This window comes from Agrobacterium sp. O3.4 (genome assembly GCF_041414895.1).
GTDB lineage: Bacteria > Pseudomonadota > Alphaproteobacteria > Rhizobiales > Rhizobiaceae > Agrobacterium > Agrobacterium cucumeris.
Genome location: NZ_JALPZP010000001.1, coordinates 569,648 through 679,457 on the forward strand (window position 1 = coordinate 569,648; position 109,810 = coordinate 679,457).

Annotated in this window: 120 protein-coding genes and 4 tRNA genes (2 of these 124 cut by a window edge); 84 read left to right on the forward strand and 40 right to left on the reverse strand. The window is 59.0% G+C overall.

The genetic code is table 11. The features are described from left to right. Positions 1-188, reverse strand: partial view of an ATP-binding protein gene (locus M0412_RS02660; RefSeq protein ID WP_269703070.1) — the 5' portion only. The gene continues 1,822 nt to the left of window position 1, outside the view; the window shows 188 of its 2,010 coding nt (coding positions 1-188); the start codon lies at positions 186-188; its stop codon lies beyond the left edge, outside the window. Between the two features lie 381 nt (positions 189-569). On the opposite strand from M0412_RS02660, the gene M0412_RS02665 reads away from it, so the two are divergent. After that, entirely contained in the window at positions 570-2,363 is a 1,794-nt protein-coding gene (locus tag M0412_RS02665) for an acetolactate synthase 3 large subunit (protein ID WP_269703068.1), read from the forward strand. Positions 2,364-2,382: 19 nt separating this feature from the next. Next, complete coding sequence (gene ilvN / locus M0412_RS02670; RefSeq protein ID WP_003507555.1) at positions 2,383-2,955, forward strand: acetolactate synthase small subunit; 573 nt, start codon at positions 2,383-2,385, stop codon at positions 2,953-2,955. 71 nt (positions 2,956-3,026) lie between these two features. Here ilvN and M0412_RS02675 read toward each other — a convergent pair whose 3' ends face one another. After that, on the reverse strand, positions 3,027-4,163 hold the full coding sequence (locus tag M0412_RS02675; protein ID WP_269703060.1) for a hypothetical protein: 1,137 nt from the start codon (positions 4,161-4,163) through the stop codon (positions 3,027-3,029). A 365-nt stretch (positions 4,164-4,528) separates the two neighbouring features. On the opposite strand from M0412_RS02675, the gene M0412_RS02680 reads away from it, so the two are divergent. Both M0412_RS02680 and M0412_RS02685 read left to right on the forward strand, forming a co-directional pair. Beyond that, complete coding sequence (locus M0412_RS02680; protein WP_269703287.1) at positions 4,529-4,897, forward strand: helix-turn-helix transcriptional regulator; 369 nt, start codon at positions 4,529-4,531, stop codon at positions 4,895-4,897. Beyond that, positions 4,890-5,423 carry an SRPBCC family protein gene (locus M0412_RS02685; RefSeq protein ID WP_269703059.1) on the forward strand — a complete coding sequence of 178 codons (534 nt, stop codon included), beginning with the start codon at positions 4,890-4,892 and terminating at the stop codon, positions 5,421-5,423. Before M0412_RS02680 ends, M0412_RS02685 begins: the two co-directional genes overlap by 8 nt. A 146-nt stretch (positions 5,424-5,569) precedes the next feature. On the opposite strand, the gene M0412_RS02690 is transcribed toward M0412_RS02685, so the two are convergent. Further along, the gene (locus M0412_RS02690; RefSeq protein ID WP_269703057.1) at positions 5,570-6,415 is read right to left on the reverse strand and encodes an aldo/keto reductase; all 846 of its coding nucleotides are present in this window, start codon (positions 6,413-6,415) and stop codon (positions 5,570-5,572) included. Positions 6,416-6,578: 163 nt separating this feature from the next. On the opposite strand from M0412_RS02690, the gene M0412_RS02695 reads away from it, so the two are divergent. After that, a complete protein-coding gene (locus tag M0412_RS02695) occupies positions 6,579-7,172 on the forward strand; it encodes a LysE family translocator (RefSeq protein WP_269703055.1) in 594 nt (197 codons plus the stop codon). Between the two features lie 6 nt (positions 7,173-7,178). Here M0412_RS02695 and M0412_RS02700 read toward each other — a convergent pair whose 3' ends face one another. The 3 genes from M0412_RS02700 to M0412_RS02710 are packed head-to-tail and all read right to left on the reverse strand — an operon-like array spanning position 7,179 to position 8,885. Continuing rightward, positions 7,179-7,967: an anti-sigma factor gene (locus M0412_RS02700; protein WP_269703053.1), complete on the reverse strand. Its 789-nt coding sequence runs from the start codon at positions 7,965-7,967 to the stop codon at positions 7,179-7,181. Then, entirely contained in the window at positions 7,964-8,521 is a 558-nt protein-coding gene (locus M0412_RS02705; RefSeq protein ID WP_161991236.1) for an RNA polymerase sigma factor, read from the reverse strand. Before M0412_RS02705 ends, M0412_RS02700 begins: the two co-directional genes overlap by 4 nt. After that, on the reverse strand, positions 8,505-8,885 hold the full coding sequence (locus M0412_RS02710; protein ID WP_142840220.1) for a hypothetical protein: 381 nt from the start codon (positions 8,883-8,885) through the stop codon (positions 8,505-8,507). The genes M0412_RS02705 and M0412_RS02710 overlap by 17 nt, the downstream gene beginning before the upstream one ends. Before the next feature lie 142 nt (positions 8,886-9,027). Here M0412_RS02710 and M0412_RS02715 point away from each other — a divergent pair, with 142 nt between their 5' ends. Both M0412_RS02715 and M0412_RS02720 read left to right on the forward strand, forming a co-directional pair. Then, the gene (locus M0412_RS02715; protein ID WP_269703050.1) at positions 9,028-9,387 is read left to right on the forward strand and encodes a helix-turn-helix transcriptional regulator; all 360 of its coding nucleotides are present in this window, start codon (positions 9,028-9,030) and stop codon (positions 9,385-9,387) included. Next, complete coding sequence (locus tag M0412_RS02720; protein ID WP_269703048.1) at positions 9,384-9,866, forward strand: SRPBCC family protein; 483 nt, start codon at positions 9,384-9,386, stop codon at positions 9,864-9,866. The genes M0412_RS02715 and M0412_RS02720 overlap by 4 nt, the downstream gene beginning before the upstream one ends. A gap of 6 nt (positions 9,867-9,872) precedes the next feature. Here M0412_RS02720 and M0412_RS02725 read toward each other — a convergent pair whose 3' ends face one another. Together M0412_RS02725 and M0412_RS02730 are read right to left on the reverse strand one after the other, a co-directional pair. Then, complete coding sequence (locus M0412_RS02725; RefSeq protein ID WP_269703047.1) at positions 9,873-10,355, reverse strand: DUF2269 domain-containing protein; 483 nt, start codon at positions 10,353-10,355, stop codon at positions 9,873-9,875. After that, entirely contained in the window at positions 10,355-11,641 is a 1,287-nt protein-coding gene (locus M0412_RS02730) for an SDR family oxidoreductase (RefSeq protein ID WP_269703285.1), read from the reverse strand. Before M0412_RS02730 ends, M0412_RS02725 begins: the two co-directional genes overlap by 1 nt. A gap of 124 nt (positions 11,642-11,765) precedes the next feature. Here M0412_RS02730 and M0412_RS02735 point away from each other — a divergent pair, with 124 nt between their 5' ends. Continuing rightward, a complete protein-coding gene (locus M0412_RS02735) occupies positions 11,766-12,893 on the forward strand; it encodes an ATP-dependent RecD-like DNA helicase (RefSeq protein WP_046798120.1) in 1,128 nt (375 codons plus the stop codon). Between the two features lie 78 nt (positions 12,894-12,971). Here the strand turns inward: M0412_RS02735 and M0412_RS02740 are convergent, their stop codons facing one another. Beyond that, positions 12,972-13,667 carry a MerR family transcriptional regulator gene (locus tag M0412_RS02740; RefSeq protein ID WP_269703043.1) on the reverse strand — a complete coding sequence of 232 codons (696 nt, stop codon included), beginning with the start codon at positions 13,665-13,667 and terminating at the stop codon, positions 12,972-12,974. Between the two features lie 233 nt (positions 13,668-13,900). On the opposite strand from M0412_RS02740, the gene M0412_RS02745 reads away from it, so the two are divergent. Together M0412_RS02745 and M0412_RS02750 are read left to right on the forward strand one after the other, a co-directional pair. Next, positions 13,901-14,656 (forward strand): pyridoxine 5'-phosphate synthase, encoded by a 756-nt coding sequence (locus M0412_RS02745; RefSeq protein ID WP_269703041.1) that lies wholly within the window; start codon positions 13,901-13,903, stop codon positions 14,654-14,656. 71 nt (positions 14,657-14,727) lie between these two features. After that, a complete protein-coding gene (locus M0412_RS02750) occupies positions 14,728-15,993 on the forward strand; it encodes an NAD(P)/FAD-dependent oxidoreductase (RefSeq protein WP_269703039.1) in 1,266 nt (421 codons plus the stop codon). A gap of 228 nt (positions 15,994-16,221) precedes the next feature. Here the strand turns inward: M0412_RS02750 and M0412_RS02755 are convergent, their stop codons facing one another. Continuing rightward, a complete protein-coding gene (locus M0412_RS02755; protein WP_142840213.1) occupies positions 16,222-17,268 on the reverse strand; it encodes an NAD(P)-dependent alcohol dehydrogenase in 1,047 nt (348 codons plus the stop codon). Between the two features lie 189 nt (positions 17,269-17,457). Between M0412_RS02755 and M0412_RS02760 the strand changes: the two genes are divergently transcribed. Further along, positions 17,458-18,396: an AraC family transcriptional regulator gene (locus M0412_RS02760; protein ID WP_269703037.1), complete on the forward strand. Its 939-nt coding sequence runs from the start codon at positions 17,458-17,460 to the stop codon at positions 18,394-18,396. Between the two features lie 60 nt (positions 18,397-18,456). On the opposite strand, the gene M0412_RS02765 is transcribed toward M0412_RS02760, so the two are convergent. Continuing rightward, positions 18,457-19,341 carry an SDR family oxidoreductase gene (locus M0412_RS02765; protein ID WP_269703283.1) on the reverse strand — a complete coding sequence of 295 codons (885 nt, stop codon included), beginning with the start codon at positions 19,339-19,341 and terminating at the stop codon, positions 18,457-18,459. A 111-nt stretch (positions 19,342-19,452) separates the two neighbouring features. On the opposite strand from M0412_RS02765, the gene M0412_RS02770 reads away from it, so the two are divergent. From M0412_RS02770 to ilvC, 3 genes are all read left to right on the forward strand, one after another. Continuing rightward, positions 19,453-19,866: a helix-turn-helix domain-containing protein gene (locus M0412_RS02770; RefSeq protein ID WP_269703035.1), complete on the forward strand. Its 414-nt coding sequence runs from the start codon at positions 19,453-19,455 to the stop codon at positions 19,864-19,866. Positions 19,867-20,032: 166 nt separating this feature from the next. Next, positions 20,033-20,686, forward strand: coding sequence for a TetR/AcrR family transcriptional regulator (locus M0412_RS02775; protein WP_269703033.1), 654 nt, complete (start codon positions 20,033-20,035; stop codon positions 20,684-20,686). Positions 20,687-20,735: 49 nt separating this feature from the next. Then, complete coding sequence (gene ilvC, locus M0412_RS02780) at positions 20,736-21,755, forward strand: ketol-acid reductoisomerase (protein WP_142840209.1); 1,020 nt, start codon at positions 20,736-20,738, stop codon at positions 21,753-21,755. A 51-nt stretch (positions 21,756-21,806) separates the two neighbouring features. Here ilvC and M0412_RS02785 read toward each other — a convergent pair whose 3' ends face one another. Beyond that, a complete protein-coding gene (locus M0412_RS02785; RefSeq protein WP_269703031.1) occupies positions 21,807-22,373 on the reverse strand; it encodes a hypothetical protein in 567 nt (188 codons plus the stop codon). Further along, a complete protein-coding gene (locus M0412_RS02790; RefSeq protein WP_269703029.1) occupies positions 22,360-22,833 on the reverse strand; it encodes an RbsD/FucU family protein in 474 nt (157 codons plus the stop codon). The genes M0412_RS02785 and M0412_RS02790 overlap by 14 nt, the downstream gene beginning before the upstream one ends. Before the next feature lie 276 nt (positions 22,834-23,109). Here M0412_RS02790 and M0412_RS02795 point away from each other — a divergent pair, with 276 nt between their 5' ends. From M0412_RS02795 to M0412_RS02815, 5 genes are all read left to right on the forward strand, one after another. Further along, positions 23,110-24,354: a PLP-dependent aminotransferase family protein gene (locus M0412_RS02795; RefSeq protein WP_269703027.1), complete on the forward strand. Its 1,245-nt coding sequence runs from the start codon at positions 23,110-23,112 to the stop codon at positions 24,352-24,354. Positions 24,355-24,687: 333 nt separating this feature from the next. Next, on the forward strand, positions 24,688-25,671 hold the full coding sequence (locus M0412_RS02800) for an ABC transporter substrate-binding protein (RefSeq protein WP_149900249.1): 984 nt from the start codon (positions 24,688-24,690) through the stop codon (positions 25,669-25,671). 9 nt (positions 25,672-25,680) lie between these two features. Next, positions 25,681-27,375: an iron ABC transporter permease gene (locus M0412_RS02805; protein ID WP_142840204.1), complete on the forward strand. Its 1,695-nt coding sequence runs from the start codon at positions 25,681-25,683 to the stop codon at positions 27,373-27,375. Beyond that, a complete protein-coding gene (locus M0412_RS02810; protein WP_269703022.1) occupies positions 27,363-28,391 on the forward strand; it encodes an ABC transporter ATP-binding protein in 1,029 nt (342 codons plus the stop codon). Before M0412_RS02805 ends, M0412_RS02810 begins: the two co-directional genes overlap by 13 nt. Positions 28,392-28,450: 59 nt before the next feature. Continuing rightward, positions 28,451-29,560: an endonuclease/exonuclease/phosphatase family protein gene (locus tag M0412_RS02815; protein ID WP_269703021.1), complete on the forward strand. Its 1,110-nt coding sequence runs from the start codon at positions 28,451-28,453 to the stop codon at positions 29,558-29,560. Positions 29,561-29,650: 90 nt separating this feature from the next. Here M0412_RS02815 and M0412_RS02820 read toward each other — a convergent pair whose 3' ends face one another. Beyond that, positions 29,651-31,390 (reverse strand): GGDEF domain-containing protein, encoded by a 1,740-nt coding sequence (locus tag M0412_RS02820; protein WP_269703019.1) that lies wholly within the window; start codon positions 31,388-31,390, stop codon positions 29,651-29,653. Positions 31,391-31,600: 210 nt separating this feature from the next. Here M0412_RS02820 and M0412_RS02825 point away from each other — a divergent pair. After that, positions 31,601-31,676, forward strand: a tRNA-Thr gene (locus M0412_RS02825). 60 nt (positions 31,677-31,736) lie between these two features. Here the strand turns inward: M0412_RS02825 and M0412_RS02830 are convergent. Continuing rightward, positions 31,737-32,090, reverse strand: coding sequence for a nuclear transport factor 2 family protein (locus tag M0412_RS02830; RefSeq protein ID WP_269703017.1), 354 nt, complete (start codon positions 32,088-32,090; stop codon positions 31,737-31,739). Positions 32,091-32,487: 397 nt separating this feature from the next. Here M0412_RS02830 and M0412_RS02835 point away from each other — a divergent pair, with 397 nt between their 5' ends. Next, positions 32,488-33,090: a J domain-containing protein gene (locus M0412_RS02835; RefSeq protein WP_046798137.1), complete on the forward strand. Its 603-nt coding sequence runs from the start codon at positions 32,488-32,490 to the stop codon at positions 33,088-33,090. Between the two features lie 7 nt (positions 33,091-33,097). Here M0412_RS02835 and M0412_RS02840 read toward each other — a convergent pair whose 3' ends face one another. After that, positions 33,098-33,667 carry a DUF922 domain-containing Zn-dependent protease gene (locus M0412_RS02840; protein ID WP_305765317.1) on the reverse strand — a complete coding sequence of 190 codons (570 nt, stop codon included), beginning with the start codon at positions 33,665-33,667 and terminating at the stop codon, positions 33,098-33,100. A gap of 202 nt (positions 33,668-33,869) precedes the next feature. Continuing rightward, a complete protein-coding gene (locus tag M0412_RS02845; RefSeq protein ID WP_269703012.1) occupies positions 33,870-34,325 on the reverse strand; it encodes a PRC-barrel domain-containing protein in 456 nt (151 codons plus the stop codon). A gap of 163 nt (positions 34,326-34,488) precedes the next feature. Here M0412_RS02845 and M0412_RS02850 point away from each other — a divergent pair, with 163 nt between their 5' ends. Continuing rightward, on the forward strand, positions 34,489-34,914 hold the full coding sequence (locus M0412_RS02850; RefSeq protein ID WP_269703010.1) for a DUF1801 domain-containing protein: 426 nt from the start codon (positions 34,489-34,491) through the stop codon (positions 34,912-34,914). Positions 34,915-34,948: 34 nt separating this feature from the next. On the opposite strand, the gene M0412_RS02855 is transcribed toward M0412_RS02850, so the two are convergent. After that, positions 34,949-35,917, reverse strand: coding sequence for an alpha/beta hydrolase family protein (locus tag M0412_RS02855; RefSeq protein WP_269703008.1), 969 nt, complete (start codon positions 35,915-35,917; stop codon positions 34,949-34,951). A 179-nt stretch (positions 35,918-36,096) separates the two neighbouring features. Between M0412_RS02855 and M0412_RS02860 the strand changes: the two genes are divergently transcribed. Then, positions 36,097-36,696, forward strand: a complete 600-nt coding sequence (locus M0412_RS02860) for a hypothetical protein (protein WP_269703006.1) — start codon at positions 36,097-36,099, stop codon at positions 36,694-36,696. Positions 36,697-36,874: 178 nt separating this feature from the next. On the opposite strand, the gene uvrB is transcribed toward M0412_RS02860, so the two are convergent. After that, positions 36,875-39,847 carry an excinuclease ABC subunit UvrB gene (uvrB, locus tag M0412_RS02865; protein WP_269703004.1) on the reverse strand — a complete coding sequence of 991 codons (2,973 nt, stop codon included), beginning with the start codon at positions 39,845-39,847 and terminating at the stop codon, positions 36,875-36,877. Positions 39,848-40,103: 256 nt separating this feature from the next. On the opposite strand from uvrB, the gene M0412_RS02870 reads away from it, so the two are divergent. Together M0412_RS02870 and M0412_RS02875 are read left to right on the forward strand one after the other, a co-directional pair. Beyond that, positions 40,104-40,457, forward strand: coding sequence for a DMT family protein (locus M0412_RS02870; RefSeq protein ID WP_003495099.1), 354 nt, complete (start codon positions 40,104-40,106; stop codon positions 40,455-40,457). Positions 40,458-40,563: 106 nt separating this feature from the next. Next, entirely contained in the window at positions 40,564-40,986 is a 423-nt protein-coding gene (locus M0412_RS02875; protein ID WP_269703281.1) for a GNAT family N-acetyltransferase, read from the forward strand. Positions 40,987-41,023: 37 nt separating this feature from the next. Here M0412_RS02875 and M0412_RS02880 read toward each other — a convergent pair whose 3' ends face one another. Beyond that, positions 41,024-41,407 (reverse strand): helix-turn-helix domain-containing protein, encoded by a 384-nt coding sequence (locus M0412_RS02880; protein WP_142840194.1) that lies wholly within the window; start codon positions 41,405-41,407, stop codon positions 41,024-41,026. Between the two features lie 157 nt (positions 41,408-41,564). Here M0412_RS02880 and M0412_RS02885 point away from each other — a divergent pair, with 157 nt between their 5' ends. Beyond that, a complete protein-coding gene (locus tag M0412_RS02885; protein WP_269702999.1) occupies positions 41,565-42,176 on the forward strand; it encodes an NAD(P)-dependent oxidoreductase in 612 nt (203 codons plus the stop codon). Positions 42,177-42,188: 12 nt separating this feature from the next. Next, complete coding sequence (locus tag M0412_RS02890; RefSeq protein WP_269702997.1) at positions 42,189-42,665, forward strand: nuclear transport factor 2 family protein; 477 nt, start codon at positions 42,189-42,191, stop codon at positions 42,663-42,665. Positions 42,666-42,738: 73 nt separating this feature from the next. On the opposite strand, the gene M0412_RS02895 is transcribed toward M0412_RS02890, so the two are convergent. The 5 genes from M0412_RS02895 to rlmB form a co-directional block, all read right to left on the reverse strand. Next, a complete protein-coding gene (locus tag M0412_RS02895; protein ID WP_269702994.1) occupies positions 42,739-44,103 on the reverse strand; it encodes a PepSY domain-containing protein in 1,365 nt (454 codons plus the stop codon). 45 nt (positions 44,104-44,148) lie between these two features. Continuing rightward, on the reverse strand, positions 44,149-44,550 hold the full coding sequence (locus tag M0412_RS02900; RefSeq protein ID WP_142840190.1) for a DUF2946 family protein: 402 nt from the start codon (positions 44,548-44,550) through the stop codon (positions 44,149-44,151). A 70-nt stretch (positions 44,551-44,620) separates the two neighbouring features. Further along, positions 44,621-45,214: a hypothetical protein gene (locus M0412_RS02905; protein WP_142840189.1), complete on the reverse strand. Its 594-nt coding sequence runs from the start codon at positions 45,212-45,214 to the stop codon at positions 44,621-44,623. 5 nt (positions 45,215-45,219) lie between these two features. Further along, complete coding sequence (locus tag M0412_RS02910) at positions 45,220-45,612, reverse strand: acyl-CoA thioesterase (protein WP_142840188.1); 393 nt, start codon at positions 45,610-45,612, stop codon at positions 45,220-45,222. A 71-nt stretch (positions 45,613-45,683) separates the two neighbouring features. Next, complete coding sequence (gene rlmB, locus M0412_RS02915; RefSeq protein WP_142840187.1) at positions 45,684-46,571, reverse strand: 23S rRNA (guanosine(2251)-2'-O)-methyltransferase RlmB; 888 nt, start codon at positions 46,569-46,571, stop codon at positions 45,684-45,686. Between the two features lie 209 nt (positions 46,572-46,780). Here rlmB and M0412_RS02920 point away from each other — a divergent pair. The 3 genes from M0412_RS02920 to M0412_RS02930 all read left to right on the forward strand — a co-directional run bounded on the left by M0412_RS02920 (position 46,781) and on the right by M0412_RS02930 (position 48,163). After that, positions 46,781-46,865, forward strand: a tRNA-Tyr gene (locus M0412_RS02920). Positions 46,866-46,890: 25 nt separating this feature from the next. After that, positions 46,891-46,964: transfer RNA gene (locus M0412_RS02925), tRNA-Gly, on the forward strand. A 509-nt stretch (positions 46,965-47,473) separates the two neighbouring features. After that, positions 47,474-48,163 carry an alpha/beta hydrolase gene (locus M0412_RS02930; protein WP_142840186.1) on the forward strand — a complete coding sequence of 230 codons (690 nt, stop codon included), beginning with the start codon at positions 47,474-47,476 and terminating at the stop codon, positions 48,161-48,163. Positions 48,164-48,217: 54 nt separating this feature from the next. Here the strand turns inward: M0412_RS02930 and M0412_RS02935 are convergent, their stop codons facing one another. Beyond that, on the reverse strand, positions 48,218-48,544 hold the full coding sequence (locus M0412_RS02935) for a BA14K family protein (protein ID WP_269702990.1): 327 nt from the start codon (positions 48,542-48,544) through the stop codon (positions 48,218-48,220). 334 nt (positions 48,545-48,878) lie between these two features. Here M0412_RS02935 and M0412_RS02940 point away from each other — a divergent pair, with 334 nt between their 5' ends. Together M0412_RS02940 and M0412_RS02945 are read left to right on the forward strand one after the other, a co-directional pair. Next, on the forward strand, positions 48,879-49,328 hold the full coding sequence (locus M0412_RS02940) for a hypothetical protein (protein ID WP_142840184.1): 450 nt from the start codon (positions 48,879-48,881) through the stop codon (positions 49,326-49,328). 640 nt (positions 49,329-49,968) lie between these two features. After that, on the forward strand, positions 49,969-50,337 hold the full coding sequence (locus M0412_RS02945; RefSeq protein ID WP_269702988.1) for an MliC family protein: 369 nt from the start codon (positions 49,969-49,971) through the stop codon (positions 50,335-50,337). Between the two features lie 481 nt (positions 50,338-50,818). Here the strand turns inward: M0412_RS02945 and M0412_RS02950 are convergent, their stop codons facing one another. Continuing rightward, positions 50,819-51,451 carry a TerC family protein gene (locus tag M0412_RS02950; protein WP_142840181.1) on the reverse strand — a complete coding sequence of 211 codons (633 nt, stop codon included), beginning with the start codon at positions 51,449-51,451 and terminating at the stop codon, positions 50,819-50,821. 402 nt (positions 51,452-51,853) lie between these two features. Between M0412_RS02950 and tuf (M0412_RS02955) the strand changes: the two genes are divergently transcribed. After that, positions 51,854-53,029, forward strand: a complete 1,176-nt coding sequence (gene tuf / locus M0412_RS02955) for an elongation factor Tu (protein ID WP_080824790.1) — start codon at positions 51,854-51,856, stop codon at positions 53,027-53,029. A gap of 67 nt (positions 53,030-53,096) precedes the next feature. Here tuf (M0412_RS02955) and M0412_RS02960 read toward each other — a convergent pair whose 3' ends face one another. Further along, entirely contained in the window at positions 53,097-53,684 is a 588-nt protein-coding gene (locus M0412_RS02960) for a histidine phosphatase family protein (protein ID WP_269703999.1), read from the reverse strand. A 194-nt stretch (positions 53,685-53,878) separates the two neighbouring features. Between M0412_RS02960 and M0412_RS02965 the strand changes: the two genes are divergently transcribed. The 9 genes from M0412_RS02965 (at position 53,879) to rpoC (ending at position 66,273) form a co-directional block, all read left to right on the forward strand. Next, positions 53,879-53,954 (forward strand) — tRNA-Trp (locus M0412_RS02965). Positions 53,955-54,137: 183 nt separating this feature from the next. Continuing rightward, entirely contained in the window at positions 54,138-54,338 is a 201-nt protein-coding gene (gene secE / locus M0412_RS02970) for a preprotein translocase subunit SecE (RefSeq protein ID WP_003523719.1), read from the forward strand. Between the two features lie 32 nt (positions 54,339-54,370). Beyond that, positions 54,371-54,901 carry a transcription termination/antitermination protein NusG gene (gene nusG / locus M0412_RS02975; RefSeq protein WP_046798156.1) on the forward strand — a complete coding sequence of 177 codons (531 nt, stop codon included), beginning with the start codon at positions 54,371-54,373 and terminating at the stop codon, positions 54,899-54,901. 144 nt (positions 54,902-55,045) lie between these two features. Then, entirely contained in the window at positions 55,046-55,477 is a 432-nt protein-coding gene (gene rplK, locus M0412_RS02980) for a 50S ribosomal protein L11 (protein WP_027677153.1), read from the forward strand. A gap of 2 nt (positions 55,478-55,479) precedes the next feature. Beyond that, the gene (gene rplA / locus M0412_RS02985; protein WP_142840179.1) at positions 55,480-56,175 is read left to right on the forward strand and encodes a 50S ribosomal protein L1; all 696 of its coding nucleotides are present in this window, start codon (positions 55,480-55,482) and stop codon (positions 56,173-56,175) included. Between the two features lie 356 nt (positions 56,176-56,531). Further along, positions 56,532-57,050, forward strand: a complete 519-nt coding sequence (gene rplJ / locus M0412_RS02990; RefSeq protein ID WP_142840178.1) for a 50S ribosomal protein L10 — start codon at positions 56,532-56,534, stop codon at positions 57,048-57,050. Between the two features lie 59 nt (positions 57,051-57,109). Next, positions 57,110-57,487 carry a 50S ribosomal protein L7/L12 gene (rplL, locus tag M0412_RS02995; protein WP_142840177.1) on the forward strand — a complete coding sequence of 126 codons (378 nt, stop codon included), beginning with the start codon at positions 57,110-57,112 and terminating at the stop codon, positions 57,485-57,487. A gap of 262 nt (positions 57,488-57,749) precedes the next feature. Then, positions 57,750-61,886 carry a DNA-directed RNA polymerase subunit beta gene (rpoB, locus tag M0412_RS03000; RefSeq protein ID WP_142840176.1) on the forward strand — a complete coding sequence of 1,379 codons (4,137 nt, stop codon included), beginning with the start codon at positions 57,750-57,752 and terminating at the stop codon, positions 61,884-61,886. Between the two features lie 178 nt (positions 61,887-62,064). After that, positions 62,065-66,273 (forward strand): DNA-directed RNA polymerase subunit beta', encoded by a 4,209-nt coding sequence (gene rpoC / locus M0412_RS03005; protein ID WP_269704007.1) that lies wholly within the window; start codon positions 62,065-62,067, stop codon positions 66,271-66,273. A gap of 127 nt (positions 66,274-66,400) precedes the next feature. On the opposite strand, the gene M0412_RS03010 is transcribed toward rpoC, so the two are convergent. The 3 genes from M0412_RS03010 to M0412_RS03020 all read right to left on the reverse strand — a co-directional run bounded on the left by M0412_RS03010 (position 66,401) and on the right by M0412_RS03020 (position 68,234). After that, complete coding sequence (locus M0412_RS03010) at positions 66,401-67,483, reverse strand: helix-turn-helix transcriptional regulator (protein ID WP_269704009.1); 1,083 nt, start codon at positions 67,481-67,483, stop codon at positions 66,401-66,403. A 97-nt stretch (positions 67,484-67,580) separates the two neighbouring features. Further along, entirely contained in the window at positions 67,581-67,931 is a 351-nt protein-coding gene (locus M0412_RS03015; RefSeq protein ID WP_269704011.1) for a VOC family protein, read from the reverse strand. 9 nt (positions 67,932-67,940) lie between these two features. Next, positions 67,941-68,234 carry a hypothetical protein gene (locus M0412_RS03020; RefSeq protein WP_003523731.1) on the reverse strand — a complete coding sequence of 98 codons (294 nt, stop codon included), beginning with the start codon at positions 68,232-68,234 and terminating at the stop codon, positions 67,941-67,943. Positions 68,235-68,762: 528 nt separating this feature from the next. On the opposite strand from M0412_RS03020, the gene rpsL reads away from it, so the two are divergent. From rpsL to rplQ, 31 genes are all read left to right on the forward strand, one after another. Further along, positions 68,763-69,134, forward strand: a complete 372-nt coding sequence (gene rpsL, locus M0412_RS03025; RefSeq protein WP_003507760.1) for a 30S ribosomal protein S12 — start codon at positions 68,763-68,765, stop codon at positions 69,132-69,134. A 77-nt stretch (positions 69,135-69,211) separates the two neighbouring features. Then, the gene (gene rpsG, locus M0412_RS03030; RefSeq protein WP_046798164.1) at positions 69,212-69,682 is read left to right on the forward strand and encodes a 30S ribosomal protein S7; all 471 of its coding nucleotides are present in this window, start codon (positions 69,212-69,214) and stop codon (positions 69,680-69,682) included. Positions 69,683-69,716: 34 nt separating this feature from the next. Next, positions 69,717-71,816, forward strand: coding sequence for an elongation factor G (fusA, locus tag M0412_RS03035; RefSeq protein ID WP_052817949.1), 2,100 nt, complete (start codon positions 69,717-69,719; stop codon positions 71,814-71,816). A 64-nt stretch (positions 71,817-71,880) separates the two neighbouring features. After that, on the forward strand, positions 71,881-73,056 hold the full coding sequence (gene tuf, locus M0412_RS03040; protein WP_080824790.1) for an elongation factor Tu: 1,176 nt from the start codon (positions 71,881-71,883) through the stop codon (positions 73,054-73,056). Between the two features lie 310 nt (positions 73,057-73,366). Further along, a complete protein-coding gene (gene rpsJ / locus M0412_RS03045) occupies positions 73,367-73,675 on the forward strand; it encodes a 30S ribosomal protein S10 (protein WP_003495158.1) in 309 nt (102 codons plus the stop codon). Between the two features lie 168 nt (positions 73,676-73,843). Further along, complete coding sequence (gene rplC / locus M0412_RS03050; protein WP_046798167.1) at positions 73,844-74,485, forward strand: 50S ribosomal protein L3; 642 nt, start codon at positions 73,844-73,846, stop codon at positions 74,483-74,485. 12 nt (positions 74,486-74,497) lie between these two features. Next, positions 74,498-75,118 (forward strand): 50S ribosomal protein L4, encoded by a 621-nt coding sequence (rplD, locus tag M0412_RS03055; RefSeq protein WP_010971963.1) that lies wholly within the window; start codon positions 74,498-74,500, stop codon positions 75,116-75,118. After that, positions 75,115-75,408, forward strand: coding sequence for a 50S ribosomal protein L23 (locus M0412_RS03060; protein ID WP_003495178.1), 294 nt, complete (start codon positions 75,115-75,117; stop codon positions 75,406-75,408). Before rplD ends, M0412_RS03060 begins: the two co-directional genes overlap by 4 nt. Positions 75,409-75,451: 43 nt before the next feature. Then, positions 75,452-76,288 (forward strand): 50S ribosomal protein L2, encoded by an 837-nt coding sequence (gene rplB, locus M0412_RS03065; RefSeq protein ID WP_003507771.1) that lies wholly within the window; start codon positions 75,452-75,454, stop codon positions 76,286-76,288. 15 nt (positions 76,289-76,303) lie between these two features. Next, the gene (gene rpsS / locus M0412_RS03070; protein ID WP_003507772.1) at positions 76,304-76,582 is read left to right on the forward strand and encodes a 30S ribosomal protein S19; all 279 of its coding nucleotides are present in this window, start codon (positions 76,304-76,306) and stop codon (positions 76,580-76,582) included. Positions 76,583-76,584: 2 nt separating this feature from the next. Next, positions 76,585-76,974 carry a 50S ribosomal protein L22 gene (gene rplV / locus M0412_RS03075; protein ID WP_006313972.1) on the forward strand — a complete coding sequence of 130 codons (390 nt, stop codon included), beginning with the start codon at positions 76,585-76,587 and terminating at the stop codon, positions 76,972-76,974. After that, complete coding sequence (gene rpsC / locus M0412_RS03080; RefSeq protein ID WP_003516138.1) at positions 76,974-77,705, forward strand: 30S ribosomal protein S3; 732 nt, start codon at positions 76,974-76,976, stop codon at positions 77,703-77,705. Before rplV ends, rpsC begins: the two co-directional genes overlap by 1 nt. Before the next feature lie 38 nt (positions 77,706-77,743). Then, complete coding sequence (rplP, locus tag M0412_RS03085; RefSeq protein WP_006313973.1) at positions 77,744-78,157, forward strand: 50S ribosomal protein L16; 414 nt, start codon at positions 77,744-77,746, stop codon at positions 78,155-78,157. Between the two features lie 12 nt (positions 78,158-78,169). Then, a complete protein-coding gene (rpmC, locus tag M0412_RS03090) occupies positions 78,170-78,370 on the forward strand; it encodes a 50S ribosomal protein L29 (RefSeq protein ID WP_003495193.1) in 201 nt (66 codons plus the stop codon). Positions 78,371-78,381: 11 nt separating this feature from the next. Beyond that, positions 78,382-78,618 carry a 30S ribosomal protein S17 gene (gene rpsQ / locus M0412_RS03095; protein ID WP_006313974.1) on the forward strand — a complete coding sequence of 79 codons (237 nt, stop codon included), beginning with the start codon at positions 78,382-78,384 and terminating at the stop codon, positions 78,616-78,618. Positions 78,619-78,852: 234 nt separating this feature from the next. Further along, positions 78,853-79,221, forward strand: coding sequence for a 50S ribosomal protein L14 (gene rplN / locus M0412_RS03100; RefSeq protein WP_003495199.1), 369 nt, complete (start codon positions 78,853-78,855; stop codon positions 79,219-79,221). A 12-nt stretch (positions 79,222-79,233) separates the two neighbouring features. After that, positions 79,234-79,542, forward strand: coding sequence for a 50S ribosomal protein L24 (gene rplX, locus M0412_RS03105; RefSeq protein WP_046798168.1), 309 nt, complete (start codon positions 79,234-79,236; stop codon positions 79,540-79,542). Further along, entirely contained in the window at positions 79,535-80,089 is a 555-nt protein-coding gene (gene rplE, locus M0412_RS03110; protein ID WP_142840172.1) for a 50S ribosomal protein L5, read from the forward strand. Before rplX ends, rplE begins: the two co-directional genes overlap by 8 nt. Before the next feature lie 33 nt (positions 80,090-80,122). Beyond that, a complete protein-coding gene (gene rpsN / locus M0412_RS03115) occupies positions 80,123-80,428 on the forward strand; it encodes a 30S ribosomal protein S14 (RefSeq protein WP_003495202.1) in 306 nt (101 codons plus the stop codon). Between the two features lie 12 nt (positions 80,429-80,440). Beyond that, the gene (gene rpsH / locus M0412_RS03120) at positions 80,441-80,839 is read left to right on the forward strand and encodes a 30S ribosomal protein S8 (RefSeq protein WP_003507786.1); all 399 of its coding nucleotides are present in this window, start codon (positions 80,441-80,443) and stop codon (positions 80,837-80,839) included. A gap of 42 nt (positions 80,840-80,881) precedes the next feature. Then, the gene (rplF, locus tag M0412_RS03125; protein ID WP_006313979.1) at positions 80,882-81,415 is read left to right on the forward strand and encodes a 50S ribosomal protein L6; all 534 of its coding nucleotides are present in this window, start codon (positions 80,882-80,884) and stop codon (positions 81,413-81,415) included. A 12-nt stretch (positions 81,416-81,427) separates the two neighbouring features. Then, positions 81,428-81,790 (forward strand): 50S ribosomal protein L18, encoded by a 363-nt coding sequence (rplR, locus tag M0412_RS03130; protein WP_046798170.1) that lies wholly within the window; start codon positions 81,428-81,430, stop codon positions 81,788-81,790. A 119-nt stretch (positions 81,791-81,909) separates the two neighbouring features. Then, positions 81,910-82,479, forward strand: coding sequence for a 30S ribosomal protein S5 (gene rpsE, locus M0412_RS03135; protein WP_046798171.1), 570 nt, complete (start codon positions 81,910-81,912; stop codon positions 82,477-82,479). 11 nt (positions 82,480-82,490) lie between these two features. After that, positions 82,491-82,697, forward strand: a complete 207-nt coding sequence (rpmD, locus tag M0412_RS03140; RefSeq protein WP_003495212.1) for a 50S ribosomal protein L30 — start codon at positions 82,491-82,493, stop codon at positions 82,695-82,697. Between the two features lie 16 nt (positions 82,698-82,713). After that, complete coding sequence (gene rplO, locus M0412_RS03145; protein WP_046798172.1) at positions 82,714-83,193, forward strand: 50S ribosomal protein L15; 480 nt, start codon at positions 82,714-82,716, stop codon at positions 83,191-83,193. A gap of 334 nt (positions 83,194-83,527) precedes the next feature. Next, entirely contained in the window at positions 83,528-84,868 is a 1,341-nt protein-coding gene (secY, locus tag M0412_RS03150) for a preprotein translocase subunit SecY (protein WP_142840171.1), read from the forward strand. Next, positions 84,865-85,455 carry an adenylate kinase gene (locus M0412_RS03155; protein ID WP_142840170.1) on the forward strand — a complete coding sequence of 197 codons (591 nt, stop codon included), beginning with the start codon at positions 84,865-84,867 and terminating at the stop codon, positions 85,453-85,455. Before secY ends, M0412_RS03155 begins: the two co-directional genes overlap by 4 nt. A gap of 307 nt (positions 85,456-85,762) precedes the next feature. Continuing rightward, a complete protein-coding gene (rpsM, locus tag M0412_RS03160; protein WP_003507791.1) occupies positions 85,763-86,131 on the forward strand; it encodes a 30S ribosomal protein S13 in 369 nt (122 codons plus the stop codon). 138 nt (positions 86,132-86,269) lie between these two features. Beyond that, a complete protein-coding gene (gene rpsK, locus M0412_RS03165) occupies positions 86,270-86,659 on the forward strand; it encodes a 30S ribosomal protein S11 (RefSeq protein WP_003495225.1) in 390 nt (129 codons plus the stop codon). 195 nt (positions 86,660-86,854) lie between these two features. After that, entirely contained in the window at positions 86,855-87,865 is a 1,011-nt protein-coding gene (locus M0412_RS03170) for a DNA-directed RNA polymerase subunit alpha (protein WP_003495228.1), read from the forward strand. Between the two features lie 120 nt (positions 87,866-87,985). Continuing rightward, positions 87,986-88,411, forward strand: a complete 426-nt coding sequence (rplQ, locus tag M0412_RS03175; RefSeq protein WP_006313985.1) for a 50S ribosomal protein L17 — start codon at positions 87,986-87,988, stop codon at positions 88,409-88,411. Positions 88,412-88,604: 193 nt separating this feature from the next. Here the strand turns inward: rplQ and M0412_RS03180 are convergent, their stop codons facing one another. Continuing rightward, on the reverse strand, positions 88,605-89,477 hold the full coding sequence (locus M0412_RS03180) for a DUF817 domain-containing protein (protein ID WP_142840169.1): 873 nt from the start codon (positions 89,475-89,477) through the stop codon (positions 88,605-88,607). 55 nt (positions 89,478-89,532) lie between these two features. Here M0412_RS03180 and M0412_RS03185 point away from each other — a divergent pair, with 55 nt between their 5' ends. Next, complete coding sequence (locus tag M0412_RS03185; RefSeq protein ID WP_269703939.1) at positions 89,533-89,961, forward strand: DUF2809 domain-containing protein; 429 nt, start codon at positions 89,533-89,535, stop codon at positions 89,959-89,961. Here the strand turns inward: M0412_RS03185 and msrQ are convergent. Both msrQ and msrP read right to left on the reverse strand, forming a co-directional pair. Continuing rightward, the gene (gene msrQ / locus M0412_RS03190) at positions 89,915-90,562 is read right to left on the reverse strand and encodes a protein-methionine-sulfoxide reductase heme-binding subunit MsrQ (protein WP_269703936.1); all 648 of its coding nucleotides are present in this window, start codon (positions 90,560-90,562) and stop codon (positions 89,915-89,917) included. The two genes, M0412_RS03185 and msrQ, sit on opposite strands and share 47 nt — an antisense overlap. A 2-nt stretch (positions 90,563-90,564) precedes the next feature. Further along, positions 90,565-91,506, reverse strand: coding sequence for a protein-methionine-sulfoxide reductase catalytic subunit MsrP (msrP, locus tag M0412_RS03195; protein WP_142840166.1), 942 nt, complete (start codon positions 91,504-91,506; stop codon positions 90,565-90,567). Positions 91,507-91,818: 312 nt separating this feature from the next. On the opposite strand from msrP, the gene ilvD reads away from it, so the two are divergent. From ilvD to M0412_RS03210, 3 genes are all read left to right on the forward strand, one after another. Further along, entirely contained in the window at positions 91,819-93,654 is a 1,836-nt protein-coding gene (gene ilvD, locus M0412_RS03200) for a dihydroxy-acid dehydratase (protein ID WP_142840165.1), read from the forward strand. 190 nt (positions 93,655-93,844) lie between these two features. Continuing rightward, positions 93,845-94,060 carry a hypothetical protein gene (locus tag M0412_RS03205; RefSeq protein ID WP_269703932.1) on the forward strand — a complete coding sequence of 72 codons (216 nt, stop codon included), beginning with the start codon at positions 93,845-93,847 and terminating at the stop codon, positions 94,058-94,060. 52 nt (positions 94,061-94,112) lie between these two features. After that, positions 94,113-95,114, forward strand: a complete 1,002-nt coding sequence (locus M0412_RS03210; protein ID WP_269703930.1) for a serine hydrolase — start codon at positions 94,113-94,115, stop codon at positions 95,112-95,114. A 15-nt stretch (positions 95,115-95,129) separates the two neighbouring features. On the opposite strand, the gene M0412_RS03215 is transcribed toward M0412_RS03210, so the two are convergent. Continuing rightward, positions 95,130-95,483, reverse strand: coding sequence for a lysozyme inhibitor LprI family protein (locus M0412_RS03215; RefSeq protein ID WP_142840163.1), 354 nt, complete (start codon positions 95,481-95,483; stop codon positions 95,130-95,132). Between the two features lie 172 nt (positions 95,484-95,655). On the opposite strand from M0412_RS03215, the gene M0412_RS03220 reads away from it, so the two are divergent. Further along, positions 95,656-97,062, forward strand: a complete 1,407-nt coding sequence (locus M0412_RS03220; protein ID WP_142840162.1) for a DegQ family serine endoprotease — start codon at positions 95,656-95,658, stop codon at positions 97,060-97,062. Beyond that, positions 97,059-98,375 carry a replication-associated recombination protein A gene (locus M0412_RS03225; protein WP_269703927.1) on the forward strand — a complete coding sequence of 439 codons (1,317 nt, stop codon included), beginning with the start codon at positions 97,059-97,061 and terminating at the stop codon, positions 98,373-98,375. Before M0412_RS03220 ends, M0412_RS03225 begins: the two co-directional genes overlap by 4 nt. Positions 98,376-98,551: 176 nt before the next feature. Here M0412_RS03225 and M0412_RS03230 read toward each other — a convergent pair whose 3' ends face one another. Then, entirely contained in the window at positions 98,552-98,866 is a 315-nt protein-coding gene (locus M0412_RS03230; RefSeq protein ID WP_046798183.1) for a DUF1883 domain-containing protein, read from the reverse strand. Between the two features lie 252 nt (positions 98,867-99,118). Here M0412_RS03230 and M0412_RS03235 point away from each other — a divergent pair, with 252 nt between their 5' ends. The 5 genes from M0412_RS03235 to M0412_RS03255 all read left to right on the forward strand — a co-directional run bounded on the left by M0412_RS03235 (position 99,119) and on the right by M0412_RS03255 (position 105,889). Then, complete coding sequence (locus tag M0412_RS03235; protein WP_269703925.1) at positions 99,119-100,933, forward strand: methyl-accepting chemotaxis protein; 1,815 nt, start codon at positions 99,119-99,121, stop codon at positions 100,931-100,933. Between the two features lie 364 nt (positions 100,934-101,297). Then, on the forward strand, positions 101,298-102,608 hold the full coding sequence (locus M0412_RS03240; protein ID WP_269703923.1) for an extensin family protein: 1,311 nt from the start codon (positions 101,298-101,300) through the stop codon (positions 102,606-102,608). Between the two features lie 670 nt (positions 102,609-103,278). Further along, positions 103,279-104,100 (forward strand): sulfite exporter TauE/SafE family protein, encoded by an 822-nt coding sequence (locus tag M0412_RS03245; RefSeq protein ID WP_269703921.1) that lies wholly within the window; start codon positions 103,279-103,281, stop codon positions 104,098-104,100. A 104-nt stretch (positions 104,101-104,204) separates the two neighbouring features. Beyond that, positions 104,205-105,131, forward strand: coding sequence for an ABC transporter ATP-binding protein (locus M0412_RS03250; protein ID WP_142840157.1), 927 nt, complete (start codon positions 104,205-104,207; stop codon positions 105,129-105,131). Beyond that, positions 105,128-105,889 (forward strand): ABC transporter permease, encoded by a 762-nt coding sequence (locus M0412_RS03255; RefSeq protein ID WP_142840156.1) that lies wholly within the window; start codon positions 105,128-105,130, stop codon positions 105,887-105,889. The genes M0412_RS03250 and M0412_RS03255 overlap by 4 nt, the downstream gene beginning before the upstream one ends. Before the next feature lie 139 nt (positions 105,890-106,028). Here M0412_RS03255 and M0412_RS03260 read toward each other — a convergent pair whose 3' ends face one another. From M0412_RS03260 to M0412_RS03275, 4 genes are all read right to left on the reverse strand, one after another. After that, on the reverse strand, positions 106,029-106,814 hold the full coding sequence (locus M0412_RS03260; protein ID WP_283159134.1) for an SDR family oxidoreductase: 786 nt from the start codon (positions 106,812-106,814) through the stop codon (positions 106,029-106,031). A 23-nt stretch (positions 106,815-106,837) separates the two neighbouring features. Further along, the gene (locus tag M0412_RS03265) at positions 106,838-107,797 is read right to left on the reverse strand and encodes a sugar-binding transcriptional regulator (RefSeq protein ID WP_003520399.1); all 960 of its coding nucleotides are present in this window, start codon (positions 107,795-107,797) and stop codon (positions 106,838-106,840) included. 20 nt (positions 107,798-107,817) lie between these two features. Then, complete coding sequence (locus tag M0412_RS03270; protein WP_269699829.1) at positions 107,818-109,287, reverse strand: FGGY family carbohydrate kinase; 1,470 nt, start codon at positions 109,285-109,287, stop codon at positions 107,818-107,820. 116 nt (positions 109,288-109,403) lie between these two features. Next, on the reverse strand, positions 109,404-109,810 hold the 3' portion of the coding sequence (locus M0412_RS03275; RefSeq protein ID WP_269699828.1) for a transketolase family protein. The gene runs 550 nt beyond the window's last position; 407 of the gene's 957 nt are visible here — the last part of the coding sequence; its start codon lies off the right edge, out of view — the gene reads right to left on this strand; the stop codon is at positions 109,404-109,406.

Here is a 109,810-nt window from a genome sequence, read left to right on the forward strand (position 1 = left end):
GAGATCAGCCGTCCGACGGACCAGAGTTGCGCAACATCGGTGGAGCCCGGTTCCGTTTCCGCGGCGATGGTGGCATGGGCGCCGTCGCAGGCGATGACGCGGCCAAGCATGCGGTCTGCCGGTTGCAGAGCGGATCGCCGTTCGGTTTCGTCCATGCCGGACGCTTTATGAAACTCGTTATTATTCACATCTTATCCCGGGACATGCGGATGATCGCGGTGGTTCGGGCAGTACCTGCGCCCTCGATAATAAAAGATTATATTTAACAACAGGTGTATCAATTGCTTTCGAAAATTTCGTCGACTGGGGGTTTTAAGTAATAAAAGAAGCGGTCGCCGATTTTTTCCGCAATATGCGTTGACGGCTGGGGCTTTTGTGGCTAACACTCCGGCCCATGAAAAATCTTAACGTACTTATCGTGGTGGGACGGCGCATGGGCAGGATGGTGTAACCATCCGGCGAAAGCACCCATGCGCTGAACGAGGCTCCTTAAGGGGCCTTTTTTTATGTCTTCAAACAGGCCCTCGGGCTCCTCGATATCCAAAGCCAAAGCGGGATGGAAACAGGCAATGACGGATAAGGACAATACGGAAAACAGCAATCGAATGACAGGTGCGGAGATCGTGCTCCAGGCGCTGAAGGACAATGGCGTCGAGCACATCTTCGGTTATCCCGGCGGCGCCGTGCTTCCGATTTATGACGAGATTTTCCAGCAGGAAGACATTCAGCACATTCTCGTGCGTCACGAGCAGGGCGCCGGCCACGCTGCCGAAGGTTATGCCCGCTCCACCGGCAAGGTTGGCGTCATGCTCGTCACCTCGGGTCCCGGCGCCACCAATGCGGTAACGCCGCTGCAGGATGCGCTGATGGATTCCATTCCGCTCGTCTGCCTGTCCGGCCAGGTTCCGACATCGCTGATCGGTTCCGACGCGTTCCAGGAATGTGATACCGTCGGCATCACGCGCCCCTGCACCAAGCACAATTGGCTGGTCAAGGACGTCAACGAGCTGGCGGGCATTATCCATGAAGCCTTCCGCATCGCGCAGACCGGTCGCCCCGGTCCCGTCGTTGTCGATATTCCGAAGGACATCCAGTTCGCCACCGGCACCTACACGCCGCCCTCTGCCGCCGTTCAGCAGAAGAGCTACAAGCCGAAGGTCCAGGGCGATCTCAATGCCATTCACGCCGCCATCGAGCTGATGTCCAAGGCGAAAAAGCCGGTTTTTTACACTGGCGGTGGCGTTATCAACTCCGGCCCGGAAGCCACCCGTTTGCTGCGCGAACTGGTCGAGCTGACCGGTTTCCCGATCACCTCGACCCTGATGGGTCTCGGCGCCTATCCGGCATCCGGCAAGAACTGGCTCGGCATGCTGGGCATGCATGGTTCCTACGAAGCCAACATGACGATGCATGATTGCGACGTCATGGTCTGCATCGGCGCGCGCTTCGACGACCGGATTACCGGTCGCATCAATGCGTTTTCGCCGAACTCCAAGAAGATCCATATCGATATCGACCCGTCCTCGATCAACAAGACGGTTCGTGTCGATGTGCCTGTTATCGGTGATGTCGGCCATGTCCTGGAAGATATGGTTCGCTTGTGGCGCGCTTTGCCGAAGAAGCCGGAGAAAGCCCAGACGGCCGACTGGTGGTCGCAGATCGAGCGCTGGCGCGCCCGCAATTCCTTCGCCTACAAGAATTCCAAAGACGTCATCATGCCGCAATATGCCTTGCAGCGGCTTTATGAGGCTTCGAAGGGACGCGACACCTACATCACGACCGAAGTCGGCCAGCACCAGATGTGGGCGGCACAGTTCTTCGGCTTCGAGGAGCCGAACCATTGGATGACCTCGGGCGGTCTTGGCACCATGGGTTATGGCCTTCCGGCGGCCATCGGCGTGCAGGTCGCACATCCCGAAGCGCTGGTCATCGACATTGCCGGTGATGCCTCGATCCAGATGTGCATTCAAGAAATGTCCTGCGCCATCCAGTATGGTCTGCCGGTGAAGATTTTCATCCTCAACAACCAGTATATGGGCATGGTGCGGCAGTGGCAGCAGCTGCTGCACGGCAACCGTCTGTCCAACTCCTATACCGAAGCCATGCCTGATTTCGTCAAGCTGGCGGAAGCCTATGGCGCGGTCGGCATGTATTGCGACGACCCGAAGGAGCTGGACGACAAGATCGCCGAGATGATTGCCGTCAACAAGCCTGTCATCTTCGATTGCCGCGTTGCCAATCTTGCCAATTGCTTCCCGATGATCCCGTCTGGTAAAGCCCATAACGAGATGCTGTTGCCGGATGAGGCGACGGATGAAGCTGTTGCCAACGCCATTGACGCCAAGGGCCGCCAGCTAGTCTGAGCCGGGAGAGGAAAAGGACATGAACGCACACCTACAACCCACCGGCTCCGCCTATTTCATCCAGAAGGAAACGGCTGCTGTCGAAAATCACACGCTGTCGGTTCTCGTCAGCAACGAGCCGGGCGTTCTCGCCCGGGTCATCGGCCTGTTTTCCGGCCGGGGTTACAACATTGAAAGCCTGACGGTTTCGGAAACGGAACACGAGGCGCATCTGTCGCGCATCACCATCGTCACGCGCGGCACACCGATCGTACTGGAGCAGATCAAGGCGCAGCTTGAGCGCATCGTGCCGGTGCACCGGGTTCTCGACCTCACCGTTCGCGCCCGCGAACTGGGACAGGAGCGGCCGATCGAGCGCGAAGTGGCGCTGATCAAAGTGGCTGGTACGGGCGAAGTTCGCGCCGAAGCGCTGCGCCTTGCCGATGCGTTTCAGGCCAAGGTGGTGGACGCGACTGTCGAGCATTTCATCTTCGAAATCACCGGCAAGTCGTCGAAGATCGACCAGTTCGTCGCCATCATCAAGCCACTCGGCCTGATCGAGATCTGCCGCACGGGTATTGCCGCGATGAACCGTGGCTCTCAGGGGATGTAAGCCCCGTACTCGAAGCAAGTGCCCCGGAATTATTCAAGCCCGCGCTATGTCGCGGGCTTTTGTTTTTCCAACTACCGTCCGGTGCGTTTTCCAAAAGGAATGATGCGTGCGGTTCCGCTCCGACCGGAAGGCTGCGGTGGCTCATCCGCAGGCCGGGTCACGACGAGACGGCCGCCTATACCTTCGGCAAGCGCTTCGCTTTCGCGCATTTTGCGAAGTTCGGCCCGTGCTTCCGGCGTTGCCGTGCCGATCAGCCGTTCAACGCCGTTGACGCCACCCGGAACCGCCAGCCGGCGTTTGGCATCCTGCGTCGTATAGCCATGTTCGCGGGAATATCGAAGGGTTAGTTGGTAGTGATCTGGTAGGCCTTGTTCGGCGTTCGCTTCGACATGGCGAACTCGGAAGGAAACGGAATCGTCTTCTATCCCGAAGGTGTCGTTATCGGGGATGATATAGCCGTTTTTATGGGTCGCGATTTTGATGAAACTCAAGGCGCCCGCATATAGCTCCGTCCAGGGAACCGGCGCGGCTTCCATATGGATTTCCCGCCCAATATAGTCTGCTGCTCCCAGAGTGTGAATGCCGATGCATTGTTCCGTGGTGCCTCGCGGCGGCGCTTCACTGTAAATGCGGGGATGAACTGTCAGCGGGCCTATCGGCTCTTCCACAAATGTTGTGAAACTCTCCGCAGGAAACACCATGTTGCTCTGCGTCCAGTGGACAAGGCGCGCCGGTGTGCTTGCGCAGATCGTTTCGCAGGCGATCGACAGAGCCCTGATCCGCTCGAGAAACTCGGCAAGCGAATGGCCCGGCTGGTGCATGCCGATCTGGTTGAACAGGTCAGCAATACCCTTTTCCTGCATCACTCCGCCAAACACACCGTGCTGGACATAGACCAGTATATGGGCTTTGTGACGCCGGATCCGTTCTGCGGCATCGGGCACAAGCATGTTCGAGATTGGGGAGCCAAGAGTGGGGGCGAAAACGCCATGATCCGCCGGACCCGTCATGAACTCGACAGCGATCTGGAGATCGTTCGGCCCGAACATCTGCACATAAGCCGGCGATATTGCGGGGCACGTCAGGCCGATACCGAGCCGATTGAACACGGTCTGGAACTGCTTGGCCAGGTCCGGCAATGGTGAGGAGGCGATGTCGCCGTCCAAAAGGATGGCCGCTTGCATCTGGTTGGTATATTTCCCGATCATAATACTGGTGATCCTGATGAATATTCCAGTATCATCACGCATTCCGGTTGCGTTCTTGTAAATATAAATCGCGCAATCTAATCAATCTACGTTTTTGTTTGCATTGCTTTATGCTTATTAGAACTTTTATATATTGGTGTGCACCCGCGCATATGTTTCACTCCTGCAATTCGATGTCTACATTTCAAAGCCGACACGGCTGGCAATGGAGTTTCTCGCAATCCGATAGCGTCCCGAAAGCTCGATCTGCTGTTGCCAGCCGTTTGGCCCGCGGTTTGCCGTCGCTATTCCAGTGCATTCCGTGAGTGGGATTTATATTCAACCATATGGTTGACTTTCTGGATCGGCAGCCTATATTCAACAACATGGTTGAATTATCTGTTCCACAACTCGACACTGTCTTTCATGCTCTTGGCGACGCGACGCGGCGCACGATGTTGCGCGAGCTTTCCCGTGGCGAGCGGACGGTCACCCAGTTGGCCGCGCCGTTCGACATCTCGCTTGCAGCAGCCTCCAAGCACATCAAGGCATTGGAGAATGCCGGGCTTATCCGCCGGGAGGTGAGGGGGCGCACCCATATCTGCCACCTGGCGCCGGAACCTCTGGCAAACGCGCAGGAGTGGCTGGATTACTACCGGCAGTTCTGGAACAGCCGCCTCGATATTCTTGAGCAGATGCTCAGGGAGGAAGATCAGGGAAAATCCCCTGCAGATGGAGGAAATGACAATGACTGATATTGCAGTGCCTGACGCCTATGGCCAACTTGTCGAACCCGCGACGCTGAAGATCGAACGGCTGTTGCCGGGGCCGATCGACCGGGTCTGGGCCTTTCTGACACAAAGCGAGCTTCGCCGCCGCTGGCTGGCCTCCGGTGAAATGAAACTTGCGCCTGATGCACCGTTCGAACTGGTCTGGCGCAATGACGAGCTTTCCGATCCGCCGGGTCACCGCCCGGAAGGTTTTTCGGAAGAACACAAGATGGCCTCGCGCATCATTACCGTCGTTCCGCCACATCGCCTCGTCTTCACTTGGGGTGAGGGCGCTGAGGTTTCGATCGAGCTTCAGGCTTTGGGCAAGCAGGTGCTTCTGACGCTCATCCACCGCCGGCTGGGGGATCGGAATAGCAAACTCAATATCAGCGCCGGCTGGCACACGCATCTCGATATTCTCGCCGCCCGTCTTCAGGAAAAAGAGCCAGGCCCCTTCTGGGATACATGGCTGGAACTCAAGAAAGACTATGAGCACCGCATACCATCATAGAACGGGGTAGCGCATCTACCGGACGGCGCGGTTTGCCGCGCCGTCATTGCCGGTTTCTGTGCACGCGCGGTATCGATCTGGTTCTCATATTTCGATTCAACCGCTTCAGCACCTGATTCCGGAACGCCTCTTAAGGCCATGTTCTCTCAGAGCATTTCCAAGGCTGTCTTGCGCGTTGGCACCGGGAAGGCGGCGTCGAGGGCCGTCCAGTCTTCGTCGGTTATTTCAAGATCGGTCGCGCCGCGGTTCTCTTCCACACGGGAGGCGCTGGCGGATTTCGGGATGGCGATGACGCCATCTCTTTCCAGCAGAAAGGCCAGTGCCAGTTGCGCCGGCGTCGCCTGATAGGCCTTGGCGATGCGGATGAGTTCGTGGTTCTTCAGGATGCGGCCCTGCTCGATGGGCGAATAGGCCATCAGCGGCACGCCGCGCTCCTGGCACCAGGGCAGCAGCGAAAACTCGGGGCCGCGCCGCGACAGGTTGTAAAGTACCTGATTGGCGGCGCAGTTTTTGCCATCGGGAACCGCGAAAAGTTCTTCCATGTCGTCGGTATCGAAATTGGAGACGCCCCAGTCGCCGATCTTGCCGTCGCTCTTCAGTCTTTCGAAAGCCGCCACGGTTTCGGTCAGCGGGTGCTCGCCGCGCCAGTGCAGCAGATAAAGATCGATATGATCGGTGCCGAGCCTTGCAAGGCTGCGCTCGCAGGCCTCCACCGTGCCTTTGTCGCTGGCGTTCCACGGATAGACCTTGCTGACCAGAAACACGTCGTCACGGCGGCCGGCAATTGCCGTGCCGACCACCTCTTCGGATCGGCCATCGGCATACATTTCGGCCGTATCGATCAGCGTCATGCCAAGATCGATCGCCTTGCGGATGCTCTCGATCTCCTGAGGCGCCGACGATCTGTTTTCTCCCATGTTCCAGGTGCCAAGGCCAAGGGCTGGAACCTCTTTTCCGGATGGCAGGGTAACGGAAGGAATGTCGTCATACATTGTTTCGCTCCAGCGGTTGTCGGGGGAGAATAGCCCTTTGTGCCGACTTCTCAAACCCGGCACGGGCGGGATCGATCCATCAAAAAAATTGACCCCGGCCATCGGTCTGCCGGGCTGGTTTGATAGTGGTCGTGTGGCTAGGGTCTCTTTCACAGGAGAAACCATGACCGTTGAAACCTTCGCTGCACTGGTGTTGTTTGCCTTCACCACGTCCATCACGCCCGGCCCGAACAACATGATGTTGTTTACGTCAGGCGTGAATTTCGGGTTCCGCCGCACCATCCCGCATATGCTGGGTATCGGCGCGGGGTTTCTGTCGCTTTTGATCGGCGTCGGTTTTGGCCTTGGTGCGGTGCTGCATTCCGTGCCGTTGCTCTATACCGGGCTGAAATTCGCCGGCGGGCTATATCTCGTCTGGATCGCCTGGAAGATCGGCACTTCCCGCAGCCTGAATGAAGGAACGGCCGCATCGCGGCCGATGAGCTTCCTTGCCGCCGCAGCCTTTCAGTGGGTCAATCCGAAAGCCTGGGTAATGGCGGTGACGGCAATGGCGACCTACACCAACGAGGCGCAATATTTCGTCACTGTTCTGGTGGTTGGCGTGGCCTTCGCCGCCGTCAATCTTCCCAGCGTGTCCACCTGGGCAGGTTTCGGCTCTGCGCTGCGCGACTGGCTGTCCGTGCCGGTCCGGCTCAAATGGTTCAATATCACCATGGCCGTGCTGCTCGTCATCAGCCTCTGGCCAATGCTGAAATAACAGCCTTCACGTGGGGAATTGCCGGTAACATTCCTCGGCGATTGCCTGCACCTCGTCGCGTGTCAGTTCGGCCGACACCGCGTAACCGAGTTCGTTGTCGATCCAGTAGAAAGTCTCGATGCCGTCGGCGCTTGCCATGCGGAAACTGGTGGTGCGGTTTTCCTCATTATGGCCGATCAGTACCGTCACCCGGCGGCCCGTCTTGTCCTGATACATCAGCATCGCGCCCGGCTTGCCGCTGACGGGGATGAGACGCCCGCCGACGAGATCGTATCCTATCCTGGAAAGATCAGGGATCGCAAAGGGATAACCGAGCCGCTTGCCGAGCCATGTCGCGAGATGCTGCTGCTCTCCCGCGCCAACTTCGACGGGGTGGCGCACTTCGCTTGCATAGATGAGATAGGCGGATTTTGCCTGTGCCGGAATATCCGTCGTCAACGACGCCAGCGTCACGTCCTGCGGTGTGGAGGCGGATGGCGGCAGAAGCCGGCCAGCTGCGGCGCCCGCAGCAAAGATCATGAGGGCGGCCGCTATTTTGGCAATAGCCGGTTTCAGCCGCCAGGTACGGTCCGGTTTTGGTGGGCTGAGCATCGATGCGTCGTGCGGATGGGCGGCGGCGTAGGAAGCGAAGGCATTGCGAAGAATGTCGGCCTGCTGTTTCCAGTCCCGCACGCGGGCCTGTTCTTCAGGTCTTTCTGCGAGCCACGCCTCGACAGCCGCGCGGTCATCGTCGGAAAGAAGCCCGTCGACATAGGCGTGCAGGTCGTCTTCGGTTATGGCATCGGGCCGTTTCATCGTGGTCTCCGCAGGGGAATGATATTGTCCGCCGCCAACTGCTGGCGAAGGGTTTCGCGGGCGCGGGACAGTCTGGACATGACGGTGCCGAGCGGGATCGATAGCATCTCGGCCGCCTCCTGGTAGCTGTAGCCTTCCACCGTCACCAGCATCAAAACCGCCCGCATATCAGGCGAAAGAAGCGCGAGCGCGCCGTGCAGCCGATCATTCTCCAGCGTATCGGATAGCTGATCGGTGACGGCGATGGTCTCATGGCCATCAAGGCTTTCGGACGGGTGGCGTTTCTCGGCGCGGTGGCGGTTGCGATAAAGATTCGTCATTATCGTGTAAGCCCATGATTTCAAACCCGTTCCGCGCCATTGCCTTTTATTGACGAGCGCTTTTTCCACGCAGTCCTGCAAAAGGTCTTCGCCATCTGCATCCGAGCGGGAAAGGCTGCGGGAATAACGGCGCAGCATGGGTATCAGCGCCAGAACCTCCGCTTCGAAGGTGCCGGCTGCGGGGGAGAGGCTCCCCCGCGTTTTGCCATTCATGCCATCAGGGTTTTGCGGCATCCCATACACCGTTCATACCGTCACCGGTGGCGTCGCCTTTTTTCATGTCCTTGACCCAGTAATAGAGCGGCATGCCGTCCTTTGCCCATTGCATCTTGCCGTCCTTGCGCGTCACGGTCGTATAGGCCCCCTCGGCCTTGGCGCCAGTGGCTGCGAAAAACGGCGGCCAGTTCACCGCGCATTTGTCATAACAATTGGATACGCCCTTCTTATCGTTCTTGAAAGTGTAGAGCGTCATGCCTTTTTCGCCGGCAAGTACATTGCCTTTGTCGGTCTTGACCGTTTCGACCGCCGGGGCCGCATAGGCCGTTCCGGCAAAAGCCAGAATGAGGGCGGGAACGATAAAGCGGATCTTCATGGACATATCCTCCTTGGTTCGGGCGGGCTTTGCCGCCAACAGATCAAGAGACACCGCAGGCGGCGGGTTTATTCCCTGTCGCGACACGATTTTTGCGATTTTAAAACTTATCCATTGAGCTAAGTATCTTATCGTGATAGTTAGCCTTATGGAAAACTATTCAGACGCGCTCGACGATATCTTCCAGTCTCTTGCCGATCCGACCCGCAGGGCGGTGATCCTGAGGCTGGGCGGTGGGGAAGCGAGCATCGGAACGCTGGCCGAACCTTTCGACATGGCGTTGCCGTCCTTCATGAAACATATCCGCCAGCTGGAAGAGGCGGGGCTGATCGTCACCCGCAAGCAGGGCCGGGTGCGGTTCTGCACGCTGGAGAAACAGCGGTTTTCCATGCTGGATGGCTGGCTGTCGCAACAGCGCGCCATCTGGGAAGGCCGCACGGACCGGCTCGAACAATTCGTCATGGCGCAACAGGATAGAGCGTCAGGAAAAGGGGAGAATGACCAATGACCGAGACTTTCAATCCCGATCTCGACCTGAAGATTTCACGCATCATCAGGGCGCCGCGCCGGCTTGTCTGGAATGCATGGGTGGACAAGAACAGCCTTGAACAATGGTGGGTGCCACATCCCGGCCAGTGCCGCATCGAGAAAATGGAGCTTCACCCCGGCGGCGCTTTTGAGACGCGCTACAGCGAGGATGGCGCGGCATTCGGTGACCATATCAGTGGCTGTTTCCTGGCTGTGGATGACGGCGAGCGTCTGGTTTTCACCGATGCGCTGACCTCCGGCTTTCGCCCCTCCGCCCGCCCGTTCCTCACCGCCGTGATGACTTTCCGTGATCACCCGGAGGGTATGGAATATGTGGCCTATGCCATGCACAGAAACTCTGTGGATCGCGACAAGCACGCGGAGATGGGGTTCTTCGATGGCTGGAACACGGTTGCGGAGCAGCTGGCGCAGCTTGTCGAAAAGCAGGCGGCCCATTGAGCGGCATCAGCCGAACAGGGTGATATCCGGTTTGGTGAGCATCAGCCAGATGATGCCGAGGACCGCGAAGAAGGCGGGGAAACCGCAGGCGAACCAGATGCGGTAAAGGCGGAACCATTGCGCTGGCAGGGCCTGTCCCGTGGCGGCGCAGTCTCTGGCGATATTGCGCAGTTGGATCTGGATCCACACCACCGGCAGCCAGAAAATGCCGGTGAAGACATAAAGGCCAAGCGAAAGGGCGATCCAGCCTTCGGTCAGCGGCCAGCCGATGATGCGCACGAGAAGATAGCCCGTCACCGGCTGGATGATCGCCGCCGTGGCGGTGAAGATCGTATCGGCGATAACGACGGTGCCTGCCACATGCGCGATCAGCGCCGGGTTTGCGGTTCGCCGCGCCATGACCATGAAAAATGCGATGCCCGCGCCGGTGCCGAACAGCACCGTTGCGCCGATGACATGGGCAAGCCGCAGCAGTTCCTCAAGCGTCATCAGCGTTCATCCAGCGTGGCAAGGGCGACAAGTGTCAGGGCTATGGAAGGCAGAACCTTGACCAAGGGACCGAGCGGATCGAGCCACAGGCCCGGCTCCAGCAGGCTGCCGCCAGCAAGGTAAGCGGCGCTGACCAGCAGCATGCCGATGAGCGCCTTTCTGGCGAGCGGCCGCAGCAGGACGGTGACGCCGAGGGCGATATCGAGGAGGCAGGTGGCGAGTGTGAGCGTGACCGCCGGCGCCTGCGGCATGAAGGGCAGAAAATGCGCTGCAGCTCCGTTGATGTTCAGCAGCGGTACGAGGCCGGACAGCAGCCAGAATAGAGACAGGCAGAGGATGACCAGCGGTTTGAGCAGATAGGATCTGGCAAACCACAGGTCCTGCACGCCGGAAGAGTGGGCGGCCAGTGTCTGCGTCAGGGGCCTGAGCGACAACGTCCTCGGTCGCGCCTCATCCTCCGCTACGATGCCTTCTGACATGACTGTCATGGCGGTTGAACGCAGCGGCGAGCGCCAGCCGAGCGCGCCTGCGGCATCCGCCATCAGACTGACGGGTCGCATGAAGGCAGCCGGAAGGTTTACGACAGGGGCAGGGGGCAGGCCGAGCCATTGCCGGTGCGTGGTGACCACGTCCTGCAATGTCAGCAGCTCTTCTGCGGCGAGTTCGAGATCGCTGCCCGGCAGGATTTCACCATTGATCGCCGCGTTGACGGCTGTGGCCACATCCTCGACTGCGACCGTGCGAACCGGCATCGCGCCATTGACGAGTGGCAGCATGAGGGGAAAGCTGGCAAGCGCGCGCACCAGTGCCGTACCGCCATGGGCATTGCGCCCGACAACGAGGGCTGGGCGGAGAACGACATAGGGCAGGCCGCTTGCGGCCAGTGCTGCGTCGGCGCGGCGTTTGGTGGCGAGAAAGGGCAGGTCGGCTGCCGCTCCCGCCGTGCGGGCCGATATCTGGATCAACAGCCTGCCGCCCGCCTGCGCCGCCGCCGCGTAAAGCGCCAGCATGGCTTTTTCCTGCGTCGCTGCAAGGTCATCCGAAAGACCGTCCTGAAGCGCGCCGGCGCAATTGACGATGGCGTCATGATTCCTGACCAGCACGTCCCAGTGCGGGGCTTGAGTCATGCGGGCGAGATCGGCGGATATCCAGTTGGCGAAAGGCCACTTGTCTTTGGCGCGTCTGACGGAGCGGGCCAGGCCGGTGACGGAATGGCCTCTGCCGTGGAGGCTGCGCATCACCTCCGAACCGATGAAACCTGTCGCGCCGAGAATCAATATCTTCATACGCGGCATGATAGCCGCCGTGGTTTAAAAACCAGCCGTGTTTTATTGCCGCATTCTGGTGTCACGATTCATCTTTCGTTCTTTTTCTGTTGCGCAGGGTGCTCGAATCCTGCGATGAGGGCGCATGTTATTTTCACCGCAACAGGACGAAGCGCTCAAGGCTGTTTCCCGCTGGCTGAAGGAAGGCCGGACGCCGGTTTTCCGGCTGTTCGGTTATGCCGGAACGGGCAAGACGACGCTTGCCAAACATTTCGCGGAAAATGTCGATGGCGAGGTGCTGTTTGCGGCCTTCACCGGCAAGGCAGCGCAGGTGCTGCGTTCACGCGGGGCGACCAATGCCCGCACCATCCATTCGCTGATCTACCGCCCGCGCGGCGAAGAAACGGTGGAAGACGAGGAAACCGGCAAGACCTCGGTCGCGCCAATGTTTTCCATCAACCGCCAGAGCCCGCTTGCCAAGGCGGCGCTGATCATCATCGATGAATGTTCGATGGTGGACGAGCAGCTCGGCAAGGATCTGATGAGTTTTGGCACGCCGATCCTCGTGCTCGGCGATCCGGGCCAGTTGCCGCCGGTATCGGGTGGTGGTTTCTTCACCGAGCAGGAGCCGGATTATCTTCTCTCGGAAATCCATCGTCAGGCCAAGGACAATCCCATCATCCATCTTGCCATGGATGTGCGCGAGGGCCGCGAGATCATGCGCGGCGATTATGGCTCGGCGCAGGTGATCTCGAAGTCGGAAGTGACGCAGTCACTGGTGCTGGAAGCCGATCAGGTGCTGGTCGGCACCAATCGCACGCGCCGCCGCTACAATCAGCGGCTTCGTGAACTCAAGGGTTTTTCGGCCGATTATCCGCAATCGGGTGACAAGCTGGTCTGCCTCAGGAACGATCCTGCCAAGGGCCTGCTGAACGGCTCGCTCTGGCAGGTCATGAGTTCGTCGCGCGAGACGGTGAAGCCCGGTATCAACCTGATGATCCGGCCTGAAGATGACGATATGGATCGCGGTGCGGCCAAGATCAAATTGCTGAAGGCGGCGTTTGAGGATGTCGAGACCGAAATTCCGTGGTCGACCCGCAAGCGTTACGACGAATTCGATTTCGGCTATGCGCTGACCGTGCACAAGGCGCAGGGTTCGCAGTGGAACAATGTGGTTCTTTTCGACGAGAGCTATGCATTCCGGGATTCACGTGAGCGTTGGCTTTACACGGCCATTACCCGCGCGGCGGAGACGCTTACGATCGTTCGTTGAGATTGGGCATTGGCTCAATCTCCTTGTCTGCGCATCGTCCGGGCGGAAAATCGCTATGCACTTTTCCTCGACACGCTTTTATGCGCGGATAACACCAAGCAGGACTGCCTTGGCGACCGCCTGAAAGCGGTTGCTGGCACTGAACTTGCCGATGATCTTCGCCTCAAGCGCATTGAGATCGCTGCCCGAAAGGCCAAGAGCCCGGGCGAGCCGCACCGGCGCATAACCTTCCGCCATCAGTTCCAGACATTTCCGTTCGGTATCGGTGAGGGCAATGTCCTTGGCCGGACCACGTTCAGCGCCGTCGAAGCCGTCCGCATCGCTGTCGATGACGAGCAATTCTTCAATCTGCTGTGCCTGACGCTGAAGGGTTGAAAGCTCGGCCGTCAATTCTCTCTTTCGCTGTCTCAGCGCGGCGTGGAAAATGTCGTCCGCCTCTTCCTGCGACAGGGAGCGGACGAGTTTTTCCATGATGTCGGTAATGGCGGCAACCGAAATGCCGACCTCGCGGCAGACATTGATGACCGCCATGCGCTGGACGTTGCGATGGGTGTAGACCCGCATCTGGCCGATGCGCTTCGATGTCAGCAGCGCCTTTTCTTCGTAAAAATGAAGCGTTCGGTGGGTCACTCCGAAGATATTGGCCATATCGGCAATGGGCACCGGTTCGGCGGGCAGGGAAGAGGGCAGGCTTATGTCCGGTAAAAAGCTGCTGAGCCTTAGATTGGGTTTGTCCTCGTCGCCGTGTTCAAACGGCATACGGCCATCCTGCATTGTTTCCCCCTTTGCGCTCTTTGGCGGCGCGCCTGCTTTTAAAAGACGTCCGTTGCTTGTTCCCCCGCAACGGTCTGTCTCCTGATCAAGACATCATGCCAAACGCTACATAAGAACCGTAACGTGTATTGTGTGTTTTCGTTCCCGTGTTCCAAAAAATTTTATCGGCCTCCTTGCGGTCGGCGTCAACCTGCGTGAAACAGGATGCAGATTCCGAACCGGAGCCCGACGCCATGCCCGCAAAACTTTCCGTCAATCTCAATGCAATCGCCATGCTGCGTAACCGCCGCGATCTTCCGTGGCCGGATGTCGCGCATTTCGGGCAACTGGCACTCGCTGCGGGTGCAAGCGGCCTGACTGTACACCCTCGTCCCGATCAGCGCCATATCCGCTTTTCAGACCTGCCGGTGCTACGCGCGTTGATCGACGACAGCTTTCCCAAGGCGGAATTTAACATCGAAGGTTATCCGACCGAGGATTTTCTCGTTCTTTGCGAAAAGACCCAGCCGGAACAGGTAACGCTGGTGCCGGATGATCCTTCGCAGGCGACATCCGATCATGGCTGGGATTTTCGCAGGCACGGCATTTTCCTGAAGGAAGTCGTCGGACGCCTGAAGGCTGGCGGCATGCGGGTTTCGCTGTTTGCCGATGGTGACGGGGAACGCGAGCCGGTGGAACTGGCGGCTGAAACGGGTGCGGCGCGTATCGAACTTTACACCGGCCCCTATGGCGGTTGTTTTGACGATCCGCAAAAGGGCGAGGCGCTTCTTGAGAAGCTCGGACAGACGGCGGACCATGCTGCGGCACTCGGGCTTGCCGTCAATGCCGGCCATGACCTGACTGTCGCAAACCTGCCCAGGCTGATGAAACGCATTCCTTATCTGGCTGAAGTTTCTATCGGTCACGGATTGACGGCGGATGCGCTGGAATATGGCATGGCTGAAACAGTCCGGCGTTTTTGTCAGGCCTGTGGTCAGCCTATTTCATAACCAAAGTCAATTTTTTCGCCTATGCTCTGGCTGCGCATGCTCCGTGCGCGAGCTTTTGAAGGCAGAGACATATGCAAGAACATCATGTTGTCGTCGTGGGTGGAGGCTTCGGCGGTTTACAACTGGTACATGGGCTGGAGGGGGCCCCTGTCCGCATCACACTGATCGACCGCCGCAACCATCACCTGTTCCAGCCACTGCTTTATCAGGTTGCGACCACGGCGCTGGCGACATCCGAAATCGCCTGGCCGATCCGCCATCTTTACCGCGACCGCAAGGAGGTAACGACCCTGCTTGCGGAGGTGACCGGCATAGACCGGGCGGCGCGGTCCGTGCATTTAAGTTCGGGTCAGGTGATCGGTTTCGATACGCTGGTGCTGGCCACCGGCGCGCGCCATGCCTATTTCGGCCGCGATGAGTGGGAGCGTTCCGCCCCCGGTCTCAAGACGCTGGAAGATGCAACGACGATCCGCCGCCGTCTGCTTCTGGCTTTCGAAAGGGCCGAACTTGCCACCAGCGAAGAGGAGCGGCAGGCGCAGCTGACCTTCGTCATCATCGGGGCGGGCCCGACGGGCGTAGAAATGGCGGGCATGATCGCCGAGCTGGCCCACAAGGCGCTGCCGGCGGAATTCCGCAATGTCGACACCCGCCAGACCCGCGTGCTGCTTGTCGAGGCCGGCCCGCGTGTCCTGCCGGTTTTCACCGAGGATCTTTCTGCCTATGCCAAGGAAGCGCTCGAAAAACTGGGTGTCGAGGTTCTGCTCGGTACGCCGGTGACGGCCTGCAGCGATGAAGGCGTGACGGTGGGCGACACTTATTATCCCTGCCGCACGGTCGTCTGGGCCGCGGGTGTGCAGGCGTCTCCCGCCGCGAAGTGGCTAGGGGCAGCAGCCGACAGGGCGGGGCGCGCCATCGTCGGACCTCATCTCAATCTGCAAGACGATGCCGATATCTTCGTCATCGGCGATACGGCCGCCGTCAATCAGGAAAACGGCAAGCCGGTGCCGGGCATTGCGCCCGCGGCGAAGCAGCAGGGCGCTTATGTTGCAAAGGTCATCAGGGCGCGGCTGGACGGCAAACCATCGCCTGCACCCTTCCGCTACAGCCATCAGGGCAATCTCGCCACCATCGGCAAACGTGCGGCGGTGATCGATTTCGGCAGGTTCAAGCTCAAGGGCGTGCTGGCATGGTGGATCTGGGGCCTTGCCCATATCTACTTCCTGATCGGAACGCGTTCGCGACTTGCCGTGGCGTGGAGCTGGTTGTGGATTTATCTGAGCGGCCAGCACAGTGCGCGGCTGATTACCCAGAAAGAGACGCTGAAGGACGAGGCCTGAGGGTCGGGCGGGCAAAGGAAAAGGCGGGAAGCATCGGCTTCCCGCCTTTATGTTATGACAGCTGCGCCAAACTACTCCTCCGTCATGCCGGACTTGATCCGGCATCCAGCCGCCGCGCGTCTGCGCGGCGAGAAGAGTTTTTCAGCCCAAGGACTTGGGCTGGCTGGACCCCGGATTTAGTCCGGGGTGACGGCGTGCGGATGGGGCGGGTTTGCCCCAATCCAAGGCTCACGCGTCGAGCGACGCCATGTCGATGACGAAGCGATACCGCACGTCGCTCTTCAGCACGCGCTCATAGGCTTCGTTGACGTCCTGGATGTTGATCGTCTCGATTTCGGAGACGATGTTGTGCTCGCCGCAGAAATCCAGCATTTCCTGGGTTTCCTTGATCGAACCGATCATCGAACCCGACAGGTTCTTCGCACCGAAGATCAGCGCGAAGGCGTGGACGGGGATCGGATGTTCCGGTGCGCCGACCACGACCATGCTGCCCTTGGGCTTCAGGAGGCCGAGATAGGCATTCCAGTCGATGGCGACGCCGGCCGTGCAGATGATCAGGTCGAAGGTGCCGGCCAGCTTCTCGAAGGTCGAGGCGTCGCTGGTGGCGTAATATTCCTTCGCGCCGAGCTTCAGGCCATCTTCCTTCTTCGACAGCGTCTGAGACAGCACGGTGATATCCGCACCCATGGCCGCGCCGAGCTTGACGCCCATATGGCCAAGGCCGCCCATGCCGACGATCGCGACCTTCTGGCCGGGGCCGGCATTCCAGCGGCGCAGCGGCGAGTAAAGCGTGATGCCGGCGCAGAGAAGCGGTGCGGATGCATCGAGCGGCAGGTTGTCCGGGATCGACAGGACATAACCTTCCTTGACGACGATCGAGTCGGAATAACCGCCATGGGTCGCGGTTTTCGTGAACGGATCGACGTCGTTATAGGTCTGGACGAGGCCGGGCATATAATGCTCGTTGTCGAGATCGCGGGTGGCGCAGCCAACGCAGGAATCGACGAAGCAACCGACGCCGACATGGTCGCCGACCTTGAACTTCGTGACCTTGGAGCCGACAGCCTTGACGACACCGGCAATCTCATGGCCGGGAACGATCGGGAAGACGGCATTCTTCCATTCGTTGCGGACGGTGTGGATGTCCGAGTGGCAGATGCCGGCATATTTGATATCGATGACGACGTCGTCATCGTTCGGCTCGCGGCGTTCGAAGGTGAACGGGGTAAGTGGCTTCGACGCGTCGGTCGCAGCATAACCTCTTGCAATAGCCATCTGAATATCCTTTCGGGAGTTGGGGACGGCGGAATATGCAATGGAAGTGCAAGGCGGCGTTAGAGCGATCCTCCGAGCTTTTTGCACGATCCTGCAAAAATATGCGGGCATGCTCTTTGCGGAAGTCCGGCGGCTTTCTAGATAAGTGGCATCTAACGCATCTCTTCCTTCAGTTAAGGGATTTCCCTCATGTCCTTGCCGTTCAATGTCTATCAGGAGATCGCCTCCATCGCCGCACGGCATGCCACCCGTGACGGTGAGGTGCAGACGGCAATCGAATCCCTCGGCATCAGCCGGCGTACCGCGCCGAGCGCGCCGTGCCACGGTAGCTACCGTCCCTGTCTGGCGATGGTGATACAGGGATCGAAATGTGTTCAATTGGGAACGGATACCATCAATTACGGCGCCGGCGACTATCTGCTGACCTCGCTCGACCTGCCGGTCGCGTGGCGGGTGGTGGAGGCGAGCAAAGAGGTGCCGCATTTCTGCATCGCGCTTACCATCGACAGCGAGAAGCTGCTCGATCTCATGCGCCGCGTGCCGATCGATACGCCGACGGAGCCCGCGAATGCGCAGCGCGGCATCGTCGTCAACGCTGCCACGCCGGAGCTTCTGGATGCGGCGATCCGGCTGCTGCGCTTGCTCGATCGTCCAACAGAGATTGCCGCCATGGCACCGCTGATCGAGCAGGAAATCCTCTATCGCATCCTGACAGGACCAGCCGGCGGGCAGCTGATGAACATCATCGCGGCCGGCAGCCAGGGCAACCGCATCGCCCGCGCCATTGCCTGGCTGCGGGAGAATTTCGCGCGCCAGCTGCGCATCGAAGACCTTGCCGAGCATATCGGCATGAGCGTGTCGTCCTTCCATCATCATTTCAAGACGATCACGGCCATGACGCCGGTGCAATACCAGAAGCAGCTGCGGCTGCATGAGGCGCGCCGGCTGATGCTTGCAGAGCGGCTGGATGCCGGCACTGCCGGCCATCGTGTCGGTTACCAGAGCCCGTCGCAGTTCAGCCGCGAATATAGCCGTTTTTACGGATTGTCGCCGTCGCGGGATATTGATGCTTCGCGTGAGATTATCGCGGCGGAACAGGCTGTTTCGCCTTCGACTATTCGGGCTTGAGCAACGGTCGCTGTTTTAAAGCCCGTCCCCTCCCGGCGCGGGGTGGAACGGGCCGGCATTTCAGCCGAGCAGTGCGGATTTATGCGCGCTGAAGAAATCCGCTGCGGATTGCGGCGTCGCACCTGTCAGCGTTTCGAAGTCTCGGGTCACGATGTCGAAGTTTCCGGCGGCGATATTGGCGTCGGCGGAAGCGATCATGCCGGCAATGATCTCAGGTAATCCCGTCGCAGTTATTGCCTGCTTGAGCTGCTCGGGCGTGACCTGCACCACGGCAAGCGACTTGCCCGTCACCTCGCTTATCAGGGAAGCCAGACCGTCGGCCGTCGATGTTTCCGCCCCGGTCAGCGTATAGGTCCGGTTTTCCGCCGGTTTCAGCAGTGCGGCGGCGGCGGCATGGGCGCAGTCTTCCCGGGAGATATCGGCGACACTGCCGTTGCCGCGGGCCGTGAACCACTGGCCGTTTTTCAGATTTTGCGGCATACCGTGCAGGTGGTTGTCAAAATACCATGCATTGCGAAGAATGGTGTAGGGCAGGCCGCTTGCCTTGATCGCTGTTTCCGTTCCCAGATGATCGGGTGCGAAGCTGACGAGCGATTTGTCGGGGCTTGGCATCGACGTATAGGCGATATGCCGGATACCGGCTCTTGTGGCTGCCTCCACCGCCGTTTGGTGTTGTCTGAGGCGGAGGCCGGGGACCATGAGCGCATCGGTGGAGATGACCAGCAGCGTGTCGATGCCGGAAAAGGCCGCATCAAGCGATGCGGGATCGTCGAAATCCGCGCGTCGCACTTCGACGCCTTTTGCTGCAAGCGCGGAGAGCCGGGATACGTCGCGGGTGGCGGCGACGATATTGGCGGCCGGGACGTGGTAGGTTTCCAGGAGGTGGCGGATGACGGCCTGTCCAAGCTGTCCGGCGGCGCCGGTCACCAGAATGCTGCTCATGATTTTTATCCTTTCAGTAGTCTCAAAAAGAGAGCAGCACTAAAATAGGAATTGCCGAAAGGCTGTAAAGAAGGCAGGTTCTGTGCGGATCGTTACCAAAAGGGAACCATGCTTATGGATGTTGTCGAACCCGCGAGGCAGGAAAACAGGCTGGACGAGGCCTTCGGGCTGTTGTTTTCCGCCACCAGTGTTGCCGATTGTCCCGTGCGGGACGTCATGAGCCAGATCGGCGGCAAATGGTCCACTTTGCTGCTGGGGGCGATAGCATCGAACCCCTACCGTTTCGGCGAGCTGCGGCGCATGGTGCCGGATATTTCCCAACGCATGCTGACGCAGACACTGCGGGATTTGCAGCGCGAAGGCTATATTCACCGGCAGGTCTTTCCGACGAAGCCGCCAAGCGTGGAATACAGCATCACCCCGCTCGGCGCATCGCTCTACGCGCCGCTTAAAGTCGTCATTCAATGGGCGCTCGATAATCACGATGCGATACGCAAGGCGAGAAGCCGGTTCGACATCGAGAACTGAATGCCGGCGCCTGCCACGCTTCATGCTGCGGCGCATGGCGATGCCGCAGCGCGTCAATTCTCGTCCTCCTCCGAAGAATCCGCTTGACCGGGAAGCAGCCTCCGCTTAAATGGCGCTCGAACCGTACCGTACGGTACATTAATCGAGCCCCTGGAGTGGAAAAGACTTGGCTTCCGACCCGATCACAGCGCAGGAATTTTCGCCGCGTCAGAACGCCGTTCTGGACCAGGCATTGCGTCTATTGGTCGAGGGCGGCGAGAAAGCGCTCACTACATCCGGGCTGGCGCGCGCCGCCAACTGTTCCAAGGAAAGCCTCTACAAGTGGTTCGGTGACCGGGACGGCCTGCTGGCCGCGATGATTACATTCCAGCAGAGCAAGGTCCGCACCTTCGAAAAGGCAGGCGACCGCGTTTCCGCGCTGCAGCTTGCCGATCATCTCGAGGTTTTCGCGCATGATCTGCTGGATGTTCTGGCGGGTGATGTGTCGCTGGCGCTCAACCGTCTGGCCATCGGCCAGGCGAGCCGCGATGGTTCCAAGCTCGGCGATCTGTTGCTCGAGCGCGGCCGTCGCCAGATCGACCGCCGCGCCCGTGGACTGATCGAGGCGGGTCGCCGTTCCGGCTACCTGCGTTTCGATGACGCTGAAGAGGCGTATCGCAGTTTTTACGGTCTCATCGTTTCGGATCTGCATGTGCGCATGCTGCTGGGCGAGGCGCCGGACAAGGATTTTTCCGCCCGGGCAAAGAAGGCGGTCGTCGCCTTTCTGACGCTCTACGGGACGGAAAAGGTACATTCGGAACTCAGCGGCAAACCCGCCTGAGATTCCGGTTCAGACAACTGAGAGACAAGCATTAGGGAAGGACCATAAAATGCGCGTTTATTATGATCGTGATGCCGATCTCAATCTCATCAAGGCGAAGAATGTCGTCATCGTTGGTTACGGCTCCCAGGGCCGCGCCCATGCGCTGAACCTTAAGGATTCCGGCGCCAAGAACGTCGTCATCGCCCTGAAGGCCGGTTCGCCGACCGTCAAGAAGGCAGAAGCCGACGGCTTCAAGGTCATGACCGTTGCCGAAGCCGCCAAGTGGGGCGACCTGCTGATGATGGCGACGCCTGACGAATTACAGGCCGACATCTACAAGGCCGACATTGCCGGTAACATCCGTGATGGCGCAGCGATTGCCTTCGCACACGGCCTCAACGTTCACTTCGGCCTCATCGAGCCGAAGGCATCGCTCGACGTCGTCATGATTGCACCGAAGGGCCCCGGCCACACGGTTCGCGGCGAATACCAGAAGGGCGGCGGCGTTCCCTGCCTCGTTGCCGTTCACCAGAACGCTTCGGGCAACGCTCTTGAACTCGCTCTCTCCTACGCCTGCGGCGTTGGCGGCGGCCGTTCGGGCATCATCGAAACCAACTTCAAGGAAGAGTGCGAAACCGACCTCTTCGGCGAACAGGTCGTTCTGTGCGGCGGTCTCGTCGAGCTCATCCGCGCTGGTTTCGAAACGCTGGTCGAAGGCGGTTATGCGCCTGAGATGGCCTATTTCGAGTGCCTGCATGAAGTGAAGCTGATCGTCGACCTGATCTATGAAGGCGGCATCGCCAACATGAACTACTCGATCTCCAACACGGCCGAGTGGGGCGAATACGTCACCGGTCCGCGCATCATCACCGCCGACACCAAGGCAGAAATGAAGCGCGTTCTGCACGACATCCAGACCGGCAAGTTCACCACCGAGTGGATGCAGGAATGGAAGGCCGGCGGCGCTCGCTTCAAGGGCATCCGCCGCAACAACGACTCTCACCAGATCGAAGAAGTCGGCGCCAAGCTGCGCGGCATGATGCCCTGGATCGGCAAGAACAAGCTGGTCGACAAGGCTGTCAACTAAGCTTCATTGTTTGGTGGAAGATATGGAGGCCGGGGCGAAAGCTCCGGCCTTTTATAATTCATACGCGGACCCCAGAAATATGCCCTCTACACTGTCTGAAACGCTTTCAATATAAGTGTTGATCGCGACCAGAAGGTCAGTCAGAGCAAAATATTTCCTATCGAATTTATCCGATTTTATTGATATGGCGGCATCGATTTCTTCTTTTATATCGAGCCATTTATTCAGATCAATGCGTCCGGCAACGTACTCCATGGTTCCGAAATCCTTAAATACAGTGATTTCGTTTCCGTGAATAACGTTTCCTATTATATTCCAAGCGCTGTCTACGCGGCCTTTGCCACTGTTAGCTGATGGCTCTCCTGATATGCGGACGTTTTTCGATTTTAGGATTGGGACGGTTTGGGTGATCTCAGCAAATCGTCTTGCGGATATGCATAAAATCAGTAAGTCTTTTCTGCATAAATTTTCCGCGACGCTGTAATATTCGCCGTGGTCTAAAATCTTCAAACTTCGAGATGTTGCATATGATGCTAAACGGCTGATGGCCTCAACGGCATCAGCGTACGCATGCTTGCAAAGATCTCTGTCTACCTTCGGTACTTTATTTTTTGCCATCGCTCTGCCCGGCATATGGAGGGATGACCCCCTTCGTCAGCAGGAAGCAGCCGTAAAACCGCGTTTCGCCAGTCGTAATGACGCAATAGGCCTGTTTGGCTTTTTCGTAAAAAGCGAAACGCTCGATGCCATACATCGGGGCGGTTTTTCCTTCCGCCGCGTCGATTTCCGCCTGCACTTCGACCTGTACCGGCTCCAGCTGATCGGGAGCGCCCATCACCTCCATGCGGCCGACGGAGGGTTGCAGCGGTGTGTCGAGCGGCAGTACCGACAGAATTGCCTGCACGGCGCGCGCGGCAGAGACGTTGTCGATATGCAGCACCTTGCCGACCGTCGTGTGGCGGGCGACCGAATCGGACGGGAAATTGGTATCGGAGATCACCAGCGTATCGCCGTGCCCCATGGCGCGCAGCGCGTGCAGCACATCGGCGTTCAGCGCCGGATCGATATTTTTCAGCATGTCGTCTCACTCCCATGGCTGCTTTCGCCGCATCACGGCGCTTGGCCGCAATCCAGCCGGAAAAGCTTGCCGCGTCAATCGCAAAGGTGAGATTGTGAAGCTTTGCGGGAGGGTGTATTTGGCTTTGTCCGCAAAAACGGGCCTCAGGGAGGGCCGGCTGCGGGCAATGTGCAGGGAGGCAGAAATAATTCGAAAAACTGATAAGTCAGTATTGCTGACATATCGACATTTCTGTAAAGATGCACGCATAAAAACGACACAAGAGGAAACGTACCCATGCTAGATTGGGAACAAATTTTCGCCACGCGCTCTTCGCGCATGAAAGCGTCTGAAATCCGTGAGCTGCTGAAGCTGCTCGAACAGCCCGATATCATCTCCTTTGCCGGCGGTATTCCGGACCCGGCTCTTTTCCCCGCAGAGGAATTTCAGCAGGCTTATGCCGAAATTTTTTCAGGCGCGCAGGTCAATGCAGCGCTGCAATATTCGGTGAGCGAGGGTTACAAACCGCTGCGCGAATGGCTGGCGGGTGAGATGGCCGATATCGGCATCGACTGCACCGCCGATAATGTCTTCATCGTTTCCGGCTCGCAGCAGGGTCTCGATTATCTCGGCAAGCTGTTCCTGTCGCCGAAGGATACGGCGCTGGTCACCTGGCCGACCTATCTCGGCGCGCTTTCCGCCTTCAACGCCTATGAGCCGAATTACGACCAGCTCAATCCCGGCGGCAACCGCACGCCCGAGGCCTATCGCGAGACCGCCGCCAAGCATGGCGGTGCGGTGAAGTTCGCCTATCTCTCGGCCGATTTTTCCAATCCGACCGGCGAGACCGTCGATCTGGCCGGCCGTGAAAAGGTTCTGGCGCTGGCCGACGAGCTCGACATTGCCGTCATCGAAGACGCCGCCTATCAGTCGCTGCGTTACGATGGCGAGGCGGTTCCGCCGATCATGGCGCTCGACATTGCCCGTTGCGGTGGCATCGAGAACACCCGCACCATCTATTGCGGCAGCTTCTCCAAGACACTCGCACCGGGCCTTCGCGTCGGTTACATCGTCGCTTCCGCACCTGTTATCCGCAAGCTGGTGCTGATGAAGCAGGCCGCTGACCTGCATTCCTCGACCATCAACCAGATCGCCATCGAACGTGTCGCCTCGCGCGGTTTCGACAAGCAGGTGGCCAAGATCAAGGCCGCCTATAGCGCCCGCCGTAATGCGATGCTGGCCGCACTCGACAGGTACATGCCGAAGGGCACGCACTGGACGAAGCCGGAAGGTGGCATGTTCATCTGGGTCACCTTGCCGGAAGGCATGGATGGCGCCGCCCTGCTGGCAAAATCCATCGCCACGGAAAAGGTCGCCTTCGTTCCCGGCCGTGCATTCTTTGCGGATGGTTCGGGCACGAACACGCTGCGCATCAGCTTCTCCTGCGCCAACGAGGCGATGATTGAAGAGGGTATGAAGCGGCTTGGCCGGTTGATTACGACGGCGCAGGCGGAAACGGGCGAAGTGCTGCCGGCGATTTGAGGGTTGCGCGGTATTCGGCAGCGATGGAGGTTGTGGCGTTACCCCCCTCTGTCCTGCCGGGCATCTCCCCCACAAGGGGGGAGATCGACCCGTGGCGAGGTATCGCCCATCTCATCGTTTGAGAATGAAGTTGTGAGAGAGCCTCTTGCCGATCTCCCCCCTTGTGGGGGAGATGCCCGGCAGGGCAGAGGGGGGTAAGCCGCGATTACCAGGGAACATTGTTCCTCTCGATCACGACGGCCCCAAGAGAACCCACCCCAAAAATCTTGCCTGTCACATACATGTTATGCAATCATGTTTAAGCGGTCCCACCAAACAACAGGGACTGGACCCATGAAAACGCTGCTTTCCGCTTTCACCGCCATCGTATCGCTCGGCTTCATCGCCACCGCTGCCAATGCCGCCGATCTGGTGCTCTATACCAGCCAGCCGAACGAGGACGCGCAGGCGACCGTTGATGGTTTCAAGGCCGCCAATCCCGGTCTTGAAGTTGAATGGGTGCGTGACGGAACGCCGAAGATCATGGCCAAGCTGATGGCTGAGATCAGCGCTGGCAATCCGGTTGCCGACGTGCTGTTGATCGCCGACACCGTGACGCTCGAGCGCATGAAGCAGGCCGGCCAGCTTCTCGCCCACAAGTCTGCCGAAGCCAAGAACATCGACGCCTCGCTCTATGACGCGGACGGCTTCTATTACTCCACCAAGCTCATCACGACAGGCATCATGTACAATACCGCTGCCGCGATGAAGCCGACGAGCTGGAAGGATCTGGCCAAGGCTGAAGCCAAGGGTCTCGTGACCATGCCGAGCCCGCTGACCTCGGGTGCGGCGCTGATCCATGCGCAGACGCTTGCTGCTGCCGATGGTCTCGGCTGGGACTATTACAAGCAGCTGAAGGCCAATGAAGCCATTGCCGGCGGCGGCAACGGTGCGGTTCTGAAGTCTGTTGCTTCGGGCGAAAAGGCTTACGGCGTGGTCGTCGATTACATGCCGATCCGCGAAAAGGCCAAGGGCGCGCCAGTCGAGTTCGTTTTCCCGGAAGAGGGTGTTTCGGCCGTCACTGAGCCGGTCGCGATCATCAAGGGCACCAAGCACGAGGAAGCCGCCAAGAAGTTCGTTGACTACGTGCTTTCGGAAAAAGGCCAGCAGGGCTTCGTCAAGCTTGGCTACATTCCTGTTCGTGCCGATGCCGGCATGCCGGAAGGTTTCCCGGCCCGCGACAAGATCAAGGTTCTGCCGCTCAGCGCTGCTGATGCGCTGAAGAACTCAGAGCAGGACCTGAAGACCTTCTCCGATATTTTCGGCTCCAAGGGCTGATATAGCGGCATGTCCCGTTCAAGTGCCTATGGAAGCAGCCAGCCGCGCTGGCTGTTTCCTTTTGTGGTGAGTGTCGTTTTTGCCCTCAGCGCCCTGCCGCTCGGCCGGCTGGCCTATACCGGCATCATTTCATCACTCAATGGTGACATATGGCGGCTTCTCGCTGATCCAGCCCTTTGGGATGCGGCGCTAAACACGCTCTCCACCTCGTTTTTCGGCATGGTGATCTCGCTGGCGATTGGCGGCGCCTTTGCGCTTTCGCTGACGCTTTGCGACATTCGCGGCAAGTCGATCTTAAGCTTTCTGTTCATGCTGCCTATGATGATCCCGCCGCAGGTGACGGCGTTGTCGTGGATCGGCATGACCGGCCCGTCGAGTACGCTGTTAAAGGCCATCGGCCTTGCGCCGCCGATGGGATCGCCGCAGCCGCTTTATTCGATTGCGGGCATCGCGCTGCTGCTCGGCGTGCAGCATGCACCGCTTGTTTATCTGTCGCTGCGCGCCGGTCTGCTTGCGCTGCCGCAGGATGGCATCGAGGCCGCCAAGCTTTCGGGCGCTTCGCCGCGCCGTGTGCTGTTCGATATTATCCTGCCACTTTCCACGCCGGGGCTGATCGCCGGGGCGGCGATTTCCTTCGTGTCCAATGTCGGCAATTTCGGCATTCCGGCAATCCTCGGCATACCGGGGTCGATCTTTACCCTGCCGACGCTGATCTACAGCCGTTTCGCCAGTTTCGGCACCAGCACCTTCGGCGATATCGCCATTCTCTCCACCATGATCGCCATCATCTCGGTCGCCGGGCTGGCGCTTCAGGAACGGGCGATGAAGGGCAGGGACTATCGCATCATCGGCCTTTCCGGCAAGGCCGCGACCTTCGGGCTGGCGCGCTGGCGGGTGCCGGCAGAATGTGCCCTGTGGTTGGTGCTGTTCTTCATGCTGGTTGCGCCGCTTGCGGCACTGGTGGCGAGTTCGCTCGCGCCTGCCTATGGCGTGCCGCTCAGCCTCAAGACCGCGACGCTGCATGCCTATGAGGAACTGCTCTACCGCCAGAGCGTCACCCGTACCGCCTTCCGCAATTCGCTGTTTCTGGCAACCGCCACATCGCTCTGCCTGCTGGCGGTAACTGTGCTGACCGCCTATTTCCTGGTGCGCGGCAAGAGCCGCTTCATGTTCCTGCTGTCGGCCCTGGTGGATATCCCCTATGCATTGCCGGGCGTGGTCATCTCGGTGTCCTTCGTGCTGCTTTTTGCGGCCCCCATTCCGTTGTTGGGCATCACGCTTTACGGCACGATCTGGATCATCCTGCTCGCCTATTTCTCCTCCTTCTTTGCTGTCAGCCTGAAACCCATGGTCAGCGCCTTCCTGCAATTCGATCCGTCGCTGGAAGAGGCCGCTCGGCTGTCCGGTGCAGGCTTCTGGCGACGGCTCACGGATATCATTCTGCCGCTGGTCGGCCCGGCGGCGGGCGCTTCGGTCATTCTTGTTTTCCTGATCGCCTGTAACGAGCTGACGGTCTCGGCGCTCCTGTGGTCGGCCGGCACGCAGACGCTCGGTGTGCTCATCTACAATCTCGATGATAGCGGCAGCTTCGATCTTGCGTCCGCGCTTTCGGTGCTGGTCGTCATCATGGTGATTTTCCTCATGTTGCTGCTCGAAATTCTGGGGCGCTATCTGCCGAAAGGAGTGGTTCCTTGGCGAAACTGATCCTCAACCGCCTGTCGAAAAATTTCGCAGCCGGATCGAAGCCTGCCGTCGACGACGTGTCGCTTACCGTGCGCGATGGCGGCTTTCTCGCCTTGCTCGGCCCTTCCGGCTGCGGCAAGACGACGGTGCTGCGGATGATTGCCGGTTTCGAACAGCCGACCGATGGCTCCATCCTGCTTGGTGAACGCGTGCTAGCCGATGGCGGCAGCATGGTGCCGCCGGAGCGGCGCAACATGGCGATGGTGTTCCAGTCCTATGCCTTGTGGCCGCATATGTCGGTTGCCGACAATGCCGGCTATCCCTTGAAGGTACGCGGCATTTCCGGTGAGAAATATCGCGAGAAGGTGCGTCAGGCGCTTGCCGCCGTCCGCCTCGAGAGCTTTGCGGATCGTCGCCCCGCCGAGTTGTCCGGCGGCCAGCGGCAGCGTGTGGCGCTTGCCCGCTGCCTCGTTACCGAGCCTGACGTGGTGCTGCTCGACGAGCCGCTCGCCAATCTCGATCGGCATCTGCGCCAGGAAATGGAGGAGACGTTTCGCGAATTCCACATCCGCTCCGGCGCGACGATGATCTATGTCACCCATGATCAGGCCGAGGCCATGGCGCTGGCGACCGATGTCGCCGTCATGTCGCAGGGCAAGCTCTTGCAGGTGGCGGCACCGGCAGAGCTTTATGCGCGGCCGGAAGGTAGGCTTGTCGGTTCGCTGGTGGGGCAGGGGGCGATCCTGACCCTGCCGGTAACGGAAGGGGTTTCGCGCGATCTTGACTGGACGGCGCTTCGGGCGGCGATGGAGAGTGGCAGGCACTTGCCGCAGGCGGATATTCTCGTGCGGCCGCAGGATGTGGTGCGGGACGCGGAGGGTGTCAGCTGCACCGTCACCTCGGTCCTTTACGAGGGCGAGCGTTATGCTCTCCGTCTCGACCTGCCGGATGGGCAGGCGCTCAGGGCGTATTCGCGGGAAGCGGTTGCCATTGGTGATCGGCTGCCGGTTGCCATCAGGGCGGCGTGGCGGCTTTAGACTATTGGCGAGACAGGGCCGGAGCGGTTAAGCTTTCCTTCCAGCAATAGGAATGAACCATGTCGCTTCGGCTTGCCACCTTCAATATCGAAAATCTTCTCACCCGTTTTGATTTCACCGGCTTTCGCAACCAGACGCGGCGCGACAGGGCGATCCAGCTGTTCGATATCAGGGACGAGGCGACCTATCAGGCGCTGGAAAGCGCACGGACAGTCTCCTCCACCGACGATACCCGCCAGCTTTCGGCGCTCGCCATAGCGGATGCGGATGCCGACATTCTCTGCCTGCAGGAGGTCGATAACATGGCCGCACTGCAGGCCTTCGAATATGGTTATCTTTACCGCATGGTCGGTAATGGCTACCTGCAGAAATATCTGGTCGAGGGCAATGACAGCCGCGGCATCGACGTCGCTGTCGTCATGCGCGAGCAGACCCGTGATGGTGACAAGATCGAGGTGGTCGACATCAAGAGCCATGCGGCGCTGACCTATCGCAATCTCGATCTCTTCAATCCGACGCTTTCGGCCACCAACCAGATCGATGACAAGATTTTCAAACGGGATTGCCTGGAAATCGACCTCCGGATCGGCGGCAAGCCGCTGACGCTTTACGTCACACATTTCAAATCCATGACCAATTCCCGCGATCCGGTCGATGCGCGGCTTGCCACCATGCCGATCCGCGAGGCGGAAGCCATGGCCGTGCGCCGTATCATCGAAAACCGCTGGGGCGTCGGCAATACGCGCAACAAGAATTTCGCCATCTGTGGCGATATGAACGACTATCAGGAGCGGGTGGCGATTTCCGGCGACCGGCGCAATGGCTATAGTTTCACGCCTGTCGAGGAGGCGAGGAGCGCGCTCGATGTCTTCACCGCCGATGATTTCGTTACCAATCCGATGATGCGCCGCGATGTCATGGATCGCTGGACGCTTTATCATTCTCGCGGGCCGCAGGAGCAGCATCTGTGCCAGCTGGATTATATCTGGCTTTCACCACGTCTGGCTGAAATCAACGCGACAAGGGCTCCTGAAATCATCCGGGCGGGCCAGCCGTATCGCACCATCTTTCCGCCGGGGCAGGAGGTGGAGCGTTATCCGCGCACCGGCTGGGATCGCCCCAAGGCTTCCGACCATTGCCCTGTCGTGATGACGCTGGACCTGATCTAGAGAATTTCCGCATTTTTCGACGTAAGAAACGATTTCCGTTCTGACTGGAAATGCTCCAGCCGCCGGCAGCTTGCCAATCCATGCCAGCAGCTATCCGTTGGCGACCTTTGGGAAATAGGTGGCCCAGACGCGGTTGCGGCCGGCACGCTTGGCTTCATAAAGCCGGTCGTCGGCGATTGCGATCAACTCGTCCCAGCTGTTTATCGCCCGCGCTTCCTGCCACACCACGCCAAAGCTTGCCGTCAGCGACAGGCCGCTTTGCTCATCGATCATCTGCGCTTCGATCAGACGGCGAAGGCGGTCGGCGGTTGCCGTCGCGGTCGCGTGGCTGACATCCTGCAGCACGACGACGAATTCCTCACCGCCGTAACGGGCCAGAATATCGTTCTTGCGCAACGCGCTGCGCAAAAGCCCCGCCGTCTTTTGCAGCGCGAGGTCGCCCATGGCGTGGCCATAACGATCGTTGATCGATTTGAAGTGGTCGATATCGACAATCATCACGCCGAGCGACTGATATTGTTCCTCGCCGCTCAATATGGCGCGGACGGCCCTTTCCAGCGCACGGCGATTGAAGACACCTGTCAAGGCATCGGTTTCAGAGAGCGTGCGAAGCTGCTCGGCCAGCGCGCGCTGCTGGTTTTCCATTTCGCCCTTCTGGCGAAGCTGCTCACGCAGGAAATCAAGTTCCTCGAACATCTTCTTCACTTCCGGAGCAACCCTGTCTTCACACCGGGCTTCGGAAAGGTCTCCGGCGGCGATCGCGGCGATCTGCGCCCGGACGGATTGCATAGGCTGGAACAGCGCCGTTCTATAGACGGAAGTAAGCCGCAGCAGAACCAGAACCGCGAAGGCGGCCAGAAGAAGGGATGCTGCACCAAAGACCAGAGCCTCGTTCTTCCTTTTTTCGAGTCTTGCCCGGGTTTCGGCGAGAATGAGGTCGCGCAGCGTATCGGACGAGCGCATGCCGGCAATATAGTTCCTGGAGAATTCAAGAATGCTCGGCTGGGCGGAGGGCATGGTTATCACGATGGTATTCTGCGCATAACGCAGCGCCTGACCGAAATAATAGGTCTCCATGTCCTGAAACGCCTTGTCCAGTTGCGGCGTCGACAGATAGGCGGCGGTGTAGTTGATCAGCGACGCTTTCAGCGACAGCAGGCTCTGCATCTCATTGTCAAACCTGGCACGATATCCCAGCTTTTCCTGCCTGTTTGCCCGCAGGCTCATCACCACATAAGAGCCGAGCCGCCCGATCCTGTCGCGCATCACGCCGGCGGTGCCGGTCATGGTGATATCGATCGCCACTTCAGGCGTGACCTTGATGACGGCGCGTGCCACCTTGCCGCGCAGCAGGTTGACGCTGTCAGCCGCCTTGAACATCGATAAAATCGCGCTGGACATGGCGCTTTGGCTGCGTGTGGCAGGGGGCAGTGCGGCAACCCGATCCACGGCTTCACGGGATTGCGCCAGTTTCTGGCGGGTTTCGGCGAGTGATTTGGCAAATTCAGGCTGGGCCTTGATTTCCTCGGTGAAGGAAACTTCAAGTTCCGACAGCTTGTCATCCGTCGCCTTGCGTGCAGCCGCAAGCCCTTCCACCAGCTTCGGATCGGGGGCGGATGCGCCCATCAGATTGTTTGCAGGGCCGCGCTCGGCCGAAATCAGCCATGCGGACTGAAGTGCAGTTTCGAAACGGGTGAGCTGGGCAGCATTGGTGCGGTAACGCAGATAATTGGCGACACTTGGCACTGCGGCCAGAGTGGCCAGCAGTATTGAACTCGCGGCGATGACGATCGTGCCTGTCAGCTGTATTTTCTGTATGCTCGCGCGCATCTGAGGCGTCGTTCTCGCTGCAATGGTTATGTTTCATCGCCATCTTACCGCCGCTGCGTAAATACTTCGCTTATTTTCCGGGCCTTTGCCGCGATGATAGTCAAGGGGACGACGAGCGCAGGTGATGTGGAGAAGCTATTCGCTGATGCAGTGTCATCAGTTTTTGCTTTACACCAAGTCAGAATCTGATAGTTGGCAAGGCACTGGATTGCCCTTGTAGCTCAGTTGGTAGAGCACCTGATTTGTAATCAGGGGGTCACGAGTTCGAACCTTGTCGGGGGCACCAGTATTTTCAATAGCTTGAACCTGCCCCCATCCGCACTTTCGTTGCTTTTCCGGACCGCACCTACCTCTTGATGTGGTAGAGCTTGTGCACGATCGACCAGTTGCCGTCGTGTTCCAGCAGGGACAGATATTCGTAAAAATCCATGCCATCGAAACTTGTCGTCAGCTTCACCGAAGCGCTGTCGCCCTCCTTGTCGATGCCCATGATTTCGAATGTGGGGTCGTGATCCGGCAGGCCGCGTTCGTTTTTTCGCATCTGGTCAACGAAGTCCTCCAGGGACAGCCATTCGGTCTCCCCTTCGAAGGTGCCGACAATGCTGGCGCGCGGATCGAAAACGTCACGCATCAGGCTCTCATCGGCATAGGCCATGGCGTGCACATAGTCCGTGACGGTCTGGGTAATGGTTTGCGGCATCGGATCATCCCTCCCTTCAGATCCAAAAGCCGAGCTTACACCCGTTGGTGAGTTTCCACCATAACCTCCTGAAAACGCGCTCCTTACGCCTTCGCAAAAGTGTTTTACGGTGGCCTGCCGCAAAGGCGGCGGGTGGAGTGGCGGCATGTTTTGCTGCCGCTTTCCACAATTTTGTCCCGCCTGTCATTATAGTCGCCTTGGGTCCGACAAATTTCGGCATCAAGGGCTTTTCCGCCGGTCGTCCTGCGGCGTGCCATGAGGCTTTTATGTGGGCTTTGCCGGTTTAACCGCCGGTGCGGGGTGCCGTGCGGGGCGGATTTGGCCTATGATCCGCCCGCAGGTCCTGCGACGGTGGTATCGGGCATGCGGGTAACAGTTTGCGTTTGAAGGTGTTTTTGTGATCGATCCCTATGTTTTGCTTGGCGTGGAGCGCGATGCCGACGAGGCGGCGGTCAAGTCGGCCTATCGTAAGGTTGCCAAGGCGGCCCATCCCGACAGCGGTGGCGACGCCGATCAATTCGCCCGCCTGCAGACGGCCTACGAGCTTTTGAAGGATCCGGTGCGCCGCAAGGTGTTCGACGATACGGGTTACGATCCACAGCTTGCCGACGCCAAGGACCTGAAGGGCCTGCTGATGCTGGAAACACTGGTCAACGAGTTCATTCTGGATGAGCGCGAACCCGGAAGCTTTGATCCCGTGGCCGCCATGCGTCGCAAGCTGACCGACGACATTCTCAAAAGCCGCTTCCACATTCTGGAACTTGAGCGGCACCGCACCCGGGTTCGCAAACACATGGATCGTCTCGGCCGCAAGCCGGAGACCGATGTGCTGAGTTCCATGCTGCGCGCCCGCAGCCAGTCGATCGCCGAAGCCATCCGCAATGCGGAGGCCCAGATCGAGGCAATCGAGCAGGCCTATACGATGCTCGAGGGCTATTCCTATGAGCTGGAGACCATGGTGCTGTCCGAGCCGCTGCTGAAGGGCGAGGCGGCGGAATAATCGCTCTTCAGGGCCCGTTGACCAGCGCGAGAATGAGCTTGTGCACCCGCCCGCCGGGGGAAAGCTCGTCGCGGTCGAAATCACGGCCGCGCTGGCGCTGCTCGTTGGAAAGCTCGCCCAGCCGTTGCTGCAGGACAACCCGCACCTTCTGGCATTTCGGATCGTTTTCCGCCCTCAGACCCGTGCTGAAGGCTTCGATCTTCTGCACCATGTCGAGAATATGTTCGCCATGGACACGCTCATGGGTTTCGACGCCGGAAATGAAGGTTTTCCAGCTGGCGGCAACGGCGGGTGGCAATTGCGCCGGTGCTTTCGGCCAGGTGTAGATGATGGTGAGATTGGGCCTTGCGGTGGCCAGCACACAGGCGCCGTCTGGCTGCGGACGATAATCCCGCCGCCAGGTCAGCTTGAAGGTCGTGTGGGCGATCGCCTGTACGCCGGCAGTCGGGCCGCGTTCGCCGATCGACTGGTACAAAGCACCGCCGGTATTGCCGCTGATGGCATAGGTTTTTATCTGCTCTGCGGGTTTCCAGCCGGTGGATTGCGCGAACAGCGGAACGGCGCTTAGCAACATCATGACGGTGCTGGTGGCGAGGGCGGAGAGGGTCTTGGCGGGCACGCATGGATCCTTGGTGATTTGCGAGCCGAAGATAGGCGAGAGGCGGGCTGTCAGGCAAGGGTCTGTGCGATGGGATTACCAGATGCCCCGCCGGAATATAACACAGGAAAAACCCCCGCGATGACGGATCGCGGGGGCAAGCTTGCGACTGCAGGGGTAATCAGTCGTCCAGCTTGTCGTAGTCGAGCTTCGGCGCATTTTGCAGCGCTTCCTTGGTGGTGTCGACATAGGCCTTCCAGGTGCCGTTGTCGTTGTTGACCGCGACCGAGGCCGGGTCGAGCACCACGTAGCTCTTGTCGATGCCGAGGAAACCGCCGACGCTGGCCACAAGGCCGATCACCGACTTGCCGTCGCCGATGACGACATCTTCGATTTCGCCGATGTTTTCGTTCTGGGCATTGTAGATGTCGAGACCGTCGAGCTGGGAGGCGGTGAGATCGGTCTTCTGGACATTCACGAACTTCAGCGGGCCGTTGGCCTTGGTGCCCATGGTGATGCCGGGGCCGGACAAAGCGGCATCCGCGCCGGCGGCAGGGGCCGTGGTGGCCGTCTGGGCAAAAGCCACGGAAGAGGAGAGCACTGCCGCGGCAGCGAGCGCGATGACCTTGATTTTCATGATGTTTCTTCCCTTTGTATGCTGAACGTTTCGTTCGGTAAGGAAACGGCGAAGCGTGAATTTGGTTCCGCGTGGGATGGCATGAAAATTTGGTCTATGCTGAAAGACGAAACAGTCGCGGGGCAGGCCGGCAACGGCGGCGCGGTGAAATCGGGAGAGTGTCATGGCAAAAACGACGGCGGAGAAAGGTGCGGAGGAAATCGCAGCATCGGACTTCATTGACGGCAAGATCGCCGAGCTTGGCGACTGGCGGGGTGATATGCTCGCGCATGTCCGCGCGCTGATCAAAAAGGCTGATCCGGAGGTGATTGAAGAAGTGAAATGGCGCGGTGTGCCGGTTTGGTCGCATGCGGGCATTCTGTGCACCGGTGAAACCTACAAGAACGCCGTGAAGATGACCTTCGCCAAGGGTGCTTCACTCGCGGATCCTGCGGGCCTGTTCAATTCGAGCCTTGAGGGCAATATGCGGCGGGCGATCGATTTACACGAAGGGGACATCGTGGACGAGGAGGCGTTGATAACGTTGATCCAGGTTGCCGTGGCGTTGAACGCGTCGGTGAAAACCGGGAAAAAGCGGGCCGGCAAATGATCAGGCTGATCAAGCCGTGAAGACGGCGGGTTCCTCAATCTTGCGCAACATCCGCTGCCTTGTCCCATTCGCTGTCGATGAACTTCAGCGCGTCGATGATCGAAACTTTCCACACTGACCAGACGTGATCGCCATCGGTCACCCGCAGTTCGGATTTGCGCTTGTCGGCCTGTAGGGTCTCATGCAGGGCGATGGCGCCGCGCCAGAGGAAGAAGCCGTCATCATCCCCTACGGTCAGATAGGTGGCGGGAAGATCCTCGCTTTCGGCGACGTGCTGGGCGACGAGGGTGAAGACGTTTTTCTCGTTAAAGAGCCTTGCATCGAAGGGCGTGCCGAAGGCGCCGGAAAAATGGTCACCGGTGGAAGGCAGCACGATGCCGCTGGTGATGGTGGTGCGGTCGACCTGATGGAAAAAGGCGCTGTCCTGAATGAGCTTCAATTCGGCGGGTGTCTTGTCGAGATCGGAGGCGGGCACGTTCTGCCAGATCGCGCCGGACAGGCTGACGACGGCGCCATAGAGGTCTTCGTGGCCATAGGCGAGATGCAGGGCACCGAAACCGCCCATGGAAAGGCCGGCAATGGCGCGGCCTTCACGATCCTTGCGCACCGGCAGGGTTTTTTCGATCTGGTGGCGCAGATCGCCGGTCAGTGCCGTTTCATAGTCGCCGGGGCCGCCGACGGCGGCGGAATCGACGTACCAGCTGTTCTTGACGCCGGGCATGACGACCACCAGCGGACGGATGGTGCCTGCTTCAATGAGCGTATCGAGGGTCTTTTCGATGTTGCCGAGATCGCGCCAGCTATTCTGGTCGCCATCATGGCCATGCAGGAGATAGAGCACCGGCCAGCCGTTTTCGGGCGGCGTGCCGTCCGGGCGATAGATGTTGACGGGAAGCGGCGCGTTGAGGGCGGCGCTCTGGAAAGTCGCATCCTCGATCTGTCCGGAGAAGGCTGGTCCGCAGGAAAGCAAAAGGCAGAAGGCCGCCAGATTTTTTCGATGCATGCCGTGTCTCCCTGCTGCTATCTCCAGACGATAATCCACGTTCGTGGGAACCGCGTCGTCAGGGCATAATGTTGCGGTAATGCTCTCCTTGCAAGTTTGCGGGCGATCTAATGGCTTCAGCTTCGGGAATTTCGATGCGGCGGCCATTCATATTGCGCCACAGTCTTCTGGGTTTCATGATGACATTGACATTATCGCGTTTCAAACCACTGCTTATTTTGATCGTATTTCTCTCCGGCTGCATGACCACGCCGATTTCCAGTATTCCCAAGCTGATGCGCCTCGATTTTCTGACGATGAATTTCGAGCATGTGCGGGTGGGGTTGCAGCTTCCTACCTTCCTTTCACTCCGTGCCGGTGATGCGGTGATGATCATCCGCAGCGCCACCGATGGAGTTAAGGACAAGACTGTCGAAACATTCGGGCTGATCGAAGAAGATATGTCTGAGGCTGACCGCGCCCGGTTCAAGGCGAAAAACCGGGCCGGATGGGGCACAACCGCGTGGAGAATAAAGCCCGAGGATGTGGCGCGGCTCACCGCATTGCAGGAGAAGGTGCGCCGCTCGCGCATCGAGGGGCCGCGCATCCGCGGCAGCACGGAAATAGAGATATTGCGGGTCTGCGTCGCCGGCACCCTGCCGAGTGGGCCGATTTATTTCTCGACCTATATCAAGCCTGCGGAAAATGAGGACTACATTCCGATGTCCATCGATGCGGATCTGGTGAAGGTGTTTGGAGCAGCGCAGATTGCGACGCGGGTCAGCCGCTGCGAAGGTTAGAACAGTATCCGGTTAAACGGAGGCGCTCGACGTGCTTTGTGTTTTACGCATTTCCGGACGTAAAGCGGCCGTGAACCTATATTGGAACTACTTCGGCTATGATCGGAAGCTGTTCTGCCACGCACAACGCTGAAGCGGGGGCAAATCTATCGCCACCCGCCTGATTGATCGTTGCGCATCAGCGGCCGGGACGGCCGGTCTTGCCCTTGGTTCGGCTTTTGCGCTTCTGTTCGCCGGCATCCTCATAGGAGCCCGCGCCGATCTTACCGCGTACCAGCGGTCTTGGATCGTCGGTCGCACGCTCCGGCTGGCCTTCCAGCAGCGGTGAGAACCGTTTGCCGGGCTCGCTTTCCGGTTTGTCGGGCACGGTGCCGCGCACGGGTTTTTCGGTTCTGCCTACTGTCATTTCGTCCAGCGAGTTTCTGCGGAACAGCGGCTTTCCAGCGTCCGAGCCGGGGCCCATCTCGTCCAGAGAGGGTTTGGCGAAGAGGGAGGTTGCCGCGGGTGGCTCATTCCCGTCTGTCCTGCCGGACATCTCCCCCTCAGGGAGGGAGATCGACTCGGGGCGAGCGTTTTTAGCGCTTTTCCTGGCCTTGCCGCCGCCTTCAACAGCGCGCGCTTCTTCCTTGGCCATGGGGTCATCCATGGTGGCGAGTTCGGCGGCCTTGAGGCGTTTGATTTCGTCGCGCAGGCGAGCGGCCTTTTCGAAGTCGAGGTCGGCTGCGGCATCGCGCATGGATTTTTCCAGCGCGTTGAGATGGGCCTGCAGATTGTTGCCGACCAGATGGCCGCCATCGGCGAAGCCCTTGCCGGAAACGCCTGAAATATCAGCCCTTACGTGATCGCGCTCATAAACAGAATCAAGAATATCGGAGATTTTCGCCTTGACCGATTCAGGCGTGATGCCGTGTTCGGCATTATAGGCCATCTGTTTTTCGCGGCGGCGGGAGGTTTCCTCCATCGCCCGTTTCATCGAGCCGGTGATGTTGTCGGCATAAAGGATGACCTTGCCGTCGACGTTACGGGCGGCGCGGCCGATGGTCTGGATCAGCGAGGTTTCCGAACGCAGGAAGCCTTCCTTGTCGGCATCGAGGATGGCGACGAAACCGCATTCGGGAATGTCGAGGCCTTCGCGCAGCAGGTTGATGCCGACGAGTACGTCGAAGGCACCGAGGCGCAGGTCGCGGATGATCTCGATGCGCTCCAGCGTGTCGATGTCAGAGTGCATGTAACGGACGCGCACGCCCTGTTCATGCAGATATTCTGTCAGGTCCTCGGCCATGCGTTTGGTCAGCACGGTGCAGAGTGTGCGGTAACCCTTGGCGGCGGTCTCGCGGATTTCACCGAGAACGTCATCCACCTGGCTGCGGGCGGAACGCACCTCCACCGGCGGATCGATGAGGCCGGTCGGGCGGATGACCTGTTCGGCGAAGACGCCGCCGGACTGCTCCATTTCCCATGAGCCGGGGGTGGCCGAAACCGCGACGGTGAGCGGGCGCATCGCATCCCATTCCTCGAAGCGCAGCGGCCGGTTGTCCATGCAGGAGGGCAGCCGGAAGCCATATTCGGCCAACGTCGCCTTGCGCCTGAAGTCGCCGCGATACATGCCGCCGATCTGGCTGACGGAGACATGGCTTTCGTCGATGAACAGCAGCGCGTTGTCAGGTATATATTCGAACAGCGTCGGCGGCGGCTCGCCGGGATTGCGGCCGGTGAGGTAACGCGAATAGTTCTCGATGCCGGCGCAGGAGCCGGTCGCTTCCAGCATTTCGATGTCGTAACGGGTGCGCTGCTCCAGCCGCTGGGCTTCCAGCAGGCGGCCGGCCTTTTCCAGCTCGGCGAGGCGGCCCTTCAGCTCTTCCTTGATCGACTTGATCGCGCCATTCAGCGTCGGGCGCGGCGTGACATAGTGCGAATTGGCGTAAATCTTCACCGATTGCAGATCGCCGGTCTTCTGGCCGGTCAGCGGGTCGAATTCGGTGATGGAATCGATCTCGTCGCCGAACATCGAGATACGCCAGGCGGCATCCTCAAGGTGGGCCGGGAAGATTTCGATGGTATCGCCGCGCACGCGGAACGAACCGCGCTGGAAATCCATGTCGCGGCGCTTGTATTGCTGGGCCACCAGGTCGGCCAGAAGCTGACGCTGGTCCAGCCGGTCGCCCACCTGCATCTGGAAGGTCATGGCGGTATAGGTTTCCACCGAGCCGATACCGTAGATACAGGAGACCGAAGCGACGATGATGCAGTCGTCACGCTCCAGCAGTGAGCGGGTGGCGGAGTGGCGCATCCGGTCGATCTGTTCGTTGATCGAGGATTCCTTCTCGATGAAGGTGTCGGAGCGCGGCACATAGGCTTCCGGCTGGTAATAATCGTAGTAGGAGACGAAATATTCCACCGCATTATCGGGGAAGAAGTTCTTGAACTCGGAATAGAGCTGTGCCGCCAGCGTCTTGTTGGGTGCAAGAATGACGGCGGGGCGCTGCGTGGCTTCGATGACCTTGGCCATGGTGAAGGTCTTGCCGGAGCCGGTGACGCCGAGCAACACCTGGCTGCGCTCACCGGAATCGATGCCTTCAACGAGGTCGGCGATGGCGGTCGGCTGGTCGCCGGCGGGCTGGTAGTCCGAGGCCATGCGGATGGCGACGCCGCCTTCCGATTTCGGCGGGCGGGCGGGTCGGTGCGGTGTCCAGAGCTTGCCGTCCTTGAACAGTGGATTGCCGCTCTCGATCAGCTTGGACAATGCGTCCACCGTGGCGGTGACGGCGCCTGGCGCGAGATTGGCGGCTTCCTCCAGCGAAACGTCCATGCCGGCCACCGGATTAAGACCAGCGGCGGCACGGGTTTTCGGATCGCTCGACGCGCCGATGGATACGCCGCGCGCGGTTTTGGACGCGGTGGTGTTCTTGGCCGTCTTGGCGGCTGCCTTTTCCGCTTCCTTGCGGGCCTCTATCTCGATCTTCTTGCGGTGCTTGCCCGCTTTCGAGGCAATTTCGCGCTGGGTTTCCACCGAGCCCGCCTCGGCTTCCGCCTCCAGCTGCTTCACCCAGTCGGCGACACTGCCGCTGAGCGGCGCGCCTTCGAACGACGATTGCGGGGCTTCCTCAAAGCCGGAGGGCGAGGACGGGGGATTTTTCGGTGATCTGGCCATGCGCGAAATATGGAGGGAGTCACGCGCAAAGGGAAGGGGAGGCCGTGAAAAAATGAGTACAAAAAGGAAACGAAGCATCCGGAACAAAATTCAGGCGGATGCGTTGCATAGCGGCTGAATGCAGCTTTATCGAAACCTGTTGAAAATCGATTCCGGTTTTCGCTGCGATGCGCTAGAGCAAATCTCTACCGGCAGAATGATGGTTGCGTTTTCAAACTGCCTTTCATGACATCCCTCCCTATTTTCAGGAACCATCATGCCGTTCTCGATCAGTCCCGCCCACATCTGGCCTGTCCTAATGCTCGTCGCCTCAAATGTTTTCATGACTTTCGCCTGGTATGGCCACCTCAAGCACAAGGGCAGCGCGCTCTTCCTGGCGATCATCGCGAGCTGGGGCATCGCGTTCTTCGAATATATGCTCGCCGTGCCGGCGAACCGTATCGGCTCGGAGGTCTATTCCACGGCGCAGCTCAAGACCATCCAGGAAGTCATCACGCTTGCGGTCTTCGCGCTGTTCTCGATCTTCTGGCTGAAGGAGAGCATCACCATCAATCATGTGATCGGCTTTGCTTTGATCGCTTTTGGGGCTTCCTTCATTTTCCGGTCCTGATCCGCATGGTGAGGCTCCGGTCCGGGACCATATGCCAGCAGTCGCAATCTGAGAGGTTGATACATTGATGAAGATACGGCCTGCGAGAGACGATGATGCGGCTGGCATGGCGGCGGTCCAGAACGAGATATTCTCGGCAGGCCTCCGAAAGGCGCCGACTGATATCGTTGCGGTGCTGGAAAATTACATCCGGCATGCAGACCGTATCGAGTGTTCGGTCGCCGAGGACGGGGACGGGCGTATTCTGGGCTTCCAGTCGCTGCGTTACGCGCGGGCGGACAATCCCTACGGCGTGGCGGAAGGCTGGGGTATCATCGGCACCCATGTCAGCCCGCATGCGGCGCGAAGGGGCGTGGGGTCCGCGCTTTTTACGGCTACCCGAAAGGCGGCGGAGGCTCGCGGCCTGAAAAATATCGATGCCAGCATCGGCGCGGATAACAGGCTCGGGCAGAATTATTACGAGGCGATAGGCTTCACGACCTATCGTCAGCCGGAAGGGCTGGTCTGCAAGGTCTATCGTCTGGCCTAGGTATGGGGTTTGAGACCCGGCCCGTGCCGGCAGTGGATCAGCCGCGATTGTCGTTTTCGGAATATTGCAGGCGCGCCTTGCAGATACGAACGTGGTTCTCGTCGGCCCATTGCACCAGCAATTGCATCGGCACCAGAAACGAGCGGCCGAGATTGGTGAGTTCATATTCCACCCGCGGCGGCACTTCGGCATAAAGCGTGCGGCGGATGAAGCCGTCTTCTTCCAGCCGCTTCAGCGTGCGCGACAGCATCTGCTTGGAAATATCGTCGATCCTGCGGTTCAGTTCGTTGAAGCGTAGCACGCCGCCCTGCAGGGCTTCCAGAACCAGCAGGCTCCACTGATCGCCGATGCGATCCAGTACGTCACGGATCGGGCACGGTTGCTCGAAGGTGAAGATTTCCTTTGTTTGCGTGTCCGACACTGTTTCCTACCCCTTGCCCTTTTTCACTCATCAAGGTCATCGCCATGTGACCAGATCAGCCGCCGCTGACTTCTTGCGGCTATGGTTGCGATATCATAGCTCTCTTTCGCGGTCTATTATCTAGACCGATAACGATTGTGACGAAAGGACAGAAGCCATGGCAAAAATCGCGCTCGTCGGCGCTTCCGGCAATGCCGGCTCCCGCATTTTGAAGGAACTTTCGGACCGGGGGCATCAGGTAACGGCGATTGCCCGCGCTCCTGAGAAGATCGCCAGCCTGCCGAATGTGGTGGCCAAAAAGGGCGACGTCTTCGATCAGGTGGGGCTTTCTGAGCTGCTTAGGGGTCACGATGCTGTGATAAGCTCGGTGCACTTCACTGCCAGCGATCCCCTGAAGCTCATCGAGGCCGTGCGTGCTTCCGGCGTTCAGCGTTATCTCGTGGTCGGCGGTGCCGGCAGCCTTGAAATTGCGCCCGGCCAGCGTGTGGTTGATCTTCCGGATTTCCCGGCCGCCTACAAGGCCGAGGCGACGAAGGGTGCGGAATTCCTGGATCTGTTGAAAGAGGAAAAGCAGCTCGACTGGACCTTCCTGTCACCCTCAGCCGAATTTGTGCCGGGGGAAAGAACCGGCAAATTCCGGATCGGCAAGGACAGCCTGCTCAGCAATGACGAAGGCAGCCGTATTTCCTTCGAAGATTATGCCATCGCGCTTGTCGATGAAATCGAGAAGCCGCAGCATTCCCGCCAGCGTTTCACCGTCGGTTATTGAGAGGTATCACCCATGAATTTCGTAACACGCCGTCTTGCCATTGCCGCTTTCGCGCTCGTGCCCGCTTTGGTGGCCGCACCGGTTCTGGCGCAAACCGCAAATCGCGATCTGGCTCAGGAAGAAGCCAAGCGCAAGCTGGTGATCGAATTTTACGACACCGTCTTCAACAAGCACGAGGTGGAGAAGGGCGCTGCCGTTGTCGTCGACAGCTACAAGCAGCACAACCCCAATGTGCCTGACGGCAAGAAGCCGTTTGTCGATTACTTCACGGGGTTCTTCAAGGAAAATCCGCAGTCCAGAGCGCGCATCGTCCGCAGCGCAACGGATGGCGATCTTGTCTATCTGCATATTCATTCGACCGAAAAAGAGGGCGATCGTGGCACGGCCATCGTCGACATCTTCCGCGTCACGGATGGCAAGATCACCGAGCATTGGGATGTGATCCAGCCGGTGCCCGAGACGGCGGCGAACAACAATACGATGTTCTAAGTCAGACTTTCGTCAATAACGAGGGAAACAGCCGGGATTTTCGCCCGGCTGTTTTCATTTTAGAGGATGCCTTTTAACCGGCCCGCCGCTTCTGGCGAGACTGCACGATCAGATCCAGCGCCAGCATCACCAGCAGGCTCGCGCCCACCAGCGGGAAAAGGATGCCGCCGATGGCGAGTACAGCGAGGAGCCCGCGCAGCACACGTTTTTCCTGCGGCAGGGGCGGAACGCCGAGCGAGCCTTGCGGGCGGCGTTTCCACCACATGATACCGGCGGAGACGGCTAGCAGCACAATGCCGATGCAGGCTGCCAAAAGCACGATCTGATTTACGACCCCGTATTGCTGACCCAGATGCACGTTGATGCCCCATTCGAGCGCTTTGCCGAGCGGGCCGTAGTCGGCGTAACTCATATCGATCAGCGGCTCGCCGCTATATTGATCGAGGTGGACGACGCGTTGCTGCGTCAGATCGTCAGGATAGGCGGAGCCGCTATAGACCCCGGAAGATTTGGTGGGCAGTGCGACGGCGTAACCGGCAGCGAGGCCCAAGGCGTCGAAACGCGCCATGGCCGCATCGATCCCGATCGGTTGGCCGGTGCCGGACGCACTGGATTCGGGAATTTGTGCCTGTTCCAGCGACCAGCTTGTTTTGGCCACGTGATCGAGATGGTCACCGGACATCGGGACATCGGTGCGGACGCCGGCCGGATATCCGAAATTGCTGCCATTTGCCCATTCATTGACCTTCGCGCCCCAGACGCCCGACCACGGCATGCCGGTGACGGCGAGGAAGACGATGAAAAAGCCGACGAAGATGCCGGTGACGGCATGGGTATCACGCCAGAAGACCCGCTTTTTCGGCGTACCGCGCACCGTTACGACACCGCCCGTCTGTTTTCGCGGCCACCAGAGATAGATACCGGTGGCGACGAGCAGGATGGACCAGCCGGCGGCGATCTCGATCAGGTAGCGGGCATAGGCACCGAAATATTTTAGGCTGTGGAGGTAGCGGATCGTCCACATGACGGTGCCGCGATCCGGCAGGGAGCCGGCAACCTCAGCCGTATGGGGATTGACGTAGACGGCGCGCTTGCCATCCGCCGTATTGACGGTGATTTCCGTCGACGCGCCGGGATCGGCCGGGGTCGTATATTTGACGGCAGTGCCTGGAACCGCAGCAAGTGCAGCGGCAACAATTTCGGAAGGCAGTGCTTTCGGTGCGTTTTGCACCACCTCTATCCGCTTCAAATCCGAATGGATGAGGTTATCGAATTCGTCCCGGAAAAGATAAAGGGCGCCGGTGACGGCGAGCGATATCATGAAGGGCAGGACGAAGAGACCGGCATAGAAATGCCAGCGCCACACGGCGCGGTAAAGATTGATGGACGAGGAATGCGCAGGCGCGCGCTCGCCCTCGAAAGAGGTCGTAACGGACATGGATGTCTCCGCAGGAAGAGTGATTTCCGGCAAGCCGGGCGTGTTTCAGTTCTGCGGAGGGGCGGGCGGTGCGCGGGGGCGTGATTCCAGATTGGGCGGCGATGGCGGCAATGCCGCATCGAAGTTCAAAAAGGCGACTTCGTCCGTCGTAACGACACTGTCTGCGCGTTCGACAGGTGTGACCGGAAGAGTGGCAATGGTGGCCGATGCCAGCCGGCACAGCGTTCCGCAGCAGTCGGCGGCAATTTTGCCCGCCGGGTCCTGCTTTGCGGGCCCTTCGGGCATGTGGCTGGAACAGATGACCTCATCTGCCGCAAGCGCGGCCATGGCCATGTTGCCGCTGGTCAGGCCGTTGGCGAGACCCTGCAGGAGGAAAAGCAGGACGGCCAGCGTGGCGATGGCGCCAGCCGAGCTTCTGTCCTGCATGATCCTGCGAATATGTCCCATAAGGCCGGAATGCCATAATCGCGGCGAAATGTCACCGCGACACAATGACGGCATCAGGACGTTACGGTCTTCAGGCCAGCAGGTCGTAGGTGCGGAAAATCCAGGCGATCTGGTAGATCAATGCGAAGATGACGAGGAACCGGTGGAAGCGGCGGTTGCCGATGAAGGCGGCGGATGTGAAAAGAACGACGTAAATGGCGGTACGGATGAGATATTCCGGGCCGAGCGTTGCAAGATAGTCCTGTCCCTTCAGCAGCGTGTCACCGACATCGGTGACGAAAAGCGCTGCCAGAAAACCGAAGAACCAGCTTTTGCGGGAAAAGAAGTAGTCCTCATATCCCTTGTATTCCTTCATGTCGGTGGGAAACAGCAGCACGCAGAGGAAATAAAACAGCGAGCAGAACAGGATGAGGAACAGGAAAGCGCCGAAGCCCAGCACGTGGCCGGTGGCGGAAAGCCGGTGTTCCCACCACCAGAAATGCACCAGCATCAGAAACAGGAACGCCACCCAGCCGAGATGCAGCGGATAGATGCGTTCCTTCTTTGGGTGTTGCACGAAACCGGCAAGGCCGGTCAGCAGGCGGGCGAGGCTGAGGCCGACCACCATGCCCATGACGGCACGGATGTGCGAATAGGCTTCCGCGGCGTTGACGGCGGCCTCCATCGTGCCTACTCCCCCGGAGGAATGGGCGTCGGCTGCCCGTTTTCGTCCATCGCCACCATGATGAAGGTGCCGGCGGTGACCTTTTCCAGCTTGTCGAAACGCGACCGCTGTGCCCAGGCTTCAACCGTCAATGTGATGGAGGTGCGGCCGACGCGGGCGATATCGGTATAGATGGACAGCGTATCGCCGATCTTCACCGGCAGTTCGAAAGCCATTTCCTTGACCGCCGCCGTGACCACGCGACAGCGTGAGCGTTCCGCTGCGCGGATGCCGCTTGCCAAGTCCATCTGCGACATGACCCAGCCGCCGAAAATATCACCGGCGGGATTGGCGTCGGCCGGCATGGCAAGCGTCCTGAGCGTCAGCTCGCCGGTCGGTTTGATGGTCTGCTCGGTCATGTTGAAATTTGCTCCTTGCGAAAAAGCGCAGCATGCGTTGCGCTTTGTGATTTCGCAAGGAAGGGAAAGCGTCAGGACGACGCTTTGCCCAGAAATTGCTGCGTTGCGTAAAGGGCGATGGCCGCCGCATTCGACACGTTAAGCGATTTGATCTCGCCGGGCATATCGAGACGGGCGAGCGCCGAGACGGTTTCGCGAGTCTTCTGGCGCAGACCCTTGCCTTCAGCTCCCAGTACCAGCGCGACTTTTGCGCCGCTGAAGGTCTGTTCGATGGGGGCGGGGCCTTCCGAATCCAGCCCAACCGAAAAGAAGCCGAGTTTGTGCAACTCGCCCAGCGCATCCGCCAGATTGGTGATCTGGATATAGGGGATGAGTTCCAGCGCGCCGGAGGCGGATTTTGCCAGGACGCCCGACTCGGTCGGGCTGTGGCGCATGGTGGTGATGACTGCGCCGGCGTTGAAGGCGACCGCCGAGCGCATGATGGCGCCGACATTGTGGGGATCGGTAACCTGATCGAGCACGAGGACGAGCGGGCTGTCCTTCAGCGCGCCGAGCCTCTTGACCGGCAATGGCTTCGTTTCCAGCATCACGCCCTGATGGATCGCCTCGGGGCCGAGTACCTTGTCGATATCCTGCGGGGAAACCATCTCGACAGGGAAGGGCTGGGCGTCCGCCTCGCCGATATCCAGACGTGCAAGCGCATTCTGGGTGACGGAGAGCTTGACGATCTGCCGTTCGGGATTGGTGAGTGCGGCGCGCACCGTATGCAGGCCGTAAAGATGCACCTGATCCGGTGCAAGCTGCGGCGGCTTCCAGTCGTCCGCATCGCGGTTCCTGCGCCTCTGCTGCGGCGGAGTGGGGATTTCGCCCCTTTCGCGCTTGGCGTCGCGTACGGCGCGGCGCAGGGTGGCGTAGTGCGTATCGCGGGTGGATTTGTTGTTTGGATCGTCTTTGCTCATGGCGCCTTATATCTCCGCTAGGAGGCGCGCACCAGCCCCCGCGATAATCCACAGGACTGTAAACATGTTTGAATTTTTTCCCGAAAATTCGTGAAAGGGCGTGTTGACAGAAACGAACGAGGCCGTCATATACGCGCCACAGACGACGCAATGGCGCTTCGCCGCGGCAAAATCTGAAGAGCTTGGTAGCTCGATCCTAGCAGAAAGCTGGAGGGATGCCCGAGTGGTTAAAGGGGACGGACTGTAAATCCGTTGGCTACGCCTACGTTGGTTCAAATCCAACTCCCTCCACCATTCTGCACGGATCGAAATCACCACCGCGGGTATAGCTCAATGGTAGAGCAGCAGCCTTCCAAGCTGAATACGCGGGTTCGATTCCCGCTACCCGCTCCATTTACTCTCCCGGTACAATCAAAGACGTTCGTTAGATACGGTTTGCAGCGTTTTCTGACGCCCGCGAGATCGTGTAGGGCATCCAGCAATTCTGGTGTTAGAAATCGCGATATTGACTAAAGCGGTTGGAAGCCGGGCCGATCTCGCCCTCAAAATGTCGCGACTTGAAGTCGCCCATCAAAAATCTCGCTGGAAATCCAACCGCTCTTTCCAACATCGATAGAGTTTTTGGAGCAGGGGGCCATATGGGCTTGCCTGTCGACTATCTGATGTTACTCTCAATTCACGCAGTTGCGTAATCAGCGCTCGCCGGGCCAAGCCCACAGGTGACGCTATCGTGTTTACATATGATTTCGACCGGCACCATAACAGCATGCTACATTGCTCTCGCGGGGCCAGGATGCGCCGATTATTCCTGTCCCGGCAAGTGCAGTAATCACTCGACGCCAGCGAACGTCCGACAAGAGCGGCCAACGACCGGTGTCGTAATTCCAACCGAGGAGTGACACATGGGTTCGAAGCCGACGATTATTCTCGTGCATGGGTTCTGGGGCGGGGCTGCCCACTGGAGCAAAGTAATCGTCGATCTTGCCGGCAGAGGTTACACTCTCAAGGCTGTCGAATTACCACTGACATCACTCGCCGACGATGTTGAGCGCACCCGCAAGATGGTTGCGCAACAGGATGGCCCCGTTCTGCTTGTTGGACACTCCTACGGTGGCGCGGTCATCACGGAAGTCGGCAATCTGCCGAATGTTGTCGGGCTTGTTTATATCGCCGCCTTCGCCCCCGATGCAGGCGAGAGCCCCGGAGGCATCACTCAGCAGCATCCGCCTGCGGCGGTTGCAAATCTTGCGCCTGATGACGACGGTTATCTCTGGCTGCGCGCAGACAAGTTCCATGAGAGTTTTTGCCAGGATCTCAGCGCTGACGAAGCGCTGGTCATGGCGGTGACCCAGAAGGCGCCGCTCGCCTCGACTTTTGGAAATGCTATCTCAAAGCCTGCCTGGAAAGCAAAACCGTCCTGGTATCAGATTTCAACCGATGATCGGATGATCTCCCCGGAGAACCAGCATCTCATGTCGGCTCGATTGGGGGCTCGTCAGGTTATTTCGCTTGAAGCAAGCCACGCATCCCTTGCGTCGCATCCTGCCGCCGTCGCCGGATTGATCGACGAGGCGGCTAAAAGCGTATCGTAACTGGAGCCAGCTCCGGAACCTGCGTGCGCAACAGGCTGTTCTCCCAGCCGGGCGTTAATAGGGAGAAAGACACTGGGTGCGTGTCCCCGCAGGGGCCATGTAGCTGTTATCGGTCGGATGGTAGGAGGTGTATCGCGCCGCACACCATTTGACGTGGTTTATCTCCGCCTGCGACAGGGCGTAGCCATTCGATGTGGCTTCCTCACCCTTGCCCGCGGCGAAGGCGGATGCGGGATAGCCACGCTGGTTCGAATTCTGTGCCTGTTCCGGCGGTTCATAGGCCGGCTGTATAAGGCTCAGCGCGTGGGCGGGCATGACAGAAGCGCCAGATAATGCGACGCCAAGAGCGAGTGCGGAGATAGTCTTCGGCATCCTCAACATCGATAAATCCTCGTTATTCGTTCGGGATGCTAACGAAAATTTAGGAAATTCGTTCCGTGAGAGGGTTGACGCCACACGAACACGTGATTCTTCGCGATCGGTAAAAGGTGAGGCGGCGGGATTGGAGAGGTCGCTTGCGGCGGCTGTTGGGCCTTACGCGTCCACGCGCAAATGTGAGCCGGCATGATGCCGTCTTTACCAGGAAGATGCCGTGTCCTCTGAACACGTTTCATTCCCCCGTCAATTCGACTTTCCGTCCTTCCCGCACTGCTCGTTGACAAGCGGAAAATCCGGTCGGATAGTCGGCCGGCAATCATGCAAACGGGAGTCTTCAATGTTTAACAGGGTTGTCATTCTCTCATCCTTTGCGCTGCTGGCATCGGCAGCGTTCGTCTCCCCCGCAGCCGCACTCACCATGAAGGAGTGCAGCGTGAAGTATCAGGCGGCGAAAGCCGACGGATCCGCGAAGGACGTCAAGTGGAACGACTATCGCGCCAAATTCTGCGGTGCCGATGCGGCGGCCGAAGATGCGGCCGACGACAAGCAGGTCGCGGCTACAACCGACAAAGAACCCGAAAAAGCGACGACAAAGGCCCCGAAGGGCGTCGCTTTTCCGAGTGCTGTCGATAAGAAATATTCAAGCGAAACGCCTGGCAAGGCACGCCTGAAGACCTGTGTCGACTCCTACCACAAGAACAAGAATGACGGCACGCTCGGCGATCTGAAGTGGATTCAGAAGGGCGGCGGCTACTGGAGCCTGTGCAACACGGCGCTGAAGAGCTGACAAGCGACGGGGCGGCGGCCGACTGCCGTCGCCCGACCATCAGACTGATTCCAGAATCATATTGGCAGGCGGGAACGGTTTCAGCCGGGGAGGATGTGTTCATGCGCTCTCCATCGCCGCCACCAGATAGGGCAAAGGTGGGCAAGGCTTCTTATGGCCATGCAAGATGGTCAGGCGTGGCCGGGAATTAACTCTTACAGCCGGTAACATCCGGGGCCCTGGGGCAACCCCGTTTTCGGGCGGGTAAAATCTGTGAATAGTCCGTGATTCAGTATCTTGGTAGAAAGAGTTGATCCTGCGGTTCGACCCGCATCCAGCAATTCAACGGTAAGCGCTGTCCGGTGATGGCCGACCGGCAATGTGGGCGGATGACCAGACGATTTCGAAACTATCTCACAGTGCTGGCCATATCATTGCTGATGTGGGCGGTTATCCTTGGCGCCGCTTACTGGATGTATCGATAAGGGCACCGGGTGTGCCTTCCGGCATGAGCTGACAGCGGATAGACGTGTCGTCGATATGCTTCGGCATGTCCTCCGTCGTTCATGTTTCCGCAAATTCCAAAAGTCAGGAATGGTCCGCCCAATTTTGGCTTTGCTGTCGTGACCTTATGTTTCGACTGGATCAGGAAAGGGTCAACATGAGAAAATCCATCGCCATCACGTGTCTTGCAATCCTGTCGTCGGCGGTCGCTTCCAGCGCTCTGGCTGATGATCTGGTGATTCCGCTTCCGAAGGACACGACGATCGAGAAGGTCGAGGCTGTCTATCAATGCGCCGCCGACACGGTGGACGCCGTTTATTTCAATGCCGGCGATATCAGCCTCGTGCGGCTGGGGCTGAAGGATGGCGTCATCGTTGCCGCGAATGTCATTTCAGGCTCAGGCGCCAGATATCAGGGCGGCGTTCACGTCTGGTGGTCGAAGGGTGAGGAGGCCGATCTTTATGATCTGATGGCGGATCCGGAGATGAAGAAGCCGGTTCACTGCGTGGAAAAGAAGAAGTCCTGATCGGCAGCAGTAGCCTTTAAAGGAGCGGCGGCAGGGCGGTTATGAAACCTTGCCATGCCGCCGGTCAGTGTTGGTCTGCGCTTGCGTCGCGTTCAGACGAGAACGAGCGACGCCAGCAGCGCGAGAAGGATGAGGGAGCTTGCGACAACGCCGAGTTTCACCCTTCGACGGCGACGGGTACGACCGCCGCTCCAGTCATAAGCCATTGGCAGCTTTACCTTTCTTTTTATTATTATGACTTATTACTAGCTCCCTAGGCTTGCTTGTGGCTGACCTCAATTGCCAGAACCCATAGGCGAGAAATTACGATTTCCCTGCCTTGCCCGGATGTTGCAGCGGTTGAATCGCGTGATTCTCGAGGTGTGCCTGCCGGTGGGTCGAAGGGGTTTTCGAAGACGTTCATCGCGCTCGGCAGCGCGTAAAAAAGGCCCGGAAACCTTCACGTTTCCGGGCCTTTCAAATGGCGTTTCTGCGGGGCGGCTCAGCCCAGATAGGCCTTGATATAGGGCAAGACTTCGATCACGCCGTGATAGAGCATGTTGAGTGCCACATAGATGATGACCATCAGACCGAGATAGGAAATCCAGCGATAGCGGTGCAGCAGCTTGGCGACGAAGTTGGCGGCAAGCCCCATGAGGGCGATCGAAACGATGAGGCCGATCACCAGGACGGTCACATGTTCCTGTGCGGCGCCGGCAACAGCCAGAACGTTGTCCAGCGACATGGAGACATCGGCGATGACGATCTGAGTTGCGGCCTGAAAGAAGGTCTTGTGGCCTTTGGTCAGATCGGCTTCGTCGTCGGTCACCTCGTCTTCGATGGAGCCGGCAGCTTCGCGCAGTTCGGACCACATCTTCCAGCACACCCAGGCGAGCAGCAGGCCGCCGAACAATTGCAGCCCGACAATGGCGAGAAGCTGCACGGTGACGGCGGCAAAGGCGATGCGCAAAACGGTGGCGGCGATGATGCCCACCAGAATTGCCTTGCGGCGGAGATGGGCGGGAAGACCGGCGGCGGCAAGGCCGATGACGATGGCATTGTCGCCCGCCAGAACGAGATCGATCGCGATGACCTGTAAGAATGCCGTGAAACCGGCGGCTGTGAAGATTTCCATGGAATGGTCCTGAAACGGATAGAAAGGTCGCGGGGGAAAGCGACGGAACGAGATAAGGCATGGGATGGCGCCCAGCGCCGCATCGGGATCGCCCGTCTCCCCCCGGCGATGGATTGTCCTTAAGCCATCATGGCGGTGCAGGTAAAGAAGTTGTGATGGAAATATCTTAATTAGTGATCGAGAATAGCAGAAAGGCACTCCGCGCGGCTTGCGTCGATGTCATTCTTCCAAGGGTTTAAATGTCGCAAACAACACACCATATGCGGGCCTCGGGGCACGCTTGAAGCGCGTGCGCAGGCGCTTTCACAATTAAGTCTTGCGCATTCGCTTACAAAGCCTTAAACGGCGACACCAAACCGGTTCGCCGGGGAAACTACTTCACGTTCACAGGAAGCAATTCACATGGCAAAGAGCAAGTTTGAGCGCAATAAGCCGCACGTCAACATTGGCACGATCGGTCACGTTGACCATGGCAAGACGTCGCTGACTGCCGCGATCACGAAGTTCTTCGGCGAATTCAAGGCGTATGACCAGATCGACGCCGCGCCTGAAGAAAAGGCCCGTGGTATCACGATTTCGACGGCACACGTTGAGTATGAGACGCCTGCCCGTCACTACGCGCACGTCGACTGCCCCGGCCACGCCGACTACGTGAAGAACATGATCACCGGTGCTGCCCAGATGGACGGCGCGATCCTGGTTTGCTCGGCTGCTGACGGCCCGATGCCGCAGACCCGCGAGCACATCCTGCTTGCCCGGCAGGTTGGCGTTCCGGCAATCGTCGTGTTCCTCAACAAGGTCGACCAGGTTGACGACGCCGAGCTTCTCGAGCTCGTCGAGCTTGAAGTTCGCGAACTTCTGTCGTCCTACGACTTCCCGGGCGACGATATCCCGATCGTCAAGGGTTCGGCACTTGCCGCTCTTGAAGATTCTGACAAGAAGATCGGTGAAGACGCGATCCGCGAGCTGATGGCCGCTGTTGACGCCTACATCCCGACGCCTGAGCGTCCGATCGACCAGCCGTTCCTGATGCCGATCGAAGACGTGTTCTCGATCTCTGGCCGTGGTACGGTTGTGACGGGTCGCGTTGAGCGCGGTATCGTCAAGGTTGGTGAAGAAGTCGAGATCGTCGGCATTCGTCCGACCTCGAAGACGACGGTTACCGGCGTTGAAATGTTCCGCAAGCTGCTCGATCAGGGCCAGGCTGGCGACAACATCGGTGCTCTGGTTCGCGGCGTTACCCGTGACGGCGTTGAGCGTGGTCAGATCCTGTGCAAGCCGGGTTCGGTCAAGCCGCACAAGAAGTTCATGGCAGAAGCCTACATCCTGACGAAGGAAGAAGGCGGCCGTCATACGCCGTTCTTCACGAACTACCGCCCGCAGTTCTACTTCCGCACGACGGACGTTACCGGCATCGTTTCTCTGCCGGAAGGCACGGAAATGGTTATGCCTGGCGACAACGTCACGGTTGAAGTCGAGCTGATCGTTCCGATCGCGATGGAAGAAAAGCTGCGCTTCGCTATCCGCGAAGGCGGCCGTACCGTCGGCGCCGGCATCGTGGCCTCGATCGTCGAGTAATCTTTTCCCGTAAGGGATTTGAGAAAACCCCGCTGGAGACAGCGGGGTTTTTTATTGCAAAAAAGCCTCAGCAATCGATCCGGGCAATGTCGCCGTGCCTGAGATGGAAGAACGCGTCTTGCGGTACTTCGAGGCGCAGTGTCTCGTCTTTCGGGAGGCTCGCATAAACGCCGCGTAATATCCGGCTGGTGATGCCGTGGCAGATGATGATCGCGTCGCGGGCCTGCCTCTGTTTGATCGTCTCCAGGCTGCGGGTGACGCGGTCCGTCATTCTCTCAAATGTTTCACCCCCGGGGGCGTGAAAAAACCACTCATGCCGGTCCAGTCCGTCGCGCATGCCGGGATATTCGTGATCGATCTCGTAATCCGTCATGCCATCCCATGCACCCATGCCGATTTCCATCAGACCCGGATCGAGGGTGATGCCGTCTATCACGCCGATCTCACGGGCTATGATCTCGCAGGTCTGCCGTGCCCGTCCGAGCGGGCTCGAGAAAACATGCGCTTCACCTGTGCCGGTCAGCGCGGCGAGCTTACGCCCCATGCGCGCCGCCTGTTGTCGTCCCAGCTCCGTCAACGGCGAATCGACCTGACCCTGCCAGCGCTGGACGGCATTAAATTCGGTCTGGCCGTGACGGACGAGATAGATGCTCATGGGTTTTTCCTGTTGGGGAGTGTGAGAAAGATCAAGGGAATAGGCATTGTGCCGGGTGGGGCAGGCGGCTCGTCCGTGTATTTTGCCAGACATTGTGAAAAAACGAAAAACACCCTTGCCATTCTTTTCCCGGCGTCTTAAAGGAGCGCATACCGAATTGGCCAAGCGATTTTCGCGGTCGATTACGGTGATGAAGGGGTATAGCTCAGTTGGTAGAGCGGCGGTCTCCAAAACCGCAGGTCGTAAGTTCGAGCCTTACTGCCCCTGCCACTTTCCATTCGCAAGCGCGGTCTTCGCTGCACGGCAGATGGCTACCGGATTTCCGGTGAATTTCGCGGAATGTCGATTTCCTCTTGTTAAAAGTGGAATCGGTGTTTATGTAGGTCAAAACAGACACGCGGTGCGTGGGGCTGATTAGTTCGGCTTTACGCGCCGTAATTGCGTGGGCAGTCAATGGCATCCAAAACCAATCCGTTTACGTTTCTGCAGCAGGTTCGCGCCGAAGCGTCAAAAATTACTTGGCCGTCGCGCCGCGAGACCATGATTTCGACGGCTATGGTGCTGGTGATGGTCATTTTTGCGGCTCTGTTCTTCTTTGCTGCAGACCAGCTCATCGGCTGGCTGCTCAGCCTCGTGCTGAACGTAGGCCGGTAACGGCCTGGTGAAGGATTGAACGGAGAATAAAAATGGCAGCACGCTGGTATATCGTTCACGCATATTCGAATTTCGAAAAGAAGGTCGCCGAGTCGATCGAGGAAAAGGCCCGCCAGAAGGGTCTTGATCATCTTTTCGAGAAAATCCTCGTGCCGACCGAAAAGGTTGTCGAGGTGCGTCGCGGCCGTAAGGTTGATAGCGAACGCAAGTTCTTTCCGGGTTACGTGCTGGTGCGCGCCAACCTGACGGATGAGGCCTATCACCTCATCAAGAACACGCCGAAGGTTACCGGTTTCCTCGGTTCGGACAATAAGCCTGTTCCGATTCCCGATTATGAAGCCGATCGTATTCTCGGTCAGGTTCAGGAAGGTGTCGAGCGTCCGAAGTCTTCGGTTTCGTTCGAGATCGGCGAGCAGGTTCGCGTTTCCGACGGTCCGTTCGCGTCGTTCAACGGCGTGGTGCAGGATGTCGACGAAGAGCGTTCGCGCCTGAAGGTGGAAGTTTCGATTTTCGGCCGCGCTACGCCGGTCGAGCTGGAATACAATCAGGTCGAGAAGGTCTGATTGGAGGGGTGAAACCCCAAGCGCGTGGAAGGCAATCTGGCTCTTAAAGCCGGGGCAGGGCGCCGCACCACGCAACCGCAGCCGCCGGAGCGATCCGGCTAGAGAGAAGCCGGGTAACCGGTTTGAATTGAAAGGCAGAGAGATATGGCTAAGAAAGTTGCAGGCCAGCTCAAGTTGCAGGTAAAGGCTGGGTCGGCCAATCCGTCCCCGCCGATCGGTCCGGCACTTGGTCAGCGTGGCATTAACATCATGGAATTCTGCAAGGCGTTCAATGCCGCCACGCAGGAAATGGAAAAGGGTATGCCGATCCCGGTCGTCATCACCTATTACCAGGACAAGTCCTTCACCTTCGTCATGAAGCAGCCGCCGATGACCTATTGGCTGAAGAAGGAAGCTAAGATCACCTCCGGTTCCAAGACGCCTGGCAAGGGCGCCAAGGTCGGCTCCATCACCAAGGCTCAGGTCAAGACGATCGCTGAAGCCAAGATGAAGGATCTGAATGCAGCCGATATCGAAGGCGCAATGGCAATGGTTGAGGGCTCCGCCCGCGCCATGGGCCTGGAAGTGGTAGGTTGATCATGGCCAAGGTAGCAAAGCGCATTCAGAAGATCCGCGAAGGCGTGGATCCCAACAAGCTTTACGTTCTCACCGACGCCATTTCGATGGTCAAGGAACGTGCGGTTGCCAAGTTTGACGAAACCGTTGAAGTTTCGATGAACCTCGGCGTTGACCCGCGCCATGCGGACCAGATGGTTCGTGGCGTTGTCAACCTGCCGAACGGCACCGGCCGTGACGTTCGCGTCGCCGTTTTCGCCCGTGGCGTCAAGGCTGATGAAGCCACGGCTGCCGGCGCTGACGTTGTTGGCGCGGAAGAACTGGTTGAAATCGTTCAGGGCGGCAAGATCGACTTCGATCGTTGCATCGCGACCCCGGACATGATGCCGCTCGTCGGCCGTCTCGGCAAGGTACTCGGCCCGCGTGGCATGATGCCGAACCCGAAGGTCGGTACGGTGACGATGGATGTTGCCGGCGCCGTCAAGGCGTCCAAGGGCGGCGCTGTCGAATTCCGCGTCGAAAAGGCTGGTATCGTGCATGCCGGTATCGGCAAGGCTTCGTTCGACGCCAAGGCTCTTGAAGAAAACATCAAGGCTTTCGCCGATGCAGTCATCAAGGCAAAGCCGACGGGTGCCAAGGGCAACTACGTCAAGCGCGTTGCGATTTCCTCGACCATGGGTCCGGGCGTCAAGATCGACCCTTCGTCGGTTACGGCTTAATCAATTCTCGCGCGTCTTTCGGGGCGTGTGACTAAAAGAATTTCCGGCTCTCAGGGAGCCGGAGATTTCCGGGGAAACCCGGAACTCCTGTCCGAGATTGCAGGTGGCCATGTCTTTCGGGATCTGGCCTTAATCATTCAACCTGCATGAGACGGGTGAGGCTGGATTTGAGACATCCAAGGATGTCTGACTGTCCGGTTCGAACCTGGTGTGCCTGTGCCTGGAGCCGTTTGCGGCGACAGAGCGGGGGACAGGATCCTCGAGCGTCGCTCGGGATCTTTGTAAGAAGGTCCCCTGGGGCAAAGGCAAACCCGACGGGTTCACAATCATGTGGTCCCGTCTACTGGAGACAGACAGTGGAAAGAGCGGAAAAACGCGAATTCGTCACGGAGCTGAACGAAGTCTTCAAGGCTTCCGGTTCGGTTGTCGTGGCCCACTATGCTGGTGTCACCGTTGCGCAGATGAACGACTTCCGTTCGAAGATGCGCGCTGCCGGAGGCACCGTCAAGGTCGCGAAGAACCGCCTGGCCAAGATCGCTCTTCAGGGCACGGAGTCGGAAGGGATGACAAATCTCTTCAAGGGCCAGACGCTGATTGCATACAGCGTCGACCCGATGATCGCTCCGAAAGTCGTCATGGACTTCGCAAAGACCAACGATAAAGTCGTTGTTCTCGGCGGCGCCATGGGTGCAACCACGCTCAACGCCGAAGCAGTCAAGTCGCTTGCGACCCTGCCTTCGCTGGACGAGCTTCGTGCAAAGCTGCTGGGCCTTCTCAATGCCCCGGCAACTCGCGTCGCTACGGTTGTCGCCGCACCTGCAAGCCAGCTTGCACGCGTGTTTTCGGCTTACGCCAAGAAGGACGAAGCCGCTTAAGGCGGTTTTTCGCTGTAATTATTCAAACTGGTTCGAACTGAACAAAAGGAACTATCAAAATGGCTGATCTCGCAAAGATCGTTGAAGACCTCTCCACCCTGACCGTTCTGGAAGCTGCAGAACTGTCGAAGCTTCTTGAAGAAAAGTGGGGCGTTTCCGCTGCTGCTCCGGTAGCTGTTGCTGCTGCTGGCGGTGCTGGCGTTGCTGCTGCTGTTGAAGAAGAAAAGACTGAATTCGACGTGATCCTGGTTGACGCTGGCGCCAACAAGATCAACGTCATCAAGGAAGTCCGCGCTATCACGGGTCTCGGCCTGAAGGAAGCTAAGGACCTCGTTGAAGGCGCTCCGAAGGCTGTCAAGGAAGCTGTTTCCAAGGCTGAAGCTGCTGACCTCAAGAAGAAGCTTGAAGACGCCGGCGCTAAGGTCGACGTTAAGTAATCTTGCGATTGCTGGCGGGAAGGGGCTTCATGCCCCTTTCCGTCGTCATCGTTTTTAAAACTTATTACCCAAAAGCCGCGTGAAAATGGCTTTTGGGTAATGGGTTCTTCAAGAGAATGGTTCCGAACCGGCTCATCTAGGCAATCCGGCCTGATCGATCCGGGATGTGGAACGAGATTGATGATACCCATTGCTTGACGGGGTCGACTGGCCATCGGTTCCCGTCCGTTGCAGGCCCGGATGCAATTTTAAAGGAGCGACGATGGCTCAGACCCTTTCGTTTAACGGTCGCAGGCGCGTACGCAAGTTTTTCGGCAAAATTCCAGAAGTAGCGGAAATGCCGAACCTCATCGAGGTTCAGAAGGCTTCGTATGACCAGTTTCTCATGGTTGACGAGCCCAAGGGTGGCCGTCCCGACGAGGGATTGAATGCCGTATTCAAATCCGTATTCCCGATCACCGATTTTTCGGGCGCATCCATGCTCGAATTCGTATCTTACGAATTCGAAGCGCCGAAGTTCGACGTCGAGGAATGCCGTCAGCGCGATCTGACCTATGCAGCGCCGCTGAAAGTGACGCTGCGCCTCATCGTGTTCGATATTGACGAGGATACAGGCGCGAAGTCCATCAAGGACATCAAGGAACAGTCCGTCTACATGGGCGACATGCCGCTCATGACCAATAACGGCACGTTCATCGTCAACGGCACCGAGCGCGTCATCGTTTCGCAGATGCACCGTTCGCCGGGCGTGTTCTTCGATCACGACAAGGGCAAGAGCCATTCTTCCGGCAAACTTTTGTTCGCTGCCCGCGTCATCCCGTATCGCGGTTCCTGGCTCGACATCGAGTTCGACGCCAAGGACATCGTCTATGCGCGTATCGACCGTCGCCGCAAGCTGCCCGTGACCTCGCTCCTGATGGCGCTTGGCATGGATGGTGAAGAAATCCTGTCGACCTTCTACACCAAGGCTTCCTACGAGCGCTCCGGCGATGGCTGGCGCATTCCGTTCCAGCCTGAGACGCTGAAGAATGCCAAGGTCATCACCGACATGATCGACGCCGATACCGGCGAAGTCGTTGTCGAGGGTGGCAAGAAGCTGACCCCGCGCCTCATCCGCCAGCTCTCCGAAAAGGGCCTCAAGGCGCTGAAGGCGACCGACGAGGACCTGTACGGCAACTATCTGGCCGAAGACATCGTCAACTACGAGACGGGTGAAATCTATCTCGAAGCCGGCGACGAAATCGACGAGAAGACGCTCGGCATCATCCTGCAGTCCGGCTTTGACGAGATTCCGGTCCTCAACATCGACCACGTCAATGTTGGCGCCTATATCCGCAACACGCTGTCTGCGGACAAGAACGAGAACCGTCAGGAAGCCCTGTTCGACATCTACCGCGTCATGCGTCCGGGTGAGCCGCCGACCATGGATTCGGCGGAAGCGATGTTCAACTCGCTGTTCTTCGATGCTGAACGTTACGATCTCTCGGCTGTTGGCCGCGTGAAGATGAACATGCGTCTCGACCTCGACGCGGAAGACACCGTGCGCACGCTGCGCAAGGAAGACATCCTCGCGGTCGTCAAGATGCTGGTCGAACTGCGCGACGGCAAGGGCGAAATCGACGACATCGACAACCTCGGCAACCGCCGTGTTCGTTCTGTCGGCGAGCTGATGGAAAACCAGTATCGTCTGGGCCTTCTGCGCATGGAACGTGCGATCAAGGAACGTATGTCCTCGATCGAAATCGACACCGTGATGCCGCAGGACCTGATCAATGCGAAGCCGGCAGCTGCCGCGGTTCGCGAATTCTTCGGTTCCTCGCAGCTGTCGCAGTTCATGGACCAGGTGAACCCGCTTTCGGAAATCACCCACAAGCGTCGTCTTTCGGCTCTTGGACCGGGTGGTCTGACCCGTGAGCGCGCCGGCTTTGAAGTCCGTGACGTTCACCCGACCCATTATGGCCGTATTTGCCCGATCGAAACGCCTGAAGGCCCGAACATCGGTCTGATCAACTCGCTTGCAACCTTTGCCCGTGTGAACAAGTACGGCTTCATCGAAAGCCCGTACCGCAAGATCACCGACGGCAAGGTGACGACCGACGTGATCTACCTCTCCGCCATGGAAGAGGCCAAGTACTACGTCGCACAGGCCAATGCCGAACTTGATGGCGAAGGCGCCTTCGTTGAAGAGTTCGTTGTTTGCCGTCACTCGGGCGAAGTCATGCTCGCACCGCGCGACAACATCAACCTGATGGACGTTTCGCCGAAGCAGCTCGTTTCGGTCGCAGCGGCTCTCATTCCGTTCCTGGAAAACGACGACGCCAACCGCGCTCTCATGGGCTCGAACATGCAGCGTCAGGCCGTTCCGCTTCTGCGGGCGGAAGCGCCGTTCGTCGGCACGGGCATGGAACCGGTTGTTGCTCGCGACTCCGGCGCTGCCATCGCGGCTCGCCGCGGCGGTGTGGTCGACCAGGTGGATGCGACGCGTATCGTTATCCGCGCTACGGAAGACCTCGATGCCGGCAAGTCGGGCGTCGATATCTACCGTCTGCAGAAGTTCCAGCGTTCGAACCAGAACACCTGCGTCAACCAGCGTCCGCTGGTCTCCGTCGGTGACGCCATCTCCAAGGGCGACATCATCGCGGACGGTCCGTCGACCGACCTCGGCGATCTGGCGCTTGGCCGTAACGCGCTCGTCGCGTTCATGCCCTGGAACGGCTACAACTACGAAGACTCGATCCTGATGTCGGAACGTATCGTTTCCGACGACGTGTTCACCTCCATCCACATCGAAGAATTCGAAGTGATGGCGCGCGACACGAAGCTTGGTCCGGAAGAAATCACGCGCGACATTCCGAACGTTTCGGAAGAAGCGCTGAAGAACCTCGACGAAGCCGGTATCGTTTACATCGGTGCGGAAGTTCAGCCGGGCGATATCCTCGTCGGCAAGATCACGCCGAAGGGCGAAAGCCCGATGACGCCGGAAGAAAAGCTTCTGCGCGCCATCTTCGGTGAAAAGGCTTCCGACGTTCGCGACACATCCATGCGCATGCCTCCGGGCACGTTCGGTACGGTCGTCGAAGTCCGCGTCTTCAACCGTCACGGTGTGGAGAAGGACGAGCGCGCGATGGCTATCGAGCGCGAAGAGATCGAGCGCTTAGCGAAGGACCGCGACGACGAACAGGCAATTCTTGACCGTAACGTCTACGGCCGCCTGATCGACATGCTGCGTGGCCACGTTTCCATCGCCGGTCCGAAGGGCTTCAAGAAGGGCGTCGAGCTTTCCAACGCCGTCGTCTCCGAATATCCGCGCTCGCAGTGGTGGATGTTCGCTGTCGAAGACGAGAAGGCCCAGTCCGAACTCGAAGCGCTTCGTGGCCAGTACGACGAGTCCAAGTCGCGCCTTGAACAGCGCTTCATGGACAAGGTCGAAAAGGTCCAGCGCGGCGACGAAATGCCTCCGGGCGTCATGAAGATGGTCAAGGTCTTCGTTGCTGTTAAGCGCAAGATCCAGCCGGGCGACAAGATGGCCGGCCGTCACGGTAACAAGGGCGTCGTCTCGCGTATCGTTCCGGTCGAGGACATGCCGTTCCTCGAGGACGGCACGCATGTCGACATCTGCTTGAACCCGCTCGGCGTGCCTTCGCGCATGAACGTCGGCCAGATCCTCGAAACCCACCTCGCATGGGCATGCGCAGGCATGGGCAAGAAGATCGGCGAGATGCTCGAAGAGTATCGCAAGACGATGGACATCAGCGAGCTTCGCAGCGAGCTGACGGAAATCTACGCGTCTGAAGCCAATGACGAGGTTCAGCGTTTCGACGACGACTCGCTGGTGAAGCTTGCCGAAGAAGCCAAGCGCGGTGTTTCCATCGCGACCCCGGTCTTCGACGGTGCGCATGAGCCCGACGTCGCAGCGATGCTGAAGAAGGCAGGTCTGCATGAATCCGGTCAGTCCGTCCTTTATGACGGTCGTACCGGTGAGCCGTTCGACCGCAAGGTCACCGTCGGCTACATGTACATGATCAAGCTGAACCACCTTGTTGACGACAAGATCCACGCTCGCTCGATCGGTCCTTACTCGCTCGTTACCCAGCAGCCGCTGGGCGGCAAGGCGCAGTTCGGCGGACAGCGCTTCGGGGAAATGGAAGTCTGGGCTCTGGAAGCATACGGCGCGGCCTACACGCTGCAGGAAATGCTGACCGTCAAGTCGGACGACGTGGCCGGCCGCACCAAGGTCTACGAAGCGATCGTCCGTGGCGACGATACCTTCGAGGCCGGTATTCCGGAGAGCTTCAACGTTCTCGTCAAGGAAATGCGGTCGCTCGGTCTTTCGGTTGAGCTGGAAAACTCGAAGATCGAGAACCAGCCAGAAGACCAGCTGCCCGACGCGGCGGAATAAAAATGAGAGAGGCGGGCGCCTTCCGGGCGCCTGCCGGTTTCCCGTCAGCCCGGCTGGCGTGGGACACTTTCGCCGCATTGTGCGGTTAATCCGTATTTAAAGCTCTGGACGGCGACCCGGGAAGAAACCGGTCCGGATGCAAACAGGGGCAGCAGCTAGCCTCTCAAGGAGACAAGGCATGAACCAAGAGGTCATGAATCTTTTCAATCCTCAGGTGCCTGCGCAGCATTTCGATTCCATCCGGATTTCGATTGCTTCGCCGGAAAAAATCCTGTCGTGGTCCTACGGCGAGATCAAGAAGCCGGAAACCATCAACTACCGTACGTTCAAGCCGGAACGCGACGGCCTTTTCTGCGCGCGTATCTTCGGACCGATCAAGGACTACGAGTGCCTGTGCGGCAAGTACAAGCGCATGAAGTACAAGGGCATCATCTGCGAAAAGTGCGGCGTCGAAGTCACGCTGTCGCGCGTTCGCCGTGAGCGCATGGGCCATATCGAGCTCGCAGCGCCGGTTGCCCACATCTGGTTCCTGAAGTCGCTTCCCTCGCGTATCTCGACCCTGCTCGACATGACGCTGAAGGATGTCGAACGCGTTCTTTATTTCGAGAACTACATCGTCACCGAGCCTGGCCTCACTTCGCTGAAGCAGAACCAGCTTCTGTCCGAAGAAGAGTACATGATCGCCGTCGACGAGTTCGGCGAAGACCAGTTCACCGCCATGATCGGCGCTGAAGCCATCTACGAGATGCTGGCTTCGATGAACCTCGAAAAGATCGCCGGCGACCTGCGTGCCGAACTTGCTGAGACCACGTCTGATCTCAAGCAGAAGAAGCTGATGAAGCGCCTGAAGATCGTCGAGAACTTCATGGAGTCGGGCAACCGTCCTGAATGGATGATCATGAAGGTCGTTCCGGTCATTCCGCCGGACCTGCGTCCGCTGGTTCCGCTGGATGGCGGCCGTTTCGCGACGTCCGACCTTAACGATCTCTATCGCCGCGTCATCAACCGTAACAACCGTCTGAAGCGCCTGATCGAGCTTCGCGCACCTGGCATCATCATCCGCAACGAAAAGCGTATGTTGCAGGAATCCGTCGATGCGCTGTTCGATAACGGCCGTCGCGGTCGCGTCATCACGGGTGCCAACAAGCGCCCGCTGAAGTCGCTCTCCGACATGCTCAAGGGCAAGCAGGGCCGCTTCCGCCAGAACCTTCTCGGCAAGCGCGTCGACTATTCCGGTCGTTCGGTCATCGTGACCGGTCCGGAACTGAAGCTGCACCAGTGCGGCCTGCCGAAGAAGATGGCGCTCGAACTGTTCAAGCCGTTCATCTACGCCCGCCTCGACGCCAAGGGTTACTCCTCGACCGTCAAGCAGGCCAAGAAGCTGGTTGAAAAGGAAAAGCCTGAGGTCTGGGATATCCTCGACGAGGTCATCCGCGAGCATCCGGTTCTTCTGAACCGCGCACCGACGCTGCACCGTCTGGGTATCCAGGCTTTCGAACCCATGCTGGTCGAAGGCAAGGCCATCCAGCTGCACCCGCTCGTCTGCACGGCCTTCAACGCCGACTTCGACGGTGACCAGATGGCTGTCCACGTGCCGCTTTCGCTGGAAGCCCAGCTGGAAGCACGCGTGCTGATGATGTCGACCAACAACATCCTGCATCCGGCGAACGGTCATCCGATCATCGTTCCGTCGCAGGACATGGTTCTCGGCCTCTATTACCTGTCGATCATGAACCAGAACGAGCCGGGCGAAGGCATGGCCTTCTCGGATATCGGTGAGCTGCATCACGCGCTTGAAAACAAGGTCGTGACGCTGCATGCCAAGATCCGCGGCCGCTTCAAGACCGTGGATGCCGATGGCAAGCCGGTTTCGAAGATCCATGAAACGACCCCTGGCCGTATGCTGATTGGCGAACTTCTGCCGAAGAACGTCAACGTGCCTTTCGACGTCTGCAACCAGGAAATGACCAAGAAGAACATCTCCAAGATGATCGACACGGTCTACCGTCATTGCGGCCAGAAAGACACGGTCATCTTCTGCGACCGCATCATGCAGCTCGGCTTCAGCCACGCCTGCCGCGCCGGCATTTCGTTCGGCAAGGACGACATGGTCATTCCGGACAGCAAGGTGAAGATCGTTGGCGACACCGAAGCCTTGGTGAAGGAATACGAACAGCAGTACAATGATGGTCTCATCACCCAGGGCGAAAAGTACAACAAGGTTGTCGACGCCTGGGGCAAGGCAACCGAAAAGGTCGCCGAAGAAATGATGGCACGCATCAAGGCTGTCGAGTTCGATCCGGAAACGGGCCGCCAGAAGCCGATGAACTCCATCTACATGATGTCCCACTCGGGCGCCCGTGGTTCTCCGAACCAGATGCGTCAGCTGGGCGGCATGCGCGGCCTGATGGCGAAGCCGTCGGGTGAAATCATCGAGACGCCGATCATCTCGAACTTCAAGGAAGGCCTGACCGTTAACGAGTACTTCAACTCGACCCACGGTGCCCGTAAGGGTCTGGCAGACACCGCCCTGAAGACGGCGAACTCGGGTTACCTTACCCGTCGTCTCGTCGACGTCGCGCAGGATTGCATCGTCGTTTCCACCGATTGCGGCACCGACAAGGGCCTCACCATGACCGCCATCGTCGATGCCGGTCAGGTCGTTGCCTCGCTCGGCGCGCGTATCCTCGGCCGTACGGCTCTTGATGATATCGATCATCCGGTTTCCGGCGAAAACCTCGTCAAGGCCGGCACGCTCATCGATGAGGCCGATGTGGCCGTCATCGAAAAGGCGGGCATCCAGTCCGTGCGCATCCGCTCGGCTCTGACCTGTGAAGTGCAGGTTGGCGTCTGCGGCGTCTGCTACGGTCGTGACCTTGCACGCGGTACGCCTGTCAACATGGGCGAAGCCGTTGGCGTCATCGCCGCACAGTCGATCGGTGAACCGGGCACGCAGCTCACCATGCGTACCTTCCACCTTGGCGGTACGGCGAACGTGGTCGACCAGTCGTTCCTCGAAGCCTCTTACGAGGGCACGATTGCGATCAAGAACCGCAACATTCTGCGCAACTCCGAAGGCACTCTCATCGCGATGGGCCGTAACATGGCCGTCACCATTCTCGATGAGCGCGGCCAGGAGCGGTCTTCGCAGCGCGTTGCCTATGGTTCGAAGATCTTCGTGGACGACGGCGACAAGGTAAAGCGTGGCCAGCGTCTGGCAGAGTGGGACCCCTACACCCGTCCGATGATGACGGAAGTGGAAGGTACCGTTCACTTCGAGGACCTCGTCGACGGTCTTTCCGTTCTGGAAGCCACCGACGAATCCACCGGCATCACCAAGCGTCAGGTTATCGACTGGCGTTCGACGCCGCGCGGTTCGGACCTCAAGCCCGCGATCGTCATCAAGGACGCTTCCGGCGCTGTTGCGAAGCTTGCCCGTGGTGGCGAAGCCCGCTTCCAGCTGTCCGTGGACGCCATCCTGTCGGTCGAGCCGGGTTCGAAGGTCTTCCAGGGTGACGTGCTTGCACGTTCGCCGCTGGAAAGCGCCAAGACGAAGGACATCACCGGTGGTCTGCCGCGCGTTGCCGAACTGTTCGAAGCACGTCGTCCGAAGGATCACGCCGTCATCGCCGAGATCGACGGTACGATCCGCCTGGGTCGCGACTACAAGAACAAGCGTCGCGTGATGATCGAGCCTGCGGAAGACGGCGTCGAGCCGGTCGAATACCTGATCCCGAAGGGCAAGCCCTTCCATCTTCAGGAAGGCGACTACATCGAGAAGGGTGAATACATTCTCGACGGCAACCCGGCGCCGCACGACATTCTGGCAATCAAGGGCGTGGAGGCTCTGGCTTCCTACCTCGTGAACGAAATCCAGGAAGTCTACCGACTGCAGGGCGTTGTGATCAACGACAAGCACATCGAAGTGATCGTTCGCCAGATGCTGCAGAAGGTCGAAATCACCGATGCCGGCGACAGCCAGTACATCGTTGGCGACAATGTCGACCGTATCGAGCTGGACGACATGAACGACCGCCTGATCGAGGAGGGCAAGAAGCCGGCTTACGGCGATCCTGTTCTGCTCGGCATCACCAAGGCTTCGCTGCAGACGCCGTCCTTCATCTCGGCCGCATCCTTCCAGGAAACCACCAAGGTTCTCACGGAAGCTGCGATTGCCGGCAAGACGGACACGCTGCAGGGCCTCAAGGAAAACGTCATCGTCGGCCGTCTCATCCCGGCCGGTACTGGCGGCACCATGACGCAGATCCGCCGCATCGCCACCTCGCGCGACGACCTCATTCTCGAGGAACGCCGCAAGGGTACGGGTGCAGGTTCTGCGAACCAGATGCTGCAGGACATGACGGATCAGGTTCCGGCCGCCGAATAAGCTTGGGGCAGGGGCTTTACGGAGCCCCGCCAAAATTCAGTAAAACGCCCGGAGCAATCCGGGCGTTTTTTGTTTGGCGGGTGGGAGAGCTGATCCGATCTTTCAGATCATCAGTGTCGGCGTGTTCTCAGCCCTGTCCGCCGATGGTGTAGCGCGTCAGAACGGAGAGGCGGCGGACGAGATCGGTCTGGCCGGTACTGCCGGTTTTGGCATAGATCGACTTGGCGTTGCTGCGCACCGTTTCGTGGGAAATCCGCAATTGCTTTGCCACGGCGGGAAGGGAAAGCCCCTTCATGATTTCCAGCGCAACACGGGCTTCGCCCTTGGTGAGGTCATAAAGCCCCTTCAGCAGCGGCGTGGCGTCGAAGACCGTGTCTGAGGGCTGGGATATCAATACGATGGCCGAGCCGTTCGGGGAAAGGTCCAGTGCGTCCTTACGTAGCGGTATGACGTGCAGTATGCATGCCCTGTCTTCGGTCGGCAGGGGGAAGGAGCCGACGCTATGTCCGGCAAGTGCATTGTAAAGCAGCCGGTTGACCCTTTCATCGGAAATCAGAATCCTGTCACGGGTGCGGGTAGAGATACATTTCTGAAGTGAAAGAAACAGGTCATTGGCGGAGAGAAGGCGTCCGCTTGCCTGAAGCACTGCCGCCGGCGCGCCGATGGCGTTGAGGCCAAGCGTCATCGCATCGGCTTTCTGACGCTGCAGCCGGGTCGCCAGCGTGAGGCTGCGGGCGATATGCGGTCTCAGCCCGCCGAGAGCCGCCATCGTCTCCGGGCCAATGATGCCGCTGTCGAGCTTGCGTTCGAAAATCACCGTCATTTCCGGATGATCGGGTGGAGCGACCTGGGTCGCCACACCATAGCCCAGTCCGCGCGGCATCAGGAAGTCACGCACGATCGGCAGCCCGGCCCATTCATCATGGGTAAAAACATCAAAATCATGCACGAAGGAAAATTGTCCCTCGCGGATTGCGCGGGTGAGGCGGTCATTGCGATGATTCCAGCCGCCCTCCATGAAGGCCTGCATCAATTCCTGGAAATTGGGCGTGAAAAGCCAGGCTTCTTCCTCTCCCTTGCCCCAGGTAAGGGCGCCGCCCCAGAAATCCAGCTGTTGACCGATTGTGGCGATGACTTTCGCCCAGCGGTCGGGAAAAAGCGCCGCTTCGTAAATGTCATCGATGATGTCTGCCGAAGATATATGATCCAACCTGCCACCGGAGATTCATGTCAGGATTGTTTTACGCCAATATATTCGCGTTGTTCAACAGAAATGAAATAATACTACTGAACTTAAAGTATATAATCTATAAGTGACTTAATATGTTGATCAGTCTGCCAAAGGGATCGCGCAGGAACAGGCGGCGCACGCCCCATGTTTCGGTGGCCGGGCCGTATTCGACCGGCAGTCCGGCTTCAACTATGCGGGCGTGAACCTCGTCGAAATTGTCGACCTCGATGGAGATGTCGGGGACCGCCGTGCCGGAGCCGCCTTCGCGGGCAAAGCTGATCTGGGCAGGTGTCTCAACCGGGCTTGCATAGGTCACGATCCAGCCGTGATCCATGGCGATGGTCATGCCGAGAATGTCGCCATAAAAGACACCCGCCCGTTCAGGGTCGGGTGTCGCGATGTTGGTGACGATGCGTCTCACCACCATTGCCGCGCCTCAGGCGAAGCGGATGATGGCCACTTCGCCTTCCAGTGCGCCCTGATAGGCGGAAGCGTGCGGCTCTTCATCGGGGATTTCGGTCAGCATGCCGATCTGGTCGAGGTCGGCCTCGATGAAGCCTTCCTCGGAAAGCGCGTTCAGCGTTTCACGCACGGCGGTGTCGTCGTCCGGGGCGCGAAGGATGACGTGGATGTCGATGCCTTCGGAGTTATCGGTCTCGTAAGCCTTGCCGATGACGATGAAGACCATCGGCTCGTCGCGTCCATTGTCGTTGTCGGGGAGGGTGCTCATGACGCGGTTCCTTGATCTGTCGTTGCTATGTTCGCGGGTCGACCGGAGCGGGTCTTGCGCGTGGCGGGCCAAGTCTGGCCGCTTGAGGGAATCAATAGACGGATTTTATGAAAAGCCAAAGGCCGGAGCGCAAAATCGCTGTTGCCGATGGTGACTTCTGTTAGAAGGAGGGCGAAATGGCCCGCCTGCGGGCTTTGTGGCCGCGGGCGCGGGCGCAAAATGCGGATTCGGCCTTGACGAAAGCTGGCTAAAACAGTAGTACGCCCGCCATCGGAGCCTCTGTGGGTGCTGGCCGTTCGGAAACCTTTTTTCCGAACATCATCTCAAACAAGACTCCATTGCACGTAGAAGACACGAATGTTGCATGCAAGACGCCTCGTTGAGGTGTCCTCTGCTCTTGGTGGTCCATCCGTGAAAACGGATCGGGCCACGTTTTGCGCATGAGGATATATACGTGCGTCGTCGCCGGCAACGGCATAGCCGCCACCCGTTCGGGTGGCTAAAGTAGTTTTTGCAAGGGATGGTTATATGCCTACCGTAAACCAGCTGATCCGTAAGCCCCGCCAGGCACAGGTAAAGCGCAACAAGGTTCCTGCTCTTCAGGAAAACCCGCAGAAGCGTGGTGTTTGCACCCGCGTTTACACGACGACCCCGAAGAAGCCGAACTCGGCTCTGCGTAAGGTTGCCAAGATCCGCCTCACCAACGGCTTTGAAGTCATCGGCTACATTCCGGGCGAAGGTCACAACCTTCAGGAACACTCCGTGGTCATGATCCGCGGCGGCCGCGTAAAGGACTTGCCGGGTGTGCGTTACCACATCATTCGCGGTGTTCTCGATACCCAGGGCGTCAAGAACCGCAAGCAGCGCCGCTCCAAGTACGGTGCGAAGCGTCCGAAGTAATTCGGTTTAAACAAATTCCGGCGCTGCGCGAGGTTCTCCGCGTGGTAAAGCGTCAATAACATTGAGAGACAAAGAATATGTCCCGTCGCCATAGTGCAGAAAAGCGTGAGATCAACCCGGATCCGAAGTTCGGCGATCTGATCGTTACCAAGTTCATGAACGCCATCATGCTTCACGGCAAGAAGTCGGTCGCAGAAAGCATCGTTTACGGCGCGTTCGACGTCGTTCAGGGCAAGACGAAGCAGGAGCCGCTCGGCGTGTTCCATTCCGCCCTCGACAACGTTGCTCCGCATGTTGAAGTGCGTTCGCGCCGCGTTGGTGGTGCTACGTATCAGGTTCCGGTCGACGTTCGCCCCGAGCGCCGTCAGGCTCTGGCCATCCGCTGGCTGATCACCGCTGCGCGCAAGCGCAACGAAACGACCATGGTCGATCGCCTTTCCGGCGAACTCATGGACGCTGCGAACAACCGTGGTTCGGCTGTCAAGAAGCGCGAAGACACGCACAAGATGGCTGACGCCAACCGCGCATTCTCGCATTACCGCTGGTAATCTTAACCGGTCGCATATCGAAAGGCAGTCCATTATGGCTCGCGAATATAAAATCGAAGACTACCGCAATTTCGGTATCATGGCGCATATCGACGCCGGCAAGACGACGACCACCGAGCGTATCCTTTATTACACCGGTAAGTCGCACAAGATCGGCGAAGTCCATGATGGCGCTGCCACGATGGACTGGATGGAGCAGGAGCAGGAGCGTGGTATCACCATCACGTCTGCTGCGACCACGACCTTCTGGAAGGGCCGTGACGGCAAGATGCGCCGTTTCAACATCATCGACACCCCCGGCCACGTTGACTTCACCATTGAAGTCGAGCGTTCGCTGCGCGTTCTCGACGGCGCCATCGCGCTGCTCGACGCCAACGCCGGTGTGGAGCCGCAGACGGAAACCGTCTGGCGCCAGGCTGAGAAGTATCATGTTCCGCGCATGATCTTCTGCAACAAGATGGACAAGACCGGTGCTGACTTCTACCGCTCGGTAGAAATGATCAAGACCCGTCTCGGCGCCATTGCCGTCGTCATGCAGCTGCCGATCGGCGCTGAGACCGAGTTCAAGGGCGTTATCGACCTGATCGAGATGAACGCACTCATCTGGCGCGACGAATCGCTCGGCGCTCAGTGGGACGTCGTCGAAATTCCCGATGACATGAAGGCCAAGGCTGACGAATATCGCGAAAAGCTGATCGAGACCGTTGTCGAGATCGACGAAGAAGCGATGGAAAACTACCTGAACGGCATCATGCCCGACAACGAACAGATCCGTGCACTGGTTCGCCGCGGCACCATCGACGTGAAGTTCCACCCGATGTTCTGCGGTACCGCGTTCAAGAACAAGGGCGTTCAGCCGCTTCTCGACGCCGTCGTTGACTACCTGCCTTCGCCGCTGGACATTCCTGCGATCAAGGGCATCGACTTCAAGACCGAAGCCGAGATCGAGCGTCATGCTGACGACAGCGAGCCGCTTTCCATGCTCGCGTTCAAGATCATGAACGACCCCTTCGTCGGTTCGCTGACGTTTGCGCGCATCTACTCGGGCAAGCTCGAAAAGGGTACGTCTGTCATCAACACGGTCAAGGACAAGCGCGAGCGCGTCGGCCGTATGCTGCAGATGCACTCCAACTCGCGTGAAGACATCGAAGAAGCCTTTGCAGGCGACATCGTTGCTCTGGCCGGCCTCAAGGAAACCACCACTGGCGATACGCTCTGCGATCCGCTGAAGCCGGTTATCCTCGAGCGCATGGAATTCCCCGAGCCGGTCATCCAGATCGCGATCGAGCCGAAGACCAAGGGCGACCAGGAAAAGATGGGCCTTGCGCTCAACCGTCTGGCTGCTGAAGATCCTTCGTTCCGCGTCAAGACCGACGAAGAGTCCGGTCAGACGATCATCGCGGGCATGGGCGAACTTCACCTCGACATTCTCGTTGACCGTATGCGTCGCGAGTTCAAGGTTGAAGCAACCGTCGGCGCGCCGCAGGTTGCCTATCGCGAAACGATCACGCGTCAGCACGAAGAAGACTACACGCACAAGAAGCAGTCCGGTGGTACCGGTCAGTTCGCGCGCGTCAAGATCATCTTCGAACCGAACCCTGAAGGCGAAGACTTCAAGTTCGAATCCAAGATCGTCGGTGGTGCTGTTCCGAAGGAATACATCCCGGGCGTTCAGAAGGGTATCGAAAGCGTTCTGTCTTCCGGTCCGCTCGCTGGCTTCCCGATGCTCGGCGTCAAGGCGACGCTGATCGACGGTGCATTCCACGACGTCGACTCGTCGGTTCTCGCCTTCGAAATCGCATCGCGTGCCTGCTTCCGTGAAGCAGCCAAGAAGGCTGGTGCACAGCTTCTCGAGCCGATGATGAAGGTCGAAGTCGTAACGCCGGAAGACTATGTCGGCGACGTTATCGGCGACCTGAACTCCCGTCGTGGTCAGATCCAAGGCCAGGAAAGCCGTGGTATCACCATCGTCATCAACGCGCATGTTCCGCTCGCGAACATGTTCAAGTACGTCGACAACCTGCGCTCCATGTCGCAGGGTCGCGCTCAGTACTCGATGACGTTCGACCACTACTCGCCGGTTCCGTCGAACGTGGCGCAGGAAATCCAGGCAAAGTACTCCGGTCAGAAGTGATCGGGGTACGCCCCACCAGATTTGAAGATTATTCCCGTCAAGGGACAAGAATGGAGAGCCACTAATGGCAAAGAGCAAGTTTGAGCGCAATAAGCCGCACGTCAACATTGGCACGATCGGTCACGTTGACCATGGCAAGACGTCGCTGACTGCCGCGATCACGAAGTTCTTCGGCGAATTCAAGGCGTATGACCAGATCGACGCCGCGCCTGAAGAAAAGGCCCGTGGTATCACGATTTCGACGGCACACGTTGAGTATGAGACGCCTGCCCGTCACTACGCGCACGTCGACTGCCCCGGCCACGCCGACTACGTGAAGAACATGATCACCGGTGCTGCCCAGATGGACGGCGCGATCCTGGTTTGCTCGGCTGCTGACGGCCCGATGCCGCAGACCCGCGAGCACATCCTGCTTGCCCGTCAGGTTGGCGTTCCGGCAATCGTCGTGTTCCTCAACAAGGTCGACCAGGTTGACGACGCCGAGCTTCTCGAGCTCGTCGAGCTTGAAGTTCGCGAACTTCTGTCGTCCTACGACTTCCCGGGCGACGATATCCCGATCGTCAAGGGTTCGGCACTTGCCGCTCTTGAAGATTCTGACAAGAAGATCGGTGAAGACGCGATCCGCGAGCTGATGGCCGCTGTTGACGCCTACATCCCGACGCCTGAGCGTCCGATCGACCAGCCGTTCCTGATGCCGATCGAAGACGTGTTCTCGATCTCTGGCCGTGGTACGGTTGTGACGGGTCGCGTTGAGCGCGGTATCGTCAAGGTTGGTGAAGAAGTCGAGATCGTCGGCATTCGTCCGACCTCGAAGACGACGGTTACCGGCGTTGAAATGTTCCGCAAGCTGCTCGATCAGGGCCAGGCTGGCGACAACATCGGTGCTCTGGTTCGCGGCGTTACCCGTGACGGCGTTGAGCGTGGTCAGATCCTGTGCAAGCCGGGTTCGGTCAAGCCGCACAAGAAGTTCATGGCAGAAGCCTACATCCTGACGAAGGAAGAAGGCGGCCGTCATACGCCGTTCTTCACGAACTACCGCCCGCAGTTCTACTTCCGCACGACGGACGTTACCGGCATCGTTTCTCTGCCGGAAGGCACGGAAATGGTTATGCCTGGCGACAACGTCACGGTTGAAGTCGAGCTGATCGTTCCGATCGCGATGGAAGAAAAGCTGCGCTTCGCTATCCGCGAAGGCGGCCGTACCGTCGGCGCCGGCATCGTGGCCTCGATCGTCGAGTAATTTCGACTTTTAAAATTCGCTCCGACGGCGGTGTCACAAACACCGCCGTCGGGCTTTTAATAAAAAGCCTGGCGGCGTTGCATTTTTAGTGCTTGAAAAATTCGGTGAAAGCGCGTAAACGCGCACTCACACTCACCGCTGGATTCGCAAGCATTTGCGAAACGCGGTGTTTTAGCAATACAGACTACTGAAATGATTGGGGTGCGAGGCGCATCCCTCTCGATTTTTGAAAATCTGCGGCGCCACGATCAATAGAAGTTCATGTGTTTCCGCGTGCGGAAACGAATAACAAAGAACAAGGACAAGACGAATGACCGGCCAGAATATCCGTATCCGCCTCAAGGCGTTCGATCACCGGATCCTCGATGCCTCTACCCGTGAAATCGTGTCGACCGCAAAGCGCACCGGCGCCAGCGTTCGCGGCCCGGTTCCACTTCCTACACGCATCGAAAAGTTTACCGTCAACCGCTCTCCTCACGTTGACAAGAAAAGCCGTGAACAGTTCGAAATGCGGACGCACAAGCGTCTTCTCGATATCGTTGACCCCACCCCGCAGACTGTCGATGCTCTTATGAAGCTCGACCTCGCTGCTGGCGTTGACGTGGAAATCAAGCTCTAAGACCCGGCCCGATCCATCCAAGGTGAGGGCTGAAATAACAAGGAAGGTACGTGGAGCAATCCAACGACTTCCAAACCGGAGACCGGAAACATCGTGAGATGTCGAAGGGCACTCCTTAACAAAGGCCAGAGAGGGTTTTCCCTTCAAGGCTCGCAAGAGGATGAACCAATGCGTTCAGGTGTGATTGCACAGAAAGTGGGTATGACACGCGTCTATAACGACGCAGGTGAACATATCCCCGTAACAGTATTGCGACTGGATAACGTACAAGTCGTTGCCCAGCGCACGGAAGACAAGAATGGCTATACCGCAGTTCAGCTCGGTGCCGGCCAGTCCAAGGTCAAGAACACGACGAAGGCGCTTCGCGGTCATTTTGCCGCTGCCAATGTCGAACCGAAAGCCAAGCTCGTCGAGTTCCGGGTTTCCCCCGAGAACCTGATCGACATCGGTGCAACACTGACCGCAACTCATTTTCAGAACGGCCAGCTGGTGGACGTCACTGGAACCACGATCGGTAAAGGTTTTGCCGGTGCTATGAAGCGTCACAACTTCGGTGGTGGCCGCGCTTCGCACGGTAACTCCGTATCGCACCGTGCACACGGTTCGACCGGTAACAACCAGGATCCGGGCCGCGTCTGGAAGGGCAAGCGCATGGCTGGTCATATGGGCCAGACGCGCGTTACGACCCAGAACCTCGAAGTCGTTTCGACTGATGAAGACCGTGGCCTCATCCTCGTGAAGGGTGCAGTTCCCGGTTCCAAGGGTTCCTGGATCATCGTCCGCGACGCCGTCAAGTCGGCTGCGAAGTAAGGGAGCCTTATCATGGAATTGAACGTCAAGACCCTCGAGGGAAAAGACGCCGGCAAGGTTTCTCTGTCGGATGAGATCTTCGGCCTCGACCCCCGCCAGGACATTCTGGCCCGCATGGTTCGCTGGCAGCTTGCAAAGAAGCAGCAGGGAACCCACAAGACCAAGAACCGGTCGGAAGTTTCCCGCACCGGTGCCAAGATGTACAAGCAGAAGGGTACGGGCCGCGCTCGTCACCATTCGGCTCGCGCACCGCAGTTCCGCGGCGGCGGCAAGGCCCACGGCCCGGTCGTTCGCAGCCATGCCCATGACCTTCCCAAGAAGGTTCGTGCGCTCGCTCTGCGTCACGCCCTGTCTGCAAAGCTGAAGGCTGAAGAACTGATCATCGTTGATCAGCTCGTTGCATCTGAAGCAAAGACCAAGGCTCTGCTGGGCAGCTTCGCTTCGCTTGGCCTGACCAACGCTCTCGTTATCGGTGGCGCTGAACTTGATGGCAACTTCAAGCTCGCAGCCCAGAACATCCCGAATGTGGACGTTCTGCCGGTACAGGGCATCAATGTTTACGACATCCTGCGCCGTGGCAAGCTGGTGCTTTCCAAGGCTGCTGTAGAGGCTCTGGAGGAGCGGTTCAAATGACGGATCTTCGCCACTACGATGTGATCGTATCTCCTTCGATCACGGAAAAGTCGACGCTGGTATCCGAACAGAACCAGGTCGTATTCAACGTCGCCAAAAGCGCTTCCAAGCCTGAAATCAAGGCTGCCGTGGAAGCTCTCTTCGGCGTCAAAGTCACGGCTGTGAACACGCTTATCCGCAAGGGTAAGACCCGTCGTTTCCGTGGGTTCGCCGGTAAGCTGAAAGACGTCAAGAAAGCCGTCGTTACGCTCGCCGAAGGTCAATCCATCGACGTGTCCACCGGACTCTAAAGGTTAGGCCCAAGCGGGCAAAGACCCAAAAGGGAACAATAAAATGGCATTGAAAAGTTTCAATCCGACCACGCCAAGCCAGCGCCAGCTGGTTATCGTGGACCGCGCTTCGCTCTACAAGGGCAAGCCGGTAAAGGCTCTGACCCAGGGCCTCAGCTCCAAGGGTGGCCGCAACAACCAGGGCCGGATCACCGTCCGGTTCCAGGGTGGCGGTCACAAGCGGACCTACCGTCTGGTGGATTTCAAGCGTCGCAAGTTCGACGTTGAAGGCACCGTTGAACGTTTGGAATACGACCCCAACCGCACCGCGTTCATCGCGCTGGTTACGTATACCGACGGCGAACAGGCTTACATTCTCGCGCCACAGCGTCTCGCTGCTGGTGACAAGGTGATCGCCTCCGACAAGGCAGTGGACGTGAAGCCCGGCAACACCATGCCGCTTCAGTACATTCCGGTCGGTTCGATCATCCACAACGTCGAGATGAAGCCGGGTAAAGGCGGTCAGATCGCCCGCTCCGCCGGTACGTATGTCCAGCTCGTCGGCCGCGATGCCGGTATGGCCATCCTGCGTCTCAACTCGGGCGAACAGCGTCTGGTGCACGGCTCCTGCCTTGCATCGATCGGCGCTGTTTCGAACTCGGATCACGGCAACATCAACGACGGCAAGGCTGGTCGTTCGCGTTGGCGTGGCAAGCGTCCGCACGTTCGCGGCGTCGTCATGAACCCGGTCGACCACCCGCACGGTGGTGGTGAAGGTCGCACGTCGGGTGGTCGTCACCCGGTTACTCCGTGGGGCAAGCCCACGAAGGGCAAGCGCACCCGTTCGAACAAGTCGACCGACAAGTTCATCATGCGCTCGCGCCATCAGCGTAAGAAGTAAGAGAGGTAGTCACTAATGGCTCGTTCAGTATGGAAAGGTCCGTTTGTTGACGGCTATCTTCTCACCAAGGCTGAGAAGGTGCGCGAGAGCGGACGTAACGAAGTAATCAAGATCTGGAGCCGTCGCTCCACGATCCTGCCGCAGTTCGTTGGTCTGACCTTCGGCGTTTATAACGGCAGCAAGCATGTGCCCGTCTCGGTCAACGAAGACATGGTCGGACACAAGTTCGGTGAATTCTCTCCGACCCGTACCTATTACGGTCACGGCGCGGACAAGAAGGCAAAGAGGAAGTAATCATGGCGAAGGCTAAGACCGAACGCCGGCTGAAGGACAATGAGGCTCAGGCCATTGCCCGTACGCTCCGCGTCAGCCCCCAGAAACTGAACCTGGTTGCCGCTCTTATCCGTGGCAAGAAGGTTGATCGCGCTCTCGCCGAGCTCGAATTCTCCCGCAAGCGCATTGCAGGCACCGTCAAGAAGACGCTGGAATCTGCAATTGCCAATGCGGAAAACAACCATGACCTCGACGTCGACGCTCTCGTCGTCGCCGAGGCCTATGTTGGCAAGTCCATCACCATGAAGCGTTTCCACGCTCGTGGCCGTGGTCGTGCGTCCCGCATTGAAAAGCCGTTCGCTCACCTCACGATCGTCGTTCGTGAAGTTGAGGAAAAAGGGGAGGCCGCATAATGGGTCAGAAAATCAATCCAATCGGCTTCCGCCTCGGCATCAACCGTACCTGGGATAGCCGCTGGTACGCTGACACCGCGGAATACGGCAAGCTGCTGCATGAAGACCTGAAGATCCGGGCATACCTGATCAAGGAACTCAAGCAGGCCGGTATCGCCAAGGTGGTCATCGAGCGTCCGCACAAGAAGTGCCGCGTTACGATTCACTCGGCTCGTCCGGGTCTCATCATCGGCAAGAAGGGCGCGGACATCGAGAAGCTTCGCAAGAAGCTTTCCGAGATGACCAACTCCGAAACGCACCTCAACATCGTTGAAGTGCGCAAGCCGGAAATCGACGCAACTCTGGTTGCCCAGTCGATCGCCCAGCAGCTCGAGCGTCGCGTGGCTTTCCGCCGTGCAATGAAGCGTTCGGTTCAGTCTGCAATGCGTCTTGGCGCCGAAGGCATCAAGATCACCTGCGGCGGCCGTCTCGGCGGTGCTGAAATCGCTCGTACCGAATGGTACCGCGAAGGTCGCGTTCCGTTGCACACGCTGCGTGCGGACATCGACTATGGCACAGCTGAAGCTGAAACCGCATTCGGCATTTGCGGCATCAAGGTCTGGATCTTCAAGGGCGAAATCCTTGAGCACGATCCGATGGCTTCTGAGCGTCGCGGTCTCGAAGGCGATGCGCAGGGCCCTGCAAGCCGTGAGCGTGGCGATCGTCCCGATCGTCGTCGCGAAAACGCTTGATTGACGCTGGCGAAAGATAAGCTCGGAGAAGTAAGAAAATGTTGCAGCCAAAGCGTACTAAGTACCGTAAGCAGTTCAAGGGACGCATCAAGGGCGTCGCCAAGGGCGGCTTTGACCTGGCATTCGGTGAATTCGGCTTGAAGTCGCAGGAACCGAACCGCGTGAATGCACGCGAGATCGAAGCGGCCCGCCGCGCGATCACGCGTTACATGAAGCGCGCAGGTCGTGTGTGGATCCGCGTATTCCCTGACGTTCCGGTAACGGCTAAGCCGACCGAAGTTCGTATGGGTAAGGGCAAGGGTTCGGTCGAATACTGGGCATGCAAGGTCAAGCCCGGTCGTATGATGTTCGAGATCGACGGTGTTACCGAGGAGATCGCCCGTGAGGCGCTTCGTCTCGGCGCTGCCAAGCTCTCGGTCAAGACGCGCTTCGTACAGCGCATCGCAGAGTAAGGAGCAAGGCACATGAAAGCCGATGAAGTTCGCGGCCTCAGCGCCGACCAGCTCAAGGACAAGCTCGCCGATCTGAAGAAGGAGCAGTTCAACCTGCGCTTCCAGAAGGCGACCGGCCAGCTGGAGAAGTCCTCGCGCATCAACGAAGTCCGCAAGGACATCGCCCGCGTTAAAACCATTGCCCGCCAGAAGGCGGCAGAAGCCAAGGCCTAAGGAAAAATAATATGCCGAAACGCATTCTGCAGGGCGTCGTAGTGTCCGACAAGAACGAGAAGACTGTCGTGGTCCGGGTTGAGCGTCGATTCGCTCACCCGCTCATGCAAAAAACCGTTCGTCGTTCGAAGAAGTACAAGGCACACGACGAAAACAATCAATACAAGGTCGGCGATGTCGTTTCCATCGAGGAATGCGCACCGATCTCCAAGGACAAGCGCTGGACGGTTGTCGCCGCCCAGGCTTAATTTCAACAGAATCGCGCCAGGCATCTTGTACTTGGCGCGAATTCCTGTATGAAGCAGCGCAAGGACGCTCGTGAATCGAGCGTCTTTTGCTTTGATGCGCACGGAAGGTCCTTCGGGAAACCACCCTGTCACGACATTTCCGCGCAAAAAAAGAGATATTCATAAGCTGGAGCAGGGGGCTCACTCGGGAGAGTTTGCCCAACCGTTCCGGTAACAACAAGAAGGCGACCTGACATGATTCAGATGCAAACAAACCTCGACGTGGCGGATAATTCCGGCGCACGTCGTGTCATGTGCATCAAGGTGCTGGGCGGCTCGAAGCGCAAATATGCTTCTGTTGGCGACATTATTGTCGTTTCCATCAAGGAAGCTATTCCGCGCGGCCGCGTCAAGAAGGGCGATGTGATGAAGGCGGTTGTCGTGCGCACCGCCAAGGACATCCGTCGCGCTGACGGCAGCGTCATCCGTTTCGATAACAACGCAGCCGTTCTTATCGACAACAAGAAAGAGCCCATCGGCACCCGTATCTTCGGACCGGTTCCGCGCGAACTTCGCGCCAAGAACCATATGAAGATCATCTCGCTGGCTCCGGAAGTACTGTAAGGAGCAATCGCGATGCAGAAAATTCGTAAAGGCGACAAGGTTGTCGTATTGACCGGTAAGGACAAGGGCCGTACCGGCGAAGTAATCCAGGTTTTGCCGAAGGAAGACCGGGCTGTTGTGCGTGGCGTAAACATGGTGAAGCGTCACCAGCGCCAGACCCAGGGCCAGGAAGCCGGCATCATCAACAAGGAAGCATCCTTGCACATCTCCAACATTGCCATCGCCGATAAGGATGGCAAGCCGACCCGCGTTGGCTTTTCTGTTGTAGAAGGCAAGAAGGTCCGCGTGGCCAAGCGTTCGGGAGAAGTGATCGATGGCTGACAAGTACGAGCCGCGTCTCAAGACGGAATATGTGTCGCGTATCCGCGGCGCCATGCAGGAGAAGTTCTCCTATGCCAACGTGATGATGATCCCGAAGATCGAAAAGATCGTGATCAACATGGGTGTTGGCGAAGCGACTGCTGATTCCAAGAAGCCCACCATTGCTGCCGGTGACCTGGCTGCGATTGCCGGCCAGAAGCCGGTCGTTACCCGCGCTCGTAACTCGATCGCTGGTTTCAAGCTTCGCGAAGGCATGCCGATCGGTGCGAAGGTTACCCTTCGTGGCGCACGCATGTATGAATTCCTTGATCGTCTGATCAACATCGCGCTGCCGCGCGTTCGCGACTTCCGGGGTCTGAACCCCAAGAGCTTTGACGGCCGTGGCAACTTCGCCATGGGCATCAAGGAACACATTGTGTTCCCTGAGATCAACTACGATAAGGTTGATCAGATGTGGGGCATGGACATCATCGTTTGCACGACGGCGACGTCGGACGACGAAGCTCGGGCTCTGCTTACAGAGTTCAACTTCCCGTTCCGTCACTAACCGTAACGACGAGCGTAGAAAAGGAACTCCGATATGGCGAAAACAAGCGCAGTTGAAAAGAACAAGCGCCGCCGCAAGTCGGTCGCCCAGCAGGCTACCAAGCGTGCTGCACTCAAGGCGATCGTAATGAACCAGTCCCTTCCGATCGAAGACCGGTTCAAGGCCACTCTGAAGCTCGCTTCGCTGCCGCGTGACGGCTCGAAGACGCGTATCCGCAACCGCTGCGAAGTAACGGGCCGTCCGCGCGCGTTCTATCGCAAGCTCAAGATGTCGCGTATCGCGCTTCGTGAGCTGGGCAATTCCGGCAAGGTGCCGGGCATTGTCAAGTCGAGCTGGTAAGGAGACGGGCACATGACCATGACTGATCCTTTGGGTGATATGCTCACCCGCATCCGCAATGGTGCCGCTCGCCGCAAGTCTGCGGTCAGCACGCCTGCTTCCAGCCTCCGCGCACGCGTTCTCGACGTGCTGCAGGCTGAAGGCTACATTCGCGGTTATTCCAAGGTCGATTTCGAAAACGGCAAGTCCGAATTCACCATCGAACTGAAGTACTACGAAGGCGCGTCCGTGATCCGTGAGATCGGCCGCGTTTCCAAGCCGGGCCGCCGGGTTTATGTCTCGGTAAAGTCCATTCCGCAGGTCGCGAACGGCCTCGGCATCACCATCCTTTCGACCCCGAAGGGTGTGATGGCCGATCACCAGGCTCGCGAACAGAACGTTGGTGGCGAGGTTCTTTGCTCGGTCTTCTAAGATCGAGTACGGATCTCCATAACGAACAGACAGGATTGAACAATGTCTCGTATCGGTAAAAAGCCCGTTCCGGTTCCCGCAGGTGTGACGGCCAATGTCGACGGCCAGAAGGTCACTGCGAAGGGCCCGAAGGGTGAACTGTTTTTCGTCGCAAACGACGATATTCAGCTGAAACTCGAAGATAACGGCGTTTCCGTAACGCCGGCCAATGGCACCAAGGAAGCTCGCTCGAAGTGGGGCATGTCCCGCACGATGATCGAGAACATCTTCAAGGGTGTTAAGGACGGTTACGAACGCAAGCTCGAAATCAACGGCGTTGGTTATCGTGCCGCCCTGCAGGGCAAGAACCTGCAGCTGGCGCTCGGTTTCTCCCACGACGTGGTTTATGAGCCGCCGGTCGGCATCACCATTGCCGTGCCGAAGCCGACGGAAATCATCGTTTCCGGTATCAACAAGCAGCAGGTCGGTCAGGTAGCCGCGGAAATCCGCGAATACCGTGGTCCCGAGCCCTATAAGGGCAAGGGCGTGAAGTACGCTGAAGAGCGTATCGTCCGCAAAGAAGGCAAGAAGAAGTAAGGATCACGCGAAATGGCTAGCAGGAAAGAAGCACTTGCACGTCGCGCGAGCCGTGTGCGCCGCCAGATCAAGGCGGTTGCCAACGGCCGCCCGCGCCTGTCGGTTCATCGCTCGTCGAAGAACATCTACGCCCAGATCATCGATGATGTTGCTGGCAAGACGCTTGCGTCTGCCTCCACGCTCGAAGCTGATCTGCGCGGCTCGCTCAAGACCGGCGCCGACGTTGCTGCGGCATCTGTCGTGGGCAAGCTGGTTGCCGAGCGCGGCGTCAAGGCTGGCGTCAAGGATGTCGTATTCGACCGAGGCGCGTTCATCTATCACGGCCGCGTCAAGGCCCTGGCAGATGCTGCCCGCGAAGGCGGTCTGAACTTCTGATATTTTTCCGCCCGGGCAACGATCCGGGCGGAATTTCACCGGGCCATGCGGATCTCTTCATCGAGGCCGCTGGTCTTTTCGTTTGCCGTTCCACCCGTAAAAGAAAAAGGACAAGGACAATGGCACAGGATAAAAGAGGTTCTCGCGAAGATCGCCAGAACCGCGAAGAGCGCGATAGCGAATTCGTCGACAAGCTGGTCGCGATCAACCGCGTTGCAAAGGTTGTTAAGGGTGGCCGTCGCTTCGGCTTCGCCGCTCTCGTCGTCGTCGGCGACCAGAAGGGCCGCGTCGGCTTCGGCCACGGCAAGGCTCGTGAAGTTCCGGAAGCGATCCGCAAGGCAACTGAAAGCGCAAAGCGCGATCTGATCTTCGTTCCGCTGCGCGATGGTCGCACGCTGCATCACGACGTCAATGGCCGTCACGGCGCAGGCAAGGTTCTGCTGCGTTCGGCCAAGGCCGGTACGGGTATCATCGCCGGTGGTCCGATGCGCGCTGTTTTCGAAACGCTGGGCGTTCATGACGTCGTTGCGAAGTCGACCGGTTCGTCGAACCCTTACAACATGGTTCGCGCAACGTTCGACGCTCTGAAGCATCAGGTTCATCCGAAGGACATCGCTGCACAGCGCGGTCTTAAGTTTGCGACCCTTCAGGCTCGCCGCGCCGCGTCCGGCAACGCTTCTGAAGAATAAGGAGCTGGATCATGGCCAAGAAAACTACTGAAGCCAAGAAGACTGTTACGGTCGAACAGATCGGCAGCCCTATTCGCCGCCCGGCAATCCAGCGTCAGACGCTGGTCGGTCTGGGTCTCAACAAGATGCATCGTCAGCGCACCCTGGAAGATACTCCGGCGGTTCGTGGCATGATCCGTGCGGTCCAGCATCTCGTTCGCGTCGTTGACGAGAAGTGAGACGGAGTAACCTATCATGAAACTCAATGAAATCAGAGACAACGAAGGCTCCTCCAAGGATCGTATCCGCGTAGGTCGCGGTATCGGTTCTGGCAAGGGCAAGACCGGTGGTCGCGGTGTGAAGGGTCAGAAGGCTCGTTCGGGCGTCGCCATCAACGGCTTCGAAGGCGGTCAGATGCCAATCTACCGTCGCCTGCCGAAGCGCGGCTTTAACAACATCTTCGGTTCCGAATATGCTGTTGTGTCGCTCGGCCGCATCCAGACCGCCATCGACGCCAAGAAGCTCGACGCTTCCGCAACGATCGATGCTGCTGCTCTCAAGGCAGCCGGCGTTATCCGCCGCGTCAAGGACGGTGTCCGCATCCTCGCCGACGGCGAGCTGAAGGCCAAGGTTGCCTTCGAAGTTGCCGGCGCTTCCAAGCCCGCACTCGAAAAGATTGAGAAGGCCGGCGGCTCGATCAAGCTTCTCGTGGTTGCAGCCGAAGCTTCCGAGTAATATATAGACTTCAGGCGCCCGGGGCTTCGTGCTCCGGGCGTCTGCGCTCCCTGGCCAATGTTGCTTTCGATCTAAATCGATTTAGAGATGCATCATGGCAAACTCTTCGCGGTGCAGCTGTTATGCGCGCCGCTTGCGGCATAAAGTGCTGCAGGGAGAGCCTCACAGTTCTTGAACTTCCGTAGGGGAGGGGATAGGACATAAAAAAACAGGGTGAGGCATGATGGCGGCGCAAAGCCGTGTTCGTCCGAAGCCCGGTTTTTGAACCGGTATCTTTTAGACCTTTCCGCATCGGCCGGTTTTGCTGGCTGGCAAGGGTCATTCGGAGAAATTTATGGCTTCCGCAGCGGAACAACTGGCTTCGAACCTGAATTTTTCGACCTTCGCTAAGGCGGAGGATCTGAAAAAGCGTCTCTGGTTTACTCTTGCCGCACTTCTCGTCTACCGTCTTGGCACCCATATTCCGCTTCCGGGCCTGAACCCAGAAGCCTATGCGCAGGCCTTCCAGGGCCAGGCCAACGGTATTCTCGGTCTTTTCAATATGTTTGCGGGTGGCGCTGTCGAGCGTATGGCGATTTTCGCCCTCGGCATCATGCCTTACATCTCCGCTTCGATCATCGTGCAGCTCATGACCTCGGTCGTGCCCTCGCTCGAAGCGTTGAAGAAGGAAGGCGAAGCCGGCCGCAAGATCATCAACCAGTACACCCGCTACGGCACGGTTCTGCTCGGCACGCTGCAGGCCTATGGCATTGCGGTCGGCCTTGAAAGCGGCAGCGGCCTCGTGGTCGATCCGGGCTGGTTCTTCCGTATCTCCACCGTTATCACGCTGCTCGGCGGCACGATGTTCCTGATGTGGCTCGGTGAGCAGATCACGTCGCGCGGTATCGGCAACGGTATTTCGCTGATCATTTTCGCAGGTATCGCTGCTGGCCTGCCCAAGGCGCTTGCCGGCACGCTGGAACTCGGCCGCACCGGTGCGCTTTCGACCCCGCTCATTCTGATGGTCGTCGTCGTGGCTATTGGCGTTATCGCGCTGATCGTCTTCGTGGAACGCGCCCAGCGTCGCCTGCTGATACAATATCCGAAGCGACAGGTCGGCAACCGGATGTTCCAGGGCGATACCTCGCATCTGCCGCTGAAACTCAACACCGCCGGCGTTATTCCCGCGATCTTCGCATCCTCGCTGCTGCTTCTGCCGGCGACGGCTGCCGGTTTTGCCGGAAACACCAATCTGCCCGGGTGGGCGACGTCCATCATTGCGTCGCTGCAGCATGGACAGCCGCTGTTCATGGCGCTCTACGGCCTGCTGATCGCGTTTTTCGCATTCTTCTACACGGCTATCGTCTTCAATCCGAAGGACACGGCCGATAACCTCAAGAAGCATGGCGGCTTCATTCCGGGCATTCGTCCGGGTGAGCGCACCGCGGAGTACATCGATTACGTCCTGACCCGTATCACGGTTGTCGGCGCTGTTTATCTTGTCTTCGTGTGTATCCTTCCTGAGACACTTATCGCACGCACGGGCATTCCATTAGCCCTTGGTGGTACTTCGCTTTTGATCGTTGTCAGTGTAACTCTGGACACGGTTGCGCAGATCCAGGGCCACCTGATCGCGCAGCAATATGAAGGGCTGATCAAGAAGTCGAAGTTGCGTGGAGGAAAGAGGGGACGATGAGACTGATATTTTTGGGTCCGCCGGGTGCGGGCAAGGGAACCCAGGCCAAGCGGCTGACTGACAAGTACGGGATCCCGCAGCTTTCCACCGGTGACATGCTTCGCGCTGCGGTCAGCGCGGGCACCGAAATCGGCAAGCGCGCCAAGGCCGTCATGGACGCCGGCGGGCTGGTTTCCGACGATATCGTCAATCAGATCGTTTCCGAACGTATCGAAGCACCTGACTGTGCCAAGGGCTTTATTCTAGACGGCTATCCGCGCACCGTTCCGCAGGCCAAGGCGCTTGCCGAGAACATGCGCAACAAGAATCTTGCCCTTGATGCCGTCATCGAACTGAAGGTGGACGAAGAGGCGTTGATTCGCCGAATCGAAAACCGCGTCGCAGAAACCATTGCCGCCGGTGGTACGGTTCGTTCGGACGACAATCCGGAAGCCTTCCGCAAGCGCCTGACGGAATATCGCGAGAAGACCGCGCCGCTGTCGAACTATTACAGCGAGCAGGGTGAACTTGTGACGCTGGATGGCATGGCGGATGTCGATGCCGTGACCGAGGCTATCGAAAACGTCCTCGAAAAAGCTTCTGCCTGACGGCTGTGGCAGGGTGGCAAAATCTGCCGGCGATTTTCGCCCGATTTGCCGCTCTTATGATTTAGCTCGTCCTTTGGATAGCAAAAGAATCTTGGCGGAGCCGGTTGCTTTTTTGCGCTGATTCCGTTAAACACCGCGCCAACTCGCGACATCCCAAGCGACTGGCGCGGATTTCCCTTAAGGGAGGGAGATCCGGGTTCGGTCGTTTTGACCTGTCACGGACATCAATTTTGAACTGGCGACCCTGTTGGTCGCTCGACTGGAATCACCACTTGCCGGATGGCAACTGGAACCAAGGAGAAAAGACGTGGCACGTATCGCTGGCGTCAACATCCCGACTGCGAAGCGCGTTGTTATTGCGCTGACCTACATTCACGGGATTGGTCCGAAATTCGCGCAGGAAATCATGGACAAGGTCGGTCTTCCGGCTGACAAGCGCGTTCATCAGCTGACGGATGCTGAAGTTCTTCAGATCCGCGAAGCCATCGACCGCGACTACCAGGTCGAAGGTGACCTGCGTCGCGACACGTCGATGAACATCAAGCGTTTGATGGACCTCGGCTGCTACCGCGGCCTGCGTCACCGTCGTGGCCTTCCGGTCCGCGGTCAGCGCACGCACACCAACGCCCGCACCCGCAAGGGTCCGGCGAAGGCTATCGCTGGTAAGAAGAAGTAATTTTCCGGTTCTCCGGAAAGGGGAGGCTGGTGCAGTCCGCGCCAGCCTTTCTGAGTTTGGCGAAAAGCTCGAATACGGGCTGATTGCCGGTGTAGCCGCTGGTGTTACGGCGGTGAAGAGATCAATGAAAGGTATAACATGGCCAAGGAAGCCGCACGCGTCCGTCGTCGCGAACGCAAAAATATCACGTCGGGCGTCGCGCACGTCAACTCGACCTTCAACAACACGATGATCACCATCACCGACGCACAGGGCAATGCTATTGCCTGGTCGTCCGCTGGTGCCAAGGGCTTCAAGGGTTCGCGTAAGTCGACCCCGTTCGCTGCCCAGATCGCTGCTGAAGATTGCGCGAAGAAGGCTCAGGAACACGGCATGAAGTCGCTTGAAGTTGAAGTTTGCGGTCCGGGTTCCGGCCGTGAATCGGCACTTCGCGCTCTGCAGGCTGCCGGTTTCATGATCACTTCCATTCGCGACGTGACGCCGATCCCGCACAATGGTTGCCGTCCGCGCAAGAAGCGCCGCGTCTGACGCGACCGTGGTTCGGAAATTCCGCCTTACCTCAGGTCTGGCGGAATTTTCGTGTATCTGGCGTGTGCGCGTCGATTTCGATCGACGGACTTGCGCTCAAGAACCCACTGATGAACCACTGAATTAGGTTCCTCTCGGTGTTTTCATGCTCGGTCCGTCACGATTGGATGGTGGCGGCGAACGGAAGGTTTAAAGATGATTCAGAAGAACTGGCAGGAACTTATCAAGCCGAACAAGGTCGAGTTCACCTCGTCCAGCCGCACCAAGGCAACGCTGGTTGCCGAGCCGCTGGAACGTGGTTTCGGTCTTACTCTCGGCAACGCGCTGCGTCGCGTTCTGTTGTCTTCTCTGCGTGGCGCCGCTGTAACGGCCGTGCAGATCGACGGTGTCCTGCATGAATTCTCCTCCATCCCCGGCGTTCGGGAAGATGTGACGGATATCGTGCTCAACATCAAGGAAATCGCCATCAAGATGGATGGCGACGATTCCAAGCGCATGGTCGTGCGCAAGCAGGGCCCTGGTGCCGTAACCGCTGGTGATATCCAGACGGTTGGCGACATCGAGATCCTGAACCCCGACCACGTGATCTGCACGCTTGATGATGGCGCTGAAATCCGCATGGAATTCACCGTCAACAACGGCAAGGGTTACGTACCGGCTGAGCGCAACCGCGCGGAAGATGCCCCGATCGGCCTCATTCCGGTGGACAGCCTCTATTCTCCGGTCAAGAAAGTGTCCTACAAGGTGGAAAACACCCGTGAAGGCCAGGTTCTCGACTATGACAAGCTGATCATGACGATCGAGACCAACGGTTCGGTTTCCGGCGAAGACGCCGTTGCCTTCGCCGCTCGCATTCTTCAGGACCAGCTGGGCGTCTTCGTCAACTTCGACGAGCCGCAGAAGGAAGCAGAAGAAGAATCGGTTACCGAACTCGCGTTCAACCCGGCGCTTCTCAAGAAGGTCGACGAGCTCGAGCTGTCCGTTCGTTCGGCAAACTGCCTGAAGAACGACAACATCGTTTACATCGGCGACCTGATCCAGAAGACCGAAGCCGAAATGCTCCGCACGCCGAACTTTGGTCGCAAGTCGCTGAACGAAATCAAGGAAGTTCTCGCTTCCATGGGTCTGCACCTCGGCATGGAAGTGCCGGCATGGCCGCCAGAGAACATCGAAGATCTCGCCAAGCGTTACGAAGACCAGTACTAACAATCAAAAAGGCAGACCCTTTAAAGACTGCCTTTCCCCGTCAAACAGCAGATAAGTCATCTGCATGTGCCAGGAAACGGCAGGCCTTAGAGAAGGAACCTGCGTAGAAGGAGAATAGCAATGCGCCACGGAAATTCAGGCCGCAAGCTCAATAGAACCGCCAGCCACCGCAAGGCAATGTTTGCCAACATGGCTGCTTCGCTCATCACCCATGAGCAGATCGTCACCACCCTTCCGAAGGCGAAGGAAATTCGTCCGATCGTCGAGCGTCTCGTGACCCTCGGCAAGCGCGGCGACCTGCACGCTCGTCGTCAGGCGATCTCGCAGATCAAGGATCAGGACGCCGTTCGCAAGCTGTTCGACGCGATCGCTTCGCGTTACGCAACCCGCAATGGCGGCTACCTGCGTATCATGAAGGCCGGCTACCGCCAGGGCGACAACGCGGCTCTCGCCGTCGTTGAATTCGTCGAGCGCGACGTTGACGCCAAGGGTGCAGCCGACAAGGCTCGCGTTGCTGCTGAAGCTGCTGCTGCCGAAGCTGCGTAATATGTGACGCCTTCGGGTGTCACGAGTTAGAAAGCCGGGTGAGAGATCGCCCGGCTTTTTTGCGTTTCGTATCGGGAGGAGGGCAGGCGCGGATCTCGCCACCTTGAGCACATTCGTGCGGGTACTTTAATTTGCGAATATTGCCGCAGCCGTGAGCTGCCCAGCCAGTTGCTTGGCTGCAGAGAATCCTCTCTCACTCCGGAACGTGGATACGGGCCTTGATGTGCTTGAGATGCGCGACGATGGTGAAGGTCATGATGACCAGCAGCGACCATGAACTCCATTTCCCGATATGCACCACGGACCAGGCGCCGAGTTGGTCGGGATATTTCCAGATGCCGAAGAAGGTGGAGATGTTTTCCGCCAGCCAGACGAAAAATCCTATGAGGACGAATGAGAGGAGCAGCGGCATCTTTCGATCCCGATCATAGGGGCGATAAATCACGGTCGCGCGGGAATAGAGCCCTATGGCGCAAGCGGCGATGTACCAGCGGTAGTCGCCGATGAAGTGATGGGTGAAGAAGTTGGCATAGATGGCGATGCCGATCAGCGTCGCCATCCAGTAGGTTGGATAGTGGCGAATGCGCACATCCAGAAGGCGCCATGCCTGAATGATGTAGCTGCCAACGGCGGCATACATGAAGCCGGAGAAAAGCGGCACGCCGAGGACCTTGCTATAGGCGAAATCCGGATAGGACCACGACTGGATGGCGCTGGATGTCTTGAATACTTCCAATACGAAACCGACGACGTGAAACAGCAGGATGGCCTTGGCCTCATCAAGCGTTTCAAGCCTGCTCCAGATCATGAAGAACTGGATGGCGAGCGCAATGATCAGCAGTACGTCATAACGCGGGATGCCGAACAACCCGCCATGCGGCACGACAAAGATGGAGATGAAAAACAACCCCGCAAACAGGCAGGCGCGGGCCTCCTTGATGCCGAAATAGAGAAATTCGACAATAAAGCGCCTGAAGCCCTTGAGTTCGCCCCAGGGATAGGTATCGCAAAGCAGATTGTCCAAAACCGAGAGGCGGCTTGTGGCTGGGCTGGTCCCTGTGCTCATGTTCTCGCCTCGATCTGCATCCGCCACGTTCATACGAAAACCGGAAGGAGCCTGCATGGGCCCGCCAAGCCTATCCCCGTCTTATTTTGCGCGCCTCCGGCTTTTGGGAGCTGCTATCGCGGTGATCATGTGCGGTCTTTGCCTGCGGGCATTCGGTTATGACGTTGGGTTACCGTTCGTGGCGGTAAAATATGGCGGATCCGTGCTGTGGGGAGCTATGGTTTTTCTGTTGCTGGCGGCGGTGTTTCCGTCCGGTTGGCGTGGTTATGAGGCTCGGGCCGCCATTCTTGTCGCTGTTGCCGTGGAATTCATCCGGCTTGTCCATTTTCCGGCGCTGGACGCGTTTCGATCGACGACGGCCGGAGCCTTGCTGCTCGGTCGCGTTTTTTCCCCATGGAATATCGTCTGTTACATCGCGGGCATCGCGGCCGCATTCTTCATGGCCGGGCGGTTTTCGCGCGTTTCGCCCTTTTCGCCGCCATGATCGTCGGCCGCACCAACCGATATCCAAGCAATACCACCATGGTGCTGATGTAAAACACCGGCTCCAGCGTGATCGATTTTCGTGCCAGCACGAAATGCAGCACGCCGACGATGAGCACGAGATAGACGAGCTTGTGCAACGTGTTCCAGCGGCTGCCAAGCTTGCGGATGGACCAGCGGTTGGAGGTGAGCGCAAGCGGCGTGAGCATGACAAGCCCGGCCATGCCGAGCATGATATAGGGGCGTTTGAGAATATCTCCGGCGATGGAGCCCAGCATCAGGCCGCGATCCAGCACCAGATAGACGGTGAAGTGCGCGAGCACGTAATAAAAGGCAATCAGGCCCAGTGCCCGGCGATAGGCGATGAGGTTGATGTTGAAGAGGTCGCGCAACGGCGTCACCAGCAGGCCAAGGCAGAGAAAGCGCAGCGCCCAGATGCCAAGCAGGTGCTCGAAATCCTTGACCGGGTTGAAGCCGAGGCCGCCGGTTGCGGCGAGATAGAAATACGAGACGGCCGGACAGAGACCGATCACATATAGCGACCAGATGGTCGCCGGCTGGTAACGCTTCGGCAGCGATGGAAGCGACAGGGCAAAGGCCATGGTCAATAATTCGCTTTCAGGTCCATTCCGGTATAAAGGCTTGCCACCTCGTCATACCCGTTGAACATCAGGGTAGGGCGGTTCTGGGTGCCGAAAAAGCCGCCTTCGCCGATGCGCTGTTCGGTCGCCTGGCTCCAGCGGGGATGGTCCACATGCGGATTGACGTTGGAATAAAAGCCGTATTCGCGGGCATTGGAATTTTTCCACGTCGTTTCCGGCTGCTTTTCGACCAGCGAAATCTTGACGATGGATTTGATGCCCTTGAAGCCGTATTTCCATGGAACGACCAGCCGGATCGGCGCGCCGTTCTGGTTGGGCAGCGTTTCTCCGTATAGGCCGACGGCAAGCAGGGTCAGCGGGTGTCGCGCCTCATCGAGGCGCAGGCCTTCGATATAGGGCCAGGACAGCGGCTGGAACAGGCCGGTTTGGCCCGGCATTTCCTCCGGCCGCACCACGGTTTCGAAGGTGACGTATTTCGCGCTGCCAAGCGGCTCGACCTTGTCGAGCAGGCTTGCGAGCGGGAAACCGATCCATGGAATGACCATCGACCAGCCTTCGACGCAGCGCATGCGATAGGTGCGCTCTTCAAGCTGGTATTTCATCAGCTCTTCAATGCCGAATTCCTGCGGCTTGGAGACGAGGCCATCCACCTTCACCGTCCATGGGGTGGGCTTGAACTTGCCGGAATTTTCCTTCGGGTCGGATTTTCCGACGCCGAATTCGTAGAAATTATTGTAGCTGGTGACGGCATCGAGCGGGGTGAGCTTGTCATCCAGCTTGTAGGCGCCGGGTTTTGCGGAAAGCGGTGCGGCGATCGCTTCGCGACCGGTAAGCCCAACTGCCGCAAGTCCGGCCGCCGTGCCGAGAAAGCCGCGTCGGGACAGGTAGGTGCTCTTCGGCGTGATTTCACTTGCCGCGATGAGGGGCGGACGATAGGCGGGCATTTCAACCTCCACAAAAGCCGGGTGCATCGGCGATAAATCGATTATGATAACCAATACGACCGCTGCACAGATATGTTTCAGCGCTGTGCGAAAAAACAACGACCGCACGGTGAAAATCGCGCATTTGTGATGAGCCAGTGCCAGAATGGCAGCAGCAGACGGAGCGTACCGTACCGAACCGTACTGTTTTGCCTGAAGGTGACAGTGACAGGGCTTGCGGTTTGCGCTAGAAAAACCGCAAAATAGGGCAGAGGCTGTTTTGACCGCGCTGCGGAAGACGGCCCTTCTGTTCAAGAGATTGAGGAAAACACCATGCCAGCCTATCGCTCCAGAACGACAACCCACGGCCGCAACATGGCGGGCGCGCGCGGCCTTTGGCGCGCCACCGGCATGAAGGACAGCGATTTCGGCAAGCCGATCATCGCGGTGGTCAATTCCTTCACGCAGTTCGTACCGGGCCATGTGCATCTGAAAGATCTCGGCCAACTGGTTGCCCGCGAAATCGAAGCGGCGGGCGGCGTTGCCAAGGAATTCAACACGATTGCGGTCGATGACGGTATCGCCATGGGTCATGATGGCATGCTCTATTCGCTGCCGTCGCGCGAGATCATCGCTGACTCTGTCGAGTATATGGTCAACGCCCATTGCGCCGATGCGATGGTTTGCATTTCCAACTGCGACAAGATCACCCCCGGTATGCTGAATGCGGCGATGCGCCTCAACATCCCCGCCGTCTTTGTGTCCGGCGGCCCGATGGAAGCGGGCAAGGTGGTTCTGCACGGCAAGACCGTTGCGCTTGATCTGGTCGATGCCATGGTGGCGGCTGCCGATGACAAGATTTCCGATGAGGACGTCAAGATCATCGAACGCTCCGCGTGCCCGACCTGCGGTTCCTGTTCCGGCATGTTCACCGCCAATTCGATGAACTGTCTGACCGAGGCGCTGGGCTTGTCCTTGCCCGGCAACGGCTCAACGCTTGCCACCCACTCGGATCGCAAACGCCTTTTCGTCGAGGCCGGCCATCTGATCGTCGATCTGGCCCGCCGTTATTACGAGCAGGATGACGAGACCGTTTTGCCGCGCACCATCGCCAACAAGGCGGCGTTTGAGAATGCCATGTCACTGGATATCGCCATGGGCGGCTCCACCAACACGGTTCTGCATATTCTGGCGGCGGCCCATGAGGGTGGCGTCGATTTCGGCATGGAGGACATCGACCGTCTTTCCCGCAAGGTCCCATGTCTTTCCAAGGTGGCGCCCGCCAAGCAGGACGTGCATATGGAAGACGTTCACCGCGCCGGCGGCATCATGCGCATTCTCGGCGAGCTGGAGCGTGGCGGTCTCATCAACCGCGATACCTATACCGTGCACGAGGCGACGCTGGGCGATGCCATCGATCGCTGGGACATTACCCGCACTAACAGCGAGACGGTTCGTGAATTCTTCAAGGCGGCCCCGGGCGGCGTGCCGACCCAGGTTGCCTTCAGCCAGTCTTCGCGCTGGGATGATCTGGATACCGACAGCGATAACGGCGTCATCCGCTCGGTCGAGAAGCCGTTCTCCAAGGATGGTGGTCTGGCCGTGCTTTACGGCAACATCGCGCTCGATGGCTGCATCGTGAAAACGGCGGGTGTCGATGAATCGATCCTGAAATTCAACGGTTCAGCCGTCGTTTACGAAAGCCAGGACGCCGCGGTGAAGGGCATTCTCGGCAATGAGGTCAAGGCGGGCGATGTCGTCGTCATCCGTTACGAAGGGCCGAAGGGCGGACCGGGCATGCAGGAAATGCTCTATCCGACCAGCTACCTGAAATCCAAGGGTCTCGGCAAAGCCTGCGCGCTGATTACAGACGGTCGCTTTTCTGGTGGCACGTCAGGTCTTTCCATCGGTCACGCCTCGCCGGAAGCGGCACAGGGCGGCGCCATCGGCCTCGTGCGTCAGGGCGACCTGATCGAGATCGATATTCCCAACCGCACCATCAACCTCAAGGTCACGGATGCGGAACTTGCAGCGCGCCGGGCCGAACAGGAAGAGCTCGGCTGGAAGCCGGTGGCACCGCGCAAGCGCAATGTCACGACGGCGTTGAAAGCCTATGCGGCCTTTGCGTCGAGCGCGGACAAGGGCGCGGTGCGGATTTTGCCGGAGTAAGCCCGGCACAGAGTGAGAGGGGAGGCTGCGCCCAGTGCGCAGTTTCCTTCTTGGGGTTTTGCAGAGCGATAACAAACACACTCCGTCACGCCGGACTTGATCCGGGGTCTAGCGCGATCAAGTCCTTGATCGCTAGAGGCTCTTCTCACGGCGCAGACGCGCCGTGGCTGGATGCCGGATCAAGTCCGGCATGACGGAGGAGAAGGTCTCGCACGTCCGTCTGCAAGGTGAGCCGCTTTCGAGCGGCTTTTTTCTTGCCCAGGTACAGATCCTGCTTTCCGCTCAGAAAGAGATTCAATTGCTTCAGAAGGCGATTCTCTTAGGCCCTGCAACATGCTGTTCTAAAATCGTAATTTCGCATGTTTCCGACAGTTCTCCGGTCATCCCGGCAGTCACATTGGAGTGATGTTCGTCCATCGGCTCTTTTCCGTAGCGTAGCGATGCCTAACTTCATCAGCATGAAAAGACGAACCGCACTCGCCCTCATCGCCTGCCTGCCTTTCGCCCCGCTTACCCGCGCGCAGAGCTCCGGAAATGGCGCCCGTTTTGATCCATTGCTGAGGGACGCGGATGCGCTTTCGAGCCTCAAGGCCGTCATCGTCAGCATCGACGGGGAGGAGGTCGCCAGCCGCGCCTATCATGGCGCGAGCCTTAACGGCTCCACCAACATCAAGTCGGCATCGAAATCGGTCATTTCGGCACTGGTCGGCATGGCGATCGACCGGAAGATACTCTCTGGTGCCGATCAGCCGATTGCGACCATCCTGCGCAGCGATTTTCCGCCGAATCCCGATCCACGGCTGGAGAGGGTCACCATCGGCAACCTGCTTTCGATGCAATCCGGTCTGGAGCGCATGTCCGGCCCGAATTATGGGCGCTGGGTTGCCAGCCGCAACTGGGTGCGCATGGCGCTGGGGTCCGGTTTTGCCGGAGAGCCTGATGGTGGCATGCTTTATTCCACCGGCTCCACACATCTGCTTTCGGCGATATTGACCAGGGCCTCCGGCCGCTCGACGCTCTCTCTGGCGCGAGACTGGTTCCGGCCGCTGGAGGGATTTGCCATTGGTGGCTGGGAGCGCGATCCGCAGGGCATTTATCTTGGCGGTAACCAGATGGCGATGACGGCGCGCTCATTGCTGGCCTTTGGCGAGCTTTACAGGCGGGGCGGGGTAACACCCGGGGGTGAGCGGCTGATCTCACAGGAATGGATCGACCAGTCCTGGCAACAGCGCACCAACTCCGTCTTCAACGGTGATGGATACGGCTATTGCTGGTTCATCAAGGAGATGGCGGGAGAAATGGTCTATTACGCCTGGGGTTATGGCGGGCAGATGCTCTACATCGTTCCCGCCAAGCGCCTGTCCGTGGTGATGACCTCACGTGAGGATGCGCCTTCAGCTAGAACCGGGTATCGCGATCAGCTGCACGGTCTCATGGAGAACATCATCCGTGCAGCCTGATAATCACCGTATCGATCAAAGGGGTCTGTTGATGCTCTGGAAAGCTTCGCCGAGCTTCTTCATTCGCTCATCGTAAGCGCCCGTCAGGCAGGCGACATCCGCCGCGCATTCCTGGCGTTTCTTCAACCATTGGCTCTGCTCCTCGCGCAGTGTGTCACGGGCGCCCATGGCCATGAGCTGGGTGAGGATATCGAAGGTGGTGGCCATCTTCACGTCCTGGTCGTTCAGGGCACGGTTGTCGCAGATCGCCTTTTCATCCGCCGCCAGATCGGTCTTGGTGCAATCAAAGCTGGCTGCCGAAGCTGGCGAGCCGAGAGTGGAGGCGCAGAGGAGGAGGCCGCAGGCGAGGAAAGTCTGTTTCAGATGCATGGATCGTTTCTTTCAAGGACAATCGATGCGGATGAAACCAAAAAGGGGCGTCGGTGGTTCCAATTGCCGGAACCGGCCTGCACAGGGAAAAGGCTGGCCATCATCTTGCCGCTCTTTGCTTTACAGGCTTTGGCGTTATAACTCCATCATACTGATGACGATGAGGAATCACATGCGAAGCGTGTTGAAGTATCTGTCCACCGGCTTTTTCGCCGCGCTCATTCTCCTGCCCGCGGGCGCGCAGGCGCAGGACAACAAGACCGTACCGTCAAGCCACACGGAAATGCAGCTTTCCTTCGCGCCGCTGGTCAAGCGCACCGCGGGTGCTGTGGTCAATGTCTATGCCGAACGTGCCGTGCAGCGGCGTCTGTCGCCCTTTGCCGGCGACCCGTTCTTCGAGCAGTTCTTCGGCCAGCAGATGCCGAACCGCACGGAAAAGCAGTCGTCGCTCGGCTCGGGCGTGATCGTCACCGCCGGCGGTCTGGTCGTGACCAACAACCATGTCATCGATGGTGCCGACGACATCAAGGTAGCGCTGGCGGATGGACGCGAGTTTTCCTCCAAGGTGCTGATGAAGGACGACCGTATCGACCTTGCCATTCTGCAGATCGATGCCAAGGAGCAGTTCCCCGTGCTGTCGCTTGGCAATTCTGACACCATCGAGGTGGGTGATCTGGTGCTGGCCATCGGCAACCCCTTCGGTGTCGGCCAGACGGTGACCAGCGGCATCGTTTCGGGTCTGGCGCGTAATCAGGTGACGCAGGGCGATTTCGGCTTCTTCATCCAGACCGATGCTTCCATCAACCCCGGCAATTCCGGTGGTGCGCTGATGAACATGGCCGGTGAGCTGATCGGCATCAATACCGCGATCTTCTCCAAGGGAGGCGGGTCTAACGGCATCGGCTTTGCCATTCCTGCCAACCTCGTCCGCGTGTTCGTCGCTGCGGCCGAACGCGGCGATGCAAACTTTCAGCGGCCCTATATTGGCGCGACTTTCGATCCCGTAACCTCTGATGTCGCCGAGGCGCTTGGTCTGCATCGCGCCCGTGGTGCGCTGGTCGTCAGTGTCGTCAAGGATGGCCCGGCGGAGAAGGCGGGCATCGAGCCGGGACAGGTTGTTACCGCAGTCAACGGTTTCGAGGTCGAGCATCCCGATGCGCTGGGTTATCGCCTGACGACGGCGGGCATCGGCAAATCCGCCGAGCTTACCGTGATGGACAAGGGCAAGGAAAAGAAGCTGACCATCGCACTCGACACGGCGCCGGAAACCGCGCCGCGGGATGAGCGCCTGGTCGAAGGCCGCAATCCCTTCGCTGGCGCCACCGTCGCCAATCTTTCGCCGAAGCTTGCCGATGAGCTGCGCATGCCGTCGCAGGTGACGGGCGTGGTCATCACCGATGTGAAGCGTGGTTCGCCAGCCTATCGCGTCGGTTTCCAGCCGAAGGACGTGATCCTGTCGCTGAATGGCGCGGATATCGGCTCCACGGCTGCGGTCGAGAAGGCGCTGGATGACAATCCCGGTTTCTGGCGGGTCGAAATCCTGCGCGACGGCCAGCGCATCCGGCAGTTCCTGCGATGAGTGATGACCTCTTCGCCCCGCAAGTGCCTGTCGAGGTCGCCAATCGGCGGCCTCTTGCCGATCGCCTGCGTCCAAAGACACTGGCCGAGGTAAGCGGGCAGGCGCATCTGACGGGCGAGGAGGGCGTGCTGCGCCGCATGATCGACAGCGGCTCACTGGGATCGATGATCTTCTGGGGGCCGCCCGGAACCGGCAAGACGACGGTTGCCCGTCTGCTTTCGGGTGAAGCGGGACTGGCTTTCGAGCAAATCTCGGCGATCTTTTCCGGGGTCGCTGACCTCAAGAAAGTATTCGAGGCCGCGCGCACCCGCCGGATGAATGGCCGGCAGACACTGCTGTTCGTTGACGAGATACACCGTTTCAACCGCGCCCAGCAGGATAGCTTCCTGCCGGTGATGGAGGATGGCACCATCATTCTGGTGGGCGCCACCACCGAAAACCCGTCCTTCGAACTCAACGCCGCTCTTTTGTCGCGGGCGCGGGTGCTGACATTTGGTTCGCATGATGAGGATAGTCTCAGTGAACTTCTGAAACGCGCCGAGGAAGCGGAGGGCAAACCTCTGCCACTGACGGAAGACGCGCGAGCGAGCCTCATCCGCATGGCGGATGGCGATGGCCGTGCCGTGCTGACGCTCGCCGAGGAGGTCTGGCGGGCGGCGCGCAAGGATGAGACCTTCGATACCGAAGGGCTGACACGCATCGTGCAGCGGCGCGCCCCGGTTTACGACAAGAGCCAGGACGGTCACTACAATCTCATTTCGGCGCTGCATAAGTCGGTTCGCGGCTCGGATCCGGATGCGGCGCTTTATTATCTGGCCCGCATGTTTGATGCCGGCGAAGATCCGCTTTATCTGGGGCGGCGGCTGGTGCGCATGGCGGTGGAAGATATCGGCCTTGCCGATCCGCAGGCGCTGGCGGTCTGCAATGCCGCCAAGGATGCCTATGATTATCTCGGTTCACCCGAGGGCGAGCTGGCGCTGGCGCAGGCCTGCGTTTATCTCGCCACCGCACCGAAATCCAACGCCGTTTACACGGCCTTCAAATCGGCAATGCGGGCGGCCAAGGAGAACGGCTCGCTGGTGCCGCCGAAACACATTCTCAATGCCCCGACCAAGCTGATGAAGGGTGAGGGGTACGGCGACGGCTACCGTTATGACCATGACGAGCCAGACGCCTTTTCGGGGCAGGATTATTTCCCGGAAAAAATGGGCCGCACGACCTTTTACGATCCGCCCGACAGGGGTTTCGAGCGGGAAATCCGCAAACGTCTCGACTGGTGGGCGAAGCTGCGCCGTGAGCGTGGGGGGCGTTAGGCGGCGTTCTTCACAAACAGAATCATGTGCTTGGCAAAAAGAGTCGCAAAGCCGCGCTATCTCTTTGTTTATTAGTGAATTTCCGTCAAAATGCGTGGCGCTTTTACGCTCGGAAAATGCGTAAAGATACGAGAGCGTGTGGCGTTTGCGAGAAAAGCCGAAATGCTTTGAAGAAATCAGGACGCTTTGCGCTGCGGCGCGACCTGCGGCTGTGCCGGCAGCATCTTTACCGAGGACTCCGCCAGGCCACTATGCCCCTCGGCGTCGATCACCAGGTGCCAGTGCATCGTTTCCGGAATGGCGATGCGGATCGGTGATTTTTTCGCGACGCCGCCGAGATATTTGAAGTCGAGCAGTTCGGTGAAGCGCTGGAAATTCGCGCCTGTCATCAGCCGCACATTGTTGACGGCCGACAGCGATATTTCAATGGTCGTCCCAGCCCGCAATTCCTTCAGGTCGTAATGCGTAAAGCGGAAATTCGGCCGTGCCATCGCGTGCTTCCCATACCGTATATTTGGCAAAGGAGGATAGGACGCCAGAGTTAACGAGCCCTTTAAAGCCATGGGTGCGCCTGTCGAATTTCGGACAGCCATGCCGCTTTTGAGTGACTGTGGAGAGTATCGACGGGTTTCACGGAGACGGCCGGGAATAATACTAACGTATAAGATGCGTATTTAATGATAATAAATTTTTCAACTTTAACATCGGCTGATGGGAATGCCATCGTCGGCGTTGGGGGGAATATGAAAAACGTTACGATATCTATGCGTCTTTATGCGCTTGTCGCATTGTTTCTGACAATATTGACCGCGGCGCTGACATTCAGCCTTTTTGAAACCTTCCACGAGATGGAGCGCGAGCGCAAAGCCGGGCTTGCGGCGATGAACGAAACCGCCGTTGCCATTCTCGAGCAATATTATCGTCTGGAGCAGAGTGGCAGCCTGACACGGGAAGCCGCGCAGCAGCAGGCCAAAACGACAATCGCGGCGATGCGTTATGGCAATGGCAGCGGTTATTTCTGGATCAACGACATGCATCCCAATATGGTGATGCATCCGATCAAGCCTGAAATGAACGGCACCGACCTTACCGCCAACAAGGATCCGAACGGTAAGGCGCTGTTCGTCGAATTCGTGAACACGGTGAAGGCGGGTGGTCAGGGTTTTGTCGATTATTATTGGCCGAAACCCGGCGCGCCGGACCCGGTGGAGAAGTTTTCCCATGTCGCCGGTTTCGCCCCCTGGGGATGGATTGTCGGTACCGGTGTTTATGTGGACGATCTTGAGGCGGTGTTCTGGAGCGATGCCTATTTCAACATCGGTCTGTGCGTTCTGTCTGCCCTTCTGGTCATCGGCGTGGCAGCTGCCGTCGTGCGCAGCGTGACGCGACCGATCGATCTTATTCGCCAGAGCATGAAGCGGATCGCCGATGGTGACGGCGCGGCCGAAATCCAGTTCGCTGACCGCCGCAACGAAATCGGCGCGATTGCCAAGACGCTTCTGGTCTTGCGTGACAGCGTCAATGAGCGCAGCGCCCTGCAGGCCCGTGAGGCTGACCAGCAGCGGGCACTGGAAGAGGCGCGGCGGGGCAATGAAACGGTTCTGCGCTCCGCGTCTGAACGTCAGGCCCATGCCATGACCCAGCTCGGCAATTCGCTGGAGGCGCTTGCCAATGGCGATCTGACCGTCGAGCTTGCCGATATTGGCGCGGATTATGAAAAACTGCGCATGGATTTCAATCGTGCGGTTGGCGCATTGCACGGCGCCATCGAGGCGATTGCCCGAACCGGCGATGTCGTTAATGACAGCGCCTCCGATATCAGCGGCGCGACGGGTAATCTTTCACGCCGGACCGAACAGCAGGCGGCGGCGCTGGAGGAAACGGCAGCGGCCCTTGACGAGATTACCGCCACCGTGCGCACCGCTTCTGAACGGGCCAATGAGGCGCGGCAGATGGTGCAGGACACAAAAACCAGCGCCGGTCGCTCGGGCGAGATCGTTCGAAACGCCGTCGATGCCATGGGCCGTATCGAGGATTCCTCCAAACGCATCGGTCAGATCATCTCCGTCATCGACGAGATCGCTTTCCAGACCAATCTGCTGGCGCTGAATGCCGGGGTTGAGGCCGCACGGGCGGGCGAAGCGGGACGTGGTTTTGCCGTGGTGGCGCAGGAGGTTCGCGAACTGGCACAACGCTCCGCCAATGCGGCCAAGGAGATCAAGACCCTCATCAACCGTTCGGCGGAAGAGGTCGGCGGCGGTGTCGCGCTCGTGCGTTCCACGGGCGATGCGCTGGAAGAGATCGTGGCGCTGGTCAACCGCGTCGAAGGTCATGTGAATTCCATCGCCACGGCGGCGCGGGAACAGGCGACCGGCCTGCAGGAGATCAATACCTCCGTCAACCATATGGATCAGATGACGCAGCAGAATGCCGCCATGGTGGAAGAGACAACGGCGGCCAGCCAGACGCTTGCCGAGGAAAGCCAGCAGCTGCGCTCGCTGCTTTCCCGTTTCGAACTCGGACACGGGGCAGGGCGCGAGGTTTCTCGGGCCGCGTGAGTTGATCCGCTTGGGGTAATTGGAGGGCGCGGCTTTGGCTGCGCCCTTAGCTTGTTGACGGACCTTCATCCACACTCGACGTCATCCTCGGGCTTGACCCGAGGATCCATCCCTCGTGCGGCTGTAGATCCTCGGGGCAAGCCCGAGGATGACGCTGGAAGATTTAAGCGTCGTTTGGTGAGGAGAGGTTTCAGCGTTTTCGTCATCGCCTTCGATGCAATTTCCGACGGCCCTTCACCATTCCCCGTGCCGCGAAACACAGCATTCGTTATTTCCTGCAACCAATAAGGTTTCGTTTACCTCATTTCTTTAAAATTTGACCTGTATTGCCGCGTTTGCGGCCGCTGAAGGTACAGGTTCTCGTATGGCGTATGTTTCCCTTCCGCGTCGTCTTGTGACGTTGCTGATGATTTCCACGGTCATGGTGTCGTGTTCGGCGGAAGGCCTCGTGCCACCGGCGGAGGTGGATGGCACCACGCGTGTCAGCGCCATAAGGTCGTCGCGGCAGCAGGGCTACAGCGCACCGTCAGGCGCGGTCTATCAGGCCGAGCGGGCCGGGCAGGCCTCCGATTATCCCGCAGCCGTGTCGCAGCCGATGCCGGAGCCTTACGCTTCGCAGGACCCCCTGCTGCAATCGCCACAGGGCGGACAGGGCTATTCCACACTCGACACCCAGCATCAGGCGCGCATGGCCGCGAGCGGCCACAGCACCCCGACGCAGACGATGCCAAATCAGGTGATGCCAAACCAGGCGACGCAAGGTCAGACCATGTCCCCGCAACCGATGGCCGGCAGCCAGATTGCTGAAGGTGAGGGTGGGGTGAACATGGATTCCATGCTGGGTGTGGAACCGGTTCGTGGACTCGCGGAAGAGCAGGATGCCGACATTGCCGAAGGTGTTTCGGAGCAGCCGGTGGTGGATGGTATCGGCACCGACAATCCGATGGCCGTTTCTTCTCCTCGCCGGCAGCAGAGCGCCGGTCAATCACGGTTGATACCGCCGCCACCCGTTGGCTCATCTTCCCGCCGCCAGCCGGTGGAGGAGGTTGCCATGTTGATGCCAAATGATCCGATGGCGCGCGGCGGGCAAAGCAACCGGTCAAGCATGCCGCCCGGCGTCATGCCTTCCTCTGAAGTTGCCTGTCGCTCCGAGCTGCGTCGTCTTGGCGTCGCTTTCCGCGATGTTGCGCGTATCGCCGATGGTCCGACCTGCGGCATCGATTATCCGATCGAACTCAGCGGACTTGCCAGCGGCGTCGCCATCCGCCCGGCGGTGAAGCTCAATTGCCAGGTCACGCTTGCCTTCGCCAAATGGGTGAAGTTCGAACTCGTGCCATCCTCGCGCTTCCGTTATCTCTCGGGCGTCGGCCGTATCACGCCGATGGGCGGTTATTCCTGCCGCAAGATGAATTCGCGCTCCAGCAACCCGTGGTCGGAACACGCGCGCGGCAACGCCATCGATATCGGCACCATCACGCTCAAGAACGGCAAGGAAATCGACGTCCGCAGCAAGAACTTCTTCGCCTTCCGCGAAAAGGCGCTGCTGAAGGCGGTGAGGTCCGACAGCTGCAAATATTTCTCGACCGTTCTCGGGCCGGGCAGCGATCCCAACCACTGGAACCATTTTCACTTCGACCTGCGCACCCGCAAGTCGGGTTACAGGCATTGCGATTAGAGCGGCGAGAGATAAATCGAAATCGGTCCCGCCGCTCTCAGTTTTTGTTTGAGCATCGGGTTTTCCGAAAACCGCAATGCAGTTTTCGTTCCGATGCTTCAGGTGTGAGCTTTCAGGAGGTTGTCCATTGGCAACTGGTCGAGGGTGGGTGTGGTTTACCCCCCTCTGCCCTGCCGGGCATCTCCCCCTCAAGGGGGGAGATCGGCAGGAGGCGCTACCTCCACTTCATTCTTAAGCTTCGAGATGAGCGAGACCTTGCCACAGATCGATCTCCCCCCTTGAGGGGGAGATGCCCGGCAGGGCAGAGGGGGGTAAGCCCCACGTACCCTCGACCTCAATGGACCCTCATTCCCGTCCCCGAAGTCCGAGGATGAGCCGCAATGACGGAGGGCGGGCGTTGGCATCCATCTCCCAACACATATGTCCCTGTCACATGCACAAAAAAAGACCGGCCCGAAGGCCGGTGAAGAAGACTGCCTTATCGGGGGGATATCGGCGTCTTTGCAAGGGCATGCAATGGGACATGGTCCCAAGAAGTGGTCCATCCGGCGCGGATATGCGGCAAAAGACATCGCGCCGTACTGACCTGCGGCCAACATGGCTTGCCGCCCGTCTCTGATACGCTATGAGGGTCACATGTTTGTGACAACGGTCGCCGGGAGCCACCTTCATGCCGCCTGTTTCAGAGGTAATGGTCTTCGCTGCGGCGCTTGCGGCGGCCGGCGTCATCGCCGGCCTTCTCGCAGGGCTGTTCGGCATTGGCGGCGGCGCGGTTCTGGTGCCGGTTTTCTACCATGTCTTCGGGCTTCTGGATGTGCCTGAGGCAGTGCGCATGCATCTTTCACTCGGCACCTCGCTTGCCATCATCGTGCCGACCTCCATCCGCTCGTTTCTGACCCATCGCCAGAAGGGCGCAGTCGATATTGATCTGCTGAAGGGCTGGATCGTCGCCGTGCCGCTTGGCACCATCCTCGCATCCGTCGTGGCCGCCCATGCCTCCAGTGTTGCGCTGCGGCTGATCTTCGCCTTCATCGCGCTGGCGCTCGCCTTCCGGATGGTCTTCAACCGGGCGAGCTGGCATCTCGGTTCCGATCTGCCGCAAAGCCCGGTCCGGTTTCTGGTGGGCACCGGCATCGGCCTTCTCTCCGGCCTGATGGGCGTGGGCGGCGGGGTGATGAACAATACTTTCATGACGCTTTACGGGCGCACCATCCATCAGGCGGTTGCCACGTCCTCCGGCGTCGGTGTGCTGATTTCGCTGCCGGGGCTGCTGGGTTACATCTGGGCCGGCTGGGGTGATGCGGGCCTGCCGCCATTTTCAACCGGCTTCATCAACTGGATCGCCGTGGCGCTCTTGATCCCCATTACGCTCGTGGTCGCGCCCTATGGCGCGCGGCTGGCGCATGCGCTCAGCAAAAAGCAGCTGGAGCGGGCCTTCGGGGTGTTTCTGGTCTTCGTCGCGGCGCAGTTTTTCTACAGCGTTTACGGCTGATTTTCCTCGATTGCCGAACGCAGTGTTCAGGCCTCCGGGCTGGCATTTGCGCATTCTACGGCCTATATGGCGTGCATCTTACTCGGTTTTTCGAAAGATTCGCGATGAATGCCATTGTTTCGATACGGAATCTGACCAAATCCTACGCAAATGGCTTTCAGGCGCTCAAAGGCGTTAGCCTTGATATCAGAGAGGGAGAAATCCTCGCTCTTCTGGGTCCGAACGGTGCCGGCAAGACGACGTTGATCTCCATCGTTTGTGGTCTCGTCAATCCGGGTGAAGGTTCCGTTTTTGTCGGCGGGCATGATGTGGTGAAGGATTTTCGCCAGACCCGCGCCCTGATCGGTCTCGTGCCGCAGGAGCTGACGACCGACCAGTTCGAGACGGTGTGGAACACCGTCAGCTTTTCGCGCGGCCTGCACGGGCAGAAGAAGAACCCGGAACTGATCGAGCGCATCCTCAAATCCCTGTCGCTGTGGAGCAAGAAGGACAACATGCTGCGGGAGCTTTCCGGCGGCATGAAACGGCGTGTGCTGATTGCCAAGGCGCTGGCGCATGAGCCAAAAGTGCTGTTCCTCGACGAGCCGACCGCCGGTGTGGATGTGACCCTGCGCCGTGACATGTGGAATGTCGTCTCCGAGCTGCGCGCCAAGGGCGTCACCATCATCCTCACGACGCACTACATCGAAGAGGCGGAAGAGATCGCCGACCGCGTGGGCGTCATCAATGGCGGCGAGTTGCTGCTGGTCGAGGAAAAAACGGCGCTGATGAAGAAACTCGGCCGCAAGCAGCTTTTCCTTGAACTCGCGCAGCCGGTGGAGCAGTTGCCGGAAAGCCTTGCGCCCTTCGGGCTTACGCTTTCAGACGATCGCTGCACCATCACCTATGAAATAGAGGATAATGGCGAGCAGGGGCGCATGGCCGATCTTCTGGGTGCCCTTTCCGCCGCCAACATCCACTTCAAGGATATTTCCACGCGACAGAGTTCGCTGGAGGATATTTTCGTTTCGCTGGTGGGAGACCAGAAATGAATTTCGAAGCCATCAAGGCCATCTATCTTTTCGAAATGGCGCGCACGCGGCGCACCCTGTTGCAGAGCGTGGTGTCTCCGGTCATTTCCACCTCGCTCTATTTCATCGTGTTTGGAACCGCGATCGGCTCGCGGATTCAGGAAGTTGGCGGCGTTTCCTATGGCGCTTTCATAACGCCCGGCCTGATCATGCTGACGCTTCTGACCCAATGTATCAGCAACGGCTCCTTCGGCATCTATTTCCCGAAATTCACCGGCACGGTCTATGAAATATTGTCCGCGCCCGTCTCGATGACGGAAATCGTCGCCGGTTATGTCGGGGCGGCGGCGACCAAGGGGCTGATGATCGGCACGATCATTCTGATCACGGCCACGTTCTTCGTGGATATCCACATTGCCCACCCGTTCATGATGGTGCTGTTCTTTGTGCTGACGGCTGTCAGTTTCAGCCTGTTCGGTTTCATCATCGGCATCTGGGCGACGAATTTCGAGCAGCTGAACCTCATTCCCATGCTGGTGGTGCCGCCATTGACCTTCCTCGGTGGCAGCTTCTATTCCATCGACATGCTGCCGCCCTTCTGGCAGACGGTGAGCCACTTCAATCCGGTGCTTTATCTCATCAGCGGTTTCCGCTGGAGCTTTTACGAGATCGCCGACGTCAATCCCGTCATCAGCCTTGCGATGATCACGTTGTTCCTGGGGCTCTGCCTTGGCGTTGTCGCCTGGATGTTCAAGACGGGGTATCGGCTGCGTAACTGACATTGCGGATTACTGCCTGTCACTGAAGACTTCTCTACAGTGCCGTCATCCTCGGGCTTGACCCGAGGATCCATGGTTGCGTGGGGATGGATCCTCGGGTCAAGCCCGAGGATGACGGGAGCAGAGAGGTCGCGAGCCCTCAAGACATGATCAACCCACCGTCGACATTGATCGTCTGGCCGGTGATGTATGCCGCATCCTCGGAGGCCAGAAACGCCACCAGTGCGGCCACTTCCGCGGGCGTTCCAGCGCGGCGCATGGGGATGTTGCGTACCCATTCGGCCATTAGTTCGCCCGGCTTGTAATCGCCCAGCATCTGGCCCCAGACGCGGTCGTTATAGTCCCACATTTCGGTATGGATGATGCCCGGGCAAATGGCGTTGACGGTGATGCCCTCAGGCGCCAGTTCCTTGGCAAGGCTTTGGGTCAGGCCGATAACGCCGAATTTCGAGGCGGCGTAATGCGGGGTGTAGATGAAGCCCTGACGCGCCTGGCCGGAAGCGGTGTTGACGAGGCGGCCTTTGGTGCCGCTTTCGCGGAAGCGGCGGATCGCCTCCTGGCAGCAGAGGAACGCGCCCTTGGTGTTGACGTCGAGATTGAAATCCCACTGTTCCTGCGTCAGTTCCTCGATCTTGGAAATGGTGATGACGCCGGCGTTCTGGACGGAGATGGACAGCGGGCCGATCGCTTCTTCGGCGGCACCATAGGCGTCGCGCACGGCTGCCGCGTCGCGCACATCAAGGATGACGCCATGGGTGACCGCGCCAGTTTCGTCCGCCAGTTTTCTGGCGGCGTCATGGGTGTCCCTGTCGACAGAGGCGATGGCGACTTTCGCGCCTTCCTCGGCAAAACGGCGGGCGATGCCGTATCCGATGCCCTTATTGCCTCCGGTCACGAATACGGATTGACCTTCAAAGCGCCTCATGTCTCCTCCTTATGGGATTTTGGCTATGTTTCCTTGCCGACCAGTCGTTCGGCGGTGAATTTATCGGTGACGAGCACGTCGATCACACCGGTTCTGAGTGCGCCGGCAATCGCCTCGGTCTTTTTCGAGCCGCCTGCGAGTGCAATGACGCGGTCAACATTGGAGAGGTTTTCCAGCGGCAGGCCGATGACCCGGTCGTCGAGCGGCGTCTTCACCGGCTTGCCTTGCCTGTCGAAGAAGCGCAGCGAGATGTCGCCCACCGCACCCGCCTGGGCGAGATCGGCCAGTTCCTTGGCGGAAAAAATGTTGCCGGAACGGGCGAGAAGCTCCGATGGTTCGACCGCGCCGACGCCGACGATGGCGAGCGTGATCGACCCGAAGAGATCGATGGTTTCGCGCACGAAGGGATCGGCGAGCATCAAGAGCTTGGCTTCGCGCGAGGTGGCGACGCCCGGCACCGGCAGCAGTTTCGGTTCGGCCTCCGTCAGCCGCGCCAGCCGGGTGGTGATCTGGGTCGCATGCGTCTGCACGGAAGGATCGCCCATGCCGCCCAGTGTCTGGACGATATAACGCGCCTTGGCACCTTTAAGCGGGTGGATGTTTTCCACCATCTTGAAGATCGTCTGGCTCCAGCTGGAAACACCGATGATCTCGTTCTGCGACAGCGTCACCTCGAGGAAATGCGCCGCTGCCTCGCCGATGCGGGCCATGATCGCGCCGTCGCGATCCTCGCTGCAATCGACAACGATGGCTTCCGGCAGGTCGAAACGTTCGCGCAGCTGCGCTTCCAGATCGCTATAGGTACCGGGCGGTGGAATGATGCTGGTGCGGACGATGCCTTCGGCCTCGGCACGCTTCAACATGCGCGAGACGGTGGCCTGCGACAGGTTGAGATGCTGCGCAATTTCCGCCTGCCTTTTGTGCTCGCTGAAATACATCTGCGCCACGCGGGATATCATTCGAAGTTCGTTTAGCCTGCCCATAAGCCCTCCAGGGTGAATTTTTATTCACCATTACCCGAGGTTACAGGCAAGGTCGAGCGGGCAATCGCATCGCGCCAGACGCTGAGCCGCTGGCTGTTTTCGCTGGCGGACGGCGCGATGGTGTTGCCGTTGCTGTTCAACGCCGCGATGGCATCGAGATCGCTCCAGACACCGAGGGCGAGGCCGGCGAGATAGGCGGCACCCAGTGCCGAGGCTTCCGGCGCGTCACGCTGGATGACGGGGTGTTGCAGCATGTCGGCAACGCATTGCATCAGGAAATGGTTCTGGCTCGGCCCGCCATCCACGAACAGCCGTCCAAAGCCCGAAGGCGACTGCGCGCGCATGGCGGCGAAGACGTCATGGACCTGAAAGGCAATCGAGTCAGTGACGGCGCGGGCCATCTGGGCACGCGTGGTGCTGAAATTGATCTGGGAGAACAGGGCGCGCGCATTGGTATCCCAATAGGGCGCACCGAGGCCAACGAAGGCCGGCACGAAACCGGGACCGTTTGGCTCGGCAGTGGCGGCGAGTTCCACCAGCGCGGCGACATCCGGCAGGCCGAGAATCTCCGTCATCCAGGGCAGGGAGGCTGCCGAAACGAGAATATTGCCTTCAAAGGCAAAGGTTGGTTTGCCGCCGAGCCGCCATGCAACGGTGGTGGTGATGCCGCGTTCTGGCGCGATGAAATGCGGAAGGGTGGTCATCACAGATGAGCCGGTACCGAAAGTGACCTTGCCATCGCCGGGGTTGAAGGCGCCGTGACCGAAGAGGGCTGCGTGGCTGTCGCCGATGGCGGCGAGGATCGGTGTGCCGTCCTTGATACCGGGAACGCCCGATGTGGTGCCGAAATCGCCGCTGCTGTCGCGCAGATCGGGCAGGGTGTTGATATCGATGCCGAAGAGCTCGCAAAGCTCCTCGCTCCAGACCTGCCGGTTGAGATCGAGCACCTGGCTGCGGGCGGCGTTGGAGGCGTCGCAGGCATGGGCTTTACCGCCCGTGAAGCAATGGATGAGCCAGCTATCGATGGTGCCGACACGGAGCCTGCGGCCCTTCGGGGCACGCTCCAGCAGCCAGCGCATTTTTGCGCCGGGAAACATGGGGTCGATCGGCAGGCCGGTCAGCGCCATGACGCGCTCGGAATGGCCTTTCTCGATCAACTCAGCACAGTCTTGCGCCGTTCTTCGGCACTGCCAGCTGAGCACCGGGCCGAGCGGCTCGCCGGTCTCGCCATCCCATATGGTGACGGATTCGCGCTGGTTGGAAATGGCGATGGCCGCGACATCGATCGCAGAGGGGGCGGCAGCGAGGCAGGAGGAGATTGCTTCACGGACCGAGGCCCAGATGCGGTTCGGATCCTGTTCCACCCAACCGGGCTGCGGATAGGCGATGCCGACGGGAGATGAGCCGCGCGCCAGCAACTCTCCGCTTTCCGAGACGAGTATGGCCTTGGAATTGGTGGTGCCCTGATCGATGGACAGAATGGCGCGCATTACGTGGGTCTTTCGTCGGCAGTTTTTCGTTTCCGCCTTGCGGCGATTAAACGACGATATTGCAGAAAGGGTGTCGCCGCGCATCCGAAGACACGCGACGACTCTGGGAGGAGACCTTATTTTCTCTTGATCAGCGCTTCGGCCGCATCCGCAATGGCGGCCGGAGCCATGCCGAATTCATCCAGCAGCCATTCGGCCGAACCGGTGTGGGCAAAGACACCGGGAACGCCGAGACGTTTCATCGGTACGGGGGCCTGCTCAACCACGACTTCGGCAATGGCCGAACCAAGGCCGCCGAAGATCGAATGTTCTTCAGTCGTCAGGATCGCGCCGGTTTCCTTCGCTGCGGCGACGATCGCCGCCTCATCGATGGGGCGTACGGTCGCCATGTTCAGCACACGCGCCTTGACGCCACGGCTGGCCAGAATTTCGGCAGCCTTGACGATGCGGTGGGTCAGCGTGCCATTGGCGATCAAAGTCAGGTCGGAACCTTCGCGCAGCAGGTTGGCGCGGCCGAGTTCGA

Bases quoted from the DNA above. Each gene is read 5' to 3' on its own strand.
- M0412_RS03215 (WP_142840163.1), bottom strand. From the start codon at position 95,483: ATGCATCTGAAACAGACTTTCCTCGCCTGCGGCCTCCTCCTCTGCGCC.
- M0412_RS02740 (WP_269703043.1), bottom strand. From the start codon at position 13,667: ATGCAGGATGGCCGTATGCCGTTTGAACACGGCGACGAGGACAAACCC.
- M0412_RS03060 (WP_003495178.1), top strand. From the start codon at position 75,115: ATGACGGATCTTCGCCACTACGATGTGATCGTATCTCCTTCGATCACG.
- secE (WP_003523719.1), top strand. From the start codon at position 54,138: ATGGCATCCAAAACCAATCCGTTTACGTTTCTGCAGCAGGTTCGCGCC.
- M0412_RS02840 (WP_305765317.1), bottom strand. From the start codon at position 33,667: ATGATGTTGCTAAGCGCCGTTCCGCTGTTCGCGCAATCCACCGGCTGG.
- rpsQ (WP_006313974.1), top strand. From the start codon at position 78,382: ATGCCGAAACGCATTCTGCAGGGCGTCGTAGTGTCCGACAAGAACGAG.
- rplN (WP_003495199.1), top strand. From the start codon at position 78,853: ATGATTCAGATGCAAACAAACCTCGACGTGGCGGATAATTCCGGCGCA.
- rpsK (WP_003495225.1), top strand. From the start codon at position 86,270: ATGGCCAAGGAAGCCGCACGCGTCCGTCGTCGCGAACGCAAAAATATC.
- uvrB (WP_269703004.1), bottom strand. From the start codon at position 39,847: ATGGCCAGATCACCGAAAAATCCCCCGTCCTCGCCCTCCGGCTTTGAG.
- M0412_RS03155 (WP_142840170.1), top strand. From the start codon at position 84,865: ATGAGACTGATATTTTTGGGTCCGCCGGGTGCGGGCAAGGGAACCCAG.
- M0412_RS02735 (WP_046798120.1), top strand. From the start codon at position 11,766: ATGTTATTTTCACCGCAACAGGACGAAGCGCTCAAGGCTGTTTCCCGC.
- M0412_RS02665 (WP_269703068.1), top strand. From the start codon at position 570: ATGACGGATAAGGACAATACGGAAAACAGCAATCGAATGACAGGTGCG.
- M0412_RS02940 (WP_142840184.1), top strand. From the start codon at position 48,879: ATGTTTAACAGGGTTGTCATTCTCTCATCCTTTGCGCTGCTGGCATCG.
- M0412_RS02850 (WP_269703010.1), top strand. From the start codon at position 34,489: ATGGCAAAAACGACGGCGGAGAAAGGTGCGGAGGAAATCGCAGCATCG.
- rplL (WP_142840177.1), top strand. From the start codon at position 57,110: ATGGCTGATCTCGCAAAGATCGTTGAAGACCTCTCCACCCTGACCGTT.
- M0412_RS03225 (WP_269703927.1), top strand. From the start codon at position 97,059: ATGAGTGATGACCTCTTCGCCCCGCAAGTGCCTGTCGAGGTCGCCAAT.
- M0412_RS03180 (WP_142840169.1), bottom strand. From the start codon at position 89,477: ATGAGCACAGGGACCAGCCCAGCCACAAGCCGCCTCTCGGTTTTGGAC.
- M0412_RS02680 (WP_269703287.1), top strand. From the start codon at position 4,529: ATGGTTGAATTATCTGTTCCACAACTCGACACTGTCTTTCATGCTCTT.
- M0412_RS02675 (WP_269703060.1), bottom strand. From the start codon at position 4,163: ATGATCGGGAAATATACCAACCAGATGCAAGCGGCCATCCTTTTGGAC.
- rplB (WP_003507771.1), top strand. From the start codon at position 75,452: ATGGCATTGAAAAGTTTCAATCCGACCACGCCAAGCCAGCGCCAGCTG.
- M0412_RS03240 (WP_269703923.1), top strand. From the start codon at position 101,298: ATGGCGTATGTTTCCCTTCCGCGTCGTCTTGTGACGTTGCTGATGATT.
- M0412_RS02795 (WP_269703027.1), top strand. From the start codon at position 23,110: ATGCTAGATTGGGAACAAATTTTCGCCACGCGCTCTTCGCGCATGAAA.
- M0412_RS02800 (WP_149900249.1), top strand. From the start codon at position 24,688: ATGAAAACGCTGCTTTCCGCTTTCACCGCCATCGTATCGCTCGGCTTC.
- M0412_RS02720 (WP_269703048.1), top strand. From the start codon at position 9,384: ATGACCGAGACTTTCAATCCCGATCTCGACCTGAAGATTTCACGCATC.
- M0412_RS02770 (WP_269703035.1), top strand. From the start codon at position 19,453: ATGGATGTTGTCGAACCCGCGAGGCAGGAAAACAGGCTGGACGAGGCC.
- M0412_RS02885 (WP_269702999.1), top strand. From the start codon at position 41,565: ATGGCAAAAATCGCGCTCGTCGGCGCTTCCGGCAATGCCGGCTCCCGC.
- rplX (WP_046798168.1), top strand. From the start codon at position 79,234: ATGCAGAAAATTCGTAAAGGCGACAAGGTTGTCGTATTGACCGGTAAG.
- M0412_RS02960 (WP_269703999.1), bottom strand. From the start codon at position 53,684: ATGAGCATCTATCTCGTCCGTCACGGCCAGACCGAATTTAATGCCGTC.
- rpmD (WP_003495212.1), top strand. From the start codon at position 82,491: ATGGCCAAGAAAACTACTGAAGCCAAGAAGACTGTTACGGTCGAACAG.
- M0412_RS02905 (WP_142840189.1), bottom strand. From the start codon at position 45,214: ATGGAGGCCGCCGTCAACGCCGCGGAAGCCTATTCGCACATCCGTGCC.
- M0412_RS02945 (WP_269702988.1), top strand. From the start codon at position 49,969: ATGAGAAAATCCATCGCCATCACGTGTCTTGCAATCCTGTCGTCGGCG.
- M0412_RS02695 (WP_269703055.1), top strand. From the start codon at position 6,579: ATGACCGTTGAAACCTTCGCTGCACTGGTGTTGTTTGCCTTCACCACG.
- ilvC (WP_142840209.1), top strand. From the start codon at position 20,736: ATGCGCGTTTATTATGATCGTGATGCCGATCTCAATCTCATCAAGGCG.
- M0412_RS02755 (WP_142840213.1), bottom strand. From the start codon at position 17,268: ATGGCTATTGCAAGAGGTTATGCTGCGACCGACGCGTCGAAGCCACTT.
- nusG (WP_046798156.1), top strand. From the start codon at position 54,371: ATGGCAGCACGCTGGTATATCGTTCACGCATATTCGAATTTCGAAAAG.
- rplC (WP_046798167.1), top strand. From the start codon at position 73,844: ATGCGTTCAGGTGTGATTGCACAGAAAGTGGGTATGACACGCGTCTAT.
- M0412_RS02950 (WP_142840181.1), bottom strand. From the start codon at position 51,451: ATGGAAATCTTCACAGCCGCCGGTTTCACGGCATTCTTACAGGTCATC.
- M0412_RS02895 (WP_269702994.1), bottom strand. From the start codon at position 44,103: ATGTCCGTTACGACCTCTTTCGAGGGCGAGCGCGCGCCTGCGCATTCC.
- M0412_RS03205 (WP_269703932.1), top strand. From the start codon at position 93,845: ATGACGGAGGAGAAGGTCTCGCACGTCCGTCTGCAAGGTGAGCCGCTT.
- M0412_RS02710 (WP_142840220.1), bottom strand. From the start codon at position 8,885: ATGTCCATGAAGATCCGCTTTATCGTTCCCGCCCTCATTCTGGCTTTT.
- rplA (WP_142840179.1), top strand. From the start codon at position 55,480: ATGGCCAAGGTAGCAAAGCGCATTCAGAAGATCCGCGAAGGCGTGGAT.
- rplQ (WP_006313985.1), top strand. From the start codon at position 87,986: ATGCGCCACGGAAATTCAGGCCGCAAGCTCAATAGAACCGCCAGCCAC.
- rpsG (WP_046798164.1), top strand. From the start codon at position 69,212: ATGTCCCGTCGCCATAGTGCAGAAAAGCGTGAGATCAACCCGGATCCG.
- M0412_RS03270 (WP_269699829.1), bottom strand. From the start codon at position 109,287: ATGCGCGCCATTCTGTCCATCGATCAGGGCACCACCAATTCCAAGGCC.
- M0412_RS02685 (WP_269703059.1), top strand. From the start codon at position 4,890: ATGACTGATATTGCAGTGCCTGACGCCTATGGCCAACTTGTCGAACCC.
- rpoC (WP_269704007.1), top strand. From the start codon at position 62,065: ATGAACCAAGAGGTCATGAATCTTTTCAATCCTCAGGTGCCTGCGCAG.
- msrQ (WP_269703936.1), bottom strand. From the start codon at position 90,562: ATGGCCTTTGCCCTGTCGCTTCCATCGCTGCCGAAGCGTTACCAGCCG.
- ilvD (WP_142840165.1), top strand. From the start codon at position 91,819: ATGCCAGCCTATCGCTCCAGAACGACAACCCACGGCCGCAACATGGCG.
- M0412_RS03220 (WP_142840162.1), top strand. From the start codon at position 95,656: ATGCGAAGCGTGTTGAAGTATCTGTCCACCGGCTTTTTCGCCGCGCTC.
- M0412_RS02790 (WP_269703029.1), bottom strand. From the start codon at position 22,833: ATGCTGAAAAATATCGATCCGGCGCTGAACGCCGATGTGCTGCACGCG.
- M0412_RS02705 (WP_161991236.1), bottom strand. From the start codon at position 8,521: ATGCCGCAAAACCCTGATGGCATGAATGGCAAAACGCGGGGGAGCCTC.
- rpsS (WP_003507772.1), top strand. From the start codon at position 76,304: ATGGCTCGTTCAGTATGGAAAGGTCCGTTTGTTGACGGCTATCTTCTC.
- M0412_RS03020 (WP_003523731.1), bottom strand. From the start codon at position 68,234: ATGAGCACCCTCCCCGACAACGACAATGGACGCGACGAGCCGATGGTC.
- M0412_RS02750 (WP_269703039.1), top strand. From the start codon at position 14,728: ATGCAAGAACATCATGTTGTCGTCGTGGGTGGAGGCTTCGGCGGTTTA.
- secY (WP_142840171.1), top strand. From the start codon at position 83,528: ATGGCTTCCGCAGCGGAACAACTGGCTTCGAACCTGAATTTTTCGACC.
- M0412_RS03230 (WP_046798183.1), bottom strand. From the start codon at position 98,866: ATGGCACGGCCGAATTTCCGCTTTACGCATTACGACCTGAAGGAATTG.
- fusA (WP_052817949.1), top strand. From the start codon at position 69,717: ATGGCTCGCGAATATAAAATCGAAGACTACCGCAATTTCGGTATCATG.
- M0412_RS02935 (WP_269702990.1), bottom strand. From the start codon at position 48,544: ATGTTGAGGATGCCGAAGACTATCTCCGCACTCGCTCTTGGCGTCGCA.
- rpsN (WP_003495202.1), top strand. From the start codon at position 80,123: ATGGCGAAAACAAGCGCAGTTGAAAAGAACAAGCGCCGCCGCAAGTCG.
- tuf (WP_080824790.1), top strand. From the start codon at position 71,881: ATGGCAAAGAGCAAGTTTGAGCGCAATAAGCCGCACGTCAACATTGGC.
- rplP (WP_006313973.1), top strand. From the start codon at position 77,744: ATGTTGCAGCCAAAGCGTACTAAGTACCGTAAGCAGTTCAAGGGACGC.
- M0412_RS02870 (WP_003495099.1), top strand. From the start codon at position 40,104: ATGCCGTTCTCGATCAGTCCCGCCCACATCTGGCCTGTCCTAATGCTC.
- rpsL (WP_003507760.1), top strand. From the start codon at position 68,763: ATGCCTACCGTAAACCAGCTGATCCGTAAGCCCCGCCAGGCACAGGTA.
- msrP (WP_142840166.1), bottom strand. From the start codon at position 91,506: ATGCCCGCCTATCGTCCGCCCCTCATCGCGGCAAGTGAAATCACGCCG.
- M0412_RS02715 (WP_269703050.1), top strand. From the start codon at position 9,028: ATGGAAAACTATTCAGACGCGCTCGACGATATCTTCCAGTCTCTTGCC.
- rplV (WP_006313972.1), top strand. From the start codon at position 76,585: ATGGCGAAGGCTAAGACCGAACGCCGGCTGAAGGACAATGAGGCTCAG.
- M0412_RS02860 (WP_269703006.1), top strand. From the start codon at position 36,097: ATGACATTGACATTATCGCGTTTCAAACCACTGCTTATTTTGATCGTA.
- M0412_RS02725 (WP_269703047.1), bottom strand. From the start codon at position 10,355: ATGACGCTTGAGGAACTGCTGCGGCTTGCCCATGTCATCGGCGCAACG.
- M0412_RS02805 (WP_142840204.1), top strand. From the start codon at position 25,681: ATGTCCCGTTCAAGTGCCTATGGAAGCAGCCAGCCGCGCTGGCTGTTT.
- M0412_RS02890 (WP_269702997.1), top strand. From the start codon at position 42,189: ATGAATTTCGTAACACGCCGTCTTGCCATTGCCGCTTTCGCGCTCGTG.
- rpsJ (WP_003495158.1), top strand. From the start codon at position 73,367: ATGACCGGCCAGAATATCCGTATCCGCCTCAAGGCGTTCGATCACCGG.
- M0412_RS03260 (WP_283159134.1), bottom strand. From the start codon at position 106,814: ATGAGGCGCTTTGAAGGTCAATCCGTATTCGTGACCGGAGGCAATAAG.
- rpoB (WP_142840176.1), top strand. From the start codon at position 57,750: ATGGCTCAGACCCTTTCGTTTAACGGTCGCAGGCGCGTACGCAAGTTT.
- rpsH (WP_003507786.1), top strand. From the start codon at position 80,441: ATGACCATGACTGATCCTTTGGGTGATATGCTCACCCGCATCCGCAAT.
- M0412_RS03245 (WP_269703921.1), top strand. From the start codon at position 103,279: ATGCCGCCTGTTTCAGAGGTAATGGTCTTCGCTGCGGCGCTTGCGGCG.
- rplD (WP_010971963.1), top strand. From the start codon at position 74,498: ATGGAATTGAACGTCAAGACCCTCGAGGGAAAAGACGCCGGCAAGGTT.
- M0412_RS03015 (WP_269704011.1), bottom strand. From the start codon at position 67,931: ATGGTGGTGAGACGCATCGTCACCAACATCGCGACACCCGACCCTGAA.
- rpsC (WP_003516138.1), top strand. From the start codon at position 76,974: ATGGGTCAGAAAATCAATCCAATCGGCTTCCGCCTCGGCATCAACCGT.
- M0412_RS02930 (WP_142840186.1), top strand. From the start codon at position 47,474: ATGGGTTCGAAGCCGACGATTATTCTCGTGCATGGGTTCTGGGGCGGG.
- M0412_RS02760 (WP_269703037.1), top strand. From the start codon at position 17,458: ATGTCCTTGCCGTTCAATGTCTATCAGGAGATCGCCTCCATCGCCGCA.
- M0412_RS02815 (WP_269703021.1), top strand. From the start codon at position 28,451: ATGTCGCTTCGGCTTGCCACCTTCAATATCGAAAATCTTCTCACCCGT.
- M0412_RS02845 (WP_269703012.1), bottom strand. From the start codon at position 34,325: ATGAAAATCAAGGTCATCGCGCTCGCTGCCGCGGCAGTGCTCTCCTCT.
- rlmB (WP_142840187.1), bottom strand. From the start codon at position 46,571: ATGAGCAAAGACGATCCAAACAACAAATCCACCCGCGATACGCACTAC.
- ilvN (WP_003507555.1), top strand. From the start codon at position 2,383: ATGAACGCACACCTACAACCCACCGGCTCCGCCTATTTCATCCAGAAG.
- M0412_RS02820 (WP_269703019.1), bottom strand. From the start codon at position 31,390: ATGCGCGCGAGCATACAGAAAATACAGCTGACAGGCACGATCGTCATC.
- M0412_RS02900 (WP_142840190.1), bottom strand. From the start codon at position 44,550: ATGGGACATATTCGCAGGATCATGCAGGACAGAAGCTCGGCTGGCGCC.
- M0412_RS03255 (WP_142840156.1), top strand. From the start codon at position 105,128: ATGAATTTCGAAGCCATCAAGGCCATCTATCTTTTCGAAATGGCGCGC.
- rplO (WP_046798172.1), top strand. From the start codon at position 82,714: ATGAAACTCAATGAAATCAGAGACAACGAAGGCTCCTCCAAGGATCGT.
- M0412_RS03265 (WP_003520399.1), bottom strand. From the start codon at position 107,797: ATGGGCAGGCTAAACGAACTTCGAATGATATCCCGCGTGGCGCAGATG.
- rpsE (WP_046798171.1), top strand. From the start codon at position 81,910: ATGGCACAGGATAAAAGAGGTTCTCGCGAAGATCGCCAGAACCGCGAA.
- rplE (WP_142840172.1), top strand. From the start codon at position 79,535: ATGGCTGACAAGTACGAGCCGCGTCTCAAGACGGAATATGTGTCGCGT.
- tuf (WP_080824790.1), top strand. From the start codon at position 51,854: ATGGCAAAGAGCAAGTTTGAGCGCAATAAGCCGCACGTCAACATTGGC.
- M0412_RS02855 (WP_269703008.1), bottom strand. From the start codon at position 35,917: ATGCATCGAAAAAATCTGGCGGCCTTCTGCCTTTTGCTTTCCTGCGGA.
- M0412_RS02875 (WP_269703281.1), top strand. From the start codon at position 40,564: ATGGCGGCGGTCCAGAACGAGATATTCTCGGCAGGCCTCCGAAAGGCG.
- M0412_RS03185 (WP_269703939.1), top strand. From the start codon at position 89,533: ATGGGCCCGCCAAGCCTATCCCCGTCTTATTTTGCGCGCCTCCGGCTT.
- M0412_RS02730 (WP_269703285.1), bottom strand. From the start codon at position 11,641: ATGAAGATATTGATTCTCGGCGCGACAGGTTTCATCGGTTCGGAGGTG.
- M0412_RS03235 (WP_269703925.1), top strand. From the start codon at position 99,119: ATGAAAAACGTTACGATATCTATGCGTCTTTATGCGCTTGTCGCATTG.
- M0412_RS03170 (WP_003495228.1), top strand. From the start codon at position 86,855: ATGATTCAGAAGAACTGGCAGGAACTTATCAAGCCGAACAAGGTCGAG.
- M0412_RS02700 (WP_269703053.1), bottom strand. From the start codon at position 7,967: ATGAAACGGCCCGATGCCATAACCGAAGACGACCTGCACGCCTATGTC.
- M0412_RS03210 (WP_269703930.1), top strand. From the start codon at position 94,113: ATGAAAAGACGAACCGCACTCGCCCTCATCGCCTGCCTGCCTTTCGCC.
- M0412_RS02690 (WP_269703057.1), bottom strand. From the start codon at position 6,415: ATGTATGACGACATTCCTTCCGTTACCCTGCCATCCGGAAAAGAGGTT.
- rplF (WP_006313979.1), top strand. From the start codon at position 80,882: ATGTCTCGTATCGGTAAAAAGCCCGTTCCGGTTCCCGCAGGTGTGACG.
- M0412_RS03250 (WP_142840157.1), top strand. From the start codon at position 104,205: ATGAATGCCATTGTTTCGATACGGAATCTGACCAAATCCTACGCAAAT.
- rplR (WP_046798170.1), top strand. From the start codon at position 81,428: ATGGCTAGCAGGAAAGAAGCACTTGCACGTCGCGCGAGCCGTGTGCGC.
- M0412_RS02785 (WP_269703031.1), bottom strand. From the start codon at position 22,373: ATGGCAAAAAATAAAGTACCGAAGGTAGACAGAGATCTTTGCAAGCAT.
- rplK (WP_027677153.1), top strand. From the start codon at position 55,046: ATGGCTAAGAAAGTTGCAGGCCAGCTCAAGTTGCAGGTAAAGGCTGGG.
- M0412_RS02910 (WP_142840188.1), bottom strand. From the start codon at position 45,612: ATGACCGAGCAGACCATCAAACCGACCGGCGAGCTGACGCTCAGGACG.
- rpmC (WP_003495193.1), top strand. From the start codon at position 78,170: ATGAAAGCCGATGAAGTTCGCGGCCTCAGCGCCGACCAGCTCAAGGAC.
- M0412_RS02745 (WP_269703041.1), top strand. From the start codon at position 13,901: ATGCCCGCAAAACTTTCCGTCAATCTCAATGCAATCGCCATGCTGCGT.
- M0412_RS02830 (WP_269703017.1), bottom strand. From the start codon at position 32,090: ATGCCGCAAACCATTACCCAGACCGTCACGGACTATGTGCACGCCATG.